Here is a 115026-nt window from a genome sequence, read left to right on the forward strand (position 1 = left end):
TCGACCTTGCAAGCAAGGTCTAATCTCACTCGTTGTTCAGTTTTCAAAGATCAAATTCTTTCGTTTCGTTCATCGCTGCATCTCAGCGGCGACTTTTATAATATATCATGCCGCCCATCATTTCGTCAAGCACTTTTTTTCGATCTTTTTTTCAGCCAATGTTTGCGCTTGTCGAATCCTCGTTATTAATGACCCGAGGTTTCATGGGGCGAGTTATAATTTAACACATAAAACATTAATGAGTCAACCTCTAAGTCAAAAAAACGCAAATACTGCTTATAACTTTCCCCGATACGTCTTTTCCATGCATAAACAAAGAGGGAGAGCTTTTCTCCCTCAAAATGAACGCACCAAAGTAATTACTTAATAATAATCGATGTCCAGATCATTATTCCGCCGAATAACGGATCCCCGGGCTGTCCGATCCCGAATCGTCGGACCATGCTGCCGTTTCTTTTACCAGGGACCGGTTGACCAGCTTGCGCATGACAAGAGGCAGCTCGTTTTTCACGATGCGCAAATCCGGATGATGTATCAATTCCTCAATGCTCCACGGCTGAGTTCTGCTTCCCAAAACGCGGAACAGCAGGACCGAGCACTCGGCCATCTTGGACATCACGGAGAATTCGCAAGCCAGAAGCACCAGTTCTACCCGCTGCCGAATCGTTTCCGTGCTCTGGGTCAATTCCTCGTACAACTTGTGGATCGCCGTGTTTAATTCCTTGACTTGTTCCCATACAGCCTGGTTCGGCAGCACCCCGCGTTCGATGAGTTCGATCCTCGCCCAATGCTTGAGCGAATCCAGCACGGATTGATAAGCATCGATGACGTAACCCGCTTGCAAATAACGCTTTGCTTCGACGTAAATACTGAGGAACCGCGAAAATTCGTACAGCATTTGCCGGTCCCGCAGCGGCTGATCAAACGCCGCATATTCATGGCGCAGCCGGGCCAGCTTGCCGCCGTCATCCCTAACAAGCTCCCCTTCCACGAAACAGCGAATCAAGTCTCCTTTGTCCCCTGTTATCAGCCAGCTCTGAAGGGATTCGGCCGAAACATGCAGCGTCTGGCACGGCAGCCCTCCTACGAGCGTATGCTCGACCACCAGCTCCGCTTCCTGGCCTTCGCGAACGATGAGGACGATGTAATCGAAGTCATGAAGCAAAGATCCGTCGAATTTGTGGGCTTCTTGACGATATATAATCATGCCGATGGCATCGGTATCAAAAGACTCTCCATAAAAAAAAGACAAATTGGACAAATCCATGTCTCCCTCCATGCATTCCTTGGCGAAAAGCAGCCAATTCAGTTATAATATACTTCTACATGTTCCATGTCAGTTCCTCTTTTTGAATACAACTAAATCGATGATAGGAGCCAATGATCCATGATCTTCAAAACAGCAAAAATCGTTGCTTTCCGTACCTGGGGACTGCTGCTGACGATCATCGGCATGATGCTGATGGTGCTGGGCACGGCAGGGATCGTCTTCTGGGGACAAGCCGGAAAAATCGTGGCGGCGATCGGTCTCATCATCGGCCTGATCGCCATGATGGGCAGCCTGGGGATTTATTTTTGGGCCGGGATGCTTTCCACGAGCGTAAAAACGATCGAATGCCCGGAATGTCACAAACCGACGAAAATGCTCGGAAAAACGGACCGCTGCATGTTCTGCCGAACCATCATGACGACCGACATCAACCTGGCGGACATTACGGACGACGAGCTGGAAGAACTTCAAAAACACAAGGAAACGCAAGGCAGCCCTTCATCAGCCGTCCATCACCATTAAGCGCCTTTCGCTTCTGAGTGCTAAAAAACAAAGAACCGGCCACCCTTAACGGATGGCCGGTTCTTTGCGTTCAATACGGAATATCTCTAACGGATCTCAACTATAAAAAAGGATCAAAAAGAAACAATACAATGATTCACGAAAATTTTCGAATCACTTATAAGTGCAGCATGCATTACTTTGAAATATTTTGGAGCACATCCCAGGCTTCATCGGTACCGAAGCTGCGGGTCCATGCCGCGACGCCGGCGAGATTAAGCTCCTTAGCCAGCTTCACCCTTTCGGCGAGCGACGTTTTGTCTTCAATCCATATTTTTTTCACTACGCCGTCTTCCGTGTATTCGACGTAGTTCTGCTTCACGTCCTCCAGATACTGCGGTTTCAGCTTCTTCTCCGCGATGATTTCATTTACGGTTTTCATTCCTACCGCTTTGGAGGATACTTTCGTTTTACCGTCCTTCACTTCTTCCGACCAGATCCGCGTGTACAGCGGGACCGCCAAAATCAATTTTTCGGGCGGCACCTCGTCCTCCTCGAGAATTTTGCGGACCGCCGACCCGGCCCATGGCAGAGATGACACCGATCCGGCTTTCGGACTGGATGCCCAGTGCTCGTCATAAGCCATCAAAATAATAAAGTCTGCCGTTTCCCCAAGCGAACGCCGATCCAAAAAACGCGACCACATTTCGCTTCCCGACTTCGGAGTAACGTCCACCGACACGATCAAACCCTTCGCCCGGGCCAGCGGTTTCAGTTCGCGAACGAATTGGGACACGTTTTCCCCGTCTTTCGTTTTGACGTTTTCGAAATCCAGATTGATGCCGTCCAAATGATACATCTTGGCGAATTCAAGGATCTGGTTGATGGCGTTTAATCTGGTCTCGTAGGTGGCCATCGCTTTCGAAGTAATATCGGGGTCAAAGCTGTTGTTGAGAAGCCCCCATACTTCCATGCCGCGGGCATGGGCTTTTTGCACGTAGGCGGTGTCTGCATTGCTGCGGACGTTGCCCTCACCGTCGATGATGCTGAACCAGGTCGGGCTGACGACATTGACCCCGGTCATTTGATCGATGACGGACGGGTCGGGCTTTTTCTGATAAACGGCCTCCCAGGCCAGGTTTACCGGTTTGCCTTCCCAGTTCCGTTCGGCTTGCGTAGGCTCTTCAGGAACGGCTTCGACCGTTTTCTTTTCGCCGAGCTTTACCTTGGACTTTGGCACGTAACCGGCATATCCGTTATCCATCTGCACGAAATACCATGAAGCCTCGGATCCCCAAATCCGCAGGGATGTACCCCCAGGCATGTCCGCCAAAATCCGTTCATGTTTGGACGGCCCCTTCCGAAGCGCCGTTTTGGAATCTCCATTGCCGGCGACTTTGCCCGTCTGCACCGTATCCCCGGCTCTCAGGAGCAGCACCGCGCCCGTGTTCCGGTCCTCATGAACGGTGACGCCGTACAGCTCTTTCAGCGGTTGAATCGGCATATAGAGCAAGCCCTTTTTCTCCTCCGGCGCAAAACGGAGCTGTACCTGCTTATTATTCAGCTGCGCATCCTTTTCCCCCGTCTGCAAATGCATCACCTTGGCGGGGGTCGTCATGATCAGCGACTGCGATCCTTTTTCATAGCGTATATTGGGGTCTACCGTTTCCTGCAGCACCGAGAGCGGCAGCTTCAGCTGTTCGCCCGAACCCTCGGCAGGTTCGTCGAGCAATTTGCCCTGAACGAATATGGGCTTGTCCATCCCTTTCCAGTCCGGCTTTTCATGCAGCGGATTCGGAAGCACCTCGGTAACGGTCACATAAGCTCCGGCTGCTATCAGGCATAATCCGAGAAAAATGGCAAACCGCCTTTTCGCCGTGGGACGGCGTTTACGTCTACTTCTACTCAAAGGCTGATCCTCCGTAATCTAAAGATTCGTATTGCCGAAAAGATTGTTAACTAAAAAAACGTGGGATCCATTGCAGGAATCCGCACGTTTTATCGAAAGCAGAAAGCATGAAACGGATGCTTTACTTATTTTTGCAACTGCTGCAAATCCCGTACAGCTCCATGCGCAATCCTTGGATCTGAAAGCCGGTGCTTTTCTCAGCAGTATGCTCCACGTCCTCCAGGGACGGGTAACTGAAATCTTCGATTTTTCCGCATTTCTGGCAAATCACGTGAAAGTGATCCGATACGTTCGCATCAAAACGGCTTGAATTATCTCCATAGGTCAGCTCATGAACCATACCGGCTTCGATCAGCATTTTCAAATTATTATATACGGTTGCTACGCTCATGCTCGGAAATTTAGGTTCCAGCGCACGATAAATTTCATCCGCTGTTGGATGGCTCATGGACTCCATGAGGTAAGCCAATATCGCATGACGCTGGGGCGTAATCCGAACACCATTCGATTTCAGTTGTTCCAATGCATGCTCGACTCGCGTTGACATCTTACCCACCGCCTTATAAATTAAACAGAATTCTAATATTCTCGAATGTTAACGAAAACAATTTTCAATTGAGCATTCAAAGCATATTTATAACTTTATTGTACGTTCATCGTTTCGACTTTGTCAACGAAGGGGCCCTCCCTGAAAGAACTTGGAATAAACGATATGCGCCCGCTCAATATTTATTCACGCTCAGATCGCTGTTGCCTTCGATATGGACTTTATGTTCCCCCAGGCCGATGGTGCCCGTAATGTTCTTTTTATCCACGGTGAACTCCGGAAACTGGTTATGGATATCGCCGTAGCTGATGCTGCCGTCGATTTCGTAGCTCCCCGCTTCGGGCAGCGCAAGGGTAAGCTCCCCTACGGCGCTGTAAATGTCCCAATCGCCTCCGACGACGCCGGAACGTGCCGTAATGCCGCCGTTCAGCGATTCCGCCTTCAGACCGGAACGGATTCCGTCCACGTCGATATTCCCGTTTTTCGTTCGGACATCAATAGCCCCAAGCGATTTCCGTACCGACAAATTGCCCACCTGCGTCGTGAGGGTCACGGCATCGGAAACGTCCACCACCTGCATGCTGCCTTGATTGGTGCTTAAATCGACGGAGCCCAGGACATGGTAAGCGTTGGCTTTTCCGTTCAGCGTGCTGCCCTTTACGTTCCCGGTCACCTGATTCAGATAAAGATCGCCGCTGGCCGTTTCCATCGAAATTTGCTTGATCGCCTCGACATGCTGCAAGCGGATGCTTCCGTTCATCGTCCGCAGCGACAGGTCGAAACGCCGGTCCTCCGGCAGCGTAATCGTCAGATTCATGCGCGGCTGCCTTTTGCCGGATTGTCCGTACGCTTTCCCTTTGGTTTGAATGGTAATGGTGCTGTCGCCGCTGACATCAAGCGAAGATTCTCGTCCAATCGCTTCGGCTTCCGGGCCCGTAATCTGATCCACCCAGATCTCCGCCTGAACCCCGATGTCCGCCACCGGCCCGCGCTGGACGATAATATCCCCGTTAATGTTTTCGACGTTGACGTTTTGCGTCTTCAGCGTTACGGGAACCGCCAGCAGATCCTTTCCGACGCTGTTCCCTTCCGCTTCACTGTAGTCGACGCCCGCTGCAGCGAGATTCAGGCTCACCTTGTTCCAGAGATGCAAGTAATGCTTTTGCTCCGCCACGATAAACACGGATGTCGACAAGACCGCGGCCAGCATCACCCCTCGCAGATCCAGCTGGAATCGCCGGCCCGCTCCTTTAGCATGCCGCGATATCAGATGCAATATGATATATTCAAGCCCCCACAGCACGATGATGAGCGGCCACCATTTCAGCAGCAGCAGCAAATGATCGGTGCCATGAAGGGCATCGCCAAAAAGAAGCGCGCCCGTCGCGATCAGCAGCAGGACAGCCGTGAATCTTCCGACGCGCATGCGCCGTTTCCGGTTCATGATATCCCTCCGTTCGCCCGCCTTATTGTCCGCTCTTTTCCCGATCCGTTTTTTGAGAGCCGCGCTGTTTTCGCAAAATCCATATTTCCCGGCACCCTGCCCACAAGCCCGCAGCCACCAGGAGCGCCGCCACCATGACTTTCCCGTAATCCTCCAAGTAGATCTTCAGCCACCGCGGCTTTTGGTAAAAAAGAAACATAAGCGCGCCGCCCGCGATCAGCATGATTCCGAAAAACGAGCTTCGTTCGACGGTAAACGGATTCCGGTACGGTGAAGCCTCCCGAACTTCTTGCCCCGAATTGCGGACCTTGTGCAGGATGACGTAATCCGCCGATTGCAACACGTCATACACGTTGTAAAAATAAGTCACCGGAATGACGAGCGCCAGCAAAATAAGCAGCGGAACGTTGATCTGCATCCCGATGGACGAGAAATACAAAAGCGCCGAAGCGTCCAAGAGCAGCGTAAAAATAAAGGCGATACCCTTACGGTACAGCCCGAGATAGATATGGCCGAGACCCGGGCAAACGGCAGCCAGCAATCCGGCCATAAATTTGCGTTTGCGGGAGAACAGGCGCCGGGAGCGGACAACGGTTTTCTTTTTATTATGCATGCGGTGTCCTTTCGCCGCTTCTTTGTCCGAACCGCCGGTATGTTTAACGCTGTGCATGTTCCCGCTCCTTTCCCGCTCAAGTAGTTCTATGATTTTCAATCATTTTTAAGCAAAAAAAAGCCTACCCTATATTCTATATAGATGATACTACCCTATATAACCGGCACAATAACAGGTAAATATCTGGATGCGCGCCCTTAAATAAGCAAAAAACTCCCTTTTGGGAAGGGAGTTTTCGGTACGTATTAATCAATGGAGACCGTGGATACCCCGTCAATTCTGCGAATCCGGGAAGCGAGCTCCAGCGGATCGAATGCCCGTTTGCTGAGCGCGTTCAAAGCGATTTCGACCGTGGTTGAAGGCGGCTGAAGCTCGCCGTACGGCACGTTGCTTCGCTCGTTGACGACCGCTTTTTTCACGGTAATCTCCTCTTCCTCCAGCAGGTCGGATATGGATTCGAGCAGCCCCGGAGCAGAAATGGCGCAAACCGATATCAAATGGAGCTTGCTGCTGCGGATATACCGCTGCTCCAGCTTGTTGAACACGACCAGCGTCAGCAAAATAAGAAACGTCGCCGCAACGGAGGCAAAGTAAAAACCCGCGCCTACCGCGAGCCCGACGGCGGCAACGACCCATATCGACGCGGCCGTGGTTAGACCCGTGATCGATTTCCCGGTAAACAAAATCGTTCCGGCTCCCAAAAAGCCGACCCCCGTAATGACGGCCGAGGCCAGTCTCGCAGGATCGATCCGTATGTTGATCTCGTGCACGAATTCGGAAAAACCGTAAATGGACAACATGATAATAAGCGTCGATCCCATGCATACAAGGATATGAGTCCGAAGGCCGGCTGCATGGTTGGAGCGTTCCCGTTCCAAACCGACAAGCCCGCCCAATAGCATAGACAACAGCAGGCGCAGCAGGATATGCACGTTATCTATATACCATGGATCCGTCAAAAGCCAATCTCTCCCCAGTTCTCCCTATGAATGCAATTGCGCCGCCATAGGAAGGATCATTTAAACCGATATGTCCGCCCGCTTGTGGAAGGTCGTAAGCTCCACGCCAGGGGCAACTTCAAACGTCTCGTAAGGCACAAAGCCGTATTTGAGGTATAACGCGACCGCAGGTTCATTTTTGGCGCCGGTCGACACGATAAACAGCGGAACGTTCGGATGGCTTTCAAACACATGCCGGATGAGGCTCCCCGCGATGCCTTTGCGAAAATGGCCCGGATGGACCATCATGCGCATCAATGTCAACGATCCCGGCGTTTCCTGTTTCGTCGCCACCGCGCCAAGCAGTTCCCCTTCCTCGTCCAAGCAGCCGTAAAACGTTTCGCCGCAGTTCCGCAGCGTTTCATGGGTATCGAGGAGCGGCGGAATATCGTAAAACCCGAGTTTTTCGGCCTCCAGCCGGTAGGCTATGTGCTGCAGCCTCCAAATTTGGTCCACCATGTCCCCGTCCTGCAATGAAAGCTTGGTTATCACAGGGATCCCCCTTTTCAGGCTATACGCCGCAAGTCAAAAAAAGAACAAATGAACCGGCGAAAAAGATTCGCCTAACAAAAAAGGGCTTGTCCGGCGGACAAGCCCCAAGACCCGTTCCTCTTACTACTTAAGCACTTCTTCCAGCAATTTGTTGACGATCGCCGGATTCGCTTTCCCGCGGCTCTCCTTCATGACTTGGCCGACCAGGAAGCCGATCGCTTTCTGCTTGCCCGCTCGATAATCCTCGACGGATTGCGGATTCGCGGCAACCACCTGCTCGACGATCGATTTGATGGCGCCTTCGTCGCTGATCTGCACGAGTCCTTTTTCCTCGACGATTTGCTGCGGAAGCTTGCCGCTTTCGAGCATTTCCTTGAAGACGGTTTTGGCGATTTTCGTGCTGATCGTGCCTTTGTCGATCAGGCCGATCATTTCGCCCAAACCTTGGCCCGTCATTTTCACTTCGGAAAATTCCAGGTTGTTGGCGTTAAGATAGCCGAGCAGCTCGCCCATAATCCAGTTGGAAACGGATTTCGCGTCTTTCGTGTATTTCAGGCTGTCTTCGAACAGATCCGCGATCGGCTTCGAGGAGGTGATCACCTCGGCATCGTAGCTAGGCAGACCGTATTCATTGGTATAACGCGCCTTTCGGGCATCCGGCAGCTCCGGAATCGATTCGCGGATGCGGTTTTTCCATTCTTCGTCAATGTATACCTTCACCAGATCCGGGTCCGGGAAATAGCGGTAATCATGAGCTTCTTCCTTGCCGCGCATCGTAAACGTTTTGCCCTGCGCTTCGTCCCAGCGCCGGGTTTCCTGCACGACGGTCCCGCCTTCGTCCAAAATTTCCGCCTGGCGGTATTCCTCGTATTCGAGGCCTCTTTGCACGCCGCGGAAGGAGTTCATGTTTTTCAGCTCGGCACGCGTGCCGAATTCCTTTTGCCCGTAAGGACGGATGCTGATGTTCGCGTCGCAGCGCATCGAACCCTCTTCCATTTTGACGTCGGATACTTCGCAGTATTGCATGATGGCGCGCAGCTTCTCCAAATAAGCGCGGGCCTCTTCCGGCGAAGAAATTTCCGGTTCCGACACGATTTCCACGAGCGGCGTGCCGACGCGGTTAAAGTCCACCAGCGAGGCGTACCCTCCGTCGATATGCGTCAGCTTGCCCGCGTCCTCCTCCAAATGGAGGCGGGTGATGCCGATCCGTTTCGTTTTGCCGTCGACTTCGATGTCGATCCAACCGTTTTGTCCGACCGGCTGATCGTATTGGGAAATTTGATAGGCCTTCGGCGAATCCGGGTAAAAATAGTTTTTCCGGTCGAATTTGCTTACGTCCGCGATTTCGCAATTGAGCGCCATCGCCGCTTTGACCGCGTATTCTACCGCCTGCTTGTTAAGCACCGGCAGCACGCCGGGATGTCCCAAGCAGATCGGGCACGTGTGCGTGTTGGGCGGAGCGCCGAATTCGGTCGAGCAGCCGCAAAAAATTTTGGACTCGGTCTTCAGTTCGACGTGGACCTCGAGTCCGATGACAGTTTCGTATTTTGAAGATGGCATGTTTGGGTTCCCTCCTTTTAAGCCGATTACAGGTTAGGCCGCTGTTTATGATGTTCGGTGTTTTGCTCGAAAGCTCCCGCCACGCGCAGCACCGTGCTTTCGTCAAACGGTTTGCCGATGATTTGCAGGCCGACCGGCAGCCCCTCGGAGAAACCGCAAGGAACGCTGATCGCCGGTACGCCGGCAAGGCTCACCGGAATGGTCAAAATATCGTTCAGATACATCGTGAGCGGATTGTCCACCTGAGCGCCCAGCTTAAACGCCGGCGTCGGAGCCGTCGGCCCGATGATTACGTCATATTGCTCGAACACCTGGTCGAAATCGCGTTTGATCAACGTGCGCGCCTTCTGCGCCTTCAGATAAAACGCATCGTAATAACCGGAGCTCAGCGCGTAGGTGCCCAGCATGATCCGGCGCTTGACTTCGGGACCGAAACCTTGGCTGCGGGATTCCAGGTACAGATCCAGCAGGTTGCCGGATTGTCCGGCCCGCACGCCGTAACGGACGCCGTCGAAACGGGCCAGGTTGGAAGAAGCTTCGGAGGAAGCCAGCAAATAATAGGCGGCAACCGCATATTCGGTATGCGGAAGGGATACTTCCTCGACGACCGCGCCCATGCCTTCAAGCAGTTTCAGCGCAGCCTCGACCTGCTGCTTCACGCCCGCGTCGACGCCTTCTCCCATATATTCCTTCGGAACGGCGATGCGCAGACCTTTCACGTCACCCGTGAGTGCGCTCAAATAATCCGGAATGTCGACGTTGGCCGAAGTCGAATCCATATTGTCGTAACCGGCAATGGCCTGCAGGACATAGGCAGCGTCTTCGACGTTTTTCGTGACCGGACCGATCTGGTCGAGCGAAGAAGCAAAAGCGACCAGGCCGAAACGGGACACGAGCCCGTACGTCGGCTTCAGGCCGACAACGCCGCAATAGGAGGCCGGCTGGCGGATGGAGCCGCCGGTGTCCGAACCAAGCGCAAAATAAGCCTCTCCCGCTGCGACCGATGCCGCCGAGCCGCCGCTGGAACCGCCCGGAACGCGCTCAAGATCCCATGGATTGCGTACCGGATGGAAACTCGAGTTTTCGTTCGAGCCGCCCATCGCAAATTCGTCCATGTTTAATTTTCCGATCGTGACGGCGTCGGCTTCCCGCAGCTTGCGCACGACGGTCGCGTCATATACCGGATTGAAGTTCGACAGGAATTGGCTCGCGCAGGTCGTGCGGATGCCTTCCGTCACGATGTTGTCCTTGATGCCGGCAGGCAGCCCGAAAAGAAGACCGCGCTCCTCTCCCGACGCCAATTTGTCGTCAAGACGGCGGGCCGTATTTTTCGCGCCCTCTTCGTTTAAAGTCAAATACGCGCCGATCCGTTCATCGCGTTCCGATATGGTGCGGAACGTTTCTTCCACCAGCTCCAGCACAGAAAGCTCCTTTTGATGAAGCTTGCTATGTATTTCTTTCAAATTTTGATTGATCAGGCTCAAGTTGCCTCTTCCTCCTTTCGTAATGAAACATTCTATTCGAGCACGGCCGGAACTTTGAACTGTCCGTCTTCTTCGTCCGGCGCGTTCAGCATGACCTTTTCGAGCGGCAGGCTTTCGCGTTTCACGTCCTCGCGCATCACGTTGCTGACAGGCAGCACGTGGGTCGTCGGTTCAACCCCGTCCGTATCGAGTTCATTCAATTTTTCCGCATATTGTAAAATAGCGTTCAGCTGTTCCGTGAACATCTGCTCTTCCTCCGCGCTCAAATTGAGGCGGGCAAGCTTGGCCACGTGCCGAACGTCCTGATTGGTGATGCTCATAAATCGGATTCCTCCTTATTCCTTCTTATATTAAAGGATTAAAGCCTCGGATAACGTTTCTAATTATATTGCAGAACCAAAGACAATTCAATGCGGAGCTTGGCTCCCGCCGGAAAAACCGGGCGCTCCGCCGGATTCCCCGGCAGGCCACCGCTCCGGTCCGAGCAGCCTTTGCAGGCTCTTTGCCAAGCTCTTCAAACCCGTATAGCAAACGTGCCTTTCCAAAACTTAGGGATAAAAAACATGGGGTATATCATAAGGAACAGATTCGGAATCCACCATGCGGGATCAAATTCGCAGCGGATCGCCCAATAGGAAACGGCCATCATCCCGGAGCAAAACGTCAATCCGAGCGAAATCAAGGCCGCCGATTTCCAGGCCGGCGATGGCTTGCGGTACAAATACAGCGCCGTCAATCCGGTTGCCGACACCAGCATGTCGAGCGGAAAAAACGACCAGTTCCAAGCGATCAAAATCGGGTTCCTATAATCGGAATAAGCCCATTCGGGAGGGATGAGGCCCAGTGCCGTCGCGCCGAAATATAGAATAAACGAAATATCCGTCAACAGAAAAAACCATTTCAATACGTGCATGGAGGGCTCTTTTCGATGGAAAACGTTCATTGGATCAGATCCCCTTTCCCCGTTCGTCCGCCAGCTCGGAAATGCCCGCCGCAAGCTCCGTTTGGATTTTTTTCTCCGAAATGTCCGAAGGCTCTCCCGACGAGCGGGCTCCATGGGCTCGATCTCCCAAATTCAGCCCGATGACGCCCAGGATGATTAAGGCAATCGAAACGGCTTTGACCAGCGTCATCGATTCATGGAAATACATGTACCCGATAACGGCAATGGCTGCCGTGCCGACTCCGGACCATATGGCATAGGCGACGCTGACAGGCACCTGCTATAGAGCCAGGTTCAAGCTGGAAAAGGCTAATATGTACAGCACGATCATCAGTATGGACGGTACGATTTTGGTAAAACCGTTGGACATCTTCATCGAGACGGTTCCCCCGACCTCCAGCGCAATCGCAAAAATCAAATAAACCCATGACATGCCTTCATCGCATCCCTTCCGAAGATTCGGCTATGTCGCTCTTTCCGTCCCCTTGCGAAACAATGCCGAATAACAGCATATCGACCATCGCATCAACGGCGCCGACGAGGGACACCTTCGCGTTCACGAGGAAATCCGGGTCAAAAACGGCAAACGACGCTCCGCGCATGCACTGAACGACCGACGGAATGTCCACGGGACGCAGTTCCCCCGACGCGATGCCTTCCTGGAGCAAGGCTTCAACGGTGCCCCACTCCTCCTCCAATAAACGATCGACCTTGACCCATTCCTGCGGAGCGTGGCGACGCATCTCTTCAAGCACCCGCGCATCGGCAAGCCGCAGTCCGCTGGGCACGATCGACAATATGGCTTTTAATTTCCGCGCGGCGCTCCAATCCGGACGCCCGTAGATGTCGCGCTGGGTTTGCAGCACTTCGTGGATCGCTTCGTCCACGATCGCGCCGATCAGCTCTTCCTTGGATGCGAAATGCTCATAAATGGTTCGTTTGCTGATTCCAAGCTCGGATGCGAGATCCCCCATCGTAAATTTGAAGCCTTTGCGATTCAGCAGCGTAAGCGCGGCCTGCTGCAATTTCTCTTTCATGAACAACCTCCCGGATTCATTTTCGGTAACAATAAAACCATTTTATTATTTTTAGTACCAAAAAAGTATACCGCGTTTCAGATAAAAAAACAAAGCTTCGCTATTTTCATAGCGACATGCATCCGTATCCGGTATGCGGGCATTTTCAACCTACAGTTCGGATCCACCCCGCCGGACGGCCAGTGTGAAGGTTTAGTAAACCATATACACAAAAAAGAGCCGGCATGTAGCCGACTCTTCTAAATCCAGGCCCGCAAATTCACTTGCTTGATGAATTCCGCCTGCGAAAGCACCTCTGGCGCCGATTCCTCTTCTTCTTCCTGATCGAGCTCGCCGTTCATGATCTGATGAAACAGCTTCTCGTTATATGTCGCAAGTGCGTAATCGATCAGCGCTTCCCGCGTGGTCATCTCCACTTCATGCTGAATGAGCAGCTCTTCCGGCTGCACATCACCCGATGGCACGAAAAAGTTTCGGTTAATCTTAGGCACCCGGATCACATAATCAAACGCGTTGTCCGGGTTCCGGTCATAAGCAATCAGATAACCGTATTCCCCTATAGGAAGGTTCTGCTCAAAGGCGTCCGCGACGATCACAATCTTTTCCCCAAGTTGCAGCATCGTCTACCTCCTAGATGTCTATCATTGTTTGTATAGTCTACTAAAAAAAAGTGAGCCTGTCTACTCGGAACCCGCCCGAATTCGAAGCAAAAGGCCTAATTTCAAAAAAACCCGGTCCATTCGCACAAAATGTCGGCCAAAAAAATGGCAAATAGCTGAAATTAAAGCCGAAAAACCGCGAACAACATCTGTACGCCGAGCCCATTCATAGCGCTTTATCCCGGTTATCAGAAGTTTCTCCCGGAAATCTATCAGAAAACACTACTGATAGATCAAATTATATACGCTGCAAAAAAAGAACGCAAACCGGGATAAATCCACAGCTTGCGTGCTTCGCGAATGTAAATGTAACATTAAATTAACATCATTGTATCAAGAGTGTTACCGTTTGTCCAGCCGTTTTTCTCGATTTATGTCGAGAAAATGACCTCCGGATAGGTTTATGACACATACGGGTTATGGGCGCGCTCGTATCCGATCGTCGTTTTCGGTCCGTGGCCCGGATAGACTTTGACTTCGTCTTTGAAAGTAAAGAGCTTGTTCCGGATGGAGTCGAGCAGATCCCGTTCCCGTCCCCCGTACAAATCCGTTCTTCCGACGCCAAGCTTGAACAGCACGTCCCCTGAAAAAAGATCGTCCCCGCATAAAAAGCTCACGCTTCCCGGCGAATGCCCCGGCGTATGATACACCGTAAAGGTATGGCCGATCAGCTCCAGCTTTTGCCCTTCGTCCAGACCGAATTCGGCTGGAGCGGTTGAAAGCGGCGGCGACACCTGCGGCCAATTCAACGACCCGTTCAGCTTCGGATTTTCAAGCCAATCGGCTTCCAGATCATGCAGGTACACCGGACAGTTTTTAAGCTTCCGGATTTCATCCACCCCGCCCATGTGGTCGAAATGCGCATGAGTCAACAGGATCGCTTCGATTTCGAGCGGTTCGATTTTTTTGATGAGGGCGCCGGGGTTCATTCCCGGATCGATGATCACGGCGCGGCCGGGATCTTCTCCTGTCAGCAGGTAAGCGTTCGTTTGCAGCGGTCCGAGGCAAAAGGTTTGAATGTTCAGCATTTCGCCTAAAACCCCGAGATCAGTTCACGCAGTTCCTTGATAACGACCGCATGATAATCGGTTCCTTCCCCGTAAGCTGCGATAAGCTCTTTGCGGCACTCGGCCATTTTTTCCTGGTAATCGGGCGCCTCCCGGTCCGGGTTCTGCTGCTTGAACCGTACCATGATCTGCTGCACATGCGCGGGCCGCGGCCCCCATTTGCCCAGGACGTTTCCGTCCGTATCCGTAAAAATGACGACAGGCACGCTTCGTCCCCCCATCGTCAAAAACTGGTCCATCACGTCGAAGTTTTCTTCGAGAATAAGCACTTGGGTCGGGATGTCCGCCGCTTCAAGCGCCCGGAACACGACAGGCACGTTGCGCACGACGTCTCCGCACCAATCCGCAGCTAAAATCAACACGCGCAAATCGTCACGGGATCGCAGGTTTTCGAAAAATTCGCGGTCGCCGTCGTTTTCCCACGAGAACGCCTCATAACCCGACTGGAATTCCTCCCGGTTCTTCTGCATGCCGTCAATGAATTGCTGCGGGGAAAGCCCGGTATTCAGCTTGTCCGCCAAATTGACTGTCATTTACTTTGTCCCCTTTCTGGATCTCGACTTCACCATTTTGATAACAAAATACACGATTAACAGCGCAAGCGCAACGAGCAAAATCGGCGTCACGTACGGTTTTGCCTCTTGATTAATGTTTTCCCATTTTTCTCCGAGGACAGATCCAAGATAAATAAATAAGATCGACCACGGAATCGTAGCCAGCGTCGTCAGTATCGTAAAACGCCAGATATTCATCTTGGAAATTCCCGCCGGAATCGAAATCGCATGACGAACAACCGGAATGAAACGCGCCGTAAAAATGACCCCGGAGCCGTATTTATTAAACCAAGCTTCCGCAGCATCGATATGTTTTTTATGAATAAAAATATATTTCCCGTATTTCTCGAGCACCGGCCTGCCGCCATAGCGTCCGATCCAATAAACGAACAGCTGCGCGATGACGCCGCCGATAACACCGAATACTACAGCTCCCACAAAGCCGATACTCTTCGTATGAACCAAATACCCTCCGTATGCAAGCACAATTTCACTAGGTATAACCTCAATCATTAAGCCCAGCATAATACCGAAGTAACCTAGGCTCTCAACCCATTGAAGCAACTGACTGACGATATCCGAAATAAAATGCACCGTGGCCCCTCTCTTCTATTTGTACTTTGAAGTCCCTATCCCCATCTATTCTAGCATAGTAGCGGACATGACTTCTACTTGCGCCCAATTGCGCCCGAAAGGTGTCTTTGCCCGCTTCTCCGGCATATGGTGGGGAATAAAAGGAGGTAGGTCACATGCCGCCGATTTCTCAGAAAAAAGACGCTCCGCTGCCTTCGGCCCGCGGCATCCGCAGAGCCTGCAGCAAAGAGCTGTACCGGACGGTCAAGCGGCTGAAAGTATATGTCCCGGATGACGCCCTCCGCGAAGGCGAAGCGCTCTATTACCGCAAGGTGATCGGCAACCTGATCTGGATCCACGAAAACCGCAGCAACCGGAAGCTGCTGTGCGATTGGTGGGACGAAGCGGTCCGCGGCGAGCTGGCCGCGCTTTGGAAGGTGGACGAAGAGCATCTCGGAAAAGCCTTCCGCGAAGCTTTCGGCGGCTGAACGACTGTTCAGTAAAACATGCCGGTAGAGACGATGCAGGGCGTCGGGCTTCCGATCCGGCGGCCGAAGTTTCCGCAGCCGGTCCCGTCCGTTTATTCCGAAACGGGGAGGGATCGTTCGAGCCGGGCAAGCTCGCGGCCCCATATGCGGGCTTCGCGGGTCAGGCCGAACTCCCGGTCATTCCGGACCTGGGCCCGGCTTGAGTCTGCGGCCCGGCGGACGTATTCGTCGTACAGCGCAAGCCCGGCGGCAACGGTCCGGCGGGCTTCCGTCACGCTGCCTGACGCCAGCTTGCGCCGGGCCAGCCGGAACAGGCCCTCCAGGCTTTTGGTCTGCTCGCCCGCGTTGTATTTGTCCCGGCGAAAGCCGGCCTCCGTCCAAAAGGCGGCGGCATAGGCATCCCCCCGCCGGACGGCATTGTCCGCAAGGGCGAACAGCAGACCGGGGTGTCCGGGCGAATAGGACAAGCTCCGCTTAAGCACCGTCTCGGCATCTCGGGGAGGCAGCCTGCGCGCCAGCTCCAGCGCCGTCCCGGCGTCGGCCGGATTCCATTCCAGCGAGGAGCGCAGAAGCGCGGCGGCTTGGACTTGCGAGGTTTCGGCCATCGCCTGCTCATGCAGCCGGTGGCCCATTTCTCCGCGGAAGGCGAGCCAAACGCCTCCCCCGGTGAGGCCAAGCCAAAGCAGCAGAAGCGATGCCGTGCCGAGCGCCGAAAGGCGATGTCTGGACCGGGCAAGCTGCGGTCGCTGCCGCGAACCTCCCGCTGCCTTCCCCGCCCTTTCGTAGGATGGTTCTCCATCTTCCTCTCTTTGCACCAAAACCCCGTCGGCTTTCGCGGTTTGATCGGAAAGTCCCCGTGCGGCCAACAAAAACATCAAAAGCCAGACCACCCCGAAGCTGAAATCAAGATCGACGGCACCGTGCAGCGCGAAAACGGCGTAAGCCGGCAACAGCTCGCGCCGGCGGCGAAAGAGGATTACTCCGGCAGCCGCGAGCATCAGGAGCAAAACGGACGTGCCAAGGATGCCCGTGTTCAGCAGCATGTCCAGGTAACCGCTGTGAACCTGGCTTCCGACATAAGGATTCGACTGCACGGCGCGGTACGAAAACCGCCACGTCTCACCGCCTTGTCCAAACCAGGGAGCCTGCCCAAACAGCCGCCACGCGTCGCGGTACATCGCCCCGCGCGCCGTGACGGTGCCGAAGTTTCGGACGATGCGCTCCTGCGCCGTCAGAAACACCGCGGCCGCACCTGCGGCCGCGAGGATGCCGCCTGCCGCCCAGGCCAGGCGGCGGCGGGAAGCCGCCCCGCTGCGCGCGAGGCGGCAAACCCCCAGGCCGGCAAGCATGCTGCCGGCCCAAACCCCGGCCAGCGCGAGCAGGCCGGGGACGGGCCGTACCGCCAGCGAGGCGGCTGCCAGCTGGCGGTACAGCAAGGCCGCGCCCGCGAAAGCCGCGGCCGCAAGCAGCAGCGGCGCGAGGCTGCGCCGCCGCTGGAGGGCAAGGCCGGCGGCCAGGGCCGCGCCGGCCGCTAGCCACGCGCCGCGCGACTCGCTCAGAAGGAGCGCGGCGGCGTACGGCAGCAGCGGGAGCGCAGCCCGCAGCAGCCGGGCCTCTCCCGCTCCGGGCTCATGCCGGAGCAGCGCAAACAGCCGCTCCAACAGGAAAGCGGCCATAAGCATGCCGAACGTGTTCGGATATTCCACAAGGCCGGCCAGTCTCGCTCCGCTGGCGCTGATGCCGGCGTTCGAGCTGAACACGACCGCATGCGGCAGCGGCAGGACGCCGCAAACCGCCAACAGCGCCGAACCGCACAGCAGCGCGCCTGCCGCATGCCACGCCGCCGCCAGAACCCGCTGCCCTCCCTTGCGGCGGACGACGGCAGCTGCGGAAACGGCAAAAAGACCGTAAAACCACCACCGCAGCAGCTGGTTTACCGTCCCATGAACGGACAACGGCCCCAGCAGCCAGTGAAAGGCATATACGGTCATCAATATAAACGGACTCAGAATCCATAAGGTTTCGGAGACGGAACCGAAACTTGCCGGCCCGACCCTTTCATTTCCGGATGCCGCCGCATGCCGGATCAGCGCTGCAGCGCCCCCAAAAAACAGCAGCAGGCCGTACAGCATCCAGGCCGGATATAAATCCGCCGTAAAATAAAAGCCGGAATTCAGACAAGATATAAGCAGCACCGCCATCAGCGCCGCTCCTCCCACGCCTTGAACAGAGCGTTTCACGTTCTGCCTCCTATTCCTTTTCCTGAAGCCCCGATCGGGTAACGCCAGCGTTATTTCGAATCGTCCTTCGCGCCTGGCAGCAGGTCCGCGCACGCTTTTTCCAAATACGGCCGGGCTTGGAGGAAGTCGCGGAACGCCGTATATTCGCGCCATAGCTGCTCCTTGTCGGAAGCTTGGCTTTTGACCGCCCGGATCAAAATGTTTTTCGGCGTATGCTCCAGGTCGATGAATTCGAGCAGCTGCGTTTTGTAACCGAGAATGTCAAGCAGCTTGGCCCGGATGCCGTCGGTTGCCAGCGCCGAGAAACGCTCCTTCAGGATGCCGTGGGAAAACAGCGGCTCCATGACTTCGTTGTCGATCTGGTTAAACAATTCATGCTGGCAGCACGGCACCGAAAGGATAACCGAAGCGTCCCAGCGGACCGCCTTCTCCAAGGCCGCGTCCGTCGCGGTATCGCAAGCATGGAGCGTCACCACCATGTCCACCTGCTCCAACTCGTCGTAGTCGGCGATATCTCCGACCAAAAACCGAAGGTTGCTATAGTGCAGCCTGTCCGCAAGCTGGTTGCAGTGCTCGATGACGTCCGCCTTCAAATCCAAACCGATGATTTTCAGCGGCCGCCGTTCCTGGATCGACAAGTAGTGATAGAGCGCAAAGGTCAAATACGATTTGCCGCAGCCGAAGTCCACGATCGTCAGCGGGCGTCCCTCAGGCAGCGCCGGAAGCACGTCCTCCACCATCTCCAGAAAACGGTTGATCTGTTTGAACTTATCGTATTTCCGGGCCAAAACCTTCCCTTGTTCATTCATTATACCCAGTTCGACAAGGAACGAAATCGGATGGCCCTCTTCCAGCACATACTTTTTTTTGCGGTTATGCGCGAGGTCGGCCGTCGTTTTGGTCGGAGATTTGGTCAGGATCGACACCTTGTATTTTTTGCTGATCAAAATCTGATAGTCCGCATCCGGCGTGCAAATCATCCCTTGCCGGAACGTTTGCTCGAACAGCCGCATGATCGCTTCCCCCGCCTCTTCCGCGGGAATGTTTTGATGGACGACCTTGTTCGGGTGCACGTATGCGAACTGGTAATGTATTTTTTTCTTCAGCTCGACCGGCTTGATCTGCACTTTCGTAAAGGTCGCGCCCTCGCGTTTGCGCAGCTGGCTCAGCGTCGCCGTAATCAATGTCGTTTCTTCCGTAATGTCATGGATGAGTTTGCGTAAAGATTCCAAGAGAGTACATCTCACTTTCCCGTATTTTCAAAATGAAGCTTTTCGATCGTCCGCCGCAGTTCTTCCGCGCCTTCCCGCACCTCTTCCCGGGGAAGTCCGCCTGCTTCAAGCTCCTCGTCGCTTCGTTTCAAAAGTCTTTGATAGAAGGCATGGCCTTCCTCTTCGGTCAGCTCCTGTTGACCAAGCAGCCGGTACAACGCGTTCTCCGCTTCGGCGTAACGTCCCTGCTTCTCTTCATAGCCGAACAGCAGCCTGTCCGTTTTGGCCGGAAGCCTGTAGCCTTTAACCTGTTCCTTCAGCTCGGCCACGCGTTCCGGCAGCTTCAGCATCGTATGGTCCGCCCCGTGAAGATCGGCATAGAGATACAGGTGCAGCGATTTCATCAGGCGGGTCAGCCCTTCATCCTGCCGATCCATATCCATGTAAACGCCGCCTTCTTCCTGAAGAAGCCTGGCTACGGTTTGCAGTTTATCGGCTTCGATGCCGCCGCCCAAGCGAAACATCTCTATGATATCCTCAACGGACAGGGAATTCAAAAGCTTCGAATTCAGACGGAAGTTTTTGCTCAGCAGATCGTCGATTTCCCATAAAGCCTCGGTATATTTTTTCTGCTGTTTGAGCCCGAATACTTTGCCGACCATTTCAACCATGTCTTCCACGATCTGCAGCAAATAGTCTTTCCTGAACATGATGCCCCTCAACCCTTTCCAAAAATAAATTCGATTCTAGGCGCTCGGCGAAATTTCCTATTGCTGCCTGTCCGTGCCGGGTCATATTTCCCGAAAAGATAGCCGGCGCTGCCCTGATAAGGAACATTCTTTTTAATGATTGTATGATATTCGGAATGCCAAAGCCAGCGGACCGTTAGCGAAATCGGATGCGGATGAAGCCGGAGGGGAAAAATCCGGTCCGAAGCGGGACGGCATTTCCCCCTTTTGCCTACACACGAGTTTCGTCGCGAACACTGAACGAACTCGACACCGCAGCCCATCGTATAGTCGCTTCACTACCGCCTGCCGGCTTATGAAGGGTTAAGACCGGCTCATGGGCGCAAAAACATCGGCAAAAAGCCGGCTCCCCTTGAATGAGAAGGGGTCCGGCTTTATTGTTCATCGCGTGAAGCTGTAACGGGGTGAAGTTTTCAGCGCATTAAAGGTCCCGGTTCGAAGCGGTCTGCTCCAAGAAACGAAGAATGACCCGAGCCAGTTCCTCCGGCGCTTCCATCATGCTCATATGGCCTGCGCCTTGAATCGTCGCTTTTGTTATGTTCGGACGGTCTGCGGAAAATACTTTTTCCGGTGGCGCCACCCGATCGTTTTCGCCGGCCACCAGCAGCACCGGCAGCGCCGAAGCGGAAATGACGTCCCGGCGGTCCGGCCGCTCGCGCATGGCCAAAGCCGCGCCCGCGGCGCCTTGCGGCGGCGTCAAGTAGCCGATTTCCTTCGCTTTTTCGATCAGCTCCGGCCGGGACTTCGCCGTGTCCGGCGCAAACAAGCCCGGAATCAGGCCGTCGATGAAAGCGGTAACCCCTTCCGATTGGATGGTGCTCACCGCCTTCAGCCGTTTTTCCTTGCCCGCTTCGTCATCCGCGTATCCCGTTGAATGAATGAGGCCAAAGCCGTTTAACCGGGCGGCGTATCGCTGCGCAAACGAAAGCGTGATGTACCCGCCCATGGAATGGCCCAGCATCGTTGCTTTCGGCAGGTTCAGCTCATCCAGAAGTTTCAGGACATCATCCGCCATTTGCTCGATCGAATACTTGCCCAGCGGGGCGTCGGACGAGCCGTGCCCGCGCAGGTCGGGCGCGATGCAGCGGTAGCTGCCGGACAAAAGCGGGACCAGCTGCTCCCAGTAGCCGGAGCTTCCGCAGAAACCGTGAAGAAGAACCACCGGCTCTCCTTCTCCTTGATCGGTATAACAAAGCGTATATCCGTCGCAAACTACTTTATCCATCATAAAACCCTTCTTTCGTGAGGATTTGGCAAAACACTTTTTTGTTCCGGTCCGCTTATGCAGCCATATTCCGGGCGGCACGCCCATAGATTTAAATCAATGGCCAACCCCTTGACCGGTTTGTGCCCGCATCCGCGATCATTCCGAATGCTTCCGCCGCGGCCGAGGCGATTTGGCCGGCCATCGTCATCACATGATGCAGCGATGTCGTCTGCAGCGTCGCGTAAGGTTTGGGACCAAGCGCATTCACGACGGCGGCCACGCTGTAATGGCCGACGGCAGGAAGCGCTTGTCCTACCGACCGCGCGGGCAACAGCGGCTCGTCCGAAACCAGAAAGCTTCCGACCGATTGCGGCTGACCCAGGCAGGCATCGATGGCGACCACGACACGGCTTGCGGGAATGTCCGCCAAAAGGGCTTCCAGGCTGAAAGCGTCGCATGGAGCAAGCATCGTCCCTACGACATGGGGAAAGCCATAAGCGGAAAGCGCGCTTCCCGTCAGCGGGCCGAGCGCATCGCCGGTGGAACGGTCCGTGCCGATGCACAAAAAGGTTACGTCGCCGGGTTCATGCCGGCCGCGGATATCCGCAAAAAAGGAGCGTAGCCCGTCGGCATCCGTTTTTTTGCTGTTTCCGCCCTTGGCCCGGCCAGAGCGAAAGTCTTGATTCAACAAGGCAAAATGCCTCCCTTGCAGCTTGATCGACAGTTTCCTTTCGATTTTACTGCAAATCGGCCGGCAAGAAAAATCATTTTCCTGTATCGGACACTCAGACGTGCTACAATGGTTACAGCCCGGCTAGTCCCTAAGCAAATCGGGCCTTGGCTTCGCAACCTGTTCAAACATTTTTTGGCAGAGACTAAGGAAGTCGTACACTCTCGCAGCGTAAAAAAAGAACCTGGAAAGGATGATCCTCCCCATGGATTTATCGCAAAAAACGGCTGAAAATATCGAATACATGATCGAACAGATCAAAACCAAGCTGAGAATGGCCAGCGGCGCCGCCATGAGCTCCACCGCCTTTTCGGTGGATCAATACGAGGATATCCGCGATGTCTACGAGCTTGTGATGAACAAATCGAACCTCAGCATTTCAGAAGTGGAAGCTTTGGTTTCGGAGCTTGGCCGCTTGCGCAGCAGATAGTAATGAATCCGCCTATTTTACGGATATGAAAGCCCCCTGATGTTCCTTGGTCCGCATGCGTGCGAAGGAACACCGCAGGGGGCTTTTCTGCAAGCCGGCTGGCGTTTAGGGAATATCGACAAGCACGAATTCCGCATCCCCGTCGCTGCTCGTCCCTTTGATATGAAGGTCGCAGTTGTTGCGGATCCGGGCCGCATCCCCCGGTTCGAGCTGGAAGGTGCCGTCGTTGCAGCCGATTTCCAAATGGCCGGAAATGAGGAACAAATACGTCCTTCTTTCCTCTTGCTGGTCGAACACGATTTCTTTGCCCGTCTCCAAAATCGGAATATAAAGCGCAATGTCCGAATGGATCGGAAGCCCTTCTTGCCCTCCCTCCCTTCCGGTTACCGCCGGCGTAAGCTTGTTCAGCCGCTCCTCCCTGGAAAGGACCCGGGAAGTCCACGACGGCCTGTGCCCCGGCCCGGAAGGCAAAAACCACATCTGCATAAACCTGACAGGCTCGTCTTCGGACGGGTTTGTCTCCGAATGGTCAATGCCCGTACCGGCACTCATCACCTGGACCGAGCCTGCCGGAAGGCGTTTCGTGTTGCCCAGGCTATCGTTATGTTGGAGCGTCCCGGATAGGACGTAGCTGACGATTTCCAAATCATGATGAGGATGTTTCTTAAAGCCTTGCAACGGACTTAGCCGGTTGTCGTTATGCGCCAGCAGGCAGCCGAAATGCGAGTTGCTCGGATCATCGTAATCGGCGAAAGAAAAGCTGAATTCGCTGTGGATCCACTCCTTCTCCGACGTATGACGTTCCGCTGAAGTGACTACTTTAATCATTTTACATCCACCTCCATGAATGTGTGTCCAGTTAAGGTTGCTCTTGATTATGTAGTTTTTACCCCCAACTTTTGCGGCTCAATCACTTTGAACATTAAAAACGCCGATCGACGTATCTTCTTTCCAAAGATGACGGACCGCGTTTTTGCGGACATTTTTTTCCGGGATAAGAGGCTTTCGCATCGAAGAACCACCTTTCGGATCTTTTCAAAAAAATCCCTTCCGGCCTCCGGAAGGGATTTCGCTGCACAAGATATGTGATTTATAGGCAGCTTCCAAGCATTTCGCGAACCGGAAGTCCGCGGGACTTGCTTGTCGATCGTTTATACGGATTGCAGGCGGAACACCGTTTCGGCGTGCCCTACCTTTTTGCCTTCGTCATTAAAAATGTCATGCGTAAAAGACTCTTTTAACCTCCGGATGAGCGCCTCATTCCCGTAACCGATTTGTTCCAGAATGGACTCCACGATCCAGCCCCATTCCTCCTCCGATCCGTCCAATACCTTAAAAGCGATGCCAAGCCGTTCTTTTTTGAGGCCGAAGCAGTACACTCCTTTAAACCCGCCTTTGGCGACGAAATTGGCGTCCTGCAAAACAAGGGAATCGACGCGGCCGCTGCCTCCCACCATCTCGGGGTGAAGGTTCATCGCCCGGGTGATGGTCGTTACCGCTTCCCGGATGCCTTCATCCTGAATAAGATCCGGGCAGGCGAGCTTCACGTATGCCGAAGCCATCGCCGAAAGCGGCAAAGCGAAAACGGGAAAACCGCAGCCGTCGGTACCCAGACTGATCCGCTCCGGGGCAATGCCGCACATCGCCGATACGGTTTCAGTGATTTCTTTTTGCACCGGATGCCCCGGATCCGCATATCCTTCCAGCGGGTATCCTTTCATTTTGCAGTACGCGAGCACCCCGAGATGTTTGCCCGAGCAGTTATGGTATAAACGGCGCTTGCCGCCATGCCCGCGCAGCACGACTTCCTTGCTCTCTTCGTTCAACGGAAGGCTTGGCGCGCAGACGAGCTCCGATTCCGTCAAACCGGTTTTTTTCATGATGCTCTCCAGCACCTCGACATGATCATGCTGTGCCATATGCGAAGCCGTCATGATCGCGATTTCCTTCTCGTTCAACCCGTAATGGGATGCAATGCCGCCGCGGATCGGCGCGATCGCCTGAAGCGGCTTCGCGGCCGAGCGCGTAAAAGTGACGAAATCGGGATCACCCGCGAACGCCTCGGTTTCTCCCCGCCCGTTTACGATGCATATATGTCCATGATGCGAGCATTCCATAATGCCCGCGCGGTATTCCTTGACCAGTACCGGTTCCATCAGACCATCTCTCCTTTAGCTAATCGCTTATCCATCATACAACTAATTTCAAAGAGTTTGAAGATCGCCGCGTTATTGTACATTATTTTCTCCGGCTCCATATTTCATGATTTTTGTTTCAGCCGCCATGAGACCGTTTAAATACGAAATAAGCAAGGACAAACCCGAATAACATGTCGTTCTGAATTCGAGTCTTCCGGCATTTGCGTCAGCCGTCTCGCCATATTATCGGCGATTTGCCGCAGACGGGTGCCGGGATGAAATTTGAAACAAGGAGTGGTCTCGATGAATAAAACGGAAACGGATTGCCAAGTTCAAAGCGGCGGTACCTCCACGTTCCTCAAAGGGGCGCTGATCGGCGGTTTGCTCGGGGCGGCTGCGGCGCTGCTGTTTGCCCCGAAGTCCGGGCGGGAGCTCCGGGGCGATTTGTCCGGGACGATCAGCAGCATGACGGACAAGTCGAAAGAGCTGGCCTCGGCATGGGGAGAAAAGGCGTCCGACGTCGCCAAAACGGTTTCCTCCAAAGCGACGGACCTCGCCAAAACGGTCAACGAAGGCAAAAACAGCATCATGGAAAGCGTGAAGCAGGCTTCCGCCGATCTGGCCGACGACGCCAAAAGCGCCTCCGATAAAGTCAAATCGGCTTCGGAAGACGCCTCCAAACAGCTCCGCGAATCGATGGAATAGTTCCGCCTGCCGCCGGATAAACGATTCACCCCTAAGCCAGCTGAACCGGCTGGCTTTTTCTGCGCCCAAGGCGACATTGAAGGCGCCCATGCGCCGAAAGAAAGCAGGGATGAGCATGAGCAAACCAAGCGCGTATCGCGTCGACGTCGACGAGCACCCGTTCGAACTGAGGCATGAGGTCAAAAGGCTGAACAGGCGTCTCGATCAAATCGCCGATTCCCTCGAAAAAGCGGAAATCAAGGATGTTCTCGAAAATTACACGAACCCGAAAAAAAGAATCATCACCAATTTCACCTCGGGGATCGCCCGCGGCCTCGGTCTCTCCCTCGGCACGTTTGTCATTTTGGGAATTCTCGGGTACATTTTGAGCCTCTTCGTCAAAATGCCCGTCATCGGCGAGTATATCGCCAACCTGCAGCACTATATCAACGAGTATAAACGGTGAGTCGGGCAGCCGATCACCGTTTTTATATGAGCAAGAGCGGTACCCGCATTTCTCCCGGGACCGCTCTTTATAGTCTATGACGAACCGCTTCTGCGCGAATCGCGTCGCCGTCATATTTTCGACTTCCTTCCCTTGACCCGCAGCAGATCCCCGGTCCAGCCTTTTCTGTGCATCCACCAGTACATGCCCAGCGTAAATAAAAACGTGGCAAACATGACGCTGATGAAGCCCCAAGGCGTTTTGATCGCCGGAAGGTTGTCGAAGTTCATGCCCCAGATCGCACCGACGACGGTAGCCGGCGTAAATATGGAGGTCACGATCGTGAGCGTCTTCATGATTTCATTGCCGCGGAACGCGGACACGGCCTCATCGATGGAAATCAAGGTGTCGATTTCGTCCTCGTAATGCCGGAAGGCCCGGGTCATCCGCTCCATGCGATGGATCAGCCGCAAAAACTGCCTGCTTTTCTCCAGCCTCTCCAAATACCCCTCCCTGGCTGCAGCGATGAACTCGTCGAATGGCGTGAACAAATTGCTCCAAAACAAAAGCTCAAACCGGGAGTTCAAAATTTTGTCCATCAAATGGCGCTGATTGTCCAGCTCCATGGCCCGCTCGATGCTGCGCAGGTTCACCTCGAAGCGGTCCAGTCCCTGGTGGAAATAATGCAGCAGCGTCCGGGCCAGCACGAACATGCCGTCCACGGCCGTTTGGCATTGCTGCAGCATTGCGCTTCTTTCTTTGTCCTCCATCATTTCCCGCGTATTCGGATCCATGTTGATCGTGACGAGCATGTTCTCCTGTACGAAAAAATGAAGCCTGTCCACCGGGCTGACGCTGGTGACTTCACTGTTAACGGAGTATGGGAGGGTACCGAAAATAACGGCGTTTACGCCATCGGGAAAGCGTACGGAAATATAGTTTTCGCTGACTTCCGGAATGACGCGCAGCCACTCGTCGATGACGTCGGATTCCAAGCGCAGCTTTCGAAGCGCGTTTGCGGAGGATTCCCCCGAAACCAAATCATACCACCGCCACCCCCCCGCAAAATTCAGCAAGCGGTGCTGCACCGCGTTGGAAGCATTGTTCATAGGCCTTTCTCCTTTCGTCGGTCCGGCATGTTGGAAGGCATCCGCCTTTCGAATATGTAAAAGGACACGCCATTTTCTCCGCGGAGAAAGATGCTGCGTGCCCTATCTAAAAATACCCGTCATGAGCGCAAGCAAAAACAGGCTTGTCCGTCATAGCGATGAATTCGACATGATTTCTTTTAATTTTTCGGTTGCCCGCTTCTGAATGCGCGAGACGCTCATCTGTGAAACGCCCAGCTTCTGGGCGATCGAGCGCTGGGATTCCCCGTCCTGGAAAGCCATCAGCAGCACCCGCTGCTCCTGCTCCTTCAATTGGCTTAGAGCCTGCTGCAAATCCATCCGTTTTTCAACCGTATCGTAATCGTTCGCCTCGGAGCTGATCAGTTCCCCGAGCGTCGCCCCCGTTTCTTCCTGGGAAAGCGGGGAATCGAGGGATACGTAATGGTAACATTCCCGTCCGGCAAGCACCTCCACGGTTTCCTCCACCGAAAGATCCAGATACTCCGCAATCTCTTCCACGTTCGGCGAACGTTCAAGCTTCACCGTCAGCTCGTCGATGGCGTGCTGGACAAGCGCGCCTTTTTCCTTGATTCGCCGCGGCACCTGGATGTACCAGGACTTATCGCGAAGGAAATTTTTCATGTGGCCGATCATGCTTTTCATGGCGTAAGGCTCAAACGGAACCCCAAGCTCAATGTCATACTGCTGCAGAAGGCGGATCAGGGACATTTGGCCGACCTGGTACAAATCCTCGTACAAATCGGGCCGGTTCCGGGCGATTTTGCCCGCTGCGATTTTCACCATAGGTTCATATTTTTGGATTAGAACGGTAGCGATTTCGTTGTCTTTGGTCTGCTGGTACTGCCAAATCAAACCTACGGCCTCGCTCATGGACTCAGGGGGAGTCACTTTATCGTTCATACCTTTTCCTCGCTTCTCATCAGACGTTTGGACATCACGACCTTGGTTCCGCGCCCGGCGGCGTTTTCGATGCTGACTTCATCCATGAGCGCTTCCATCAGGTAGAAACCAAGCCCGCCGATTTCTACGTCCAGCAGTTCCTTGTCGTGAAGCGTAACGCTGCCGTTCGAAGCAGTCCGTTCAAAGCTCTCCCCTTCGTCCCGTACCGTAATGGACAACATGTCCTCAAACAACTCGAACGCAACCTCGACGATGCCGTCCTGCTTATCGTAAGCATAAAGCACCGAATTGTTGCACGCTTCCGATACCGCTACCTTCATATCTTCGATATCTTCATACGAAAAACCCATTTTCGAGGCGATCCCATACAAATTCAGTCTGACAATATCCACATACTCCGCTTTGGCCGGCAGACTGATCACGACTCTTTGCACTTCAGCATTCATTCTATTCTTCGATCCTTTCCTATTGGGAATTCTCAGTGGGGGCAAAAAACTTGGCGATACCCGTCATATCAAACAGCTTCTGGATTTGGGCTGGAATCTGCTCCACCTGGAAGCGGGCCTGCATTCCGTGTCTCGCCTTCAGAATGGAAAGCAAAATCCCGATCCCGGTGCTGTCAATATATTTCAAATCCTTCATGTTGATGATCAAATCGATACCGGCATCCGAGACCAGCGGCTCCATGACAAGCCTGAAATCGGGGGCAACCGACAAATCCAGTTCTCCGCTTAAATATACGGTGCAAGAATTTCCACTTTTTTCTGTCGTTACGTTGAATTTTTCGTTTTTATTTGTATTCATAGACATTCTCTCCCGAAAATTGATTTCATTTCGTCATATCAGGCGCATCTTCATCTTAGTTCCATACGATCTGATATTTACAAATAACCTGAACGTGCCCGCTTGAATCATCTTCGGCTCATAATGGCAAAGAAAGCGGAAAACGGTTCAGCACTTCCTTGAGCTTGCTCATCCGCACCGGTTTACTGATGTAATCATCCATCCCCGCTTTCAGGCAGCGGTCGCAGGTCCCCTCCATCACGTTGGCCGTCATCGCGACAATCACCGGCCTCCGGTTTACAGGCTTCTGCCGCTCCCGAATAAGCTTCGTGGCTTCCAGACCGTCCATCACCGGCATTTGCAGGTCCATAAAAATGTATTGATAACCCGGACTCTTCTGCATTTTGTCGACGGCCTGCTTCCCGTCCTCGGCGACGTCGGCCTTCAGCCCGAATTTGCCCAGCATGCTGACCATCAGCTTCTGGTTCACCGGGTGATCGTCGACGACCAGAACGTCCGGCGGCGCGTTCCGGTCCCGGTTTACCTGAAGGCAAAGCTCGTCGAAGCGCCCGCCCAAGCATTCGTCATGCTCCGTTTCTTTTACGATGATGTTGAAAATAAACGTTGCTCCTTGATCTTCGGGCGGCTCGACCCGGATGTCGCCGCCCATCATCTCGACAAGCGATTTGCAAATCGCCAAGCCGAGGCCGGTTCCGCCGTATTTGCGCGTCATGGACGAATCCAGCTGGGAAAACGGCTTAAAGAGACGGTCGATTTTATCCTCCGCAATGCCGATGCCCGTATCTTTTACGGCAAATTCAATGTCCAGGGCGCCGGCCGCCTGCTCCTTCAAAGAAACCATCAGGTAGACGCCGCCTTCATGGGTAAACTTCACCGCGTTGGCGATCAAATTGATGAGCACTTGACGCAGCCTTGCCATATCGCCGTAGACCGCCGATGGAATCCGTTCGTCAAGGAAATAAACGAGCTCCAGGTTTTTTTTGCCGGCCTCGACGGAAAACAAGCTGAACACCTCCTGAATGCAGACGCCGAGATCAAAAGGATGCTCCTCCAGCTCCATTTTGCCGGACTCCATTTTGGTGAAATCCAGGATGTCGTTGATCACCGTCACGAGCGCGTCGGCGCTGTGGCGAATAATTTCCGCGTATTCCTTTTGCTCTTCCTTGAGGTCGGTTTCCATCAACAGGTCGACCATGCCGATCACGCCGTTCATCGGCGTGCGGATTTCATGGCTCATCATGGCCAGAAACTCGGTTTTCGCTTTGGCGGCGATTTCCGCCGCCTCTTTGGCCTTCACCAGCTCCTGGTTGATTTTCTCCAGCTCCTGGGTTTTTTGCTGCAGCAGCATCGACTGGGTTTTATGCTTTTTGCCCGTCAAGTACATTTCGACGAACCCTTCGATTTTGGTCTTCAAAATTTGGGGGATAAACGGCTTAACCATATAGTCGATGGCGCCGGCGGAATACCCCGCAAACAAATGCTCCACTTCCTTGCTGTTCGCCGAAACGAAAATGATCGGGATGTCCTTCGTTTTGTCCCTTTTTTTGATCAGCTTCGCCGTTTCGATCCCGTCCAGTCCCGGCATTTGCACATCAAGCACAATGACGGCGAATTCATCCTTAAGCAGGCAGCGCAGCGCTTCTTCTCCGGACGTCGCCTTGACGAGGTTGTAGCGTTCGCTGTCCAGCACGGCCTCCAGGGCCAGCAAATTTTCCGGATGGTCGTCCACGAGCAGTATATGAATCGGTTCTTGAACCCCCATAGAACTTCCCCCAATTAGCCTATTTCATTTTCCGGTATATTTTCTCCACACGATCCAGCGGCTCGTAGTACTCGCCGTATTCCGTAAACTGCATCGACTCTTTCGAGCCGAGGACCAAAATGCCGAAACGGCTTAAGCTTTCATGGAACAGCCCGTGTACCCGATTCCGGAGCGTGTCGTTGAAATAGATCATGACATTCCGGCAAAAAATGACGTTAAATTCGTTAAAGGAACGGTCCGTCGCCAGGTTATGCTCGGCGAAAATGATGTTTTTCTGCAAAAACGGCTTAAAGATGACCGAATTGTATTTCGCCGTGTAATATTCCGAAAACGAACGGGTGCCTCCGGCCTCGATGTAATTTTTTGTGTACTGCTTCATTTTTTCGATGCCGAATATCCCCTGCCTGGCGACCGCAAGCGAGCGGTCGTTCATGTCCGTCGCGTATATTCTCGATTTTTCGTACAGTCCTTCCTCATGCAGCAAAATCGCCATGGAATAAACCTCTTCGCCCGTCGAACAACCCGCGTGCCATATCCGGATGTACGGATAGGTGCGCAGCATCGGCACGATGTTTTCGCGGAAGGTCTTGAAAACGTTCGGGTCCCTGAACATCTCGGTCACCGGAATTGAAAGCGTCTGGACCATCCGCTCGAAACACGCGCGGTCATGCAGCACTTTTTCCTGAAGGGCGGAAATGCTCTTCACGTTTTCCGAATGGATAAAATGCCAGATCCGCCGCCGGAGGGACGGCAGCGCGTAATTGCGGAAATCGTAGCCGTATAGCCGGTGAATCCCTTCCAGCAGCAGCTCAAGCTCGATGTCCTCGCGCTCCCGGTTCCCTCCTGCCGTCAATTGCTCCTCAAAATCATCCGAAATGCAAATATCCATTCATGTTCCTCCCGGTATTTCGTATCACACTTCCCATTACCCGAATCCCCGGGTTACGAATACAGCCAGACCCGCATAAGTGAAAGCAGCTGTTCGGTTTGGATCGGTTTTTTGACGTAGTCCGAGGCTCCGGCTTCGATACATTTCGAGCGGTCCTCCTTCATGGCTTTGGCCGTCAAAGCGATGATCGGCAGCTTCTGGAATTCCGGCTGCCGGCGGATCTGGCGCATCGCTTCGTAGCCGTCCATTTCGGGCATCATCATGTCCATGAGCACCAAGTCGAAATGCCGGCCGCTGTTCAATATTTCGAGCGCCTCCCGGCCGTTTTCCGCGAAGGTCACGTCCATGTCGTAGCTCTCCAGCACGCTGGACAATGCGAACACGTTCCGGATATCGTCATCGACCAGCAAAATCTTTTTGCCTTCGAACAGTACTTCCTTGTTGTGCAGCCTTTGTAAAATTTTGCGCTTGTCTTCCGGCAAGTTCGCTTCCACCCGGTGCAGGAACAGCGTCGTTTCATCCAGCAGCCGCTCGGGCGATTTCACGTCCTTGATAATGATGGATTCGGCGTATTTGCGGAGCCTCATTTCTTCCTTGCTGTCCAAATCCTTGCCGGTGTAAATGATGATCGGCAGGTCCTCCAGCTCCTCGTCCTGCTGAATTTGATCCAGCAGCTCGAAGCCGGTCATGTCGCTGAGCATCAAATCCAGCACCATGCTGTCGTAATGCTTGTTCCGCAGCTCCCTCAGCGCCTCTTTGCCCGTGGAAACCGCCGTAATAACGACGTCGTCATGGTCGATCAGCTCGATGATCGAGCTGCGCTGTGTTTCGTCATCCTCCACGATCAGCAAATGTTTGACCGATCCTTCGGTATACGATTCGATGTGCGAAAACGCCTTTTCCAGCGCCTCTTTGGAGGACGGCTTTTTCAGATAGGCGATCGCGCCCATCTTCAGCCCCTGCTTCACTTCATCCACGACCGATACGATATGGACCGGGATATGCCGCGTCGCCGATTTGCTTTTCAGCTCGCCGAGAATGGACCAGCCGTCCATCACCGGCAGCTGGATATCGAGGATGATGGCATCCGGCAAATACGATTCCGCCATCTGCAACCCGACGTCGCCCTGCATGGCGACGATCCCCTTGAATCCCCGGCCCCGGGCCATTTCGAGCAGGATGTCGGCAAACTTCGGATCGTCTTCGATAATGAGCAGAACCTTGTCGTTCTCCCCGATCCGGTCCCGGTCGTCCTTGATCGCCGTCAAAGCCTGAACATCCGCTTCATCTTGACGAGGTGTCCCGGCAGCCTTGTCCGCTTCCTCGGCAAGCAGCGGCTCGCTTGCGGCCGCCGCTTCGCGGCGCGCCGACTGGAATGCAGCCATGTCAAACATGACAGGCAGGTACAAGGTGAAGCGACTGCCCACGCCTTCGGCGGATTCGACCTCGATGCCGCCGCCGAGAAGCCGGGCCAGCTCGCGGCTGATCGAAAGCCCGAGGCCCGTTCCGCCGTACTTGCGGCTGGTCGTCCCGTCCACCTGCTGGAACGCTTCAAAGATAAGCTCCGTCTTATCCTTGGGAATGCCGATGCCCGTGTCCTCCACGGACAAAGCGATGTAGCTGTTCCGCCCATCCAGGTAGGACGGCAGTTCCCGCGCTTCGGCCCGCTGAACGCTGAAGGTGACGGAGCCGCGGTTCGTGAATTTGAACGCGTTGGACATCAGGTTGCGGATGATTTGCTTCACCCGGTAGCCGTCCGTCACGATCGATTCCGGCAGGTCTTGATCCACGTTGAGCTTAAGCGCCACCTGCTTTTTGGACGCGACCGGCATGAAGTTTTGATGCACAAAGCTTTTCCATTCCTGCACCGGCACCGGTTCCCGGTTGATTTCCATCTTCCCGGCATCCACTTTGGAAAGATCCAAAATTTCGTCGATCATCTTCAAGAGATCCGCGCCGGACGTATATATCGTGCGCGCATATTCCGTCTGCTTGGCGCTCAAATTGCCTTCCTTGTTCTCGGCCAGCAGCTGCGACAAAATCAGCAGGCTGTTCAGCGGCGTCCGCAGCTCATGCGACATGTTCGCCAAAAACTCCGATTTGTACTTGCTCGTCACCGCCAGCTGCATCGCCTGCCGCTCCAGCTTGGCCCTGGCGTCTTCGACTTCGATGTTTTTTTCTTCAAGCCGCTGCATTTGCTCTTCGAGCGCCCGTGTCTTGGCGATCAGCTCGGTGTTGAAGTGCTCCAGCTCCTCCTGCTGCCGCTGCAGCAGATCCTCGGATTTTTTGAGCGCTTCGGTCTGCTCCTCCAAATTTTCGTTCGTTCTTCTCAGTTCTTCCTGCTGCGTTTGAAGCTCTTCGGATTGGCACTGCAGCTCTTCGGTGAGCGCCTGCGACTCGCGCAGCAGCTCTTCCACCCGCAGCCTTCCGTTGATGTTGTTGATCACGATGCCCAAACTGTCGGCAAGCTGAGCGAGCAACTTTTGCTGCAGCTCGGAAAACGGCTCGAACGACGCCACTTCGATGGCTCCCAGCAGCTCATCCTCGAACAGGATCGGCTGAATCATCAGATGTGCCGGGGTGCTCTCGCCAAGCGCGGACGTCACCGCCAAATAGTTTTCCGGCACCGTCGTCATGATCGGCTTGCGATCCAGCCCGCTTTGCCCGATAAGCCCTTCCCCGATTGCTACGCTTGGTTTCGTGGCCAGATCGCCTTCATGGGCGTAGGTGCCGTTCAGAACAAGCTTGTCCGGCTCCTTGTCCTCGTCATGGATATAAATGGCCCCGTAGATCCCTCCCAGGATCGGTGTAAATTCGCTAATAAACGCCTGGGAGACCTGCTGTCTGGAACTCATGCCCTTTAGCAGCTCCGTAATGCGTCTCACGTTGGAATTCAGCCAATTCAGGTCCTTCTGGGCCTGCAGGTAGCTGAGCTCAATCTGCTGCTTTTCCTCAAGGTCCTCCGCCATTTCCTTGAATACCCGGGCCACCTGCCCGATTTCATCCTTGGACGTCACCTTGATGCGGCGGATCGTTCGGATGCGGCCTTTGCCGAAGCTCTCGATCATCATGGACACCACATGCAGCCCTTTGGTAATGCTCGGAATGACCCAAAGGATCACGGCCACGCCCAGCAGCAGGCCAAGCGCCATCAAAGCGACGGTCATTTGGATGGAGCTCTCGTAATTGGCTTTCGCTTCGTTCATGTTGCTGTCGACCTGCATGTCCTGGAAGGAGGCAAGCTCGTTTACGCTCTCCAGCGCCTCCGCCTGCAAAGCGAGCCCGCTTGTATTGCGGTACGTGTTGGCATCCTCCCATCGCCCTTGCGACACGAGCGCCATTTGTTTCTGTTCGTATTGTTGGAATCCTTTCCATGCGCTTTGCACGCGGGTCAGCATCCGTCTCTCTTCTTCGGAGCTGGTGTTTGCGATAAGGTTTTCCAAATTCTGATTCCCGCGGGCGACCATATCCTTGATCTGGCTTTCGGTCTCCTCCAGGGAATCGTCCTTATTCAGCATTACATTGACGAGCAGCCGCGAAATGTTGTTCACTTCGCTCCGCATGCTGCTGGAATACCTGACTTTCAAATATCTCTCCTTGTAAATTTCATCCAGCTGCCGGTTCATGTCGCTTAAACGGTTATAGCCGATCATCGTCATGACGATCATAAGAACCATCAACACGCAGAAGCCGATGATCAGCTTGGTTTTCAGCTTCATTCCGCGCCTTCCCCCTCTTTTAACGATATCCAGACGAGGCATTTGTCGTCTTCCCGCTCCTGCGTGCCCCGGTCTTCAAAAAAAGCATCGAACATTCGCTTCTCGTCCCACCGGTGGGAATGACTCAAGCGGCTGATCAGAAAGTCGACTTTTTCCTCATGCTCCCCTTGCACGACCTCAAGCAGCCCGTCGGTATACAGCGCGATGTGCCCATCGCCTTCGTAATGGATCGTCTGCGGCTCGATGTCCATTTTCTCGAACAGGCCGACCGGACAGCATGCCTTGTCGAGTTGAACGACCTCCCCTCCGTCCGAAAAAAACAGCGCCGGCGGATGCCCTGCATTTACGTAATCGATCCGCTTCACCACCGTATCCACGACCAGGTAGATCGCCGTAAAATAATATTGGACAAGCTGGTTTTCGATATGGAGCTGGTTAAATCTGCGGTTCAGCTCCTGAATCACTTTTTCGGGCTCGACGTAGGTCGTGACCGTATCCTTCAAAACCGATGCGATAAACATCGTAAACAGCGAAGAGGATATGCCATGGCCCATCATGTCCAGCAAAATGACGCCGTACCGCCCTCCGTTAAGCGGATACCAGGCGTACAAATCCCCGGCAAGCTCGGCGGAAGGCTGGTAAATCGCATGCACTTCGAAGGCGCTGTCTTCAATCGGCGGGCTCAGCACCGCATTCTGCACAAGCGCCGCCAGCCGCAGCTCGTCCTGGATGCGCTGATCGCGCTCCTTATGCCAGTCGTTTTCCTTTTTCAGCCGCAATGCCAGCCGGATTCTGGCCATGAGCTCCACTTTGTTGATCGGTTTCGTGACATAGTCGACGGCTCCGGCGTCCAGCGCCTCGGCCAGCTTTTTGGAGTCGCCCACCGCCGTCACCATGATGATGGGAATATCCTTGAGATGCTCGTGGCGCTGGATGATCCGGCATGCCTCAATGCCGTCGATTTCGGGCATCATCATGTCAAGCAAAATCAAATCGATATTGACCTTTTTACCATGGGACTGCAGGGCGCTATCTTCTTCCCCGCTTCCTTCAATTCCCAACGCTTCGAACATCCCTTGGGCCGAGGAGGCCGAAGCGGTGTCCCGGTAATTCTCTTTTTTCAAAATTTCCCGGATAATAATGATATTTGTCGGATTATCGTCAACGATTAATATTCTCATAACACTCTCCTTGAGCCGATGGGTTTAGTGTATTATGAATTCTCTTGTTTCCATACTAACATAATCGAATAGAGAACTTTTCGGCCGAGAGCCGTATTGCTCAACATTTTCCATTTTGAAGCCCCAGCTCCAAAAACACAGATAAGGAATGGGGCGAAAGGTCCCATTCCTTATCTATATTCTGGATTCCGAATTCCAAATCCGAAGCGGCATCCACGCCTTTAAGCAGGTTTGGCAATGACCAAAACCTTCCCGAAGTCCAGCTCCTTCTCGTAGAACTGGGCTTCCGCTTCCGTAAAGCCAAGCGATGTGATTTTGGCGCGAAGCTCGTCGCCCTTGAGACGGAACAAATTGGCAAGAGCATCAAACATGCCTTCTTCCTTAATGCCGATCTCGCTCGCATTCGCCGTATCGGCTATCCGTTCCGTCCGGTCGTCGTCATGGGCCAAAACGAAAATGTTTTCGCTCAGGTAACCGCTGCTGCGAAGACGATTGACTTCCTCCACGGCCTGTACGCCGTTTTCCACGACTTTTGCATACGATCTTGCATGGGTTGACGAATTCATGTTATTCACTCTCCTTAGCGTTTTGTCGTCCGCTCATGTTTCTATTAACCGGTTCGTGCGATGGTGAAACATGAAATGATGAAAAGGCCGATCAAGCCCGGATGATTTTTCCTTTCGTGCGAAACGGCGTTTCATTCATGGCGGAATTTCTGCCAGACGGAAAAGGCGAGATCTCCCCATTTCATCCAGCCCGGCTCCTTTTTTTGTTTCCCTTTTCTCCCGTAAGTGGAAGCGTAAGATTCAATCATGCGCTCCTCTGAATTGGCCGGGGCAAGCAAAGGGGACTGCCGTCTGGCGGGAACACTTTCGCTTTTCCGCTTGATTTTGTGAATCACGGCGGCTGAAGCTTGCTTCGCGGCAAGCGTGATTTCGCTGAGCGCCTCGCCCAAATGTTTTACCGAGTCCATCACGGGATCGATTTGCTCCATTTTGTGCCGAACGTCCCGGGTAATGTCGCTTGCCTGCCTGACGACTTGTTTGACTTCATACCCCAGTTCGTCAATGGTTTGCTGAATCTCCTGCAGCGTTTGCGTCGTTTTTTCAAGCGATGCCTTCGCGGCCAGCAGCGTTTTGATCAAATAGATGACCAGCACGGCGAACGCGGCGGCGATGACGGCGACACTCACTCCGACGAGCATAGCAAAACCTCGCTTTCCTCAGTAGATTGCACCGTTGTCCCTGGGCAGCATCGGCGGAAGGCCGCGGCCGCCCGATGACAACAAGCGCTGATCCGGCTCTTCACGTGGCCGTTTTTTTGCTGATATGCGTTAGTTACCCTGTCGGGTGAGGCCCGAAACAACAGCCCCGATCTTCGAAAAATACTGATTTATCCATTCTCCAAGAAAAACAACGATCACCCTTTAGCGGAGATCGAAAAAATAAAACGGCGCCGCCGGATTACCATCCTGAGCACCGCCATTTATCATTTTAATTAATTTTCCATAATCCGCACCATCACACAAGTAAGCAAACTTACTTGCAGGGATAGCCAGTTTTCACATTACCTATAAATAAAATAACGAACAAAAGCGTATTGAGGCACATCCGTTTGCAGTTGTTTCTGATCCAGTCTCCCCACAGGAAGCGTGTAGGCGTAAGTTTTATTGGGTTTAATTTCATCAATTAATCTTAGGCCCGAACGGTCACTATTCGTGTTTCCATTGGTACCTTCTTCGATAAAATGATTTGGATCAATGTAAACCAAGAGATGATCTTGAATTTGCTGGGAAGTGTATGTGCTGGTGGAAAGGTTCTTCAATGTAATCTTTAGCTGTTCTTCTCCCTCAACCGTTTGATAACCAATCGACTGAGGAACGATTTGCGTGTCCATGGATGACTCTTTGTGCTCTTCATTGTTCATTCTCTCCAGTGGGCCTGCTTGGAAAAAGCGGTTGTCATCCAAGGATATAATTTTGTTTTTTTCATCCCATTTGAGGGAAGCACCGAGCCCCTCGGCGATCCATTTTGCGGGTACTAATGTCGTTCCATTCTTAAGTGTTAGCGAGGTGTCTGATGCGATCTTCTTTCCGTTTATGGTAGCTCCTTTTTCGTTGAGTACTGCTTTAAGCTTGAAATCTTTCGCTTCAATTTGAACAGACTTCGCTTTTGAATCCCATGTAGTTTTACCGTTTATGAAGTCGGCGATCACACGTAAAGGTATCAATGTTCTATTATTTTTATCTACAAAAGGCAATTCACCCTTCGAATAAATAAGATACGCTCCATTAACTTTAAGTTTAATATGATTCTCATCTAAAGATCCAGCTGCAGCAAATGTTGCTGACAAAAGAAATGAGCTTATGACGAGCAAAGAACACATCTTTTTTTTCATAACTTGCCTCCCTTACTATTAAAAAAATCAACCTCTCCATTTCGGGTTATTCTTTAAACGGTTTGTTCAGGAAAAATGTTGTACCTGGATGATACCTAGGCGCAACATTTTTTTGATTTAAGGTAACGTGCCTGTCTTTACCTTAACAGTATCCTGCGCCCAAGATACCCATCAACTAGGATATTTAAAGTTTAACATCCACAGCTACTTGCAGTTGTCGAAGCACTCATAAGCACTTCACTTTCGGTGGTTGTTCCTCCTTGAACATTGCTCCACATTCCAAACCATCGTTTGTGCAATTGTAGTACCATCTTTCTTTTTTCCTGCCCCCAAAAAAAGCCAAACGTCGTTTTCGACGCCCGGCTCTTGATTTATCCGTATAATCGTTGTTATTTAAGCAGCAGCGACGGCAAAGACAGCCAATCCAGCTTGAAGGTCACCTTGGCCCCGTCCGGCAGAAACTCGATATGGTCCACGGTCAGCATATCCGGCAGATGATCCTTTAGCTGTACCGTAATCGTTCCGAGATTCAACTGGGAAGCGGGAATCTTAATCGCTTTGATCTGCGTGGATTCATGTTGCAGCTCGAGCGTGCTGCCGTTAGCCTGCATGTAAAATTTCAGCTTGGCGCCGAACGGAATCAAATCCTCGTATTTGCCGTTAATATCCGCCGTCACTTCTTGGCCGCTGAAATGGAATTCAGCCCCGGTGACGGTGATTTGCCGTGGAATATCCCCCAAATGCTTCAGCAGTTCCTTTTTGGCCAACTCGTTCAGTTCGCTGCCGCTGAGCGTGATTTCCGGCTTGCGCGTTTTCAGCATTTGGACGGCTTTGGCTTTGACGTCAATGTCCCGGTAGCTCAAATCCAGCTTCTGATCGGGAGAAATATACCAGATGACGAGGCCGCACGCGATGACGGCAAGCAAAAGCAGCGTAACGATCGTCCGAAACAGTACTTTCATGTTCCGTCTCCTTTCCAGTCCCGGGCGGTTCTCTCCCGCCCTTCTATTCTCCCATTATACTGAAATCGCCTATGAAACTCGAATCCTGCTCCGAATGATGCGACATCAGGCGCTGCAATCAAAAAAAACGGTCTTCTTCCTTTGGAAAAAAACCGTTTTGAATGTATAGGCCCTCACTCCATAACTCACACCAATCCTTCCCTGCCGACCACCTCAAGCCAGCGCCGGGCGATCAAGTCGTGACCCGCCGGGGTCGGATGCACGCCGTCGTAAAGCCAATATTCCGGCTCGGCCCTTTTCACGGCTTCGTCAAAGGCATCCTGCAGCGGCACAAAAACCGTTCCGTATTCCTCCGACAATTGGCGGACGATCCCTTGGTATTTGCCGACAAGCTTTTGCCACTCCTCCCATTTCGCCTCCGTCGCGCCTCCCTTGAGAACAAACGGCTCGCACAGGATCAGGCGGGTATGGGGCAGCACCTCCTTCGTTTCTTCCAGCAGATGTCTGTATGCCCTTTCAAAACGGTCCGTCACGCCGCTCGGCTCCTCCGACATCGTCCGCCATGCATCGTTGACGCCGATCAAAATGCTGATCACGTCCGGCTTCAGGCTGAATGCGTCCTCGTTCCAGCGCGCATAAAGGTCCGATACCCGGTTGCCGCTGATGCCCCGGTTGACGAATACCGGCTGTTTTTCCGCATGTTCGTTGGCCAGCTTCGCCGCAATCAAATACACATAGCTTTGCCCGATAAAATGCTTCTGGTAGAGCCCCCTGTCCCGGTTTGCATCCGTGATCGAGTCCCCTTGGAATAAAATCACCGCGTTTTCCTTCGATATCATTGGACTTGTTCCACCGCTTTCCTGGTTGATTTTTTTGCATGAGTACTATAAATTAATATACCTGAACTCTTGACGCTTTTAATAGATAAAACGTCAAGTTTTATTGGTTCAAACTGCCAGATGAGGGTTATTTCAAATGGTAGGGAAGCCAATAAACAGATGAATGGAGGAATGACAGATGAAAAAAATGATTACGTTTGCAGCAGCTTTTGGCCTGATGGCATCCATGGCGACCGCCGCGTTTGCCGATGAGGACCGTCCGGCGGCCGAGACCGAAGCAGCGGCAGCTCCCGTGACCGGCACTTCGACAACGATCGTTGAGCCGACGAAACTGTTTGACGAACCGCTGATCCAGCAGGGCAGCCTTGCGAAGGAAAACAACGAACCGATCGTGATTTCGGCCATCACTCCGTTTTGTGAGAGCCCTAACGGCAAAATTATGAACTTCCTTTCCCCTCAGGTCGTATTCAGCACCGGAAACCATGTTTCCGACGTAAACGGCGACGGCGAGTGGATCGAAATTTATACTTGGCTCGGCAAGGCCTGGGTACATGTTCCTGCGGTGGTGTAACCCTGATACATAATAGCAAAAATACAAGCACCGCCAAAAAAAGACCGAGGGATTATCGTTATCCCCCGGTCCTTTTTTTTTGATGATGCGGCTAGTTTATTCCGTGATGCCATAATTAATTGGATGACGCTGCCCTCATACAGGAAGCGAAGTTTCCTCGAGCTGACGAAATCCATTAGGGCAACGCCAGCTGTGTACGCATACAGCACCCGAACACCCGAAGTTCCCCTATTTTTTCCCCCTAGGATGCCGCCCAGGCTCCAGAACGTCCAGATCCTTCGGCTCGACGTGGACATGGACGTTCATTATGTTATGCATATCCGTCAGCCGATCTTCGATTTCGTCGCTGATCCGATGGCCTTCAATAATGCTCAAATGGGGATCAACCTCGATCACGACATCCACCAGCACGTGATTGCCGTGAACCCTCGCTTTGACGTCCTTGATCCCCTCCACGCCCGGCGTACGGCTGATGGCGCCGCGCAGGTCCTTGAGCTCCGCCTGGTCGAAGCCGTCGGTCAACCGGTAGGTCGAATCCCGGAAAATATCCCAGGCGGTTTTGCAGATCAACAGGCCGACCGCCATCGCAGCAACGACGTCAAGCCACGGCAGGCCGAACTGCGCTCCGATAATGCCAACCGCAGCCCCGATGCTAACGAGGGCATCCGATAAATTGTCCTTCGCCGCGGCCATCAGCGCCTGGTTGTTGATCTGCCTCGCCAATCTCCGGTTATACAGGTACACGCCGTACATGCACACCGCACAGACCGCGGCCACGCCGGCCGCCCATAAATCAGGCTGCGACTCCTTGCCCGCGAACAAGGAACGAACCGCATCCACCAGCACTTGAATCCCCACCGTCGCCATGATGAACGATGCGATCAGCGCAGCGACCGTTTCGGCCCGGAAGTGTCCATAGGCGTGATCGGAATCCGGCGGTTTCCGTGAAATCCGCAGACCGATCAGCACGGCGAGCGAAGCCACGATATCCGTTACGTTGTTAAAACCGTCGGCCAGCAGCGCGCTGGACGCAAACAAATAACCGCTAATCAGCTTAAAGGAGGACAAAAGCAGATAAGCCGCGATGCTTACCCAGGCTCCCCGCTCTCCTTTTCGTATATCGTCATAGATATTCACCAAAGTCTGATCCACCTTTTACAGAGGGTTCAAAAAGTCCTTTTTTATCCTAGCAAAGAAGAGCCGTGTGGGTCTAGAGAAACATAATTGCCGCGGGTCAAGAGGTTTTATCTTCTACATCTCTTGTGGGGAGCCGCAAAAACGGATAGAATTAGGACGATAACCCAAAGGGAGGGCCGCCCATGTCCGAAAACAAAGATCAGAAGAAGGTCAATCTGGCTGACGCGATACGCGCAAAGCTGGAGCAGAAAAAACAGCAGAATCAATCCTTTAAGCCCGGCGGATTTCAAGGAAATTCCCCGCAGGCGATGAAAAGCCAAAACAACAAAAAGCCGAACAACCAGCGCCGCCGCACCGGAGGCTCCTAAGTGCCGCAAGAGCGGGCAACCGGCGCCATTGTCCCCGCCATGCGGAGCCTGATCTCCGTTTCTTTTTCGAATGTTTTGCGGGGACCCGATTCACCAAAAAAAAGCTGCTTCCCTTCATCGGGAAACGCCCCTTGTTTCAATGACGGGGACCTTCCGATGGGAAAGCAGCTTTTTGGGTTTTATATCGATGCCGGGCGGCTTACAGGCCGTCCGGGTACATTTTTTCGCGCAGCGCCTTAATTTCTTCGCTTTCGAGATACTCGTCGTAAGTCATGACCTTATCGATGATGCCTGTCGGCGTAATTTCGATAATCCGGTTGGCGATCGTCTGAATGAACTGATGGTCATGCGACGTGAACAGGATCGTTCCGTCGAAATCGATGAGCCCGTTGTTGAGCGCCGTGATCGACTCGAGATCCAAGTGGTTCGTCGGCTCGTCAAGCAGCAGGACGTTGGCGCCGTTGAGCATCATTTTGGCCAGCATACAGCGCACTTTTTCGCCCCCGGAAAGCACGCTCGCCTTCTTCAGCGCTTCTTCCCCGGAGAACAGCATCCGGCCCAGGAATCCGCGCAGGAAGGTCTCGTCCTGGTCTTTGGAATATTGGCGCAGCCATTCGACCAGGTTCAGATCGACCCCGTCGAAATATTCGGAGTTGTCTTTCGGGAAATACGCCTGGGAAGTCGTCACGCCCCAAGAAAATTCGCCGGAATCCGGCTCCGTGCGTCCCATCAACACTTCAAACAGCATCGATTTCGGCAGCCCGTTCGGACCGACGAACGCGATCTTGTCGCCTTTGTTCACGACAAAGCTCAGATCGTCCAGCACCTTCTCGCCTTCCACCGTTTTGTTCAGGCGGTCGATCGTCAGCAGCTGCTTGCCGGCTTCGCGTTCCGGTTTGAAGTTGATGAACGGGTATTTGCGGTTAGACGGACGGATGTCGTCCAGCGTGATTTTATCCAGCTGCTTCTTCCGGGAAGTCGCCTGCTTGGACTTGGAAGCATTCGCGGAGAACCGCTGAATAAACGCCTGCAGCTCCTTGATCTTCTCTTCCTTCTTTTTGTTCGATTCGCGCTGCAATTGCAGCGCCAGCTGACTCGACTCATACCAGAAGTCGTAGTTGCCGACATACAGCTGGATTTTGCCGAAGTCGATATCCGCGATGTGCGTACATACCTTGTTCAGGAAGTGACGGTCGTGGGATACGACGATAACGGTGCCTTCGTAATCCATCAGGAAGTTCTCAAGCCACTGAATCGATTCCAAGTCCAAGTGGTTCGTAGGTTCGTCCAGCAGCAGGTTGTTCGGACGGCCGAACAGCGCCTGGGCGAGGAGCACGCGGACCTTCTCGTTGCCGCTCAGCTCTTCCATCTTCTTGTCATGCAGCTCGCGCGGAATGCCAAGGCCGATCAGGAGTGCAGCCGCGTCAGGTTCGGCGTCCCAGCCGTTCAGTTCGGCAAATTCGCCTTCAAGCTCCCCTGCGCGGAGACCGTCTTCTTCAGAGAAATCCGCTTTGGCGTACAAAGCATCCTTTTCTTTCATAATGTCATATAGACGGCTGTGTCCCATAATAACGGTTTCGAGAACCGGATATTCGTCATATTCAAAGTGGTTCTGCTTCAGGACGGCCATCCGTTCGCCCGGCGTCATATGAACTTCGCCTGTGTTGGGTTCGATTTCGCCGGACAGAATTTTGAGGAAGGTCGATTTACCGGCGCCGTTGGCACCGATCAGACCATAGCAGTTGCCCGCGGTAAACTTTATATTTACATCTTCAAAAAGTGCGCGCTTTCCGTAACGGAGTGTCACGCCGCTTGTACTGATCATTAAGCATTACCATCCCTTTCAATAATTGGCTTCAGCACATTATAGCATAAAAAAAGGGTCTTATCGACGTATCCGCGCAGAAGTTATGCCGCATACAGACCCCCTTAAACTATTCCATTCATAACCTTAGTAAGAAAAGGGAAAGATAAGCGAAATACAATTGTGGAGGATTATATGAAGCTTATCATTTCGTTTCTGATCAGCCTGTATTTTATCTTGGTTGATCCTACGAATCCACAAGCTGCTGCGGCACCTGTTATGCCATGCAGCCTCGTTTTGGAGCCGGTTAGCGGTAGCATAAATGAAAAGGGAGCTGCTCTGGTATACAAAGTGAAATTGACGCCAAGTTTTCCTCGGACCAGCATAAGCATTCACGCCATCCACTTGCTGAAACCTGGACATTATGGAAACTACGATACTTATGAAGGTTTTGCCTTTATCGCCAATAAGATTAGCTGGAGATTCAAACTTTATCCGACGCCTGAAGCGGACAGTCCGACGTGGGCAGGCAGGATTGATGATATAACCGCGCAATTGGAGGATAGCAAAATAGAAGTTCGTCTTTCCGACTCCAAAACAGGCACACTGGGACCAGCTGTTTTAAGTAATAACTTTCGTTTATGTAAATGAAGACTTATTCACTCGCAAAGTCTCCCCATGTTTCAGTACCTGAATGCGCTCCGCCTTCATGCCCAGCCGTACCCGTTCCGCCTCCATCCGGTCCAGCGCCTCCCGGGGCGTATCGTCGGCAAGCCGGAACGTCCCGTAATGCATCGGGATCATCTTGTCCGCCCGCACGTCCAAAAACGCCTGCAGCGCCTGCTCCGGATTGACATGCTGCGTCGCCATGAGCCATTCCGGCTCGTACGCCCCGATCGGAATCATCGCCACGTCGATGTCGAAGCGGCTTCCGATCTCCTTAAAACCGGGAAAATATCCGCTGTCCCCGGCAAAATAAAGGGCCGGCTCCTCGCCATCCCGAAACTGCGCCTGCCCGGCCGGTTCCAGCACATACCCTCCCCAATGGGAGGTATTCGTATCGAACGGGGTCCGCCGCGTCCAGTGCTGAGCGGGCACGAACGTGATTTTCGCGCCGCCGATGACCGCCTCCTCCCACCAGTTCAGCTCAATGCTGTTGGAAAAGCCTTTGCCGACCATTTTTGCGCGCAGTCCGGCGGGCACGATAACGGTCGTTTCCTCCCTGTACAGCTTTCGTATGGAGGCCAGGTGCAGATGGTCATAATGGGAATGCGAGATCAGCACAACGTCGACCGGGGGCATGTCGCCGATCGCGATTCCCGGCTCTCCGAGCCGGGGGTCCAGCCCCATCCGTTTGGCCCAGACCGGGTCGGTCACCAGGTTTAAGCCTTCGTATTGTATGAAAAACGTCGAATGCCCGATCCACGTGATCGTCGCATCCCGGCGGTTTGCATGAAGATATTCGATGTCGGGAGGCACGTTCGGCACCCGGAAGGAAAGGTCCTTTTTCTTTCCCCTGCGTTCCTTGCGCCACTGCCTGAATTCCCCCACGGAATGGTCCGTGCTGACATCGTTCATATTGTTGTAGCGAATTTTGGGCAAAATGATCTTCCTCCTTCTCTTCCAGGCCGTCTCTACCATTTTACCCTGAACAACAAGCGATCCGCCACCACTCCCCGCTGCTTCGGGATTCTTTTTCCCGCACGCTGATTTTGCGGCCTTTCCGGCGATCAAAAGGTTTTTGTTTGAGCCCGAAGTGAGGTACACTTGTTTATGAGGCAAAACGATGATAAGCCGTTATAATAAAGGAGGCCTGTTTCCCATGAAAATCAAGTTCATCGAACCTACGCCGAGTCCGAACTCCATGAAGCTTCATCTGGATGAAAGCCTGGAGCCGGGAATCCGCAAAACATATACACTCGAAAACGAAAGGTCCGCCCCTGCCTGGATCCGAGAAATGCTGCACATCGAAGGGGTAAAAAGCGTGTTCCATACGCTGGATTTCGTGGCGCTGGAGCGCAAGGGCAACGCCGATTGGTCGGCCATTCTCGGGGAGGTTCAGGAACGCTTCGGACAAGAAGGCGTGCAAAACGCCGTGCTCGAAGACGAAGCGGGAGCCGGAGAACATTTCGGCGAGGCCGAAGTGCTGGTTCAATTTTTCCGCGGGATTCCGATGCAGATTCGCGTGAAATCCGGCATGCAGGAAGAGCGTTTGGCGCTGTCCCAACGATTCACCGATGCCGTGATGGAAGTTGCCGCAACGACCATGATCAAAGAGCGCAAGTTGAAGGATTACGGCGTCCGATACGGCGAGCTGCAGGAGATTGCCAAAGAGGTCGAGCAGGAGCTTGAAGCGGCGTTCCCCGAAGAGCGCCTCAAGCAGGTTGTCGCCCAAGCGATCGCCCATGGGGCCAGCAGCGAGGAGTTCGAGGAACAGCGCCGCGAGCTCAGCGAAGAAGAGCTCCGGGAAGCGATGAACAGCGCCGACTGGCGTGTCCGGTACGCCGCGCTGGACGGCATGTCGCCGACGGAAGAGCATCTTCCGCTGATCCGCAAAGCGCTTCATGACGAAAAAATGCAAACGCGCCGCCTTGCCGTCGTATATCTTGGCGACATCCGCACGCCCGAAGCGATGGAGCTGCTGTACGAAGCGCTGAAGGACAGCTCGCCGACCGTGCGCCGCACCGCCGGAGACACGCTCTCCGACATCGGCGATCCGGCGGCGACTCCGGCCATGCAAGCGCTCCTCAAGGACAGCAGCAAAATCGTCCGCTGGCGCGCGGCGCGTTTCCTGTATGAGGTCGGCACCGAGGATGCCCGGGACGCGCTGAAGGAAGCGGTCGACGATCCGGAATTCGAAGTCAGCCTGCAGGCGCGGATGGCGCTTGAGCGGATCGAATCCGGCGAACAGGCGGCCGGCACCGTATGGCAGCAGATGGCTAAACGCGATCGCTCCTAAGCTTTTTTATAGCAGCAGGTTATTGCATTGCCATATATATCTATTGTCATGCGCTTCGCATTGCTTTACTATAGAAAAGCAATAGAATAATTACAAAGATAACCTCATTCTGCAAAGGTGAGGTAGAGGTTGCGAAAGCGATGAGTAACTGCAGGGAGGCGCAAGGAACCGCCGCAGAACTGCCGTGAAGGGCGCTTTCGCCGAAGTGTGGGGATCCGTTCCGATCGATCCGCATGCTGGGGCCGTACCCGAAAGGGGCGGAACTGTCGCGGCCAGCGGCATGACAAAATGCCGGCCGTGTTGAGCTATCTTTCATGGATGCACGGATGCGGAAGCCAGAGGACACAGATAAAGCCCGCAGGTCGTTCCATACCTGCGGGCTTTTTGAGCTTGTCAATCCCCTTCCATGATCTATAAGACCATCATACAGAAGGGATGTTTTACATTCATGAGCAGCAAACAACCTGCGAACTCCCTGAGGCAGAGCCTGAAAGCCCGCCATATGACGATGATCGCCCTCGGGGGTTCGATCGGCACCGGGCTTTTTCTCGCCAGCGGGAGCGCGATTTCTTCAGCCGGTCCCGGCGGGGCCATCTTGGCGTATGCCGCCATCGGACTTATGGTTTATTTCTTGATGACCAGCCTCGGAGAACTGGCGACCTACATGCCCGACTCCGGTTCGTTCAGTACGTACGGCAGCCGGTTCGTCAGCCCGGCTTTCGGTTTTGCGGTCGGCTGGAATTTCTGGTACAACTGGGCGGTGACGATCGCGGCCGAGCTTTCCGCCGCCACCGTCATCATTAAATATTGGTTCCCGAATTCCCCTTCGCTGCTTTGGAGCTTTTTGTTCCTGGCCCTCATGTTCGCCCTTAACGCGCTTTCGGCGAAGGGCTACGGCGAATCGGAATATTGGTTTGCGATCATCAAAGTCGCCACGGTCATCCTGTTCCTCGTTCTCGGCGTCACGATGATTTTCGGCATCTTCGGCGGCAAGCCGGTCGGCTTCTCCAACTTCAATCTGGGCGGCAGCCCGTTCCATGGCGGATTTTTCGCCTTCATCGGCGTGTTTATGGCCGCGGGCTTTTCGTTCCAGGGTACCGAGCTCATCGGGGTTGCGGCGGGAGAAAGCGAAAATCCGCGCCAAAACGTGCCGCGCGCCATCCGACAGGTGTTTTGGCGGATTCTGCTGTTTTATATTTTGGCGATCGTGGTCATCGGATTTTTGATTCCCTATACGAACCCGAACCTGCTCAAGACCGAGCTGAACAACATCGGCGTCAGTCCGTTTACGCTGGTGTTCGAAAAGGCCGGGCTTGCGTTCGCCGCCTCGGTCATGAACGCGGTCATCTTAAGCTCCGTGCTTTCGGCAGGCAACTCCGGCATGTATTCTTCGACCCGTGTGCTGTACGCCATGGCCAAGGACGGACTCGCGCCGAAAATGTTCGGCAAGCTGAGCAGCCGCGGCGTTCCTGTCAACGCGCTGATCATGACCGCCCTGGTCGGCATGCTGGCTTTCCTGGCATCGCTGTTCGGCGACGGCGTCGTCTACAACTGGCTCCTGAACGCCTCGGGCATGTGCGGTTTCATTAACTGGCTCGGCATCGCCGTATGCCATTATCGGTTCCGCCGCGCCTTTGTCGCGCAGGGCCATTCGCTCGACGAGCTGCCTTACCGCGCCAAATGGTTCCCGTTTGGCCCGATCTTCGCTTTTATTTTGTGCATCGTCGCGATCGTCGGCCAGAACACCGGGGCCTTCACCGGAGCGAAAATCGACTGGTACGGACTGCTTGTTTCCTACGTCAGCGTACCGCTGTTCATCGCCATTTGGCTCGGATACAAATGGACCAAAGGCAGCAAGCTGATTCCGCTGAAAGAATGCGACCTGACGACGCATGAGCGTCCGACGCGCTAACATCAAAATCTCCCTTCCGCGTTCTGCCGAGGCAGTCCGGAAGGGAGATTTTTTGCGTTCGTTATTTCCAAGTGACGTACACCCGCAAATCCTCGGTTTCATCCAGCTCGCTTTCCACGTATGAGATGGAATTGACGCCAAGCCGGTACAAATCCTGAAGATCATCCATCAAATTCTCGTGGCTGCCGTGGTAACGAAACAGCAGCGAATGTCCGCCCTGCTTGATGGCCGACTGCACTTTGGATCTCAACTGGGCGCTTGCGCTGACGATTTGCGAAGTGTCGTAAAGCTGATACTCCAACTCCCGTTCCAGCTTCTTATAAAAGCTGCTGCGGCCGTCGTTTTGGCCGATCAGCTTCGCAAGCGTATCCCGGTACGGCGTATTCGCGGCCGGGTAGCTTTTCGTCCAGCTGTGGTCCTTTTTCATCTGCGCATCGGTGCGGAGGTAATAGCCGATTCCGATCTCTCCCTCCTTGTCCGGCGCCGGATCGTCCCAAGTCGTATCGAGATGGTACCATTTGCCGTCCAGCAGGACGAGATTCCATGCATGCAGCTGACTTACCCCCGTATTCCGCGGCGTAGCCGTTCCCTCCACGATCCGGTTCGTCAAGCCGGCCTCCCTCAGCATTTTATAGGTTAGGAGAGAGTAACCCTGGCACACGGTGCTGCCTGAGCTTAGGCCGTCATAAGCCGTGTATTTCTGCAGCGTTTCGTCATATTTCAAGTGAAGCACGATCCAGTCGTGGATGGCTTTGACTTTTTCATGGTCGTTCATGCCCGGCTTGATGATCTGGTTCAAGATGCTCCGGACCTGCCGGGAGACGTAAGCCGTCTGCGCGGCGGTTTCCCGGTAACTCAGCTGGACGCTCACGTTCGCCGACTTCGAAGTTCCGCTGTACGAATAGCCGTAGCTCTCGATGGTGTAGTTCATGTACGGGTCGCTTTCAAGCGCCCGCTCAAGCGCATTTTTCAGCTGCTCCTTCAGTTGGTTCGTCTTCCCTTGATAAACAAATTGGACTTGGCCGAGCCGTTGATTCATGGCGCGAAGCAGCGTATTTTGAAGCTCCTGGTCGGTTTTGACCACGCTTGCGCCGGATGTCGAGGAAGCATACACCATTTCCCAATCGATACAAGGGGGTATCACCGCTGCGACGAGCGTGCCGGTCAGCAATATTTTAGCCGCCGATCCGCGCTTCCATCTCATACAGTCCCCTCCCTTCTCTACAATAGGCATGTTTGTTCGGGCAACAAAGGGCCGTTTTTAGCCCTCCGAAATGACTCTATTCCTGCATCCAAACATATATGACTGAGGATTTGGCGGTCCTTGCGTTATGAAGACATTCGATAGTTATCCTTTCCGGACAACCGACGCTTCCACAAAAGGCCTTGCGCATTCGGCGATCCGTTCCGCATTCCCCGCGGCAAGCGCATCTTTCGGCAGCAGCGAGCTTCCGATCCCTACCGCGTTGGCCCCTGCCTCATAATATTCGGCGATATTCCCTAGCGACACCCCGCCCGTGGCAATCAACGGGATTTGGTCCAGCGGAGCCCGGATTTCGCGCAAATACCCCGGCCCCAGGCTGGCCATCGGGAACAGCTTGACGGCCTCGGCCCCGGCCTGAAAGGCGGATACGATTTCGGTCGGAGTCATCGCCCCCGGCCATACGTCGACCCCCTGCTCGAGCGCATACGCAATCACGTTCAGGTCCACGTTCGGGGAGATCAGAAACTCGGCTCCGGCCGCCACCGCTTCCTTGGCCATCTTTACGTTCAACACGGTCCCTGCCCCGACGTAAGCCCTGCCGTTATATAACGAGCGCCAATCCTGAATGATGTCCAGCGCCTCTTCCGTATTCATCGTCACTTCCATCAGCTTTACGCCTCCGGCAGCAAGCCCCGCTCCCGCAATGCGGGCTTCGCCGCGCGTAATCCCTCTCACGATAGCCACCAGGCGCGACGTTAAAAGCTCATTAATCAGTTTCATGTTCACAAAGCCTCCTATCCTCTTCTCTAGTAAACATAATTCGCATGCCGGGAGCCGTTTCCCTTCCGCGGAAGACGAAAATTCATAAGATGCGGCCGGACGTAAAATCGCAACATTTTTCGGCGTTTTTATACGGAAATATTCGGCAAGTTTCGGTATAATAGAAACATTGGGGTTTTGTGGAGCCTCCGGTTATGTTGTCTATCAAGTTTGATCCATATTGATGAATGGAGCGAATGTCCGTGACTTACGTGGATACTTCCAATATATCGGCCGAAGTGTTCGTGACCGTGCTGCTGTTTTTGATCGTTATCGCGCCTCTCTTCAGCTTGGCGATTCTCCGGTTTTTTCAAGGCAAGAAAAAAGCCGGGTTGCTGCTGATCGTTGCCGGCGTGGCGGCTTACCTGGTGTTCCAGGTCGTCATGAAGCTGTTTTTCGATTAGCGCATAATTTACTTAAGATTATGGATGTTTACAGGGTCTGCCTGAAAGCGCATAATTTCCGTAATCCGAAAAAAGGGGATCTCCCGGGTTGAACGACCAGGGGTCCTCTTTTTTTCATTCAGGCAGCCCCCGGCTTCGGCTGCAGCAAAAAGACCCTCCCCCCGCAGGAACTTCTGCGGAAGAAGGGTCTGATGCTTTGCCTCGTTGAATGTTATGCCTGCCCGTTCAATGCTTTTTCGAACTGCAGCTTGTTCATGCCGAGAATGCGGTGCTCGCCGATCACGGTCACAGGGACGGCGCGCATGCCCATATCCCATACCTGCTGGGCGAATTCATCGCTTTGCTCGATGTTGCGTTCTTCGTATTCCACGCCTTTTTCCGCCAAATAGCTTTTCACCTGACGGCAGTGCGGGCAATTGGTGCTGGTATATACGATTGCTTTTTCCATGGAACTGTCACCTCGTTGTTAAAACTGGATATAAAATCGATCACGTGCTGAATATTTCAAGCCATTAAAGAACGGCGGTGTGATGCTCCAGGCTTTCGATGTATTTCTCGCAATCCATCGCCGCCATGCATCCGCTGCCGGCTGCCGTGATCGCTTGTCTGTAGCGGGTGTCCTGAACGTCGCCGCAGGCGAATACGCCCGGAATGTTCGTTTCGGAAGTTCCCGGCTGGACCACGATATATCCGTTGGCATCGGTCGTGATTTGTCCGCCAAGGAAACCCGTGTTCGGATGGTGGCCGATCGCGACGAATACGCCGCTTGCTTCGATCAATTCCTCTTCTCCGGTTTCGTTGTTGCGCACTTTCAAACCTTTGACGCCGCGTTCATCGGCTACGACTTCAAGCGGCGTACGGTTCAGCGCCCATTCCACTTTCTCGTTGCTGCGCACGCGGTCCTGCATGATTTTCGAGCCGCGCAGCTCGTTGCGGCGGTGCACCAGCGTCACTTTCGATGCGAAACGGGTCAGGAAACCTGCTTCCTCCAGCGCCGAGTCCCCGCCGCCGACAACGACGATTTCCTTGCCGCGGAAAAAGAATCCGTCGCAGGTTGCGCATGTGCTGACGCCGCGTCCAACGTTTTCCTGTTCGCCGGGAATGCCCAAATACTTGGCCGTGGCGCCGGTGGAAATGATCAGCGTTTCGGTCTCGATCTTGCCGATGCCTTCCACGTCAAGCTTGAACGGACGGCCGCCCAGCTCCACGCTGTTGACCCAGCCGGTGCGGAATTCCGCGCCGAAACGTTCAGCCTGCTTGCGCATGTTATCCATCAGTTCGGGTCCCATGATGCCTTCGGGAAAACCCGGGAAGTTCTCGACTTCGGTCGTCGTCGTCAGCTGGCCGCCAGGTTGCGGTCCTTCGATAATAAGCGGGTTGAGGTTGGCGCGCGCCAAATAGATGGCTGCGGTCAAGCCCGCAGGTCCTGTACCGATAATTACGGATTTATACATAAAGTTTCCCTCCAAGCTTGCAGTGCCCGGAAAGTAGTCCGCTTGGAAGCGGAACGTTACCAGGATCACTTGTATTGAATTAATTAAAATAATTATTATTTGATAATTATTATCATATAAAAGGACACGAATGTCAATAGAACTAGTATACATGGCTTCCGAACGATTGTTAACCTTTATTTAAAGGAAAAACTCCCGGGCTGGCGGCCCGGGAGCTCATCTTTCGAGTTATTTCGGCGTTTATCTCAACAAGCGCAGCGCGTTCAAAATGACCAGGATCGTGCTTCCTTCATGCCCTACTACGCCGAGCGGGAGCGCAATGCCCGTCACGAAGTTGCCGGCCATCAGCAGGACGATGACGGAAATCGCGAATACCATGTTTTGCTTGACGATCCGGCGCGCGCGGCGGGCCAGCTTGATCGTTCCGGCAATCTCCTCGATGTTGTCGTTCATCAGCACGACGTCGGCAACCTCCAGCGCCGTGCCGCTGCCGCTCATGCCCATGCCCATGCCGACCGTAGCGGTGGCCAGCGCCGGCGCGTCGTTCACGCCGTCGCCGACCATGACGACATGGCCGTATTCCTCGCGCAGCTGCTTCACATACTTCACTTTTTCTTCCGGGAGCAGGTCGGAATAAATCAGATCGACTCCGATCTGACGTCCGATCACTTGCGCCGTTTCGCTGCGGTCGCCGGTCAGCATCGCGACCTTCACGCCGATCGACTGCAGCTTGCGCACCGCGGCCGCCGCTTGGGGACGCACCACGTCCTGCAAAGCGACAAGTCCTGCCACCCTGTCTCCGTCCATAATAGCCGATACGGTTTTGCCTTCGCCGCCCAGCATGCTCCGCTGCCCTTTCCAGCGGTCGGCTTCGGCGCGGTCGTTCAAACGGTCCAGCACGTCGGTTTTGCCGATTCGCCAGGTTTTGCCCGCAACGACGCCTTCCATCCCCCAGCCCGTGACCGACGTGACCGACTCCGCCGGCAGCAGCTTCACGCCTTCAATTTCGGCTTTGCGCACGATCGCTTTGGCGAGCGGATGCTCCGACAGCTGTTCAACCGATGCGATGACGGCAAGCAGGTCCAAGCGGTCGTAACCTTCCGCCGCGATCAAATCCGTCACCTGCGGTTCGCCGGCCGTCAGCGTGCCGGTCTTATCAAACGCGACGACGGAGGTAAGCGCCATGTTTTCCATGTGGGCGCCGCCTTTAAACAGGATGCCGCGGCGTGCCCGGTTGGAGATGGCCGACAGCAAAGCCGGCATGATCGAAGCGACAAGCGCGCAAGGCGAAGCGACGACGAGGAAAACCATGGCTTTATAGAATGACATGCCGAAACTCCAGCCCAAGACGAATGGCGCCGCAAAAATGATGACAAGCGTGACGGCCACGACGATGCGGGCGTAAATGCCCTCAAAGCGCTGCATGAACCGCTCCGACTGCGGAATCTCGTTTTCCGCTTCTTCCACCAGGCGGATGATTTTCGCAAAAACGGTCGCATCCGATGTTTGCGTCACTTCGATATACAGCACGCCTTCCCCGTTCAACGTGCCGGCGAACACTTCGTCCCCTTCCGCCTTGTCAACGGGGACCGACTCCCCCGTAATAGAGGATTGGTTCACGGCTGAACGGCCGTTTTGAATGACGCCGTCCGAGGGAATGAGCTCTCCGGGTTTGACGAGAATCAGGTCCTTCACCTTCAGCTCGTCGATCGAAACCAGCGCCATGCCGCCGTTTTCGACCCGAAGCGCCATCTCCGGTTTGAGCGCCATCAAGGAGGAAATATCTTTCCGGCTGCGTTCCATCGTGTAGCTTTCCAGTGCTCCGCTTAAGGCGAAAATAAAGATCAGCATCGCGCCTTCGTTCCAGTAACCGATGCTGGCCGCTCCCAACGCCGCCGCCACCATCAGCAGGTTCACGTCAAGCTCGCGCTCCTTGATCAGCGTCTCCACGCCTTCTTTCGCTTTCAGCCAGCCCCCGGCCGCGTAAGACAATATATACAAAAGAACCGAAATTCCAGCCGACACGTGGCCTAACGCCCACCCGCCGATCATAAGCACGCCGCTGAGTATGGCGGCTTGCATTTCTTTGTTTCCCAGCATGCCCCGGATATCGATGCGTCCTCTGCGATGCGGATTCGGCGCTTTGGCGCCGCCGGATGCAGGAAGCTCTTTCATGGCTTTTGCGGCGATTTTTTGCACATTTTCCATCGTACTCACCTTCCCATTGAGAATGAAAAGCATTATTACTGCCCTTAAAACGGCACATGCTGCTCCAGACCAGCCGGAGCAGCATGTTTTCATGAAGGACGGGAGTCGTCCCATTGAGAATGATAATCATTTTTGCACTACTGCAATTGTTTTTCCTAAATGCAACTTCATGCTTGCATTATATGCCGGGCCGGCGGAAAAGTAAACAACATTTTATGCTTATTTGGTCTCCTCGAATAAACGCAAAAAAACCTGCATGTAGAGAATGCGTTAAAGCATCCCCTGCATGCAGGTTTTTATCCAATTACCCTTTAAGCCGGATCGAGCTTTGACCCTTTTCCGCTCTTTCCAAAAGTTCGCGCTGCGCCGCTGCCAAGCGGAAAGCGGGAATATATTCCGCCGCAACGCTGATTTCCGCAAACCCCGCCCGGCATAACGCCGGCAAGTCGGCCGTATTCCGCAAGCCCGCCGCGCGCAGCGGGAACCGGGGTCTTATTTTCCGTATCGATTCCGACAGGGAACATAACTGCTCCGCAACGGTTTCCGGCCAAGCCGTCTCAAGGTGGCTGAATCCGCCGCAGTCGAGCACAATCAGGTCCGCGCTTCTGGCCAGACCGGCCGCAGCGTCGTTGTCGATATCCGCCTTCACCAGCGCCCCAATGCTGAAAGTTACCGCCCGGCGCTGGTGGCATAACGTCTCTTCGGCCACGCGTTCGATTAAGTCATGACCTTGATTCCATCCTTCGGGGTCAGCCGAACGGGGAACGAGAAATTCTATCCGATGCTCGATTCCCTGCCGGTGGCAGGCAAGCGCGGCCCTGAATAAAGCCTCCAGCTGAATGTCCCGCAAATCGGACAGCGCTTCCGCTTCTCTCGGATGTCCTTTCATAATATCGATTTCGGAAATCAAAGCGACGCTTAACGTTTTTCCGTCCAAATGATGCAGAACCGTTTCCATGTACCCTTTCCACCGGTACAACAAACGCTCCCTCCAAGCGATGCTCGGCTGCCGCTGGCCGCTCAGGCCCGCGTATTGCATGATCCATTCTTCGTAAATTTCCTTCAAATGCCCGCTCGCAAGCCATTCGTCCTCCCGCAGCAGGGTCATCCCCGCAATGCCGGGGAGCGCTTCGGCCCGTTCCAGCGGATACGTCAAATCTTCGGCAAAAATGCGCATGCTGCGCGCATCGTCGCACCATCCAAGCAAAAGCTCCGGTGCGCCAAGATCGTTGTGATCACCCGAAAAAGGTTCGGCTTCGCGCAAAATGCTTCCGATCGAATACGGATCGGCCGCGTAGATCGCCTCCTCTTTCGTCATGGATTCGATTTTGACCAGTTCCACAAGCGACGCGATTTCCGGCAAAGAGCTCGCTCTCGCCTGCCCTTCTTCCTTCAAGGATACGCCGGAACGCTTACGATCGACGGGATAAATCGCTTCCATAAAAGAAGACATCGAGCAGGAGCCGCTTTGGCAGCAGTTATTCTGACACCGATCACTCTTCATTTTTGGCTGTCCACCCTCTTTTCCCGGATAAATGAGAGCCCGTATGCAGCGGACCCTACCTTACACCATATTATCGGGTGGCGCGAAATATACGGCATTTGGGCAGGCGTTCTGTCGTTTTTTCACTTGACATCGGGGTTGGATGTTAAGTATGCTTTACGTAAAGTAAACTTTACATTCAGATGGGCGGGAATCGATTGAAGACGCGGATTCGGGAAAAAAGGACAGCACGGAACATGACACAGGAGGAACTCGCCGCCCGCCTGAACGTATCCAGGCAAACGGTCATTTCGTTAGAGAACAACAAGTATAAGCCTTCTCTGGTGCTGGCCCATAAGCTGGCTCAAATTTTCGGGTGCAGGATGGAGGATCTATTCATTTTCGAAGGAGATGAAAATATTGACTGATCAGCTTCAAAACGCGATGATCGGATGCGCCGGACTTCTGGCGGGAGTGGCAGCATCTCTGATTCTGCAGCTGATATATCGGCGGCACGGAATGAAAAAGCGGTTGTTTGACGAACGTCAACAATTGATTACGAATCAAGCCAAAGCGGCGGGCTGGAACGTCACCACCTTCTTATTGATCGTCGCCTGGGCGCTGATTATTGTTTTTGACGGCATTTCAATCCCCTTTTTTTTGATGACCGGCGTCTTTGTCCTGCATAATGTCTTTTATCTTTTTTCCAGCATGTACCATACCAGCCGCAACGGATGACAGGGTTCGAGACCAACCGGCCCAAAATGGCCCAACAAGAAAACCGCTCGAAATCGAGCGGTTTTCTCCTGAACCTCTATATCTTATGATTGCTGACTGGCGGCGATAGCCTGCTCCAGATCATATAAAATGTCGTCGATTGCTTCGGTGCCGATGGACAAGCGCAGCATTTCCGGATTGACGCCGGCCGCGATTTGCTCCTCTTCGGACAGCTGCTGGTGCGTCGTGCTTGCCGGATGGATGATCAGCGACTTGGAATCGCCCACATTGGCTAGATGGGAGAACAGCTTGACGTTTTCGATGACCTTGCGTCCGGCTTCTTTGCCGCCCTTGATCCCAAACGTCAAAATCGCGCCCTGCCCTTTCGGCAGGTATTTTTTCGCCAGTTCGTACGAAGGATGGCTCGGAAGGCCGGCATAGCTCACCCATTCCACCGCATCGTTGCTTTCCAGGAACTGCGCCACTTTAAGAGCATTTTGGCTGTGGCGCTCCATGCGCAGATGAAGCGTCTCAAGCCCCTGCAGCAGCATCCACGAGTTAAACGGCGAAATCGTCGCGCCCATGTCGCGGAGAAGCTGTACGCGCGCTTTGATGATAAACGCCAGCGGTCCGACGGCTTCCGTATAAACGACGCCATGGTAGCTCGGGTCCGGCTCGGTCAGGCCCGGGAATTTGCCACTGCCCGCCCAGTCGAATTTGCCGCCGTCCACGATGATGCCGCCGATGGACGTGCCGTGGCCGCCGATGAATTTCGTCGCCGAGTGCACGACCACATCCGCGCCGTGCTCGATCGGACGAAGCAAGTACGGGCTAGGGAAGGTGTTGTCGATAATGAGCGGGATGCCGTTTTCGTGGGCGATGTTCGCTACCGCCTCAATGTCCAGCACGTCGCCTTTCGGATTGCCGATCGATTCCGCATAAAGCGCTTTGGTTTTGTCCGTGATCGCCGCGCGGAAGTTTTCCGGGTTGCTCGCATCGACGAAATGCACCTTGATGCCGAGCTTCGCAAGCGTGGTCGAAAACAGGTTATACGTGCCGCCGTACAGCGTGGAGGAAGATACAATCTCGTCTCCCGCGCCGGCGATATTCAATACGGAAAAGGTGATGGCCGCCTGTCCCGAAGAGGTCGCAAGGGCGCCCACGCCGCCTTCCAGCGCGGCCACGCGCTGCTCGAACACGTCGGTCGTCGGGTTCATCAGACGGGTGTAAATATTGCCGAATTCCTTCAAAGCGAACAAATTGGCCGCATGCTCGCTGTCGCGAAAGCCGTAGGATGTCGTTTGATACAGCGGCACGGCACGGGATAGCGTCGTCGGATCAATTTGCTGACCCGCATGCACTGCCAAGGTTTCGAAAGATAATGGACGTTCGTTGGACATGGTAAAATCCTCCCTTTTCTCGCGTGGCTCAATCGCAAAGTGTCAATTTTTTGTTATATTTTCTCATACTCCCCCACGTTTGAAAAGGTAAAAAATGATAATTCCTATTAAATTAATGAGAATTATTCAATTAACCGATGCCGAGCAGATCGGAAACCAGCGACAACGCCAGCAGTCCGGCCATGACAGCCCCCGTCCACATCGCGCGGCCCAAAAGGGAAGGCCTTGAATTCCCGCTCTTTGCGGCTTTCCTGACGCGTGAACGCAGCGACAAATAATACATCGCCGATCCGACAGCGATCAGCGCGATTTCCAGCGCCATGCTGATCCCCGGCGAGCGCCATACCCCGAATCCCATCAGCGGCAGATTTCCGAGATTTCCCGGCAAAACGGGGAGATCGGCGCGGTGTACCAGCAAATCAAGCAGCCAGTGGCTGAATACGAGAGAGCCCATGACAACCGCGCTCCGCTTCCCCCACCAATTCCAGGCCGCTAACCCCGCAAGCAAAGCAATGATCAAGGCACCGACCAGAGAATGCGTGTAATCCGCGTGGATCACCGAGCCGCCGTACCCTCCCTCTCCGACCGGCACCATGGTTTCGACGCCTGAAAGCAGCAGCGGCACAAAAAGAATATCCAGCAGCTGCGTGCCCGCCATCAACGCCCACAGCGGCGTCTCGGGGTGTTTGGCTTTAACGGCGGCAGCGAGTCCGAAATGTCCTGCAAACATCTTATTCAGCCTCCTTCCGCAAAGCTCCGGGAATCCGGGAATCGAGCCAACCGCAAACGACCGTAAACAAAATGACCATGACGAGAAAACTCATCTGAACATCCTCCCATCCGAATCAGCGATCCGGTTCATTTTTTTGCAAGAGACCCCTCAGCAGCGCTTCAAACGCTTCGTCAAAAGTATCCTCAAGCCGCTCCATCAGCTCATCCGCCGTCTCTTCCGAATATTGGTACGTTCCGACGATGCCGCGAAGCATGTAAAAATAAATGCGGGAACACGCCAGCAGCCGTTCGCTTCCTTCCCCATAACCGGTATGGTTCCGAACAGCCTGCATGAGCTGGGCGAACAACCCGTTTCGGATGCGGTTGATCTCCATATCCGGCGAGGTTTCGTCCACCCGGACCGACTTCACTTCAAAAAAGACCCTGTACATGTTCCGGTTTTCAAGGCAAAAACGGATGACCAGCCGGCTCAGCCGCGTTAGCGCCTGCTCCGGTTTTTCCTTCTCCAGCACCTCACCGATTTTTTGCCGCAATTCGAGCAAGGGCGGCATGGACAGTTGATGCAGCAGCGCCTCCTTATCTTCAAAATAAATATAAATCGCCGTATGGGAACAGCCTGCCTCCTTGGCAATTTCACGCATGGTTACGGCGTCATAACCTCTCTCGGCGAACAACCGGCCTGCAGCGGCCAGAATGTCGCGCTTGGTGTCCTCTGAACGTACCTGTTTTTTTCTGGGCATCTAGGGTTATCGTTCCTTCCGTCCAATGTTTGAAAAATAAAGTAACCAACGGTTATTTATCTCTGTATCCTAAATATAACCATTGGTTATTTAATTGTCAACAACTTTTTTTATCCTGAAATTACCAAACAATTTCATAAAAAAAACAGCCGCAAAATGCGGCCGCCATAAAAAAAGAACCCTGAGAATATTGAGAGAGTTGCCGATATGGAATTACGCAAATATGAAATATTTTGCATAACTCTATCGTTTGATTAGTAAAGGCTTATTTTAAATAAGCTTACCTTTCAATAGTGCAAAAAAAATCATAGCGCTTCTCCCTCGCCCTTGTCAAGTGCACCCCTCCGCCAAAGGATCGCCGCCTAGAAATATCTCCCTGCAAACGCAACGAATCCGCCCCGTTCCCGTATACAGATATATTGACGTCCGGCGATGAGACGACTACGATGACAACTGGATCAAAGCCGGACCGAAAACGTATGAAACTATAATTCCGTTATATGCAGGAGGGTGATGAGCTTGCATTCTTCATCCAAAGAATTGGCAGACCGCTATTGTGAACTTATGGACAGACTACCTCGCCTCATCGACTATACGGGAATTGTCCGGCAGATGAAGCTAAGCACCACCGAAGCATTTATTCTTCAATATCTGCAAAATAACGGCAGTCAGCGCGGCACGGATATCGTAAAAGTGACGGGCCTTACGACCAGCGCGATTACGCAAATTTGCGACAAGCTGGTTCATGAGGAGCTGATCGAACGCAATCGCTCCGAAACCGATCGGCGATACGTGAACATTACGATAACGGACAAGGGAACCCAGGTGCTGAGGCTGCTGTCGGACCTGAGCGCCGAACGGATCGTTGAAACGGTGGAAAACTTCACGAACGAAGAAACAAGCGATCTGCTGGATACGATCCGCCAATTGGGCGAACTGATCGAATACCAGCGGGGTCGCCGCAAGTAGCTCCGGCAAAGCCCTTCATTCGGGAAGAAACAACCGGGCCGGAACTTCCGGAAGCTTAGCGCCTGCTGCAAACCAGAATGCAAACAAAAAAAGGAACACCATTGGTTGCGGGCGGACATGCCCGGCCAATGGTGCTTTTGGGTTTTACAGGATCCGGCTGCCGAACAGGGAACCGATCAGCTCGACGGCCAGCTTCGAGGTCTGGTTGTTGCGGTCCAGCAGCGGATTGACCTCCACGAAGTCGGCCGAAGTGATCCGCCCCGATTCGCTGAGCAGCTCGAGCAGCAGATGGGCTTCGCGGTAGCTGAGCCCGCCGCGGACCGGCGTTCCCGTTCCCGGCGCCTCGATCGGGTCGACGCTGTCGACATCGAAGCTGAGATGCACGCCGTCGGTCCCCGCTCCGGCGATTTGCAGCGCTTCGTGAACGACTTTCTCGATGCCGACCCGATCGATTTCGTGCATCGTAAAACAGGTCAGGCCGCAGGAACGGATAAGCTCCTTCTCGTCCCGGTCCAAATCGCGGGCACCGATGATGACGCAGTTTTCCGCTTGGATCGAGGCGGCCCCTTCGACGATGTCCTTCAGCTTGATATGGGACAGGCCCAGCCCTACCGCTAGCGAAATGCCGTGCATGTTCCCCGACGGGCTGGTCGACTCCGTGTTCAAATCGGAATGCGCATCGACCCAAATGACGCCCATCTTGCCGTAATGGCGCGTTAATCCTGCCAGGGAGCCGATGGCAATGCTGTGGTCGCCGCCCAAAATGAGCGGGACGCGGCCGCCGGCCACCGCTTTGGAGACGGCTTCGCCAAGCAGGCCGCTAACGGCCAAAACCTCCTGGACATGCTTCATTTTGGCTCCTGCGGGGGACCGGATGCCGTCCGGCAAGCGGATGGATGAATCCGCCTGTACATCGTAACCAAGGCCGGCCAATTTTTTGGCCAGGCCGAATTTCATGATGCTGTCCGGGCCGTTTTCGCTGCCGGGCCGGCCTGCGCCGAGTCCGAACGGAACCCGGATGATCGAAATGGATGGTTGAGACATGTTGGTTCAAGCCCTCCCTTGATTGGCAAATACCTCCTCGATCCGGCTTAGCGCGAAGTCCAGCTCTTCTTCCGCAATAACCAGCGGCGGCGCCAGCCGGATGGTCGTCTCATGCGTTTCCTTGCACAGCACCCCGATCCGCGCCAGTGCTTCGCAATACGGCCTTGCCGGCACCGACAGCTGTATCCCGATCAGCAGGCCGCGGCCGCGGACCGAAACGATATCGGGATGCGGGATCGATGTAAGCTTTTTCATAAACAGGCGCCCCAGCGCCTCCGAGCGCTCCGCCAATCTCTCCTCCTCCAGCACGTCCAGCGCCGCAAGCGCCACCGCACAGGCCAGCGGATTTCCCCCAAAGGTCGAACCATGCGAGCCCGGCTCGAACACATCCATGATGTTCTCGTCAGCGGCTACCGCGGAAATCGGCATCACGCCGCCTCCGAGCGCTTTGCCTAAAACGTAAACGTCGGGCACCACGTTCTCCCAGTCGCAGGCGAAGGTTTTGCCCGTTCGCCCGAACCCTGTCTGGATCTCGTCGGCGATGAAAAGGACGTTTTCCCGGCGGCAAAGCGCATGCGCCTCGGCCAAAAAACGCTCCGGCGGTATGATGATTCCCGCTTCGCCCTGCACCGGTTCGACAAGAAACGCGGCGGTATCCGGCGTGATCGCAGCCCGGAGCGCCTCCAGGTCGCCGTAGGGAATGCTTTTGAACCCCGGCGTAAACGGGCCGAAATCCTCCTTATACGCCGCTTCCGTCGAAAAGGACGTCACGGTGATCGTCCGGCCGTGAAAGTTGCCGTCGCAGACGATGATTTCCGCGCGGTTTTCCTGCACTCCCTTCACCCGATACGCCCAGCGCCGCGCCAGTTTCAACGCCGTTTCCACCGCCTCCGCCCCGGTGTTCATCGCGAGGATTTTGCCTTTTCCGGTGAATTTCGCCAGCCTTCGCGCGAACCTCGCCAGCGCATCGCTGTGAAACGCCCTTGAGGTCAACGTTACTTTGTCCGCCTGTTCTTTGAGCGCCTGTATGATTTTGGGGTGGCGGTGGCCATGGTTCAGCGCGGAATACGCGCTCAGCATATCCAGATAACGGCGGCCCGCCGCATCCCAGACCCAGACCCCCTCCGCCTTTTCGATCACGACCGGCAGCGGAAGGTAGTTGCTTGCGCTGTATCTGTCCATCATTTGCAGTACCTGCTGCGTGGTTGCCATAGCTGCACATCCCATCATCTGATAATCTTTTCGCCTTGCTTACGTTCCTATCTTATTGGCGGAAAGCTCATTTCATGATTCGTGAATTTCGGCACGTACATTATCCGCGAAACTAACATGACCTTGTTGGACCCATGGCTTGGAAGCCGATTCAGGTGCTTTGCGGGGATCCCGGGAAATAATCGATTGTAGACAGAAAAAAAAACACCGCCCTCCCCTGCTTGCCGCAGGTAAAGGATCGGTGCTTTCAAATGACGGATATTCCGTTAGGCAACGGAATATTATTTTTTGGATTCGAGCGTTTCCAGGTACTCGGAAATCTCGGCCGGCGTTTTGGCGTATTTGCTGTGCAGGTGAGCCAGCTTTTCGCCGTTTTTGTACACGAGAAGGCTCGGAATGCCTCGCACTTCGTTTTGGCTTGTAATCTCTTCGAACTGCTCCACGTCCATGGCGTAAAACTCTTTGTCCGCGTGCTTCGCCATGATGCCAGGCAGAAATTTGTCAAGCGTCTTGCAATCCGGGCACCAATTCGCATCATATTTAATGACCGTCAGCTTGTCACGGCTGATCAATTCTTCGTACTGCTGCTGCGTTTGAATTCGTTCCATCTTCTGTATCCCCTTTACCCAGCGTCTTTAAGGCTTCATCCGAGAAGCTCCCGTCCGGGACTGTCAATGAGTTTCGTCACAGTCCGAACCGTTCTCTTATTTTAGCCTTTTATGTCCGGGTTTGCAAAAGGGCTACATCGAATGCATGTCGTGACCGGGGGACGGCCTCTCCCAACCGGAAGGGCTATGCCCAAGCCAGGCTGCCACGCACAATACGACGACCGGGAGCACGATATAGATCATCCAGAAGGAGGTCCGCACCGGCGCGGCCGAAAATGAATCTTTGGCCGCTTTTACCGCCTTGACGGCGGCGGCAGGCTGTTCCTCGCGATGCTTTCGGTCATGGATGAGATAAACGACCAGCGCCGTAACGGCAATGTACATCGCATCCATGATAAACAGCATGGCATCCCACTGTTTGATGGGGATCATTTCCCCCAGCATCGCCCCGTGAACCCCGCCCATGATGCCTCCGCCGATTCCCTCTATAATCGCAAGCAGCCCGAGCGGCCTGCCGACCATATACCCGATCAGAAAACAAAAGAGGATCGATATCCCCGTCGACATCACCAAATTTTGCGCAAACAACATGCCGAGAATGACCCCGATCGTCAAATTCGACATCAGTCCGGTCGTCATCGCCACGACGGTGCCCGTCATATTCGCCAACAGGTGGCGGTTTGCCTGAACGTACATGATGCATAACACCGTATAAATGAAGACGATCAGCATGCTCATATTTAAAAGCATACGCATGGCTCCTTTCGCCCTGATGCACAGCGGAGGCCTCCAATTAGCCCGTTTGTACAAGGCAGCCGCAGCTGTACTCCCCGCTCGTTCCGCTTTTAAGAAGCTTATTCCGCGGCCGTTATCTTTATGCTGATAACCCGTCGAAGCGCAAAAAGGAAATTCGGGCGACGAACCATGAAACGTACTTGCTTATTTCCCGATCCCGGCAACGGCGGAAGGCAAAAAAGGCCGCGGCTCAAGGCCGCCGCCCATGCATTCGCCAATACTGGCGTTTTCCTTCCTCGCGAACCGTCACGCCCAATTTGGAAAGCTCCAGGCGCAACTCCTCCGCCTCCTCTTTTTCTTCCTTGCCGATCGCTTTTTCCCGTGCCGCAAAAAGCGCGTTTATGCTTGACGAGAGGTCCGGGCATCCGGGCACCCACCTCGTGTATTCGTGATTGAACGGGTCTTGCTCCCGCCAATCGTATCCATGCCGGATAAACGCCTCGGCCAGCTTCTGCCGCTTCGTATCCGGCTTTTCCCGGTACAGCACCTGGCCGTCCGCCCCCAACAGAACCAGCTGTTTGTTGTCCAAAAAAACGGCGGTCACTTCGTCGCGCTTCAAGGTTCGCTCATGATCGCGGATACGCAGGCTGACTTCTTGATCGGAGAGGCGAATCTGCAGCGTTTCCCTCATGGCCGCCATCGAAAGCCATCCTCCGGCAAGAGCGCCAAGCGAGGCTGTCGCAAACGTCACCCAGCCTCCGTGAAGGGAAGAGATCAATTTAAGCGGGCCCTCAAAAGGGATCCACGGCAATTTTAACGCCCATTCGGCAAGCGGCGGAATAAACCACCCGACGGCTGTCCCGGCAACCGGAAATAGAGTCCAGATGATCCATTTATCCGCCTTGGTTACCCCAAGCTCCGTCCATTCCATACGGTTATTCAAATGACATTTCCCCCTTTGCGGAACGTACCGTTTACCGCTTCTTTCCAAATGTTTTCATAGTCCAGTTTAATTCCCATCATCATATAGCTCGTCATATTATCGATCGCGAGTGCGAGCAAATAGGCCCGGGACTCAACATGTTCCTGTTCGATTAAACCGAGCTTCGCCCCGTGCAGCAGCAGCTTCCGGAATCCTTCCAAAAAATCGCGCTGCATCCCGATGACGCGTTCGCCGTAATGAGCTCCGTGCCCGGCAGTAAGCATGAATTCGTGGAGCAGCCGCAAGACCGGGTAAAAGCTGCCTTCATCCTCCGGAAACATGCGAAGCCCGCCTTGGAAAAGCTTTTCCGCGAAGTTTTGTTCGTTAAAATCAGAGACGGAAAAATAAAAGTCAAACCGATAATCGCTGAATAAATAGTCAAAAACCTTTTCAACCAGCTCGTCTTTCGATGCAAAATGATAATAGATCGACGGCTTTGTGATGCCGACTTCAGCCGCAATCATGGCCAGGCTTGTTTTTTCGATGCCGTGATGCGCGAACAATCCGACGGCCGCCTCAATCAGCTGCTTCGAGGTCAGTTCCCTTTTTTTCATGATGCATCTCCCCTCCCCCCTTTTTTTAACTACCGTTAGGTAAATTTTATGCGGAAAAGGGATCCGCGTCAATCATTCCGTCTGCAGAAAAACGAAAACGATCGCCTTCGAAAAACACTATCCCCCGCAAGCGAAAAAACTTGGGCGTTTAAGGCTGACATGTTCGTGAATGCCGCACCTTCGCCGAATGTCGGGAACTAACTCACCATTTTAAGCAAAAATGGAGAAGCTCCGGATCATCCGCAGCTCCTCGATGCACGCCCGTTACGGGTAAAGCTTCTCCCCGTTTTCCAGCATGCGAATAAATTCCTCCACCTTCCTTCGGCGGGTTTCGGGTTTCTTCGCGTTGTGGATGCGGAACGCAATCGCATACTTGTTTTGCCTGTTTAACGTGTCGTAAAACGCCTTGGCCTGCGGGTGTTCGGCAAAAGCGGCTTCCAGCTCCTCCGGCACCTCGCTGCGGCTCTGCGGCTTGTAAGCCGTATCCCATCGCCCGTTCGCCTTGGCCGTTTCGATCGCCTGAAGCCCGGCCGGCTTCATCCGGCCTTCCTGCATCAGCCTTTCCGCCTTCTCCCGGTTCACCTGCGACCAGATGCTGTCTTTCCCTCTCGGCCCAAAGCGCTGAACCCAGCTTTGCGCATCCAGCGCCTCCTTCCGGCTGTCGATCCATCCGTAGCAGAGCGCGCTGTCGAGCGCTTCGGCGTAGCTGACGGTAGCAAGTCCCGCATTTTTTTTGGCGATCTGCAGCCTGACTCCCCGGGACTGAAGATGATTTTCATCAAGCCAAGCTTCCCATTCCTGCTGGTTTGCGCACAGCAGCAGCGGCCATTCCGCTTGTCCCTCCGATGCAGCCATTCGACATGCTCCTTTCTTTGCCCCATGGATTGCTGCGGCCGGGCATCGGAGCCCGGCTCGCAGCATGTTCATTTTACCGGCGCTTCAAGCTCATTTTTGGAAAACGATGCTGTAAAACGCCTCGGTCCACGGCCGCGTGTCCAGCACTTTAAAGCCGGTTTCTTCCAATATGCGCGCCATATCGGTCGATGAAACCCGATGGGCTTGCGGCGGCCCGCTTCCGGTATCGACAGCCTCCCATTCGATGCACAGCGCCCGTCCACCCGGCTTGAGCACCCGTCTGATTTCCCGAAGCCCTTGGTCAAGCGGCTCCACTTCATGCAGCACCATCGAACAGATGACGGCATCGACCTTCTGGTCATCCAGCGGGATTTGCTCGGCTTCGCCCTGAACGATTTCAATGTTGCCGTCAAATTCGCTTTCTTCCAGGCGGCTCAGCAAATAGTCCAGCATTTCGGACTGCGCGTCCAGCGCATAGACCGTGCCGCTCGTTTTTTCCGCCGCAGGAAACGTGAAGTAACCGGCGCCGGCGCCGACGTCCAAAATATCCTCGCTGCCTTTCAGCTCAAGCAGGGCAAGAAGCTGTTCAGGGGGCAGCTTTTTGCGTCGTTCGGGGTTGTCCAACCGGGAAATCAGCGTCGGGTCAAATCGTTTCTCATGCATGGTTTTTCCTCCTTGTCATATTGAAGTGACTACATTCTAGCATTTGCCATCAATTAACGGAAATTCCATCCGCACCAAAGTTCCGAGCCCCGGCCGGGATTCCACATGAATCCGCCCTTTGTGCGCGATGACGATCGCATGGGCAATGCTCATGCCGAGTCCGGCGCCGTCGGTCGTTTCATCCGTGCTGGTCCCCCGGTAGTACCGTTCGAACAAGTTGCGCTTTGTTTCTTCGTCCATGCCTTTGCCGTTGTCCTTCACCGCAATCCATGCTTGCTCGCCGTCTTTTCCGGTTCGGACGGAAATTTCCGTTCCATCGGGGTTATGCTTGACCGCGTTGGTGATGATGTTGTCCAGCATCCGCCGGAACCATTTCGGATTGGCCAGGATGGCCAATTCCTCGTCCCACTCCTCGAACGAAAACGAAGCGGTGTCGATCGTCGCGTCGTTGACGTAGCGGAGCACCGAACGGCGGACGAACTCGTTGAGCTCGATCGGCTTCAGCGGAATCTGGACCGATTTGTTTTTCAGCTGAAACGTTAAGGAGAAGTCCTGCAGCAGCTCCAGCATGAAATCGCCCTTTTCCCGGATCATCCGGCCCATTTCCTTCAGCTCGGCTTCGTTCCAGGTGAACTGTCCGCTTTCCAGCAAATGGCCGTACCCTTGGATGGTCGACAGCGGCGTCCGCAGGTCGTGGGAGATGCCGGTCATCCATTCCTCCCTCGTCTGCTCCAGCATTTTGCGTTCGCGCTGGGAGGCGTCGAGCTTGGTGGCCATCTCGTAAAACCCCGCGATGACCTCCTTGTACAGCCGGTACCGCAAACGGATTTTGCCGTTTTTGCGGAACACTTTTTTGCGTTCCTTCTCGGTCAGCGCCTCGCTGTAACGGCCTTGGCTCATGCGCTCGAACCAGCTCGCGAACAGCATCAGCGGCTGTCCGTAACGGTATCCGTGCCAGAAGGAGATGCCAAGCGTCAGCACGACCACCACCGCCCCGATGACAATAAGCACGAGGATCAGGTCGTGGAACAGCGTCTGCTTCACGAATTTGCCTTCCGGTTTGCCTTGGTGCAGCAACCACGTGTAACCGGAGGCGTCGTCGTAATAAACCGACAGATCCACCGGGTATTTGCCCGGCTCGGCTTTCATCGACACCAGCTCCAGCGGGCTGTAAGCCTGCTTCTCCTCTCCGGCTCCGGCATGGCCGACGGTTTGCAGCACTTGACCGGCCGCATTGATGACCTGCAAATAATCATTCTTCCCCGTCAGCTCCCGGTTCAGCCCGTCCACCGCGTCTTCGCGGATGCGGCCGCCGCTGCCGAATTGCCTGAACCATTGCTCCAGCCGCTGCGCGCCGACATCCTTCGTGCCCATCAGGTACAAAACCGAACGCAAACCGTCCGTCTCGCTTTCAAACAATGAGGTCACCCGGTACGGACCAAGACGCCGCGTTTCCTGGATATGCAGCAGTTCCGCCGCCCCATAGGAGGTTTTCAAGTCGTTCGGCGTATTGACGGCGTAGATCGCCTTCCCCGACTCATTAATGATTTGCAGCCAGTAGCCGCGTTCCTTCAGCAAACCTTCCCATCGTTTGTTCATTTTGACATGGCCGTTGTCAATGATCGTTTCCGTCGTCATGCCGTCGAGCGCGCTGGTGGAAAACGTCCGTTTCAAATCCTGGTTTACCAGGTAGCTGATCAGTACGAGCAGCATAACCGTTAACGTCAGGACAATCATGACCCAAAGCAGAAGAACCTGATATGTAAAATGCAGCGTCAAACGGGTGCGGATCCGCCTCATGCGTTCACCTTCATCAGCTTGTAGCCAAGGCCGCGCACCGTGACCAAATATTGGGGATCGCCGGGGTCTTCCTCGATCCGTTCGCGGATTTTGCGGATATGCACCATGACGGTGTTGTCATCCCCAAGCCCATCGATGCCCCATACTTCTTCGTACAGCTGCGATTTGGAAAACACGATGCCCGGATGCTTGCATAAAAACAGCAGCAGCTGAAAGGCCTGGGCCGGGCACGGAATTTCCTTGCCGCCGACAGTCAGCGTCCCCGCATACTCATCCAAAACGAAACGCCCGAAATCGTATCTCCCGCGGGTTTCCTCCGGAACGGCTTTCGCGGGGGCGACAGCGCTTCTGCGCAGCCTCGCCTTGACGCGGGCGGCGATCTCCAGCGGATTAAAAGGTTTGGTCACGTAGTCGTCTCCGCCCGTGGCGAAACCGGTCAGCACGTCGAGATCCGACGTCCGGGCGGTCAAATAAATGATATGCGCGTCGGACAGCCGCCGAATTTGCGGGCAAAGGTCAAATCCGGTCTGATCCGGGAGCATCACGTCAAGCAAAATAATGTCGAAGGAATGGCGGGCAGCCAATTCCAGCGCTTCCTTTCCGTTATAAGCGGCATAGATTTGGCGAAAGCCTTCCTTCCGCAGCACCATCTCGATCAGCTGAACGATTGATTTCTCGTCGTCAACGAGCAAAATTTTGGCATTGTACATCGGATAAACCACCTCAAATGCATTGTAACAGACGCTTCTTAATTCGAGCTAAACAAAAAAGGCGATGACTTTAGCGGTTGTTAAGCTTCCCTTTAGGTTCGCTTCAATCGGGGCTGGTACAGTAGTCCGTGAGGTGATAAAACATTGACGACACGCAAAAGGATTCGTTTGGTCGACGGCTTGCGGGGATTCAGCCTGCTGGGCATCCTGCTGGCCAACATGCTTATTTTTCAGTACGGAATGTTTGGAAAAGACGTCATGCATCTATTCCACGTTCCTGCAGCCGACAAGGCCGCACATAACATTCTCCAGGTACTGGTCGAAGGCAGCTTTATGCCGATTTTCGCCTTTGTATTCGGGTTCGGCATGATCAAGATGAAGGAGAGTTTAAACGCCAAAAACCGAAAGGCCGGCTGGCCGTTGGTGCGCCGCTTTGCGATGCTGATCGGGCTGGGCCTCTTGCATAGCACGTTTTTGTGGGACGGGGATATTTTGCTGTTTTACGGCGCGATCGGATTTCTGCTGCTGATTTTCATGAACCGCAAGCCGAAGACGCTGATGGTGTGGAGCATCATTTTCCTGACGGTGGCGGGGCTGATCGGACTGGCGCCCGAAGATAAAGCCGACAAGGAAATGCAGGCGATGAATCACCGGATCGAAACCTACGTGCAGTCGACGGTGACGTTGTACGCCGAGGGTTCCTATGCGGAAATCAAACATGACCGGAATACGGCCAATCCGCTCGGCGACAACGCGTTCATCCTGGTTCTGGCTTTGTTTTCCCCGCTCATAACCGCGCCGATGTTCCTGACCGGCATGTATGCGGCAAAGAAGGGGTGGTTTGCCGACCCTGACGAAAACAAAAGCATGTACCGGAAAGGCGCGCTGATTTTCATTCCGCTCGGGATCGCTATGAAAACCTTTCACCTGTTATTCCCGGCAATGATCGGTTCAGGCAGCGGGGAAATGCTTGGGGGATTTGCCCTGTCGATCGGGTACATCATGGGCTTTTCGCTGCTGTATACGAAGTTTGCGCCGTCCCCTTTGATGGAGCGGTTCGAAGCCGTCGGCAAGCTTTCCCTGACCAACTATTTGATGCAAACGGTCATCTGCACGACGCTATTTTACGGGTACGGGTTCGGCTGGTTCGGGAAACTCGGCGTGATTTTCGGCTGCGCGCTGAGTCTGGTCATTTACGGCGTGCAGCTGTTCGCCAGCGGCTGGTACATGAATCGGTTCAAATCCGGTCCGGTGGAGCGTGTGCTGAGAATGTGGACGTATTTTTCATGGGACGGAAAGGCTAAACGGAAAAAGATCGTAACGAAAACGGCGGCCGCCGAAGCCTAGCGCCTTGGGGAAGGTTTGACGGCAGGATATATTGTGTCAAAAGACGCACACGAATGAAGAGGCGGGATTATTTTTCAGGGTTCTCGCGCTGCTCCTCGCATTCAAAACACTCCAGCGTCTGATCCTCCTGCACGGTGCCGTTCAAAAAACCGTTCTCGCAATAAATCGCTTTGCCGCAGCTGCGGCAGCAGCCGATGAATTCCTGCATCGCCCGCACCTCCATTTTTTATAGAAAAAAGGTTGGAACAGCTCCATATTACCACGGGATGAAGGCAAGCAAAACGGACAGCTTCTTGGATCAAGAGGCTGCCCGTTTTTTCATCATTTTTTCTTTTGGATGATGCCTTAAAGGCTTCTTCTTCGCCCTTCGTCAACTTCTGACGCGTCCGAAAAACAGAGACACGATAAACAAAACGAGGAAAATGAAGAACAATACCTTCGCGATGCCAACCGCCGCCGATACGATGCCGAAGAATCCGAAAATCCCCGCGACAATAGCTATGATCAAAAATAGTATGGACCATCCTAACATGTGAATCACCCTTTCCTTTCTAAGTATGATGGGATACTTACTTGTAACCGCTCTGCCGCCGATTGAACCGGGAAAAGGATGATTTTTGCCGGATGCGTCCTATTCGAAGGCCGTATTTCAAGGCGTCGAGTCCGGCCACTACCCTTTGATGAAATCTTTTGGGCGTCCGTATATATCAACAGCCGAATTTCGCAATATCTTTATTGTAAACGCATTCAACTGGCTTTATCGTAATTTTATAAGGAGGGATGACGCATGAATGTCAATGCCGGGACGACCGCCCATGCAGGCGGCGGCTCCGCCGTCGGTCTGGATCAGACGGAGCTTACGCCGCAATACCGAGCGGATCTCCGTTCGCACGCTTCACGCGAGTATCAAAAGTTCGTTTGCCTGAATCCCGTAAATGACTGGTCCTTGTTGACTTGGGAGGAGGTCGGCAAACCTTACGAGGTGAAAACCGTCGCGCAGGACCGCAAGGCATGGGAACAGGAACACGGATCCGCGATGGATGCCCATACCGCCTGGACCTACTTCAACCGCTCTTTCCATGAATGGTTCATGAAAGACGTGCCCGCCGAAATCGACCGGAGCAAGCAGAATTTTTTCCAGGGCTTAAAGGCTTTCCGCATGGAGGAAATTCGCGAAGGTCTCGGAGAGGTCGTTCGCCTCCATTTATGGAACTACGTGCACCGCATTCAGGACGGCATCTGGGATCCGCGGGGCAAACGGGCGTTATTCGAGGGATTGGACGCGGCAAAACCGAAAATTTTGTTTCTTGGCGCCGCCGAAGGATACGAAGCGATGCAGCTCGCGGCGATGTATCCCGGAGCGGAGGTCGTGCTGGTCGACTATGACGAATACTGCCGCAGCACCCGTTTCGCCGAGTTTCCGGAAAGTTATCCTTTCCTAGGCGAAAATCCCCGGACCGGCGGCCCGCAAGTATATTACAAACCTGACTTCAACATAGAATACGTGGTGAGCGACATCCGGCGGCTGCCTTTCGGGAAAGAGTTTGATCTCGTGTTGTCGGTCGGGCTGCTGGAGCATTTTCCGGATGAAATGAAACCGGAGGTTGTCGATTGGCATCGCCGTTTTTTGAAGCCCGGAGGTTATGCCATATTGACGACGCCGAGAAACCAGCTGCGCTCACGCCTGTTTTACCGGATCATGGCCGACGTGATGAACCATACGTACCGCGAATTGATGACCGTGCGGCAGATGGGGCTGTACATTTATGAAAACGGCTTTGACATTTGCCGGCACGGGTATATCAAGGTGCATAACGGCGTCGTGGCAAAGGTTCGGTGAGGGGAGCCGCCATCCCTGAAGCAAAACGGGCTACCCGGTTCACCGGATAGCCCGAAATGGGATTATAGCTTTGTTTTAAACAAAAAATTGGCGTAGTCTTCTTCGCCGTCGCTGCCGTCATTCGTAATCCAATAGAAATTCGCCGAGCCTGCGGAATAATCGTATTCCGCCAATACCATAGGAATAGCGATGACGTACTCGTCATTTTCGAGCGGACTGACGTATCTGTCAGGCACGTCTTCGGGGTAACCGGAGGAAATCGTTTGAAAATAAATGATCAAACTTTGATCTTTGAAGCCAAAGCGATTTTTAATATCGTTGGAAAGATCTTTTGTTAACTTATAAAGAATATTGGGATCCTTGTCTACGGCATCCGCTAGGTTTGTCAGTTGATCATAGTCAGTTACGGTTACGGCGACTTCGATTTCATGGCCTTCCATATAGGACACCCAATAATCAGCGTCAAGGGTGATGCCGGAGCTGCTGAGAACAGGATGTTTTTCGTACAGGTAGTCTTCGATGGCCTCCTCGTTCGCGGCCGTTTTTCCCGTGTTCGCCGAAACAGGCGGCGTGGATGCTCCCTTGCTTCCGCTGGTGATGACAATCGTGTTCGAATCCGGCAGGCTGACCGTCGCGCCGGTTGATTCGCCGATAAACCGGAGCGGAACAAAAACTCTCCCGCCGATCATTTCAGGAGGGACGATCATTTTGACGGGATTTCCGTTCACGTAAGCATTTTTGTTTCCTACGGTGAGAATGATTTGATTACCGTTTTTCGAAGCGGTGATTTTTTTGCCGGCCGGATCCCAGGAATATTGAATGCCCAAACTCTTTAAAATCGAGGACATGGGAACAAGCGTCGTTCCCTGCTTGACGACCGGAGCCTGATCCAGAATGACGGGGCGACCGTCGACAATTATTTTTTTCACGGCGTCGGCATGAGCTGCTGCAGCAGTTGTCGACAACAATATTGCAATAGCGGCAGTAATGGCTGCCTTTTTCATTCATATTTCTCCCATCTAGTAAATTTGTACCAAATAAGAGGAATAATATACCTATTACAGATCTACCGTCAATAGTTTTTATGATGTAGGGCGTTACATCGACTGCCCCGCATCCACCGTGATGATTTGCCCCGTCATCGCCTCCTGCCCCAGGACGGCGCAGATCATATGGGCGATATCTTCGGGAGATGCGGTTTCCCCCAGCAAAAGGTTGCCCGCCAATTGTTCCATTTGACGCTCGCGCCCTTCCCACCATCGGGTCAGCACGGCACCGGGCGCGACGGCGTTCACCCGGATGTGCGGGGCAAGCGCCTTGGCGAGGGATCGGGTCAAACCATGCACCGCCGCCTTGGAAACCGCATAAGGAAGCGACGAGCCCGTTCCCGTGATGCCGGCGATGCTGCCGACGTTGACGATGGCTCCTTCCCCTTGCTTTTTCATATGTGGCGCAACCGCACGCGCGCAGTAAAACATGCCTTTCACGTTAATTCCAAACAATTCGTCCCACGCCTCCTCGCTGACCCCGTCGAGGTCGTCCATCGCGATATGGCGGGTTACGCTGGCATTGTTGACAAGCAGGTCTATCGTCCCCCACCGCTGCACGGCGGCTTCCGCCATTTCCTTCACCTCCCGCTCCCGGGAGACATCCGCCCGAACGGCAAACGCCTGCCCGCCCCGGCTCTGAATGATCCGCACCGTCTCCTCCGCTTCCTGTTCCGAACGCGAATAATTGACGGCCACGGCCGCGCCGCGTTCGGCCAACAAAAGGGATACCGCTCTCCCGATCCCCGTACCGCCGCCCGTAACCAATGCCGTTTTACCTTGTAAGTCCATTTGCATCCTCTCCTTTAACTTTAAAATTTTCGGTACTCATGGCTGAGAAAATTGCCAAACGGCTGAGAACCACCAAAATGGTGATCTACATGCATCATGCTTTCGGAGCAAGCTGGGCCACTCCGTTTCCAAACGACCAGTTTTCCTGCGTGTTTTCCGTCAAAATAATCATGACATCCTGCGGACGAACCCCGGCGTTCTGTTCCAGCAGCTCCGCCATCCGTGCATACAACGCTTGTTTTTTGCGCAGCGGGCGCCCTTCCTTCATCGTAATTTGCACGAACATTTGCTGATCCGATCTGGCTATGTTCATGTAACCCGTATCGTATAAAAGCTCTCCCGGCCGGTGCGGCGTGATCACCTGAAAATAATCGTCTTCCGGCACGTCGATCGTTTCGATCATGGCTTGATGGATCGAGCGGCTGATGACGGACAGTTCTTCCTTGGACTTTCCTTGATGCAAATCTATGCGTATAAACGGCATGCTACTACCGCCTCCTTTGATGTGTTTTGCCGGCAAAATCATTGTATCCGATGCATATCTATCTGTATAATTGAATTAAATGAACTCATAGTTCGAATTTTTTGAACAGATAAGGAGGCGCCATGGATCTTAAATCGGTCAAAACCTTTCACCGGATCGTAGCCCTTGGGGGCTTCAACCGTGCGGCGGAGGAACTGAATTACGCCCAGTCCACCGTGACGATGCAGATCCAAAAGCTGGAGTCCGAGCTTGGCATGCGCCTGATCGAACGCGGCAAAACCTTCGAGCTGACCGAAGCGGGCCGCCTCTTTCTGGAGCAAAGCGCGCCGATCGTGCGGGATATCGAGCAGCTGCAGGACACGATGACGGGGCTCGCCCTTGGAGAAACCGGGCATGTACGGCTTGGCGCCGTGGAGCCGATCGCCAGCTACCGGCTGCCGGACATTTTGGCCGGGTTTTTCCGCGACTATCCTCAAATCCATGTATCCGTCACGATTGCCAATTCCCCAACGTTATGCGGTCAGCTGCAGCATGGCGAGCTGGATTTGGCCGTATGCTCTCCGCCGCTGTTCGGGACGGAATTGCACTTTGAACCGGTGCTGACGGAGCGGTTTGTCGTGCTGCTCCCCGAAAGCCACCCGCTGACAAGCAAAGACGCGATCGCGATCCGGGATTTGCGCGACCACCGCCTGCTCATTACCTCGGCTGATTGCCCGTACCGCCGCAAGCTGGAGATGCTTATGCAGGAGTCCGGCGGGCATCCGCCGGATACCGTTGAGATCGGCAGCATGTCCGCCTTGAAATATTATGTGCAAAGCGGCATCGGGGCCGCGCTTGTTCCTTTATCCGTGCTATGCCCGGAGCCTGACGGAACGGTGGTTCGGCCGCTGCAGGGGGATGAGGTCGATCTGACCTGCGGCCTTGCATGCAAGGCGGCGGAGTACCCGCCGCGTCTTGCTGCAGGCAAGCTTTACGGCCAGTTAAAAGAGGGGTTGGCATGGAGCACAGCAGCCCCGGCAGTCGGCGCGCAGCCATAAAAACTAAGGAAGACTGCCGCCAGCGCAGCCTTCGACAGCAGTAGGACGACGTGCCATCGTCGTATTTTCACGGAAGACGGAGCGCGTTTCGCCGAAAATTTATGCGAGGCAATGATGCTTGGATGGTTATGAGTAGAGGGATTATACGCTTGCAAAAAAGCCCAGGGCGCAGGCCCTGGACTTTTTACTAATCTTTTTATTAATCCTTCTACTAATCTTTTTATTAATCTTTTTATTAATCCTTCTACTAATCTTTTTATTAATCTTTTTATTAATCCGTATCGCTTTTCTTGATGTCTTGCTCTTCCCCTAGTTCAGCTGAACTTCGACCGGATCGGAATTGATGCGGCTGCCGACCGCGCGGATCACGAACTGGTATTTTTCCGATGCTTTGATGGTTCCTGCCGTAAAGCTGTATTCGTTTTTGCCCGCTTCGGCTTTCACGTACGCATTCCAATACGGCTTGATTTTGCCGTTTTTCTCGTAAATGCGGAAGCCTCGCACGGGCTCGCCGCTTGAAGACGGCGCTTTCCACGAGATGACGGCTTTGCCGCCGCTATTTTGCACCGCCGCGTTTTCGACTTTAGCCGGCTTCGTATCCGTACGTTTGATGCCGTACTGATCGTACAGCTTAACGCCGTTGTCGCCCGATTTTTCGTCTTTTTTGGCAGCTGTGTAAGCTTTGATTTTCAAGACGTCGCCGGAAACCGAAACGTCGGTGAACATCTTCTTGTTCGGCTGGGCGTCGATCGCCGCAAAATAATCGTTATACCCCGGATATTTCGTATAGAACTTATCCCCCAGCGCATTGGACATCAGATACACCGTTCCTTTCGGGTTGACGGCATTGCCCTCCGCATCGTACGTTATTTGGCTGGTCGGGACCACCTTGTCATCGAGCATTTGGTACGATCTCATGTACATATGGTCATGCGCTTCAAACACCATGTCGATGCCCATTTCGTCAAAGGCGGGCACAAGCACCTTTTTATAAAACTGGACCCGGTCGTCCTCCCACTCCCCGGCGTTGTCGCCCGCTGAGTAAGGACCTTTGTGGAAGGCGACGAACTTCCATTTGGCGTTGCTTTTCGCGACGATGTATTTCATCCATTCGACCTGGTCGGCAAACTGCGGGTCCTGCTGCTTTATGTCTTTGCCGCCCTTGGCAAGCTCCCCGGCATATTGCGAGTTGAAGACAAGGAACAGCGCATCGCCGTACTCAAAGGAGTACACCGAACCGTCATGCGTATTGGCGACGACCTGCTTCGGCAGGTTGAAATGATGGTAAAAGTTCGAGTTCGGCGTCGTCTCGTCGCCGTCATAATCCTGCACTTCATGGCCGCCAAGCACCGGGACGATCGGCACATTCAGCAGCTGGTCCTGCGCAACCCCCAGCATCCACTGCCACTGCTCTTCGAGGTCGCCGTTATCGACCAGGTCCCCCGCATTGATGAGGAATTTAGGATCTCCGATCGTTTGAACGGCTTTTTTGAACGTATCCGCCCAAGGTTCAAAGTCCGTTTTGCTGGAAGCCTGCGAGTCGGAACCGGCGATGAAATGGAACGGCTGAGCGCCCGCCGCGTCCGTCGTGAAGCCGCCCACCGCGCTCCAGCTGTCCGCGGCCCCGCTGCCGACGCGGTATTTGTACGCCGTCCCCGGCGATAATCCGCTCGCCGTTGCTTTATGGCTGTAAAATTTCTTTTTCTTGTTCGATGTACGGTCCGATTTGGTGACGTACGTTTGGATCTCCTCGGTTGTCCCTTGGAACGTCAAGGCTTCCTGCTCCGGAAAACCGCCTCCCGCGGCCTTCGAAGCTTCCACCACCTGAACGACGGAGGGGGAAGCCGCGTCGGTGTACCAAGCAAAGGACCGGGTTGTTTTCGTATCCCCGTTTAAGGTCATATTGATCAGCTTCGGCACGGAAGGCGTGCCTTGCGTACTTTGAACCGTAAAACTCCAGGATGTATCCTGGGACAGCGGAATCTGGTCATCCCTGCCCTTGACCAATTCCTTCGGCACTTTGACCGTGTAGGTTTGCCCGTTGGCAAAGGCCGGATGTTTGATATTCAGCGTCCCGCCGTTTACGACTTCGACGGTTACGGACCCGAGCGGATGATTGTTTTTGTCCACGATGCTCGCACCGCTGCTTGCATTCAGCGAGATGGGTTTGTTAAACGTTACCGTGACCGGGGCCGAAGGAAGCACGCCGCTTTCGCCCGGTTTCGGCGATTGGGACAGAACCGTCGTCGGCGTCTCTCCCGGTTCGTTTCCGATCGGCTGACCCGTTACCCGAATGTCCTTGATCAGGCTGGAGCCCGTGCTGCCGATGCCCTGGCCGCCCTTTGTGTTCGTGTTCGAACTGACGATCCAGCGGATATACAGCGTATCCTGATTATCCGCGTTTGCCGGCAAGGCCGCTTCCGACAGCTTGCAGGCATCGTTCGGGCAGTTAAAGCTGGACAGCGACATCTTCAGCGAAACGCCCGGTACGTCCGTCCAGTTCTGGTTGTCGCTGCTGATCTGCACCTTAAAGTCGCGCGGTCCCGTACCCGTCGACGTTTGCTGCGAAGACAGCGCGATTTGTTCGTAGCCTTTGGTCGAGAGGCTGGCAAGCCAATATTTTTTTCCGCTGCCGTTATCCCATCCCTGATAGCTGATCGAATGCTGACCGCTGTCGTAATCCTCGAAATAACCGCCGACGTTGCGGAAGCTTGAAGACGACTGATTCACGCCGCCCGTTGCCGGAAACACGCCTCCGGTCCCGGAATTCGCAAATACCCACTCCGCCAGCGGAACCGTCCCCGCTTTGCTGTCGGCATGCGATGTTCCCTGAACGGGCAAAACCAGCAAAACCGCCGCAAGAAGCAGGCACCAAAACTTTTGATAACTTTTCCGAGATAACGTACCCATGCACATCCCCTTTCCATATCCACCACTAAAATTAAAACGCTTTAACTTTTGTGCATCATCATGCGGAAGACAGCCGGCCGGCCATTCCCTGATAAATATACGGGCGGGAGAAGGCAAACAGAACTCCAAAAATGAAATGCTCCTGAAATGCGGGTTTCAGGGCGTCAAAAAACAAATTCCATAATGCCTTCGATTCCCCCGGCATCCCTTCGGCTAACGCCAGTATATGAATCTTTTGTCAACGCAGGATCATACCAATGTAAAATCATAGGAAAAAATATCTAAATTTTGTATAGATATTCTATTAAACCGGTGGTAGAATCTTCTTAATATTTTTCCGACTATTTTGGGGGGGTTATTTAAAAAACATGGAAAGGAGGATCATTTAAGAGATTTGGACAGCCATCCCCCTTAAATAGCGAGAGAATAGCATGCTTGATTTTATCTATCCATGGAGGGATTTGTTTGAAGAAAGGCTTATTTTCCCGAAAGCTTCCCATCATCACCCTGGCTCTCGGAATGACCGTTGGCGCCGTTCCCGGAGTCTCTCTTGCCTCATCCTCTTCAAGCTTCAAGATTTCGAATCAAGACCTGCAATCCGTCCTTGAATCGTCGCAACCGGCCTACATATCGCCGCAAATCAATACCCAGTCTTCCAAAAAAGTCCGGGTCATCGTGCAGCTTAGCGGACAACCGGCCGCCGTCGGCAAATACGCGACCAGACAAGGCATCAGTTCTCTCGCAAAATCGGCTTCGGAAGCGGCCGTTCAAAGCCAGCAGGACCAGTTCCTGGACGAGGTTTCCGATCAAGGGATCGACATGAAAATCAATTACCAATACGACACGGTCCTGAACGGATTTGAAGTCAGCGTGCCGGCCAACGAAATTCCCGAACTGGCGAAAATCCCCGGCGTAAAATCCATCCAGGAAAACAGCATCTGGTATCCGATTCCGATTGAAGAATCGTCGGCCAATAGCGACGTCCGCTACGACATCAACCCATTGAAACAAATCGGCGCCACGGAAGCGTGGGCGGAAGGTTATACCGGCAAAGGGCTGAAGATCGGCGTGATCGATACCGGCGTGGACTATACCCACCCCGATATCGCGCCGGTGTACAAAGGCGGCTACGACTCCTTCTATCAGGATGACGACCCTTACGAAGAGGTTCCGCTTACCGTCGACGAGGACGTTCAGTACCATACCGGTTATGCGGGAACCTATCACGGAACGCACGTGGCCGGAACCATTATCGGGCAATACGCGAACCAAACAAGCGACGTCGCCCAAAAAGGGGTCGCATACGGCGCCGAGCTGTACGCCTATAAGGTGCTCGGACGAAACATAGACGACCCAAGCAAATCTTCAGGCAGTTCGGCTCAGGTCATCGACGGCATTGAACGCGCCGTAAAAGACGGCATGGACGTCATCAACCTGTCGCTCGGCTCCGATTCCGAGAAAGACGTCAACTCGCCGGATGCCATCGCCATCAACAATGCCGTTCTGTCCGGCGTCGTTGCCGTCATCGCCAACGGCAACGCAGGCCCGGGCTACTTCACGATGGGCTCGCCCGCCACTTCGCAGCTTGGCATCGCCGTTGGCGCCGTCACGAGCGAAAGCAAGCATTACGAAGGAAAAGTGAAGCCAAGCCTTGCCGATTCCGTAACAAGCGTTACCAGCGTCACCTATTCAACCTACGGCGATCTTCAGATGATGGGCTGGGAAACCGCTCATGAAAACTTCGCCGATATTATTGGCCAAGGCGCCCAGGACGTCGTCTACGTTGGTCTCGGCGATGAAAACGATTATGTCGGACTCGATGTCACGAACAAAGTCGTCCTCGCTTCAAGAGGGAATCTCGCCTTCGTCGATAAAATCACGAACGCCAAAAAACACGGCGCAAAAGCCATCGTTATATTTAACGGCATTAACAAAGGAACTGCCGCCGACTTAAGTGAAAGCATACCGGGACGGAACGGCTTTGCCGACGTATCCGTCGGCGACAGCTTTGACTTTATCCCGGCGTTTGATATGAAAGGCTCCGAAGGCCGTGCCTTGGCGAGAGCTCTGCTGGAAAATCCGGGCTTCAAGCTTCAATTTGAATTCAATCCGGACTTTCCTGTCAAAGCCATTCCGGGCGACGAATTAGCCGATTTCACCTCTTGGGGGCCGAACGCGGACAACAAGTTGAGCATCAAGCCGGATATTATGGCACCCGGAGTGAATATCCTGTCCACCTGGCCGGCTTACGGCAAAGGAAAACCGGATGTTTCCTACGACAAAGCCTATAACCGTATCAGCGGCACAAGCATGGCGACGCCGCATGTAGCAGGTTTGGCCCTGTTAATCAAGGAAGCACATCCATCCTGGAATCCGTTCGATATTCGCGCCGCATTGGCGAACACCGCCGATATCCTGCCTGATTATGACGTTTATCAGCAAGGCGCGGGACGGGTGAACGTCATCAACGCGATTCATACGAACGCCCTGCTTCAAGCGGTAGAGCCGATCACGATTCTCGACAAAAACTATAATCCGAAAAACGTCATCAACTACAACTCTTCGGCAAGCTTTGGCGTCGTCGCTCCGGGTTCGCCGGATCAGGTAAAAAGCCTGCAGCTGAAAAACACGGGCGGTCAGGCATTGACATTTACTGCTTCCGTTGAGTTGGATGATCCGAATGCCGGCATCACGGCTACCCTTGACCGCAACGAGGTAACTGCTGCCGCCAACAGCACCACACCGTTCCAGCTCACCTTGAACGTCGGTTCGTCTGCGGCACCAAACCATTCTTATGAAGGACGGATCGTACTTTCCAGTCCGGGGCAACCCGAGCTGCATTTGCCGTTTGTGGTTTATGTAGGCTCCGAGCAGCCGGCGAATACTTTCGGCGTTCAAGAGCTGAATGTGACGAACTCGATCATTTATCCGAACCGTCCGTCGCAAGCTTCAACGGATTTGTCTTTCCGTTTGACCGCTGCGGACACGAACTATTATGAAATCGACATCGTCAATCTGGATGACGAAACCATCGGGTTCCTGGATATCCAATCCACCGATGACGCCAATGCGTATTTCAAACCGCAAACCTACGCATTGAAAAATATTACGAACGCCTACCATCCGTACGACGCTAACGGCGTTCCCGTGCTCGACAAAAACAATGAACCCGTCACGTCGTACCTGAAAGACGGAATCTATAAAATCAATGTCGTCGCAGCAAAATTGACGGCTACCGGCGAAGTCGCCAAAAGACCTAACGGTTCGAGCATCATTTATTCCGGCGTCACGTCTTTCCGCGTGGATAGCTCCGTTGAGAACAATAATGGCGGCGGATCCGGCGGCGGATCGTCAAGTTCGCCATCTGCACCTTCTTCACCTTCGACATCTCAGCCGACCGTCAGCGGTTCGGTGAATGCCGTCGTTGAACAAGGTCAAAAGCAAGTCAGCGTCACTCCTAAAACCAAATCGGAAAACGGCGTAACGACGGCCACGGTAACCGACAGCGATCTGAAATCGGCCATCGCTTCGGCGGCAAACGGCGCTTCCGCGATCATCATTAACGTATCCGGAACCAACGCCGCGACGATTACGTTGACTGCCGACCAAGTGAAGCAATTGGGCGCTCTTCCGTCCGGCAGCACCGTTATCGTGAGCGCATCCGGATCAGCCGTTTCGATCCCTGTATCCGTATTGGGCAAAGCTCCTGCAGGGTCCGGTTTCGATCTCGCCATCAAGCCGGGGGATGATCAAAAATCCAAGTTTGAAGCCGTATTCCCGGGCGCCAAAGTTCTCGGCTCTCCTGTTTCATTCGAAGCTTTCTGGGTAGCAGGAACCGTTCGCGCAGCGGTTGAGGTATCCGATAAAACGTTTATCAAAAGATCGTTTACCGTTCCGGGCAATATCGAACCGAATACCGCCGGCGTATTGTTCGAAGAAGGCGGCAAGATTACGCCGGTGGCATCCGTATTCAAAGCCCAAAAAGACGGTTCAACGATCGTCACCGTCAGCCGTCCCGGCTTCTCGACCTACGCGGCGGTAAGCCGTACGGTGAAATTCAACGATATCGCCGCTTCGCCAGTGGCATCCGATATTACGGCACTCGCCAATAAGTGGATCATCGACGGAAAATCCGAGGGCGTTTTCGCTCCGAAGGGCAATCTGACCCGCGCCGAGTTTACGGCCCTGCTCGTACGTTCGCTCGGTCTTCGGTCCAATGCCGCCTCCGGCTTCTCGGACGTATTAACATCCGACTGGTATGCAAGCGATGTTGCTGCAGCTTATCAAGCAGGATTGATCCAAGGTATCGGCAATAACAAATTCGCTCCAGGCGCCAACGTTACCCGCCAAGAAATGGCCGTCATTTTGGACAGAGCCTTGAAGCTGACCGGCGTGGAAGCGAAAGCATCGAATCCATCCTTTAACGCGTACGGCGACGATGCAAAAGTTGCTCCTTACGCCAAGGATGCCGTGAAGTCGCTCACCGCGGCGGGAATCGTAAGCGGCGAAGCCGGCAACTTCAATCCGACGGCCGCCACGACGCGCGAAACCGTTGCCGCCGCACTGCATCAGCTGCTGATTAAGACCAATCTGATCGATTAAGAAATACGTCTCATCATAACAACACCCCCACGTCGAAGGCCCGGGCAGTCGCAAAACTGCCTGGCCCTGACTATGGGGGTGTTTTTTTCTGTCAATCGCCGCTCCAATCGCTGCGCAGCGTGAACAGCTCCTTGAGCGCTTCGGTCGACAGCTCGGTAATCCAGCCTTCCGTGCTGGAAATCACGTTGTCGCTAAGCTGCTGTTTGCTTTCAAGCATTTCATCGATACGTTCCTCGAGCGTGCCGATGGAGATAAACTTGTGCACCTGCACGTCTTTCGTTTGCCCCATCCGATAGGCGCGGTCCGTCGCCTGATTTTCCACGGCGGGATTCCACCAGCGGTCGAAGTGAAAAACGTGATTCGCCGCGGTCAGGTTCAGCCCGACGCCCCCTGCCTTGATGGACAACACGAACACATTCGGCTGCTCCTCGGGAGATAGCGTACGGGATTGGAATTGCTCGATCATCCGGTCGCGGGCCGTCTTGGACGTGCCTCCGTGCAGGTAAAGCACCGGTTCCTGAAGCTCTTGGCCCAGAACGCGCTGCAGCATCTCGCCCATCCCGATATATTGGGTGAAAATCAGGCAGCGCTCCCCTTCTTCACGGAGCTCCTTCACCATTTCCAGCAGCCGTTCGAGTTTCGCCGAACGCTGAACCAGCATTTGCGTATCGATGGAGTCTCCGGTTCCTTCGGCCGGCTCCCAGGCTTCTCCCGTCAGCAGCAGCGGATGATCGCAAACCCGCTTCAGCTGGGTTAATGCGGAAAGAATCGCTCCTTTCCTTGCCATGCCCTCCAGCTTCTGCACCCGGTTCATCAGGTCGTTGACGGTTTGGTCGTACAGGGCCCCCTGCTCGCCGGTCAGGTGAATGTAAGTTTTCATCTCGTTTTTGTCCGGCAGCGCAAGCTGGATCGCCGGATCCTTCTTTTTGCGCCGCAGCATAAACGGCTTGACCAGCTTCTGTAGTTGGCCGGTCCGCTGCTCGTCCCGTTCCTTTTCGATCGGCTGGATGAATCGCGTGTTAAAAGCCTTCAGGCTGCCCAAATATCCCGGATTCATAAAATCGTACAGCGACCATAACTCGGACAGGCGATTTTCGATCGGCGTGCCCGTGAGCGCGATCCGATGCCGCGCGGGAAAGCTGCGAACGGCCGTGGACTGCTTGGTTTGCGCGTTTTTGATGTTTTGGGCCTCGTCGAGGCAGAGCGACTCCCACGTCATTCCCTGCAGCAGCTCCTGATCCAGCGTCGCCGTTGCGTAAGAGGTCAACACGACATCCGCCTGCCGTACAGCCTCCAAAAAGCCGCGCTCGTCCAAACGCCGGCTCCCGTAATGCAGCATGACCCGCAAGGAAGGGGCGAACCGTCCGATTTCCTTTTGCCAATTGCCCAGAACCGACGTAGGGCAGATGAGCAGCGACGGCATTTTGTGCTGCGGATCCTCGGCGTTTTCCTGCAAATGCAGCAGATACGTAATAAACTGCACCGTTTTCCCGAGTCCCATATCGTCCGCAAGACAAGCGCCCAAACCGAACCTCCGCAAAAAGGCGAGCCACGAAAACCCTTCGAATTGATACGAACGCAGCTCGGCCTTCAGCCCTGCGGGAACCGGAAACTTCGGCCACCCGGACTGCTGCCCGAGCTGACCGAACAGCTGAGCAAGATGGTCGTTCAGCTCGACTTCAAGCTCGACGCGGGACGAAACCTCCGTCTCCTCCGAATCCGGCGACTCCCCTTCCGGTCCGCCACGCTTTTCGTCCCGCTTCTGAAGATGCAGCTGAAGCACGTCCTGCAAAGACATGCCCTGCCTGCGGTCGATTCCCTGCATCATTTGGCCGATCTGATTGACCAGGGCGGGGTCGAGCATGATCCATTCTCCCCTGAACCGGACGAGCCGTTCGTTGCGGGCGACCAGTTCCTGGAACTCGCCTTCGGTCAGCTGGGTTTCGCCGATCGCGACCCGCCAGTCGAATTGAATGATCGAACCCAGGCCAAACATGGAGCTGCCGCCTTGAGCTGCCTCTTCCCCTTCGCCGGAACGGACTTTGGCGCGCAGCTTCGGTTTCTTGCGTCGGGCGGCTTCCCACCAGGCAGGCAGCAGCACCTGCCAGCCTGTTTCCAGCAGGCGGCGGCTGTCGACGGTCAAAAACCGCCACGCCGCCGCATCGGATAACGGTCCCGCAAACAAATCGTCCTGCCCGCCATGCGCCATGCCGGGGAGGCTGGCGCGCAAATGCTGCGCCCAGCCTGCGGCGCGCTCCCGAACATGCCCCGACCAAGCTTGCGGCCATTCGCCGGCTATATCGCCATCCACGCCCAAGCGGACCGGAACAAGCACGGACGGATCCCGCTTATCCTGCAGCACGAGCCGAAGCCGCCACACCGGATGGTCCTCATCCGGCTCCAGCAGCTGGAGCAGCGGACGGAACGGGGCCGTGTCCGCCTTCCAGCCGATCGAAACAAGCCATGTTTCCTCGTCAAGCCCGGCCATCGCGCCGTTTTTCGCGAACAGCATCGGATATTCCCGCCGTAAATCGGCAGCAGCTTCTTCCGTCCCAAAGTGATGCTGGAACACGGCGGATGAAAATGCGGCCCTCAGTCCCTCGGCAAACTCCGCGTCGGCATGGGCAAGTTCTTGGCGGGTTTGCATTCCCAAATAGGCGTCATCCCAGGTCCACTGCAGCCTTCCTGCCTGAACTGCGGCAAGGCTCGGATTAAAACGCCGTTCCCGCACGCTTTTGTAAAGCGGCGAAGCGAGCCGGATGAGCGCCTCCGCTTGCTCGTCCCATTCCCAGGCGACATGCTTCAGCAGCTTTAGATCCCCGAAAAAAGGGAGGACCTCCTCGGCAGGCAAAACGACAAGCTCCGCCTCCTGCACCTTCCGGATTTCCAGCTCCGTGCCGTAAAAAGAGGGTTCGTGCCATGCAAACAATCGCTGCTTCAATTGAAGCCCGGGCACGTACCGGTGCGTTTGATTCGTTCCAAAGACCAGCGCATCCCCGTGAGCGGTCAACCGCAGATGGACGGTGATGGTTTCCGTATACGTCGTATAAGAGCTCATGATATCAGCTTTCCTTTCCGAAGCTCCTCCTGCAATGCCCGCAGCCGGCCGTTGCGGCTGACGAAGGTTTCCAGGAATTGTTCCCACCGCTCTTCCCGCTTCATTTTTTTGTACAATTTGGCCAAGCGCTTCAGCAGCTTCACCGCCGCTTTGTAGCCCGACCTGTTTTTGAGCAAAAGATGCCGCTCTACCGCTTGATGGTAAAAAGGAAGCAGCAGTTCGGGCGACTCCTTTTCAAGCGGCTGCAGAACGCTGACGCGGAGCGCAAGCGGCTCCGTTCCGGCGCTCAGCTGCATATCCATCCACTGCTGCCATTTTCCGTAGTCCAGCAGCGCTTCCTCGTACATCTCCAAAGAATAGGGGAGCATCCCGGAAAGCGCCTCCCACATCCGCTCCTCCGATTCCGGGTGATGCCGGACGGCCATTCTCCAATGATCCATATAAACGTCCGCCTGGTCTTTCCTAGGACCGCTGAGGAGCGGCCCGATAAAAACAAGCCATTCCACCAAACGCGGCCATTCTTCCGCAGCGGCGGTCTCCTCCGCAAACGAAAACAAAAAGCCGGGCGGAACAATAAACCCCTTGCTTGCGTCACGCAGCCACGTCCATGCCTGCCGGTCTTCGCCCATAAAAAAATAAGTTCGGCTGTGCGCCAGCATCCAGGAAAGACGGGATAAACCGTCGCCCAAATCCTCTTCGGCCGTTTTCAGCTTTTCGATCTCTTCCTTAAACATCCGGTCGTCTTCGAGATTCGGGCGCAGCCACCTGCGCCATAGCCGGTCGTATGCCTCGAACAAATAATTGAAGTTTTTGGATTCCGTCAGCATCTGTCTCCGCAAATAGGTCAGCGTTTTCGTTACCCGCGGCCACAGCTCCGGTTCGGCAGCCAGCCCGATGCCCCCGTCGAGGATCTCCTTGATCGCTTTCAGCATGTCATCCGCGGCGACCTGGACGTGATACCCTAAATAGGTGCCCGTTTGAAGCAGAGGATGCGCCGGCTTCACCAGCTTGATAAGCATGAACAAATGCGCGTGAAGATCATACAGCTGCTCCATTCCCGGTGAAAGCCGGGGTTTGACCGCCTCGATGGCGGCGATCGCTTTGCGGGCGTATTGGGCGTTCGGACTGCCGAATTCGAGCGGAGCGACGCAGGTTTTAAATAACGCATGCCATTCGGCGATGCTCGCGTTCGGAATTTGCAGCGCTTTTTCCCTAAGCGCGGATCCGGCATCAAACTCTCCCGTTTGCGCCGGGACTTCGTTCTCTTCAAGCGCAACATGATGCGGTGTCCGGAATTTCAGCATGGCATGGGCATTGACGATCGCATGAACGGAACGCCCCTGCATGCTCGCGTATTCCAGCAGAACCGCGACGATATGCTTGCACCCGCTTCCCTCCGGACAAGCGCAGCGGCTTGCGGAGATTTCGCCCGTTTCAAGGAACACCTCCTGAGGTTCGGCCCCTCCGACAAAGGCCTGCAATCCCCCTGCTCCGTCTGCCTTGACTTCTCGGACGAAACCCTGCTTATAAAATTGAAAGCCCCGTTTTATCGTGACGTCGCTAAAATGCTCGCCGACATCTGCGATAAGCTTTTGCCATTCCATATCGGTTATCGTGTGATTCGTCTTCATTTGAACAATCGTCTCCTAGCGGAGTTTAGTAGATGTGCATTTACTCTATCATATCTGATTTTGGCTTGAAACATAAACCGCAGCCAATGCTTCCCCCCGCAAAAAAAGAACCCCTTTCATGCCTTTTAAAGGCGGGGTTCTCTAACAGAATTGAAAAATACCGCACCTGTCCGGTGCCGCGAAGCCGCATTCCCTCACAGGCTGTTCGCGAATCTCCAAACTCTTGCTTAAGAATCGACCTTTAAGCAAGTCAGCGGCGCATCTGCCATCCTACAGCGAATGCTGCAAAAACCATGCATAAAGCTCCGGATTTTGGTAAGCCTCCGTCCAGGAATCATGGTTCGCTTCCGGATAAACGGTCAGCTTCGCGCTGCCGCCGGCATCCTGAACCGCCTTGACCATCTTTTCCGATTCCGACAACGGCACAACATCGTCTTTTGCCCCATGGAACGCCCAAATCGGCGTGCGGGTGAGCTGAAACGCATCCATCCAGCTTCCGCCGCCGCAGATCGGTGCCGCTGCCGCAAAACGTTCCGGAAGATCCGCAGCCAATAGCCAGGTGCCGTAACCGCCCATGCTTAATCCCGTTATATATACGCGGGAAGCGTCGGCGTTATAGGCAGCCATCACTTCATCCAATACGGCGATGACGGCATCCTTTTCTCTCGCCCAATCGGACTCCTCCGGACATTGAGGGGATATGCAGATAAACGGGAAGGACGGGTCCCGGTCCGCAATGAGAGGGATGCCGTGGATTTTCACCAGCTCGATGGCGCTGCCGCGCTCCCCGGAACCATGGAGAAACAGAATGACCGGCCATTTTTTATCGGCGCTCGGATCGTACTCCTCCGGTATGTGCAGCAAATAATTCAAAGACACGCTCTTTTTGATTTCTTTTTCCATTTTACAGGCTTGTTGACTCATTGGGGTTCCCCACCTTCGTTCGATGATTCAGACGGGCTCCCCGTCTTGGAAAACCCAATCTTTACTTTCACTATTACGCCAATCGCCGCCGATCTCCTTCTTAGAAAATCAGCCTTTTGCCGAATACGGCACGGAGAAAGGCTCCGGCAGCATCTAATTTATGCATCCGCATCGCCTCCCCATAACCCGCAAACTTAAAAAAGACCCTCGATTCCGAGGGTCCATTTACACATCTTATCTCAACTTAAATACGCGGACTTCCTTCTCCAGATCATCCGCCATGCCTCGCAGCAACGCCGCCGAACCCGCGATTTCCTGCATCGAGGCCATTTGCTCTTCGGACGAAGCGGCCACGCTCTGTGTATGTCCGGAAGCGTTTTTGCCGATCCGGGCCAGCTCCTCAAGCGATGCGGCGACCTGCTCGCTGCCTGCGGACATTTGCTGGGCGGAGGCGGATACCTCATGCACCTGCTCGTTGACGTTTTGCAGGGAAACGACGATTTCCTCAAACGCCTCTCCCGCTTTTTGAACCGACTCCGATCCCTGCTCCACTTGATCTATACTCGTATTCATGGCAGCGGAAGCGCGGCTGATATACGAAGTAATTTCATTCAGCATGCCCGAAATCTGCTCGGAAGACGAACCCGACAGTTCGGCCAGCTTCCGGACTTCCTGGGCGACAACCGCAAAACCTTTGCCATGCTCCCCGACTCTGGCCGCCTCGATCGAAGCGTTCAACGCAAGCAGGTTCGTTTGGCCCGCGATATTCGAAATGATCGACACGATTTCTTCGATTTCGAGCGAGCGCTGTTCCAATTCCTTCAAAATGTTCATCGTATCCGCCACGGATGTTTTGATGCCGGCCATTTCGTCGACCGACTGGCGCACGACGCGATTTCCGGCCTCCGCATTTTGAGCAACCTCCTGCGCATGCTCGGACAGGCGCGAGGAATATTCCGCAATGCGCTGAATGCCGACCGACATCTCCTCCATCGCGATCTGGCTTTCCAGCGCGGACTGCATTTGCGTTTCCGAGCCCTGGGCGACCTCTTGAACCGCGCGGGTGATTTCCTCCGTCGCTTGCGAGGTTTGATCCGCGCTTGCGGACAGCGCTTTCGAAGACTGGGAGACCTTTTCGGACGTTTGCTGCACGTTTTCGATCAGGTGACGGATATTTCCGATCATCGTATTGAAGCTGGCCGCCAGCACCCCCACCTCGTCTTTGCTTTTGACGTTCGCCGAAACGGTCAAATCGCCTTCCGCCACCTGAATGCTTAGCTTGGACAGCTGACTGATCGGGCGAAGGATCGCCCTTACCATAAAGATGACGATTACGATAAACAAAATCGCGAGCCCCGTTCCGATCAACGTCGTTTCGATGGTCCGGTCGCGTTCCATTTTGGCAATGACGGAATAATTAAAATCGACGCCGAAAATGGCCACTCTTTTCCCGCTGATGTCTTTGACCTCGCCGATGATGCTGATCCATTTTCCGAAATCGTCGCTGTAAACCTTCGAAACCGCGTAGCCTTGTTTGTTCATTTCCTCAATGGCGTTCTTGAACGCCCCTTTGGCTTCATAGACGGTTCCCGGCCGAAGCCCTTTTTGGTACAATTCGGTGTTTGCCAGAATAAGCGTCAGTTTGCTGCTGTCTCCGTTATCTTGCACATCCGGCATATAAACGTAGCTGTTCGACACTTTTGCGTTGCCTTTCATGCTGTCCAGCTGCTTCTGAACGAGCAGGATTTGTTCGTCCTTCATCAGCTCATCGGTACCAAGAAGCGTTTTGGCTTTTTCGATGTACGGAATTTCAGAGGCTATGACGTTTTGCAGCGTCCACACCATATTGTTGAGCCCTTCCATCTGTTCGTTCTTGATCCGAAGATTGTTTAACGTGGACAGAACGCTTTCCATGAGAAAAAATAGCACCGACAAGACAATGATCGATTTCAACACGAGACTGCTTCTTCTTTTCATATACACAACCCCACCTAGTTCTTTGAAGTTCATTGCCGTTATACCAGGGCGCGCTTTCTGTTCTTTTATGTCTATACAAAATCGCGTCGTCTGAGCAACCAGCACTGTGATGAATGTTATATCGTCATTTTGGTGGGGAGATATGAAGGGCAATTTTTCCCAATAAGGGCGAACGGGGCTTCTTTTTCAAAAAAATTTTTTTTTCGCCTCGGCCAAGTGCTATTACGTAGCGGAAGGATAAGATCTTGGACTGTTAAAACGAAACACCTTCGCCCTGTCGTAATGCGGCAGCAGCTCATCCGTTTCTTCATAACCGTCGGCCGTATATTTGCTCAGCGTTTTTCTCCAAAAATGTTGGGTGCTCACATTTCTTTCCCCTTCGGTCGTAAACAGCATCCATTTGCCGGGAAACCGATTGAAAATATCCATTGCCGCCTTTGCACCCGCCTGTTTATGGCGAAAAGGCCTTAGAATAAAAAACTCGTTCAGCATATATTCGCTGTCGTCCACCAAATAAGGCGGAGTAGCGACCAGTCCGAACCCGGCCGGCACACCGTCCGCGCGGATCAGAAATGGGTACAACACGTTTTCCTTTTGCCACCAGATCTCAAACAGCGCTTGCTGCGCCTGCAGCGTGTCATAATCGTCGGTATCTTCAAAAACGCCGTGCGCATTCGGCAGCACATTCCGGATTTCGGCCAAATCATGCAGATAAAGCGGATACATGTTAAAAATGATCCTTTTATCCTCCGGAGCGCATAACTCCACTGTAATGTTCATCTTCGTCCCTCCTTTGAAGTTGATTATAGGTGGCGGAGCCGGAAAAAAATATGGCGCGTTTGCTGCCAAAACGTTTTCTGCACAAAATAACCCCACAAAGTGGAGTCTATGCTTTTGATGTTTATTCCAAATACTTTGCGGGGACCCCAAAAAAACTTATAAATTCTAATATCATAAAAAACCGCAGATGGACTCTGCGGGTTTCGCGTTTATTTTTTGGAATATACGATTTTTTTCACCGTGTCGTAAGCCAGCCCATAGTCGGAGGACAGCCGTTCTATGGAATGCCCTTCGCAAAACCGGCGGCGTATTTCGGCGTTTCTGCGTTTCAAGGCTTCCTTGCTTCCGCTGCGTTCTCCCCAAGCTTTTCGCGAATGCCTTCGGGCCGGTACGTATACCCAGCCGCCCTCAACATATTGCTGCATCTCGTCTACCAGCCTTTGGGGAAAGGCGGATTCGGCGTTGATATATTTCATGCTGCTTCTGCTCCTTTGATATCAAATTTCGATATAAGGCAGCAAAGCCCATGACATACGGTCTCCCGGGTTACATCAAAGAATTGGCGGTCCTTGGCCGATCCTGCTCCATAACAAACTACCGCCGCCGTATCTGCCATACGGGCTTTGCATGGAGCGTTTCCTGAAACTGTTCGCAAATTTCATGCTATTTCCCTCCGCTTTCCTTGCTTGATTTTAAATGTACAACAGAACCGGGCATATATCCAGCGGAAGCGCTATGGCGCCATGTTAAAAGAAAAAAAGACCCCCATCGCTGGAGGCCCGCAAGTGCATTCTTAACGATGTATCCGTGCGGGAGAAATCCGCTGAGAAACAAGGCATTGCCGAAGCGAAAGCCGCATGCATCCCTACTTCATTCCGGTGCAAGCAGAATCCAATCCGGTCTCCCGCAGCCCTGCTCTTAAAAATCGTATTGCTATAGCCCCTTAGAAAGAAGCGGTAGGTCCGTTCGGATTCTGAGGCGTGTTGTTCAGATAATAAACCGTGCTGCTGGAATAGCCCCAAACCATCCACAAAATGATGTACACCGGCGAAATCAAAATAAACAGAACGTATGCCCCGCTTTTGCCGAATGCGTTCAGCAGCTTCACCTGCCAAATGATCGCAAACACATTGCTGATTGGAAGTCGCTTTTTGGATTTTTGCAAAATCCTCGCATACAACCTTTATTACGATATTTGCAAGCTCCGTTTTTATGCCTTCAAGTTTGACGGAAAATGAAAACCCCCGGCGGCATGCCGCTGGGGGCTCCTTACACATATGCTGCGAATCGTAACAAATGATTATTTTACCGCCATGGCCGCAGCCTGCTGATTGAACCATTTCACGAAATTGGCGATGACGGATTCAAGGAAAATCACGGTTGCCTCGTCCTTGATATTGCCGTTTTCATCCATCTTCTCATGCACGACGCCTACGTATACTTCGTTGCCCGGAAGCAGCGGCGAGTTGACGCCCGGGGAAAAGAGAATGTCCCGCAAATGCTGCTGCGCGCGCACCGTGCCGAGCAGGCCCATCGAAGCTCCCATGATAAAAGACGGTTTGCCGTTTATCACGCGGTCGCCGCGGGAGAGCCAATCGATGACGTTTTTCAGGACGCCGGGAATGGAGTAGTTGTATTCCGGAGTCACCCACAAAACCGCATCGGCTGCGGCTACTTTTTGTCTCAGCTCCTTGACGGGCGCAGGAGGATCGTTTTCGATATCCTGGTCATAAAAAGGAACGTCGCGCAGGTTCAAAATCTCAACGTCCATTTGTTCCTTGTATTTGTTTTTGACATACTCCGCAAGCTTGCGGTTATAAGAGTCTTTGCGGATACTGCCTACGAGCGCAACAACTTTCATGGTTTCATTCCTCCTGTTGGTGTGTGGTTGTACCGGTGCAGACGTATTTGGACATGCTTCAGCAACCGCTATTTGATCTGCCCGATCGACAGGCTCACCTTATAATTTCCGTAATCCAAAATTTCATCCAGAAGCTGGTTCAGCTCTTGCGGCGAACCGACCCGCACCCGCATCCAATAGCAGCCTTCGCCGCTGACGCGATGCATTTCCGCCACCTGCCCATGCTGCTGCGCGAAGGATTGGAACCGCTGATGGGCGATGGAAGAATGGAGAAAAACCGTCACGAAGGCATGCACGGACAACCCGACCTGTTCCGGATTCCAGCGCAGCGTATAACCTTCGATGATGCCCGCATCCTCCAGCTTGCGCACGCGTGCGCCTACCGCCTGCCCCGTCAAGTGAACAAGCTCGCCGATGTCCTTAAATGAGCGGGTCGAATCTTCAATCAAATGCTCTAAAATCCTCATATCCACTTCATCCATTGTAAAACGGTTCACTTTTCGCAAATTCCTTTCACCGTGAAAGTGTCGGCCGCTTTTTCGTTTCAGCATGTTATGGGCCTACATACCGACCGCACCTATAATAATAACAGATCGACAAATTCCTGGCGAAGAGGTGTCTGAAATGAAAATACAGCTGATCCGCAACGCTTCATTATGGCTCGAATATGCAGGCCATACTTTTCTTATAGACCCGATGTTCAGTAAACAAGAAGCGAATCCGCCGGTTTTTAATACCGCAAACGACAAAAGGAATCCGCTCGTTCCGCTGCCCTCCCCCATGGAAACATGGCTTCAGCCGGATGCCGTTTTGTTGACCCATCTGCACCCCGACCATTGGGATGCCGCAGCCAGCGAAGTTTTGGCGAAAACGGTGCCGGTCTGGTGTCAGCCAAACGAAGCGGATGCCATCCGGGCAGGCGGCTTTACGAACGTCACGGAGATCGGCGAAAGCATCTCATATGAAGGAACGGCGATTTTTCGGACAACCGGGCAACATGGCACGGGCGAAATCGGCAAGCGGATGGGCCAAGTATCCGGGTACGTATTCCAAGCCGAAGGCGAACCTACCCTATACATCGCCGGGGACACCATTTGGTGCGATGACGTGAAAGTGGCTTTGGATCGCTACCGTCCGGATGTGACGGTGGTCAACGCAGGCGGAGCCCAATTCCTGGAGGGCGGGCCGATCATCATGAACGAAAACGACGTGGTGACCCTGTGCCGCTACGCCCCTTATACCCAAGTGGCCGCCGTCCATATGGAAGCGATAAATCACTGTTTCACGACAAGAGCGATGCTACGGGAAAGGCTGGATACCGAAGGCCTTGCCGGCCAGGTGCAGATCCCGATTGATGGAGAGTGGTTCTAATCCTCTTTCGGAGATGCCTTATTCAACATGATTAATGAATCATGCCGTTAACTATAAAGTTCTGCTCCGCAGATTTGCTTCAAATGATGTTCCAGATGATCGACATAGTCGTCGATCACCCACTGCAATGTGACCGTTTGCCCGTCGCCCAACAAAAAAACGTTGTCCAGCCGCTCTGCGGGAATGCGCTCCCACACGGCAGCCACCTGCTTGTTCAAGCTTGACCACAACATCAACACATGATCGAACGGAAGCTCCTGATACCCCATCAGCTGCACCCATTCGTCCTGGGTGTACGGAATGATCTGGTTCGGCTGCGGTTCATACTGGGACCGGACAAATCTTTGCAGGTTGTTCAGCGCGGAGTCGCACAAATGGCCGAGTATTTCCTTGCGGGACCATTTTTCGGGCTGCGGACGCAAGGAAAGCTCCGGTTCCGGCATTTCGCGAAATTTTGCCGGAACTTCTGCAATCGCCTGATTCAAGCGTTCTAAAGCATTTTTCAAAACGTGCCCCCCTCCTTGTGTATTAAATGAGATAAATTTCCCTCTCCCCATTTTACCAGTTTTTCCCGACGAACGCTTATCGTGATTCCCCCCCCGTACAAAAGGCCTGCCTCGGCGTACCGAGAGCAGACCTTTTGTGTAACGCAGATGAAACTTTTATCGGGCTGTATGGTCAATGATCGCCCCAACGATCGTGTCCCAATCTTCCTCATGAAGCTCATGCCCGGCCCCGCTCAGCGAAATCAGCTTGGCACCCGGGATCACTTCGGCCAAATGAACCGCATGCGCGTACGGAATGATCGGGTCCTCCGTGCCATGAATGATGAGCGTCGGCAGGTCGATTTCGCCGGTTCGCATAAGGTACGTCCCGCCGCCTGTAACAAAGGCATGGTTTGTCATGCTGGCCGGACTGACGGCGCGTTTCGCTTCTTTTTCGGATAAAAGCGCGATTTTTTGTTCATCGAACGTACGTCCGGAACCCCGGAGAACTCTCCACCGTTCGATCGAAAAGGAAACAGCCGCCTCCACGTCGGACCAGTCCACTTCTCCTTGCCCGGCAAAAAAACGCTCCACCCTCTCTTCCATCGGCGGCAGCCCCGGCGCAAAATTGGATGTCGCAATCAACGTCACGCTGAGCACCCGTTCCCGATGCCGCAGCGCCAAAATTTGCGTCAGCAGCCCGCCCATCGACATGCCGACGATATGCGCCTTTTCGATGCCGTATCCGTCCAGAACCCCCATCGCATCGTCCGCCAGATCTTCAAACGAATATTCGGGCTGCCCCGGCGCATAGGTGACCGATCGTCCGACGTCGCGGTTGTCGTAACGGATGACGAACCTTCCTCTATCGGCGATTTTCCGGCAAAAATCATCCTCCCACCAAATCATCGATACGGAGGCGCCCATAATCAGCAGCACCGCCGGGTCCTTCGGATCCCCAAAGCTTTCCGAGCAAATGCCGACGCCTCGAGTTTGTATAAATCGTTCCGTCATTTCATATCCCTCCGCTTACTTTGTCATTTGATGAAAACAAAAAACACAGGCTTTCGCCTGTGTCGGTTCGCAGTAATCGGAAACGGAATGAAACGGACGACCTATCGCCGGCTGGGGCAAGATCGCCCGTATCAGCGGCATGCGCTGACGTAACGATCCAACGGCATAAGGTGTGTGAAAAAGCATGAAGCACGCAGCTTCTTCTTTTCCTTATCCCTGAACCAGCAAGATATCGTGTCTAACACAACCGATGGCATCAAGCCGCGGCTGCCGCATATTGATCCTTTTTCCGATTACTGCGCCAACAGCACAGACTTCAAGCATAAAACGATTCGCTTAAAGAGAAACCGGAAAAAAAATCAACACACGTAATCCCTCCGTTCATATCAATTGCCCTTATCCTAACACAAGACCGGATGGATTTCAAATCATTTCCTTTTGGGACGATCCGTTCTGGCCGCTGATCAACACTTCGACGTCCAGCTTGTTGAGCGCATCGATCCATTCCTGGGAGCAGCCGGGATCCGTGACGATCATCGATATGTGCTCGATCGGCGCGATTTGCGCGAACGTCGTGACCCCGAATTTGGAATGATCGGCCACCAAAATGGCTTCTTCGGTGCGCTGCATCATTTTGCGCGACAGCAGCGCTTCTTCCAGATTGTATTCGGTGATGCCGTCCGCCAGCGAAATGCCGCCGGCCGAAATGAAAGCTTTGTTCACTTTAAATTGATCGAGCAGCTGATGGGCGATCGCCCCGGTCGCCGCCTGAATGCCCATATGGACCTCGCCGCCGGCAAAAATGACCTTCCCCTGGAATCCGTCCAGCGCGCACGCCAAAATCGGCACGGAGCTGGTAATGACGGTAACGTCGCCCCGGTCCTTCAGCTCCCGCATAATTTCGATCGTGGTCGTGCCGTTATCGAGCAGAACGGTTTCTCCTTCTCTCACCAAGGACGCCGCAAGCTTTCCGATCGCGCGTTTTTCGCTGCTGTGCATCTGGGATCTCTTCATAAAAGTCGGCTCGATCCGCTCGGAACGGGTTTGAACCGCGCCGCCGTAAACCTTCCGCAGCCTGCCTTCCTTTTCCAGCCGGTCAAGATCACGCCGGATCGTTTCCGTAGAAACGTTGAACATGCCGGCCAGCGCATGCACCTGAACCTTTCCTTTCGTGCCAAGCTCGGCAAGAATGGTTTCGCGCCGCTCCTCATAGGTTAGGGACATATTTGCATTCCTCCTTGCCTGTGCAATTCCAATTGCTTTCATGTGTTTTTTTGTTGTTTTTTTCAGTTTATTCGTTCCGGACAAACGTTGTCAAACGATGAAAAGGCCATGGTCTCATGTATGTGGTCAAAATAAAAAAAAGAATTGACAACATTTTACGCAGGGCATACAATCAACACGAAAACAACACATTTAAACATAAAACAACAACATTTCAATGTTTATTTTTTACAAGGAGGAAACAATTCATGAGCCGCCAATTATCCTTCCGGCAGGACGGAACCTTCACGATCGTACAATTTACGGATCTTCACTGGAAAAACGGGGAACCCGAAGATCATCGCACCCGCGCTTTAATGGAACTTACACTGGATGCCGAGAAACCGGATCTCGTCGTTTTCACCGGCGATGTCATTTATACCGGCCCCGTATCCGAGGGCTACGCCGAATGCGGGAACCCGGAGCAGGCTTTTCGGGAAGCGGTCAGCGCCGTGGAAGAGCGGGGCATTCCTTGGGCCGTCGTTTTCGGCAATCATGACACCGAACAGCGCATTACGCGGGAGGAGCTGATTCGGCTTGCCATGCAGCACGAGCATTCCGTCGCGGAAGCCGGTCCGAAGGAAATTTCCGGCGAAGGCAACTATACGATCGAACTGCTGGATGCGCACGGAAACCCGGCGGCTAACCTCTATTTCCTCGATTCCGGCGCCGTCTCGCCCCTGCCCCACGTCCCCTATTACAACTGGGTGCGGCGCGACCAGATCAACTGGCTGGTACAGGAATCCAAGCGGCTGAATCCGGCCGAAAACGCCGGCAAGCTGCCCGCGCTCGCCTTTTTCCATATCCCGGTCCCCGAATATCAGGAAGTATGGGACACCCAGACCTGTTACGGACATAAGTACGAACCGGTCTGCTGCGCTCCCGTCAACTCGGGATTGTTCACGGCCTTGCTTGAAATGGGCGATGTCATCGGAACGTTTTGCGGCCATGACCATGTCAATGATTATTACGGCACGCTGCACGGCATCCACCTTTGTTACGGACGGGCGAGCGGTTACAACACGTACGGCAGGGAAGGTTTCCGGCGCGGCGCCCGCGTCATCCGCCTGACGGCGGGAGAGTCCGACTTCGCCACCTGGCTTCGCCTTGACGACGGTTCGGTCGTCGCCGAGCAGCCGGTTCATCATCCGGACCAGGACAAAATTAAAGCATAAGGGGTCTTATCATCCATGTTATTCTCGATTTTGCTCGTACTCGCTTCCGGGGTGGCCCATGCGGTGTGGAGCATGTTTACGAAACGGAGCCTGAACAAAGGCGTCTTTTTATGGTCGATCATGATGATCCCTTCCGTGGTTTTGCTCCCGATTTTGGTCGCCGAGCTGTGGCGCAATCCGCTGACTTGGGGCGGTTACGGCCTGCTCCTGTTGTCCGTTGCGCTGCAAGCCCTCTATTCCTGGCTCCTGTCCAAAACCTATGAGCTTGGCGATCTGTCGCAAATCTATCCGATCATGCGGGGCACGAGTACGCTGCTGATCCCGATCATCGGCGTCCTTTTCCTCAAAGAGTCGCTTTCCTTGTACGGTTGGATCGGGATCGTCTGCATGCTCGGCGGCTTTTTCCTGCTCAGCGGACTCGGCGGCAAACGCACCGAAGCCCAGCCGCATGGCTTAAAACCATTTGCGCTGGCGCTTTGCGTCGGATTATGCACGACCAGCTACGTGTTCGTGGATAAGTTGAACCTGGAGAACCTGTCCCCCCTGGCTTTATCCGAAGCGACCAATATCGGTTTCGTGCTCGGGCTGACGCCGCTTGTTCTGGCCTCCCGGCAGCTCCGGCAGGAATGGCGCAAGAACCGTTCCACGATTTTGCTCGGCGCTATTCTGAACCCCGGCTCGTACCTGCTTTTCCTGTTTGCGATGCAGCAGGCGCCGATGGCGCATATCAGCCCGCTGCGGGAGATCGGAACGGTCTTCGCGACCTTCCTCGGCATCCTCATTTTGAAGGAGCAGCAAGGCTTAAAGCGGATCGCCACGTCGATCGTCGTCTTTTGCGGCATTTTGCTGGTAGGCATGCTGGGATAACCGAATTCTAAAATAACCGCCTTGACGGTGAACTGCGCTTCCCATGTTAGATTCCGTCTAACGATTGGGGCGCGGTTCGCTTGGGGGGCGGTTTTTTCATGATCATAGAAATCATTTTTTGTTTAGCCCATTGACAGAAAATAGTTTTGTGAGTATAGTTTTATTAAAACTAATAACAAAGGGTGATGGAACCTTGTACGAACTGCTTGTGCTCTCCCTGCTAATGAAATTTCCGCTGCATGCATACCTTATTTCCAAAATCGCAAACGACACGCTGGGCCCATGGGAGAAAATCAGCCGCGGCACGCTGTCCACGCTGCTGAACAAACTGTACAAAGACGGGCTTATTCAAGACGCGGCGGCTGAGGCTATCCCTTTTCCCACGGAGCGTTCTTCGCGAACATACGAAATTACGGAACGCGGAAAAACACGGTTTTTCGAGCTCATGATGGATACGGAAAAAAACGCCGGCAATTACCCGAAGATTTTCCATATCAAAGCGATTTATTTGGATTTTTTAAGCTTTGAAGATCAACTGTATCTGGTCAGCCATTACATGAAATATTGCGAAAAGGCGATCGACCATATCCGGCAGCAGCAATCCGAGTTTGACGAAAACCCCGACCAAATCGAGCCGATGCAGGACACCCATTTCTACCGGACCATCCGCGAGCTGATGGATCTGCAGATCGATCAGTTGGAGCTTGAACGGCAGTGGGTATTCCGGTTAAAAGAGAAAATCAGTGCCGATTTCAAATCAAATTAATCTTAACTTTTGAGAAAAGAGAGGGATATGTGATGACCCAAAAACAAGCGGAAACGCAAATCAGCGCCTTATTCGACCGGCTGTTCGCCGCCTGGAGCGCCGGAGACGCCAAGGCATTTGCCGGTTGTTTCACCGAAAACGCCGACTACGTCACCTTTTTCGGGCAGCATCTCAAAGGACGTGAGGAAGTCGAAAGCTCCCACCGGCAATTGTTTGACGGCGTGCTGAAGGGGACGCAAATGCAAGGCAAGATCAGCGCCATCCGGTTTTTGAACGACCAGACAGCCATCGTCCACTGCATCGGCAACACCAAAAAACGCCAGCAAAAAAACTATTCCAAAAACAGGGAGTCGATCAACACAAACGTGGTGATTCTGCAGGACGGGGAGTGGAAAATTACCGCGTTCCATAACTGCCGCATCAAAAATTTCAATTTCATTGTCAAATGGCTGATGAACCGAAGCAGCAAATAAGCATGAAAAAAAACGAAAAAAGGGGGCCTCGGTCCCCTTTTTTCGTTCGACTTCTTCCATTCGCTCACCATTAGCGGCAAAAGTAAAGTAACCTTCAGTCTTACCTTGATGCCATGGAATGGGCATATGGGACTATGGAAGCGCCCTGAAGATACATAGTATGATGATCATATTGCCCATGGCCTTGCATCATCTAACAAGGCATTCAAAATACGGGAAGCGTGTGTTTAGAAACGTTTCTTTATTAAGGGGGAATAGGATGAATTTGAATGAGCGGAACCGGCTTAAACTTGAAAGATTGATCCGGGAAAATGAATTCGAGCATGCTTTGCCTTATTTATTGGCGCATACGCGCCAAGGCATCCGGTGCGCCAAAGCCGGTGAGGCGGACGACGATAAGCTGGGCACCTCCCGCATCGGCGGCGACCCCGACCTGCCTTCCCGTATCGAATGGCCCGTCACGTCGGAAGGCGTGCCGATGACCTTTTTAACGCAGCTGAATTTGCAGGAATTTATGGCCGCGAATGAGTCTTCGCTGCTTCCGGCCAGCGGCATGCTTTATTTTTTCGTCGGAGTGGACGAGCCGGCTTACAACATCGAACACCGCGTCATCCATGTACCGGAGGAGGAGCTTGCCTCCGCTTCGCGCCGCCCTGCTCCCGAGACGACCGCGCTCGAAGGCGCTTTTCGCGCATACCGGCTTGAGCCGAGAGCCACGCTTGAACCTCCCAATTATGCTTATGTCGATACCGATCAAGTCGAAAACGACACGGCGGATTACACGGATTACGAAGAGCTCATCTGGTCCATCACGGACAGCCGGAACGGGGACGTGGCTCTGCTATTCGGCTACCCGGACGGGCAGCATGACGACGCCGAATACGAAGCGGCTTTAATGATCCTGACGGGCGAAAAATACGATTACCATACCGGTCATGCCCTTGAGCGGATCGCTGCGCATTTTGGCGGGAACAAAGAAAAAGCGTTGCAGGAAATCCGGGATACGCTGCTGCTTCTCGAAATTGACTCGGACAACGACATCGGCTTTTGCTGGTGGGACGCCGGCGAGCTTCAATTTTTCATTCGCAAAGAGGATTTGCTGGCGGGCCGCTTTGACCGCACCTATTGTTCGTTATATTCGAGTTGACGCTTAGCACATGAATGGAGGGGAAGACACTGGACACGAAAGAACTGCTTCAAGAAGAACAAGACTTCGGATTTGCCCGGGTGTATTCGGTCGAACTGAAATACAGGGAGCAGCCCAAGCTGGATCGGGATCTGCTTTATGCCAACATGGAGCGGTATACCGGGAAATTGGACCAGTCGGAACGGCAAAAGAAGACGGCGGGCCTGGCCGTATGGGAAGCCAATGAAGAAGCGGACAAGGATCTGCTTCATTTTTTCCATTTGAACTACATGGTGCAATATGCGGAAGGAGAAATGCCGGCCCAAACGAGCTTGGTGGAAATCGAAAATCGTTCGGCTGCCGATTACGGCACCGCGATTCAGCAGGCTTGGCACTGGCATGAGGCGGGACAGACGCTGGCGGAATGCGCGCATTCGCTGCTGCTCGTCGATATGATGGCATCCGGGCTGGAGCCGAAAACACGGCTGGAGCTGTTTACCGGTGCGCTGCGGGCGGTGCTCGAAACGGCTCCGTGCGATGCGATCTATTTCCGGGCAAGCGATAAGCTGGTGGAACCCGAAGCGTATCTGGCCGCCATCGAAGAGGGTGCCCGGTTGTATGGCGCCATGAACGTCCGCTTTTACAACGTGGAAGGCACGGGCAGCGAGCGTCGGGAAAGCCTGATGGATACGGTTGGGCTGGCCTCCCTCGGCATTCCGGACGTACAGTGCCATTTTTACGGTTTAAACCCCGATGACGTGGCCGGGACTTTGACCAATATCGGCTACTACCTGTTTGAACAGGGAGACATCATCGGGGACGGGGAAACGATCGGTTTCACCGAGGATATGCGCTGGCGCTGCGAGCATCAATACGCGCTGGCCGCTCCGCGCAGGGTCGTGATCGACCTGGATCCGGGCGAGCCGTATTACGCGGGTAGGCAAGGCGCCGCGCCGACCGAATAGAAGCGCCAAGCCATCGAAACATGAAAACCAGTCCCCCCATCCATTGGCGTTGGGACTGGTTTGTTTGCGTTTTTCTTCAGTGAAGCGTCCTTGCCCGGCCTATTAATATTTCGTCGTCGGCTCCTTGACTTTATCGAAAACGATGATGCCATCGTACTGCTCCTTGGGAACAAACTTCATCGCCATCGGTTCGATGATCTCGGACGTCATGCCGTCCTCCGCGGCGTAAATCGGCTTGAACATCCAGGAATTGTTTTGGTTCGGCGTCTTGTGCCTGGACAAATCGGCGAAGGCGATTTTATACCCGCTTCCCATCATCAGCCGCTCCAAGCTTCCTTTTGGCATCGGTTTGATCGGGAAGGTCTTCTGGGTCGTAATCGTGCTTGCCCTGCCGCTGTTCATGTATAAGCCGATGACGTATTCCTTGTCCTTCAGCTTTTTATGAAGCAGCTCCCCCATGCTCGTAAAACTGTTGACCCATTTCCCATGCTCTTTGACGCTCATTTTCGACGTGTTTTTCGCAAGGTGGTCGTTATGCGCCCACAAAATCACTTTTTTCCCCGGATACATGACTTTCGTTAACCATTCGACGTTGTCCGCCATGATCCGGTCCCGGAACTCATAGCTCTCCTTGGTATCGTACATGCCCATTTCGATAAACTTGATCCGGTCTTCCAGCGTTTTGACGGCAACGTCGACGATATGCGGATTTTGCGGATACGCCGCGGCAAGCTGTTTTTGGTTCTCTTTTATAAACTGGATCAATGCCCTGTATTTAGGCTCGTATTGATCCTTTACCTTCTTGATTTCCTGTATGGCCGCCGGGTTTTGATTGTTGTCCATGCCGTATTCATTGAGGACCTTATACAAATCGGTCATGGCCTGCAGCTCGAATCGGAAATAATCCTGCCCCCGTTCCTTGTCTACCTTGGCAATCCATTCAGCGATCCATTGGGTCAAATAGGCGGACGTAAACTGCATATCGTAACCGGCAAGGTACAGCGGTTTTCCCGTGCTGCGCTGCTCCTTGATGTAATCGAATAAAGCAAGCGTTTCTTTGGAATGCCAGACCGGAAAAATCGAGCGTTCCATCATTTCTTTGGACGTCAGTGTCCCGGCATTTTCGTAGGTCATAAAAGAATCGCCAAGCCCCGACTCAAAGGCGATGACGTCAAAACCGAGTTCCTCATGCAAATATTTGACCAGCCTCGTTTTCATGCTGCTGTATTCCGCGACCCGGTGAAAGTTCTCGCCAAGGCTGACCACGGTTTTGTCTTTTAACAGGGGCTTTAGAAAAGCCAAATCTTTATAGTCCTCCGAAGTCAGGGATTGGATTTCCCGGATATTTGCCTTTAGCCCCGCATTGTTCCCCGCAGCCGCAGCCGCTGGCGGACCGACCGGCGAAAGCGCCATAGCCATGGCCAGCCCCGCCGCGATCACGCCCGTCAATCGTTTCCATGCTCCCATCGATTCTTTTCCTCCTTATAAATCAATTCGATTTTCTCCATCATCGTAACGGGAACTTCTAAAGAATTTATAAAGCGGCACGGCAAATGCCAAATTCGAAACGACCTCCATTCTTTCCGCCGATGTCAACGTAACGGCCTTTAAGAGCACAAAAAAAACGACCCTTCACCGGTAGTGTCCAGGTCGCCTAACCCCTAATATATTCCCCCTTCCCCATCATAAATTAAACCGGTATCCGACTCCCCAAATCGTCTCGATGTACTGCGGCTTGGACGGGTCGGTTTCGATTTTTTCCCTTAATTTGCTTATATAAACAGTCACCGTGGCATTATCGCTCAATGCGTCCAGACCCCAAATTTTCTCGAACAGTTCGTCTTTGCTGAACACCCGGTTCGGGTGAAGGGCAAGAAACAGCAGCAGGTCGTATTCTTTGGACGTTAAGGGAACTTCCGACTCGTTGACGAATACCTTTCGCGACATTTTATCGATCCGGATGCCCCTGACGCGGATTTCATCCTGATATCTCGCCCTGTAATCCGACGTTAAACGCTCGTAACGCGACAAATGCGCTTTCACCCTGGCGACCAGCTCCCCTACGCTAAAAGGTTTCGTGATATAATCGTCCGCCCCCAGCCCCAAACCGCGTATTTTATCGATGTCTTCTTTTTTGGCGGTCACCATCAAAATCGGAATGTTTTTCGCCTGGCGGACGCGCTTGCATATTTCGAATCCGTCCGTTTTCGGCAGCATCAAATCGAGGATGATCAAATCATATTCCTCTTCGAGTGCTTTTTTCAGGCCGGTATCCCCGCTTGCCGCAATTTCCACCCCAAAGCCGCCTGCTTCCAGGTAGTCCTTCTGCACTTCGGCAATGATGTCTTCGTCTTCAATGATCAAAATCCGCTTCATGAGCGCTCACCACCATGACTTGTCTTTGGCAACGTAAAATAGATGCTTGTTCCTTCTCCGGCTTGGCTTTCCGCCCATACCTTTCCGCCTTGCCCCTCGACCATTTGCTTGACGATCGCAAGTCCGATGCCGCTGCCTCCGGTGTCCGTGTTCCTTGAAGGTTCCGCGCGGTAAAAACGGTCGAAAACATACGGCAGCGATTCCTTTTCAATGCCCGCGCCGTTATCCGTGATTTTGACCGTCGCCTCGCTTGCGCCGTCGAACAGTTCCAGCCTCATTTTTTTGTCCGCTTTGTCCAAATACTTCAAGCTGTTGTCGATGATGTTCATGATAACCCTGCGCAGCTTCTCGCGGTCGGCAACCACCTGAACAGGCCCGCCGGCATTCGAAGAAAATCCGACCGCAACGCCTTCCAGGCGCGGATCCAGCCGGAGCTCTTCGGCACAGTCGCGCATATACGCGGCAAGATCGACTTGTTCCAAATGGAACGGCAGCCGCTTCAAATCCAATTTCGAAAACAAAAGCAGCTCGTCGATGAGCCGATCCATATCATCCGTTTTTTTCGCGATCATTTCGATATATTTTTCCCGCTTCTCTCCTTCCGCAATGCCGTCCTGAATCCCTTCCACGCATGCTTTGATGCCGGTGATCGGCGTTTTCAGGTCGTGGGAAATGCTGGAGATCAGCTCTTTGCGGTTTTCTTCGTATTGCAGTTGCAAATGGATCGACTCGTTCAACCGGAAACGCATTTCTTCAAAAGCCGCCCCCAGCTCCCCGATTTCGTCTTTCCGCTGCAGGTTCACCTCATGGCTGAGATCCCCTTCTTTGATTTGTACCGCGGCATGTTTTAAGGCATACAAAGGTCTGATCAGGTTTCGGGACATAAGAAAGGTTAAAATGCCGTTCGTTAACCCGATAACAATAATCAGCGATAAAAGAAGAAGCGGAAAAAGCTTCCGAAACCCGGCCAACAGCGGCCTCATATCCGTAAGCAAATATACCTCCCCGCTGCTGCTGTCGGCAAACCCGATATCGAATTTCTGCACCGCAAAGCGGTTATTCCATTTGCCCTTGCCCCAATCATGTTCCGACGGTTCCACCTGTGTTTCCTGAAGCTTTTGATATAAATCCTTCTCGTCCACAAGAGAGGACGCGTACGTAATTTGTTGATTTTTGGTTACGACAAGTCCGACTTGCAGCCTTTTTAATTGTTCATCCGTCGACGTTAAAAACTTCAGATCCGCAAACCGGTCGGGGTCCGTCCGTGCCATGAATTTTATGCCGGCAACCAGATCGCCGCGTTCGTTGGTCGTTTTCCAGAAGACTTGATTCCCGCTCCCATCCGCATTTTTCAGAAACACGGAATAAAGCCCCAGGGCAACCAAAACGAACAGGATGACCGGAATAACCGTCATGGCGATATAGGAAAGCAACAGTCTGGTCTTGATGGACACCGGGCATTCTCCTTACCATTGTTTTCGTTCGAACAGCAGCAGTCCCGCCGTATAAGCCATTATAATATAAGCGAGAAGAAAGAAAAATGAACTGAACAGTTTTCCGGCGGGAGCCACGCTTCCGGTCCACAGCACATGCCAATCCGAATAGGAAAAGACGGACCAGGCCGAAACTTGCGGCCAAATCAAAGGCAGCAGCTTGGCGGCCGCATAGACGAAAACGATCGTGGTCAACGCGCCGCTGCCGTTCCGGAAACATTGCGCGATAAACACCGACAGCAAACCGATCGCCGCCATCGGCAGAAAAGCAGCCGGGTACGCTTTTACGCTGTCCGCAAAACCGCCGGTCATTCCGTCTCCCGCGATCGCCCATCCCGAAACGCTCGAAACGATCCAAAGCGCCGCCAAATAAATCGCTGCGTAAACCATGAGGGCAAGCACCTTGGCCGCAAACGCTTTGGCTCGCGTGATAGGCCGAACGAGAACAAGCTTCATCGTGCGGGCAGCCGCTTCACCGGAAAAAGAATCGACGGCCGTGACGGACAACATCATCGGGAGCAGGAAAAACGTGAACAGATTCAGCATCAGCATCGGCAAATCCCCTCCAAGTCCCCAGACGACGCTCGTTTTGTTTTTGAGCAGGGAAAGCAGCAGGGTGGAAATGACCGGGATAAGGAGGGTAAGAAGCAAAAAGACTTTGGTTTTGCGCCTGCGCCATATTTTCTCGATTTCATTGATCGTATTTGCCTTTAAACTATGCATGTTGTTTCGCGTCCTTTTCCTCTTGGATTTGGGCCAGAACGAATTGCTCAAGCGTAGTTCCGCCCTGCAGCAATTCATCCACGTTCCCGGTGCGGATCAGGCTTCCGTTATGCATAATCCCGATCTTATTTGCGATCATGCCGAGGTCGTGCATCAGATGGCTCGCAATCAAAAACGTAATTCCCTGCTCCTTGGACAGCCGCAAAATCGTATTCCGCACATCGGCCATCCCTTCGATATCGAGGCCATTGGCCGGTTCGTCCAACAGGACCAGCTCGGGGTTCGACAGCAGCGCCGATGCCAGCCCCAACCGCTGTTTCATGCCCAGCGAATATCCGCTTACCCGTTCATGTTTGTATGGGGCAAGGCCGACCTGCTCAAGCACCTGATCCATTCTCGTTTTCGGCAGCTCCCTGTAAAACCGGGCGGACAGCTTCAAGTTATCGTACGCGCTCATATATTCATAAGCATCCGCCGTTTCAATCAGGCAGCCGACGCGGCCCATCGCCTGTTCGAAAGCCTCCGCCACCGGATGCCCGAAGATGCGGACGTTTCCTTCATCCGGACGAATCAAACCCAAGATGATTTTGAGCACCGTCGTTTTGCCTGCGCCGTTCGGACCGATAAAACCGAATATATCCCCCTTCATCACGTCAAAGCTGACATTGCGGACGCCGCGCCCGTTCGAATAACGTTTGGTCACATCTTGCACTTCCAGCAATGTATCCATATTCGATCACTCCTTTAGAAGAAACGCTTCAATGCGAAAGGCAACGGGGCGGTTTGCCGCCGCCCCCGGTTGCCTTGCCCCTTAGTGATGCCAGCCCCGCTTTGGCCCGTCGCCTTGCATTTCCTTAATCGGTTTCCCCGTCAAATCCACACGGTCCGGAGTCGTTTGGTTGTAATCCGAAAGGCCGATATGAATTTGAACGGAAAGATCATGTTTTTTGCCTGTGTCATCCGTGCCGGTAATGCTGATTTCCGCCGTCTGCCGTTCAAGAATTTGATCCGGATTGATCTTGGCGTCGAAATTGATTTGTTCAACCTGGATATGGTCGGTCAGCTTCGGAAGGCTGGGATGCCATTCGGAAGACGGATGTGAAACCCCAGCATCCTGTTTCCAGCTTTTATGTTCCCAATCCCCGCTGCCGGCCTTGGATGCGACCAAAGATCCGAGCGCGTTGACGACGGCGGGAATTTGGCTTCCGGAAAGATGCAGCTCGGCCTGCTTGCTTCCGTCCGATTCATTTTCAACCGTGGCGAGATTCCGGATGTTCCCCATGAGCGCGTCGACCACCTGCTCGGCCGCTTTCGGCATGCCTGGGGCTGCATCCGTGCCGTCTTGATGCTGCCATTTGGCAGCATTTTGCGCCACGACCCGATATTCCTCTTGATCCCCGCTTTTGAAAATCATCTTGCCGTCCTGCCTGAACGCCTGCATCTCGTGAGTCTGTTTGCCGTCATTCATTGAACCGGACATGCTCATCGTTTGCAGCTTATGATTCATTTTGATGACCGCCGCGCCCGACAGCACTTTCGTTCCGTTATCGGTCACGGTCACGTCCACATGGGAAGTCATGCTTTGCACCGTTTTCGTGTTTTTTACCGCCGTTTTGTATGCGTCATAACCCGAAGTGCCCGCCATCGCCGAAAAACCGCTGGAAAGCAGCATGACGGCGCCCAAGCCGAAACCGGCTGCAACAGGTAACCATTTTTTTCTCATCGCTATTCTCCGTTTACGTTGTATTCGAAAGCTACCGGCCGGCTGCGAATGTTTATTACCTCACCTCCATGATCCGATTTGCCGAAGCCTTCTGTCATTCATCATATCCGCCAGGTCTAAAACGCCTCTAAATCAAATCTAAAAAAAGTATAAAAACGAAAATCGAAATTCAGTAACCCGGCGAATCAAAGGATATGTAACTAAAACAAAAAACACCGTCCGGTTCGAACGATGTTAAAAGCAGTTCCTCTTCAGGCCGTTATTTTGTTAAAAAACGCATTAACGTATCGGCATCCGGAAGTCCGTATTTTTCATCACCCTCGTCTTGCACGATGAGGCTGTTCAAGATGGTCAAATACCAGGACAGTATTTTCCGTGGATCTCCGGGGGAAAACTCGCCCAATTCCTGTCCCTTCATAAAAACGGGAACCAGCAGATCCGTCATCATGCCGGGCGGAAGCTGCGCAAAGATCTGTCTGGCCTCCTCCGGAATATCGTCCGCCTTGCGGGCCCGTTCGATGAACATGAACGAATATTTATCCTGCGGATTCAGCATGTTTTCGGTTAAGCTTCGGATTTGCTCATAAGGGGTGCCGGGCACATGTTGTGCTTCATCAAGCTCCCGCTTCGCTTCTTCCATCAACTCCTGGATAAGCGTAATAAACAGTTCGTCTTTGGACTGAAAATACCGGTAGATAAGCCCTTCGCTGATCCCCGCTTCTTTGGCGATGCTGCTTGTTTTTGTTCCTTTGTATCCACGGCGGGCAAATTCTTTAAGCGCCGCTTGCTTGATTTGCTCCCTGCGTTCGTCGCGGATTTGATCGAGCTGCTGTCTGTTTAATGGAGACAATGGTTTCACCCTCCGGATATTACAAAAATTATGTCCATTATACCATTAAACGGGTATAGGGATGTCTTTCTGAGCCCAAGCTGCCGGAACCGCAAGCGGCCGCACTCTCGTGATCAGCTCCTCCAGAAACTGGTCGGCCCGGGCAAAACATGCGAGATGGCCCGCGCTTCGGATGAGGGCGAATTCTTTCCGGGGAGCTTGAAGCTCGTCGTAAAAAGTCTTTGCCAGTTCCGTCGGGGTGATGATGTCCGAATCTCCTTGAAAAATGAAGACCGGCAGCTCGAACCGCATCCCTTCTTTTGTAAAGTCCATGCGCATCATTTCATGGAACAGATGGCCCAGTGTAAAACTCATCCCTTTAAAAATATCCATCATGTCGCGTATTTGATGCTCCGGGGAAGATAGCATGGAAGGCATAATGAGGTCGGTAATCATGTTCGGTACATTTTGAATCGATTTGACGAGTACGCGATTTCTTTTGTCGTAATCATGGCGGCTCCAGCTGGAGGGATCCGGACCCATTTTTTCAAGCAGCTTCACGCCCTTGGCATTTCCGGCTGCCCGGACCGCTTGAAGGGATATTTCATACATCCGGTCGGGATGCCCGGGGACATTTTGATCCGTGCCGACATAGGCGTAAAAAAGGGCCGGGCGATGTTGTGCCATTCTGACGCCAATCAGGCTGCCGACAGAGCTTCCGATGAGAATGAGTTTGGAATGGCCAAGCTTCCCCAGCAGGTACTCCGTCACTTCAATCCCATCCGCCGCCAGCAGATCGAACGTAATCGTTCCGCTGCCTTCCTTGCCGTTTAGGCCGAAGGTTTTCCCCGCTCCCCGCTGATCCCATTGAACGACAGTAAAATGCTTCTCCCATGCGCGGAGCAACGGACTGAAAATGGAATACGGGGAAGCCGGGCCACCGTGGATGAACAGTAAAATCGGGTTGCTCCGGTCTTCCCCGCGGATCGTGATCCATTGATCGATGCCGCCGATGGGGACGTACCGGCTTTCAACGATTTTGTTCGGCGTGTTGATTTGCAGCGCTTTTGCATGGTTGCTCCGGTTTCTTTTACGAAAAAACATTTGGTTTAGCATATGATTTTGTTTCATATTTGACATGCCCCGCTTTCGTTTATGATGAGTGAGTAACTTACTCATCAATAGAATGAGTCATTTTCATCTTTCTGTCAATGGTTTATTTTCATGCCAACGAAAAAACCGAGGAAAACGGGAAGAAAACCTCCACGTTTCACTCGGTTTTTATAGTCTATCGCGTTCCATCAACCCATTGTTTTCTTCGTCGGCTTTCAGCAGCTCGTTGAAGCTTTGGTTAATCCCTATTCAGCGCTTCACTTCACTCCCCGCATCAAGGATGCTTCCGAACAATCGATTCATCCTCTTCCATAAACGGCCAAGTCAAATATTCCGCCGGTAGCTTGCTGACCTCGTCGAGGCGGGCCAATTCGTCCTTCGTCAACTCAATGTCGCTGGCCGCAAGATTGTCTTGAAGCTGATCCGGCCGCTTCGCGCCGACGATGACGCTGGTCACCGCAGGCTGATGGAGCACCCAGGCCAAAGCGATCCGGGCAACGGTGGATTCCCGCTCTCTCGCAATTTCCTCCAGCACGTCGATGATGCGATAGGATTTGTCCAGGTCAACCGGCGGAAATGAAAATTTCGTATGCCGATCTTCTCCCTTTCCCGGGCGGCTGGGGGAGTATTTGCCCGACAGGAATCCGCCCGCGAGCGGACTCCAGACCAATAGCCCCATGTTCTGATCCTTCAGGACGGGGATAATTTCCCTTTCGATTTCCCGGCCGGCCAGGGAGTAATACAATTGGCTGCTCTTGAATTCATGAAGGCCAAGCTGCCGGGAGATGCCGCGCGTCTTCATCGTTTCCCAACCCGTCATATTGGAAGCGCCGATGTACCGCACTTTGCCGCTCCGGACCAAATCGTCCAACGCCCGCAGCGTATCTTCCCAATCGGTCAGCTGATCCGGATTGTGGATTTGATACAGATCGATATAATCGGTCCCCAGCCGTTTCAGACTTTCCTCCACCTGACGGATGATATGGAGCCGGGATAAGCCGATATCGTTCGGGCCGCTTCCCGTACGTCCCCTCACCTTCGTGGCGATAATCACGTCCTGCCGTTTTTTGCCGAGCGCTTTGCCGAGGATTTCTTCGGATCGTCCGCCGGCATAAATATTCGACGTATCAAAAAAATTGACGCCCGCCTCCAGTGCCTGCCCGACGAGCACGGAAGCCTCCTTTTCGTCGAGCGAGCCGAAAACGCCCCACTGTTCTCCGCCGCCGAAGGTCATGGTACCGAGCCCGATTTCCGACACAAGCACGCCGGTATTGCCGAGTAAATTATATTTCATCTTTTATTTCCTCCTGGTTTTGTTTTATATTGATGGAGACGGAGGCACGAATAAAAAGACGCAAAAAATAAGCGGTTCAAACAAAAAAAATTTCCGATGGATACAGGGGTGAGCAATATGTCCGATCGCATCGAAACCAAAACCCCAGCCCGCACGGCAGAATCCATCACGCCGGAAATGCTGTGGGAACAATATCACGGCCCGATTTTGGGCTACGTCAAACAAAAAACGAATCGCCATCCGGACGCCGAAGATATTGTGCAAACGGTGTTTATAAAGGCTTATCGCCATCTGCCGCAGCTTCAGGACAAAACCAAGCTCCGGGCCTGGCTGTTTCAAATTGCGCGAAACGCGATCGCGGACCATTTCCGCAAGGAAAAGCCGACCGACGAACTGCCTGACCATATGCCCGATCCGGAGTCGTCAGCGCCCGACGGTTATTCGGAAGAAGCCATTGCCGGCATGAAGGGCGTATTTCCTTATTTGCCCGATAAATACCGGGAAGCCTTGGAATTGTCCGAATTGAAGGGAATGTCTCAAAAAGAGCTTGGCGAGCGTCTGGGCATTTCCTATTCAGGCGCTAAATCCAGGGTCCAACGCGGCAGGGAGATGGTTCGTGATTTGATGAACAGCTGCTGCGAAATCCAAACCGACCGATACGGCAACATCATCGACTATCGCACCGTACTGCCGAAGCCGGTCGTTTACGGACGAGGGCAAAAAGAGGCATTACGGTGCTGCACCCGGTCTTGATCAGAAGCAGACTCAAGGTTATGAAATGGCACGCCATATACGGCGTGTTTTTTTTATTCTCCGATGGGAGGATAAATTTCCCATAATGTCGAATGGTACAAGGATTTGTAAAATAAAATCGACCGCAAAAGAGGGGTTATCAACTTGAACTTAAAAAAATCATTGCTTGTCATGGCATTAGGTGCCTTCACGTTTGGCTTAAGCCCGGCTTTTGGCGCCCATCAAGCCTCCGCCGCAGGCGAAGATCAGCTGCAAATCAAAGACATCGTCGGAAAAAACACGTATTTGATGAGCGACGGATCCATGTGGACGACCGTTACACTGCTTG

General features: G+C 53.7%; 113 protein-coding genes, 1 pseudogene and 1 riboswitch (1 of these 115 only partly in view). Of the genes and pseudogenes, 28 read left to right on the forward strand and 86 right to left on the reverse strand.

The window, feature by feature from the left end; translation table 11 throughout:
* Positions 1–388: 388 nt before the first annotated feature.
* Positions 389–1267 (reverse strand): nucleotidyltransferase-like protein, encoded by an 879-nt coding sequence (locus GQY55_RS24135; protein WP_160044478.1) that lies wholly within the window; start codon positions 1265–1267, stop codon positions 389–391.
* A gap of 120 nt (positions 1268–1387) precedes the next feature.
* Here GQY55_RS24135 and GQY55_RS24140 point away from each other — a divergent pair, with 120 nt between their 5' ends.
* Positions 1388–1792, forward strand: a complete 405-nt coding sequence (locus GQY55_RS24140) for a YgzB family protein (RefSeq protein ID WP_160044479.1) — start codon at positions 1388–1390, stop codon at positions 1790–1792.
* A 175-nt stretch (positions 1793–1967) separates the two neighbouring features.
* Here GQY55_RS24140 and GQY55_RS24145 read toward each other — a convergent pair whose 3' ends face one another.
* The 16 genes and pseudogenes from GQY55_RS24145 to GQY55_RS24220 all read right to left on the reverse strand — a co-directional run bounded on the left by GQY55_RS24145 (position 1968) and on the right by GQY55_RS24220 (position 15672).
* Complete coding sequence (locus GQY55_RS24145) at positions 1968–3680, reverse strand: glycosyl hydrolase family 18 protein (protein ID WP_160044480.1); 1713 nt, start codon at positions 3678–3680, stop codon at positions 1968–1970.
* A gap of 121 nt (positions 3681–3801) precedes the next feature.
* Positions 3802–4227, reverse strand: a complete 426-nt coding sequence (locus GQY55_RS24150) for a Fur family transcriptional regulator (RefSeq protein WP_160044481.1) — start codon at positions 4225–4227, stop codon at positions 3802–3804.
* Positions 4228–4402: 175 nt separating this feature from the next.
* Positions 4403–5671: a DUF4097 family beta strand repeat-containing protein gene (locus tag GQY55_RS24155; protein ID WP_160044482.1), complete on the reverse strand. Its 1269-nt coding sequence runs from the start codon at positions 5669–5671 to the stop codon at positions 4403–4405.
* A 22-nt stretch (positions 5672–5693) separates the two neighbouring features.
* Positions 5694–6341 (reverse strand): hypothetical protein, encoded by a 648-nt coding sequence (locus GQY55_RS24160; RefSeq protein WP_236575831.1) that lies wholly within the window; start codon positions 6339–6341, stop codon positions 5694–5696.
* Between the two features lie 188 nt (positions 6342–6529).
* A complete protein-coding gene (locus tag GQY55_RS24165; RefSeq protein WP_160044483.1) occupies positions 6530–7243 on the reverse strand; it encodes an MgtC/SapB family protein in 714 nt (237 codons plus the stop codon).
* Between the two features lie 60 nt (positions 7244–7303).
* Positions 7304–7774: a GNAT family N-acetyltransferase gene (locus tag GQY55_RS24170; protein WP_160044484.1), complete on the reverse strand. Its 471-nt coding sequence runs from the start codon at positions 7772–7774 to the stop codon at positions 7304–7306.
* A 123-nt stretch (positions 7775–7897) separates the two neighbouring features.
* Positions 7898–9334, reverse strand: coding sequence for an Asp-tRNA(Asn)/Glu-tRNA(Gln) amidotransferase subunit GatB (gatB, locus tag GQY55_RS24175; protein ID WP_160044485.1), 1437 nt, complete (start codon positions 9332–9334; stop codon positions 7898–7900).
* A gap of 26 nt (positions 9335–9360) precedes the next feature.
* Positions 9361–10818, reverse strand: a complete 1458-nt coding sequence (gene gatA, locus GQY55_RS24180) for an Asp-tRNA(Asn)/Glu-tRNA(Gln) amidotransferase subunit GatA (RefSeq protein ID WP_160044486.1) — start codon at positions 10816–10818, stop codon at positions 9361–9363.
* A gap of 32 nt (positions 10819–10850) precedes the next feature.
* Positions 10851–11138: an Asp-tRNA(Asn)/Glu-tRNA(Gln) amidotransferase subunit GatC gene (gene gatC, locus GQY55_RS24185; protein WP_160044487.1), complete on the reverse strand. Its 288-nt coding sequence runs from the start codon at positions 11136–11138 to the stop codon at positions 10851–10853.
* A 194-nt stretch (positions 11139–11332) separates the two neighbouring features.
* Positions 11333–11761, reverse strand: coding sequence for a DUF5360 family protein (locus GQY55_RS24190; protein ID WP_236575832.1), 429 nt, complete (start codon positions 11759–11761; stop codon positions 11333–11335).
* 4 nt (positions 11762–11765) lie between these two features.
* Positions 11766–12194 (reverse strand): annotated as a pseudogene (locus GQY55_RS24195) (DMT family transporter).
* A gap of 4 nt (positions 12195–12198) precedes the next feature.
* Entirely contained in the window at positions 12199–12798 is a 600-nt protein-coding gene (locus tag GQY55_RS24200; RefSeq protein WP_160044488.1) for a TetR/AcrR family transcriptional regulator, read from the reverse strand.
* 239 nt (positions 12799–13037) lie between these two features.
* Positions 13038–13418, reverse strand: a complete 381-nt coding sequence (locus GQY55_RS24205) for an ATPase (RefSeq protein ID WP_160044489.1) — start codon at positions 13416–13418, stop codon at positions 13038–13040.
* A 440-nt stretch (positions 13419–13858) separates the two neighbouring features.
* Positions 13859–14485, reverse strand: coding sequence for an MBL fold metallo-hydrolase (locus GQY55_RS24210; RefSeq protein WP_160044490.1), 627 nt, complete (start codon positions 14483–14485; stop codon positions 13859–13861).
* A gap of 5 nt (positions 14486–14490) precedes the next feature.
* Entirely contained in the window at positions 14491–15057 is a 567-nt protein-coding gene (locus tag GQY55_RS24215) for a thioredoxin family protein (RefSeq protein ID WP_160044491.1), read from the reverse strand.
* Positions 15058–15672, reverse strand: a complete 615-nt coding sequence (locus GQY55_RS24220; protein ID WP_160044492.1) for a DedA family protein — start codon at positions 15670–15672, stop codon at positions 15058–15060. It lies immediately after the preceding gene.
* A 155-nt stretch (positions 15673–15827) separates the two neighbouring features.
* Here GQY55_RS24220 and GQY55_RS24225 point away from each other — a divergent pair, with 155 nt between their 5' ends.
* A complete protein-coding gene (locus GQY55_RS24225; protein WP_160044493.1) occupies positions 15828–16139 on the forward strand; it encodes a dehydrogenase in 312 nt (103 codons plus the stop codon).
* A gap of 92 nt (positions 16140–16231) precedes the next feature.
* Here GQY55_RS24225 and GQY55_RS24230 read toward each other — a convergent pair whose 3' ends face one another.
* The 5 genes from GQY55_RS24230 to yyaC all read right to left on the reverse strand — a co-directional run bounded on the left by GQY55_RS24230 (position 16232) and on the right by yyaC (position 22237).
* Positions 16232–18379 carry an O-antigen ligase family protein gene (locus tag GQY55_RS24230; RefSeq protein WP_160044494.1) on the reverse strand — a complete coding sequence of 716 codons (2148 nt, stop codon included), beginning with the start codon at positions 18377–18379 and terminating at the stop codon, positions 16232–16234.
* A 50-nt stretch (positions 18380–18429) separates the two neighbouring features.
* Positions 18430–19611, reverse strand: coding sequence for a class I SAM-dependent methyltransferase (locus tag GQY55_RS24235; protein WP_160044495.1), 1182 nt, complete (start codon positions 19609–19611; stop codon positions 18430–18432).
* A gap of 11 nt (positions 19612–19622) precedes the next feature.
* On the reverse strand, positions 19623–20300 hold the full coding sequence (locus GQY55_RS24240) for a DUF6483 family protein (RefSeq protein WP_160044496.1): 678 nt from the start codon (positions 20298–20300) through the stop codon (positions 19623–19625).
* A 460-nt stretch (positions 20301–20760) separates the two neighbouring features.
* Positions 20761–21564 (reverse strand): alpha/beta fold hydrolase, encoded by an 804-nt coding sequence (locus tag GQY55_RS24245; RefSeq protein ID WP_160044608.1) that lies wholly within the window; start codon positions 21562–21564, stop codon positions 20761–20763.
* Positions 21565–21655: 91 nt separating this feature from the next.
* Positions 21656–22237, reverse strand: a complete 582-nt coding sequence (gene yyaC / locus GQY55_RS24250) for a spore protease YyaC (RefSeq protein WP_236575833.1) — start codon at positions 22235–22237, stop codon at positions 21656–21658.
* A gap of 244 nt (positions 22238–22481) precedes the next feature.
* Here yyaC and GQY55_RS24255 point away from each other — a divergent pair, with 244 nt between their 5' ends.
* The gene (locus tag GQY55_RS24255) at positions 22482–22706 is read left to right on the forward strand and encodes a DUF1128 domain-containing protein (protein ID WP_160044497.1); all 225 of its coding nucleotides are present in this window, start codon (positions 22482–22484) and stop codon (positions 22704–22706) included.
* A 105-nt stretch (positions 22707–22811) separates the two neighbouring features.
* Here the strand turns inward: GQY55_RS24255 and GQY55_RS24260 are convergent, their stop codons facing one another.
* Positions 22812–23534 (reverse strand): pirin family protein, encoded by a 723-nt coding sequence (locus GQY55_RS24260; RefSeq protein ID WP_160044498.1) that lies wholly within the window; start codon positions 23532–23534, stop codon positions 22812–22814.
* Positions 23535–23857: 323 nt separating this feature from the next.
* Entirely contained in the window at positions 23858–24862 is a 1005-nt protein-coding gene (locus tag GQY55_RS24265; protein WP_160044499.1) for an asparaginase, read from the reverse strand.
* A gap of 285 nt (positions 24863–25147) precedes the next feature.
* Between GQY55_RS24265 and GQY55_RS24270 the strand changes: the two genes are divergently transcribed.
* Positions 25148–25549, forward strand: a complete 402-nt coding sequence (locus GQY55_RS24270; RefSeq protein WP_160044500.1) for a YtxH domain-containing protein — start codon at positions 25148–25150, stop codon at positions 25547–25549.
* A gap of 88 nt (positions 25550–25637) precedes the next feature.
* Positions 25638–25994, forward strand: coding sequence for a DUF5665 domain-containing protein (locus GQY55_RS24275; RefSeq protein ID WP_373309284.1), 357 nt, complete (start codon positions 25638–25640; stop codon positions 25992–25994).
* Between the two features lie 110 nt (positions 25995–26104).
* Here GQY55_RS24275 and GQY55_RS24280 read toward each other — a convergent pair whose 3' ends face one another.
* The 13 genes from GQY55_RS24280 to GQY55_RS24340 all read right to left on the reverse strand — a co-directional run bounded on the left by GQY55_RS24280 (position 26105) and on the right by GQY55_RS24340 (position 40556).
* Positions 26105–27082 carry a magnesium transporter CorA family protein gene (locus GQY55_RS24280; protein ID WP_160044502.1) on the reverse strand — a complete coding sequence of 326 codons (978 nt, stop codon included), beginning with the start codon at positions 27080–27082 and terminating at the stop codon, positions 26105–26107.
* 150 nt (positions 27083–27232) lie between these two features.
* Positions 27233–28003, reverse strand: coding sequence for a sigma-70 family RNA polymerase sigma factor (locus GQY55_RS24285; RefSeq protein WP_160044503.1), 771 nt, complete (start codon positions 28001–28003; stop codon positions 27233–27235).
* Entirely contained in the window at positions 28000–28449 is a 450-nt protein-coding gene (gene rsbW / locus GQY55_RS24290) for an anti-sigma B factor RsbW (RefSeq protein ID WP_160044504.1), read from the reverse strand. The genes GQY55_RS24285 and rsbW overlap by 4 nt, the downstream gene beginning before the upstream one ends.
* A gap of 19 nt (positions 28450–28468) precedes the next feature.
* The gene (locus GQY55_RS24295; protein ID WP_160044505.1) at positions 28469–28807 is read right to left on the reverse strand and encodes an STAS domain-containing protein; all 339 of its coding nucleotides are present in this window, start codon (positions 28805–28807) and stop codon (positions 28469–28471) included.
* A gap of 118 nt (positions 28808–28925) precedes the next feature.
* Positions 28926–30569: a response regulator gene (locus GQY55_RS24300; RefSeq protein WP_160044506.1), complete on the reverse strand. Its 1644-nt coding sequence runs from the start codon at positions 30567–30569 to the stop codon at positions 28926–28928.
* Between the two features lie 19 nt (positions 30570–30588).
* Entirely contained in the window at positions 30589–31458 is an 870-nt protein-coding gene (locus GQY55_RS24305; protein ID WP_160044507.1) for a CheR family methyltransferase, read from the reverse strand.
* Positions 31459–31511: 53 nt separating this feature from the next.
* Positions 31512–35177, reverse strand: coding sequence for a response regulator (locus tag GQY55_RS24310; protein WP_160044508.1), 3666 nt, complete (start codon positions 35175–35177; stop codon positions 31512–31514).
* Positions 35174–36358 (reverse strand): fused response regulator/phosphatase, encoded by a 1185-nt coding sequence (locus tag GQY55_RS24315; RefSeq protein ID WP_160044509.1) that lies wholly within the window; start codon positions 36356–36358, stop codon positions 35174–35176. The genes GQY55_RS24310 and GQY55_RS24315 overlap by 4 nt, the downstream gene beginning before the upstream one ends.
* 221 nt (positions 36359–36579) lie before the next feature.
* Complete coding sequence (locus GQY55_RS24320; RefSeq protein WP_160044510.1) at positions 36580–36924, reverse strand: general stress protein; 345 nt, start codon at positions 36922–36924, stop codon at positions 36580–36582.
* Between the two features lie 131 nt (positions 36925–37055).
* Complete coding sequence (locus GQY55_RS24325) at positions 37056–37562, reverse strand: DUF948 domain-containing protein (RefSeq protein WP_160044511.1); 507 nt, start codon at positions 37560–37562, stop codon at positions 37056–37058.
* Positions 37563–37924: 362 nt separating this feature from the next.
* Positions 37925–38755, reverse strand: coding sequence for a copper amine oxidase N-terminal domain-containing protein (locus tag GQY55_RS24330; protein ID WP_160044512.1), 831 nt, complete (start codon positions 38753–38755; stop codon positions 37925–37927).
* Positions 38756–39144: 389 nt separating this feature from the next.
* Positions 39145–39717, reverse strand: coding sequence for a hypothetical protein (locus GQY55_RS24335; RefSeq protein ID WP_160044513.1), 573 nt, complete (start codon positions 39715–39717; stop codon positions 39145–39147).
* Between the two features lie 185 nt (positions 39718–39902).
* Positions 39903–40556, reverse strand: a complete 654-nt coding sequence (locus GQY55_RS24340; protein WP_160044514.1) for an SGNH/GDSL hydrolase family protein — start codon at positions 40554–40556, stop codon at positions 39903–39905.
* A 178-nt stretch (positions 40557–40734) separates the two neighbouring features.
* Here GQY55_RS24340 and GQY55_RS24345 point away from each other — a divergent pair, with 178 nt between their 5' ends.
* Positions 40735–41127, forward strand: a complete 393-nt coding sequence (locus tag GQY55_RS24345; RefSeq protein WP_160044515.1) for a hypothetical protein — start codon at positions 40735–40737, stop codon at positions 41125–41127.
* A gap of 228 nt (positions 41128–41355) precedes the next feature.
* Here GQY55_RS24345 and GQY55_RS24350 read toward each other — a convergent pair whose 3' ends face one another.
* A complete protein-coding gene (locus GQY55_RS24350; RefSeq protein ID WP_160044516.1) occupies positions 41356–42267 on the reverse strand; it encodes a cation diffusion facilitator family transporter in 912 nt (303 codons plus the stop codon).
* Positions 42268–42446: 179 nt separating this feature from the next.
* Here GQY55_RS24350 and GQY55_RS24355 point away from each other — a divergent pair, with 179 nt between their 5' ends.
* Positions 42447–42632 carry a hypothetical protein gene (locus GQY55_RS24355; protein WP_160044517.1) on the forward strand — a complete coding sequence of 62 codons (186 nt, stop codon included), beginning with the start codon at positions 42447–42449 and terminating at the stop codon, positions 42630–42632.
* A 199-nt stretch (positions 42633–42831) separates the two neighbouring features.
* On the opposite strand, the gene GQY55_RS24360 is transcribed toward GQY55_RS24355, so the two are convergent.
* Complete coding sequence (locus tag GQY55_RS24360) at positions 42832–44457, reverse strand: ABC-F family ATP-binding cassette domain-containing protein (protein ID WP_160044518.1); 1626 nt, start codon at positions 44455–44457, stop codon at positions 42832–42834.
* A gap of 174 nt (positions 44458–44631) precedes the next feature.
* Between GQY55_RS24360 and GQY55_RS24365 the strand changes: the two genes are divergently transcribed.
* Positions 44632–45087 (forward strand): hypothetical protein, encoded by a 456-nt coding sequence (locus GQY55_RS24365; RefSeq protein ID WP_160044519.1) that lies wholly within the window; start codon positions 44632–44634, stop codon positions 45085–45087.
* Here the strand turns inward: GQY55_RS24365 and GQY55_RS24370 are convergent.
* The gene (locus GQY55_RS24370; protein WP_160044520.1) at positions 45076–46038 is read right to left on the reverse strand and encodes an MBL fold metallo-hydrolase; all 963 of its coding nucleotides are present in this window, start codon (positions 46036–46038) and stop codon (positions 45076–45078) included. The genes GQY55_RS24365 and GQY55_RS24370 overlap by 12 nt on opposite strands.
* A 220-nt stretch (positions 46039–46258) precedes the next feature.
* On the opposite strand from GQY55_RS24370, the gene GQY55_RS24375 reads away from it, so the two are divergent.
* Together GQY55_RS24375 and GQY55_RS24380 are read left to right on the forward strand one after the other, a co-directional pair.
* A complete protein-coding gene (locus GQY55_RS24375; protein WP_160044521.1) occupies positions 46259–47395 on the forward strand; it encodes a virulence factor in 1137 nt (378 codons plus the stop codon).
* 115 nt (positions 47396–47510) lie between these two features.
* Positions 47511–47711: riboswitch (Lysine riboswitch) on the forward strand.
* 132 nt (positions 47712–47843) lie between these two features.
* On the forward strand, positions 47844–49307 hold the full coding sequence (locus GQY55_RS24380; RefSeq protein ID WP_160044522.1) for an amino acid permease: 1464 nt from the start codon (positions 47844–47846) through the stop codon (positions 49305–49307).
* A 61-nt stretch (positions 49308–49368) separates the two neighbouring features.
* Here GQY55_RS24380 and GQY55_RS24385 read toward each other — a convergent pair whose 3' ends face one another.
* Together GQY55_RS24385 and GQY55_RS24390 are read right to left on the reverse strand one after the other, a co-directional pair.
* Positions 49369–50511, reverse strand: a complete 1143-nt coding sequence (locus GQY55_RS24385) for a transglutaminase domain-containing protein (protein ID WP_160044523.1) — start codon at positions 50509–50511, stop codon at positions 49369–49371.
* A 144-nt stretch (positions 50512–50655) separates the two neighbouring features.
* Positions 50656–51291 (reverse strand): bifunctional 4-hydroxy-2-oxoglutarate aldolase/2-dehydro-3-deoxy-phosphogluconate aldolase, encoded by a 636-nt coding sequence (locus GQY55_RS24390; protein ID WP_160044524.1) that lies wholly within the window; start codon positions 51289–51291, stop codon positions 50656–50658.
* Between the two features lie 227 nt (positions 51292–51518).
* Between GQY55_RS24390 and GQY55_RS24395 the strand changes: the two genes are divergently transcribed.
* Positions 51519–51734, forward strand: a complete 216-nt coding sequence (locus tag GQY55_RS24395) for a hypothetical protein (protein ID WP_442953645.1) — start codon at positions 51519–51521, stop codon at positions 51732–51734.
* Between the two features lie 211 nt (positions 51735–51945).
* Here GQY55_RS24395 and GQY55_RS24400 read toward each other — a convergent pair whose 3' ends face one another.
* The 3 genes from GQY55_RS24400 to GQY55_RS24410 all read right to left on the reverse strand — a co-directional run bounded on the left by GQY55_RS24400 (position 51946) and on the right by GQY55_RS24410 (position 55396).
* A complete protein-coding gene (locus tag GQY55_RS24400) occupies positions 51946–52182 on the reverse strand; it encodes a glutaredoxin family protein (RefSeq protein ID WP_036712815.1) in 237 nt (78 codons plus the stop codon).
* A 64-nt stretch (positions 52183–52246) separates the two neighbouring features.
* Entirely contained in the window at positions 52247–53188 is a 942-nt protein-coding gene (gene trxB / locus GQY55_RS24405; protein ID WP_160044526.1) for a thioredoxin-disulfide reductase, read from the reverse strand.
* A gap of 240 nt (positions 53189–53428) precedes the next feature.
* Complete coding sequence (locus GQY55_RS24410; RefSeq protein ID WP_236575834.1) at positions 53429–55396, reverse strand: heavy metal translocating P-type ATPase; 1968 nt, start codon at positions 55394–55396, stop codon at positions 53429–53431.
* Here GQY55_RS24410 and GQY55_RS31095 point away from each other — a divergent pair.
* A complete protein-coding gene (locus GQY55_RS31095) occupies positions 55362–55601 on the forward strand; it encodes a hypothetical protein (RefSeq protein ID WP_201452227.1) in 240 nt (79 codons plus the stop codon). The two genes, GQY55_RS24410 and GQY55_RS31095, sit on opposite strands and share 35 nt — an antisense overlap.
* A 99-nt stretch (positions 55602–55700) precedes the next feature.
* On the opposite strand, the gene GQY55_RS24415 is transcribed toward GQY55_RS31095, so the two are convergent.
* On the reverse strand, positions 55701–56837 hold the full coding sequence (locus GQY55_RS24415) for a hypothetical protein (RefSeq protein WP_236575835.1): 1137 nt from the start codon (positions 56835–56837) through the stop codon (positions 55701–55703).
* 260 nt (positions 56838–57097) lie between these two features.
* On the opposite strand from GQY55_RS24415, the gene GQY55_RS24420 reads away from it, so the two are divergent.
* Both GQY55_RS24420 and GQY55_RS24425 read left to right on the forward strand, forming a co-directional pair.
* Positions 57098–57307, forward strand: a complete 210-nt coding sequence (locus tag GQY55_RS24420; RefSeq protein ID WP_160044529.1) for a helix-turn-helix transcriptional regulator — start codon at positions 57098–57100, stop codon at positions 57305–57307.
* On the forward strand, positions 57300–57617 hold the full coding sequence (locus GQY55_RS24425; RefSeq protein ID WP_160044530.1) for a DUF2178 domain-containing protein: 318 nt from the start codon (positions 57300–57302) through the stop codon (positions 57615–57617). The genes GQY55_RS24420 and GQY55_RS24425 overlap by 8 nt, the downstream gene beginning before the upstream one ends.
* 83 nt (positions 57618–57700) lie before the next feature.
* On the opposite strand, the gene GQY55_RS24430 is transcribed toward GQY55_RS24425, so the two are convergent.
* The 3 genes from GQY55_RS24430 to GQY55_RS24440 form a co-directional block, all read right to left on the reverse strand.
* Positions 57701–58996 carry a homocysteine synthase gene (locus GQY55_RS24430; RefSeq protein ID WP_160044531.1) on the reverse strand — a complete coding sequence of 432 codons (1296 nt, stop codon included), beginning with the start codon at positions 58994–58996 and terminating at the stop codon, positions 57701–57703.
* Positions 58997–59126: 130 nt separating this feature from the next.
* Positions 59127–59726 carry a permease gene (locus tag GQY55_RS24435; RefSeq protein ID WP_160044532.1) on the reverse strand — a complete coding sequence of 200 codons (600 nt, stop codon included), beginning with the start codon at positions 59724–59726 and terminating at the stop codon, positions 59127–59129.
* 115 nt (positions 59727–59841) lie between these two features.
* Positions 59842–60468: a TetR/AcrR family transcriptional regulator gene (locus GQY55_RS24440; protein ID WP_160044533.1), complete on the reverse strand. Its 627-nt coding sequence runs from the start codon at positions 60466–60468 to the stop codon at positions 59842–59844.
* Between the two features lie 519 nt (positions 60469–60987).
* On the opposite strand from GQY55_RS24440, the gene GQY55_RS24445 reads away from it, so the two are divergent.
* Positions 60988–61437: a MarR family winged helix-turn-helix transcriptional regulator gene (locus GQY55_RS24445; RefSeq protein ID WP_160044534.1), complete on the forward strand. Its 450-nt coding sequence runs from the start codon at positions 60988–60990 to the stop codon at positions 61435–61437.
* A gap of 144 nt (positions 61438–61581) precedes the next feature.
* Here the strand turns inward: GQY55_RS24445 and rocF are convergent, their stop codons facing one another.
* The 10 genes from rocF to GQY55_RS24495 form a co-directional block, all read right to left on the reverse strand.
* Positions 61582–62481 carry an arginase gene (gene rocF, locus GQY55_RS24450; RefSeq protein ID WP_160044535.1) on the reverse strand — a complete coding sequence of 300 codons (900 nt, stop codon included), beginning with the start codon at positions 62479–62481 and terminating at the stop codon, positions 61582–61584.
* Positions 62482–62487: 6 nt separating this feature from the next.
* Positions 62488–63693 (reverse strand): ornithine--oxo-acid transaminase, encoded by a 1206-nt coding sequence (locus GQY55_RS24455; RefSeq protein WP_160044536.1) that lies wholly within the window; start codon positions 63691–63693, stop codon positions 62488–62490.
* Positions 63694–63974: 281 nt separating this feature from the next.
* Entirely contained in the window at positions 63975–64301 is a 327-nt protein-coding gene (locus GQY55_RS24460) for a thioredoxin family protein (protein ID WP_160044537.1), read from the reverse strand.
* Between the two features lie 132 nt (positions 64302–64433).
* Complete coding sequence (locus tag GQY55_RS24465) at positions 64434–65051, reverse strand: hypothetical protein (protein ID WP_160044538.1); 618 nt, start codon at positions 65049–65051, stop codon at positions 64434–64436.
* Positions 65052–65286: 235 nt separating this feature from the next.
* Complete coding sequence (locus GQY55_RS24470) at positions 65287–65979, reverse strand: YqeB family protein (protein WP_160044539.1); 693 nt, start codon at positions 65977–65979, stop codon at positions 65287–65289.
* A complete protein-coding gene (locus GQY55_RS24475; protein WP_160044540.1) occupies positions 65976–66572 on the reverse strand; it encodes a TetR/AcrR family transcriptional regulator in 597 nt (198 codons plus the stop codon). The genes GQY55_RS24470 and GQY55_RS24475 overlap by 4 nt, the downstream gene beginning before the upstream one ends.
* Positions 66573–66836: 264 nt before the next feature.
* Entirely contained in the window at positions 66837–67427 is a 591-nt protein-coding gene (locus tag GQY55_RS24480; RefSeq protein WP_160044541.1) for a YdeI/OmpD-associated family protein, read from the reverse strand.
* A 90-nt stretch (positions 67428–67517) separates the two neighbouring features.
* Complete coding sequence (locus GQY55_RS24485) at positions 67518–68090, reverse strand: class I SAM-dependent methyltransferase (RefSeq protein WP_160044542.1); 573 nt, start codon at positions 68088–68090, stop codon at positions 67518–67520.
* A gap of 36 nt (positions 68091–68126) precedes the next feature.
* Positions 68127–69890, reverse strand: coding sequence for a sensor histidine kinase (locus GQY55_RS24490; RefSeq protein WP_160044543.1), 1764 nt, complete (start codon positions 69888–69890; stop codon positions 68127–68129).
* Complete coding sequence (locus tag GQY55_RS24495) at positions 69887–70600, reverse strand: response regulator transcription factor (protein WP_160044544.1); 714 nt, start codon at positions 70598–70600, stop codon at positions 69887–69889. The genes GQY55_RS24490 and GQY55_RS24495 overlap by 4 nt, the downstream gene beginning before the upstream one ends.
* Positions 70601–70744: 144 nt before the next feature.
* Here GQY55_RS24495 and GQY55_RS24500 point away from each other — a divergent pair, with 144 nt between their 5' ends.
* Positions 70745–71947: a DUF418 domain-containing protein gene (locus GQY55_RS24500; protein ID WP_236575836.1), complete on the forward strand. Its 1203-nt coding sequence runs from the start codon at positions 70745–70747 to the stop codon at positions 71945–71947.
* Positions 71948–72014: 67 nt separating this feature from the next.
* Here the strand turns inward: GQY55_RS24500 and GQY55_RS31100 are convergent, their stop codons facing one another.
* Both GQY55_RS31100 and GQY55_RS24505 read right to left on the reverse strand, forming a co-directional pair.
* The gene (locus tag GQY55_RS31100) at positions 72015–72155 is read right to left on the reverse strand and encodes a hypothetical protein (protein ID WP_201452221.1); all 141 of its coding nucleotides are present in this window, start codon (positions 72153–72155) and stop codon (positions 72015–72017) included.
* Positions 72156–72317: 162 nt separating this feature from the next.
* Positions 72318–72479, reverse strand: a complete 162-nt coding sequence (locus GQY55_RS24505; RefSeq protein WP_160044545.1) for a DUF1328 domain-containing protein — start codon at positions 72477–72479, stop codon at positions 72318–72320.
* Between the two features lie 255 nt (positions 72480–72734).
* Here GQY55_RS24505 and GQY55_RS24510 point away from each other — a divergent pair, with 255 nt between their 5' ends.
* A complete protein-coding gene (locus GQY55_RS24510) occupies positions 72735–73787 on the forward strand; it encodes a class I SAM-dependent methyltransferase (RefSeq protein WP_160044546.1) in 1053 nt (350 codons plus the stop codon).
* 62 nt (positions 73788–73849) lie between these two features.
* Here the strand turns inward: GQY55_RS24510 and GQY55_RS24515 are convergent, their stop codons facing one another.
* The 3 genes from GQY55_RS24515 to GQY55_RS24525 all read right to left on the reverse strand — a co-directional run bounded on the left by GQY55_RS24515 (position 73850) and on the right by GQY55_RS24525 (position 76109).
* On the reverse strand, positions 73850–74716 hold the full coding sequence (locus tag GQY55_RS24515; RefSeq protein WP_236575837.1) for a copper amine oxidase N-terminal domain-containing protein: 867 nt from the start codon (positions 74714–74716) through the stop codon (positions 73850–73852).
* A 168-nt stretch (positions 74717–74884) separates the two neighbouring features.
* Positions 74885–75625, reverse strand: a complete 741-nt coding sequence (locus tag GQY55_RS24520) for an SDR family NAD(P)-dependent oxidoreductase (protein WP_236575838.1) — start codon at positions 75623–75625, stop codon at positions 74885–74887.
* Positions 75626–75719: 94 nt separating this feature from the next.
* A complete protein-coding gene (locus GQY55_RS24525; protein WP_160044549.1) occupies positions 75720–76109 on the reverse strand; it encodes a tautomerase family protein in 390 nt (129 codons plus the stop codon).
* A 122-nt stretch (positions 76110–76231) separates the two neighbouring features.
* Here GQY55_RS24525 and GQY55_RS24530 point away from each other — a divergent pair, with 122 nt between their 5' ends.
* Positions 76232–77146 (forward strand): LysR family transcriptional regulator, encoded by a 915-nt coding sequence (locus GQY55_RS24530; RefSeq protein ID WP_160044550.1) that lies wholly within the window; start codon positions 76232–76234, stop codon positions 77144–77146.
* 309 nt (positions 77147–77455) lie between these two features.
* Here GQY55_RS24530 and GQY55_RS24535 read toward each other — a convergent pair whose 3' ends face one another.
* Positions 77456–80056, reverse strand: a complete 2601-nt coding sequence (locus tag GQY55_RS24535; protein WP_160044551.1) for a fibronectin type III domain-containing protein — start codon at positions 80054–80056, stop codon at positions 77456–77458.
* Between the two features lie 465 nt (positions 80057–80521).
* Here GQY55_RS24535 and GQY55_RS24540 point away from each other — a divergent pair, with 465 nt between their 5' ends.
* Positions 80522–84658 (forward strand): S8 family serine peptidase, encoded by a 4137-nt coding sequence (locus GQY55_RS24540; protein ID WP_236575839.1) that lies wholly within the window; start codon positions 80522–80524, stop codon positions 84656–84658.
* 91 nt (positions 84659–84749) lie between these two features.
* On the opposite strand, the gene GQY55_RS24545 is transcribed toward GQY55_RS24540, so the two are convergent.
* The 9 genes from GQY55_RS24545 to GQY55_RS24585 form a co-directional block, all read right to left on the reverse strand.
* Positions 84750–87716 (reverse strand): DEAD/DEAH box helicase, encoded by a 2967-nt coding sequence (locus GQY55_RS24545; protein ID WP_160044552.1) that lies wholly within the window; start codon positions 87714–87716, stop codon positions 84750–84752.
* Complete coding sequence (locus GQY55_RS24550) at positions 87713–89347, reverse strand: SWIM zinc finger family protein (RefSeq protein WP_160044553.1); 1635 nt, start codon at positions 89345–89347, stop codon at positions 87713–87715. The genes GQY55_RS24545 and GQY55_RS24550 overlap by 4 nt, the downstream gene beginning before the upstream one ends.
* Before the next feature lie 270 nt (positions 89348–89617).
* Positions 89618–90271, reverse strand: a complete 654-nt coding sequence (locus GQY55_RS24555; protein ID WP_160044554.1) for a prolyl oligopeptidase family serine peptidase — start codon at positions 90269–90271, stop codon at positions 89618–89620.
* Positions 90272–90505: 234 nt separating this feature from the next.
* Positions 90506–92248 carry a methyl-accepting chemotaxis protein gene (locus GQY55_RS24560; RefSeq protein ID WP_160044555.1) on the reverse strand — a complete coding sequence of 581 codons (1743 nt, stop codon included), beginning with the start codon at positions 92246–92248 and terminating at the stop codon, positions 90506–90508.
* A 222-nt stretch (positions 92249–92470) separates the two neighbouring features.
* The gene (locus GQY55_RS24565) at positions 92471–93028 is read right to left on the reverse strand and encodes a GNAT family N-acetyltransferase (protein WP_201452222.1); all 558 of its coding nucleotides are present in this window, start codon (positions 93026–93028) and stop codon (positions 92471–92473) included.
* Positions 93029–93237: 209 nt separating this feature from the next.
* The gene (locus GQY55_RS24570) at positions 93238–93504 is read right to left on the reverse strand and encodes a CD3324 family protein (protein ID WP_160044556.1); all 267 of its coding nucleotides are present in this window, start codon (positions 93502–93504) and stop codon (positions 93238–93240) included.
* A 467-nt stretch (positions 93505–93971) separates the two neighbouring features.
* On the reverse strand, positions 93972–94193 hold the full coding sequence (locus GQY55_RS24575) for a hypothetical protein (RefSeq protein ID WP_160044557.1): 222 nt from the start codon (positions 94191–94193) through the stop codon (positions 93972–93974).
* A 135-nt stretch (positions 94194–94328) separates the two neighbouring features.
* Positions 94329–94889 (reverse strand): NADPH-dependent FMN reductase, encoded by a 561-nt coding sequence (locus GQY55_RS24580; RefSeq protein WP_160044558.1) that lies wholly within the window; start codon positions 94887–94889, stop codon positions 94329–94331.
* A 68-nt stretch (positions 94890–94957) separates the two neighbouring features.
* Positions 94958–95386, reverse strand: a complete 429-nt coding sequence (locus tag GQY55_RS24585; RefSeq protein WP_373309285.1) for an Lrp/AsnC family transcriptional regulator — start codon at positions 95384–95386, stop codon at positions 94958–94960.
* Between the two features lie 127 nt (positions 95387–95513).
* Between GQY55_RS24585 and GQY55_RS24590 the strand changes: the two genes are divergently transcribed.
* Positions 95514–96260: an MBL fold metallo-hydrolase gene (locus tag GQY55_RS24590; RefSeq protein WP_160044559.1), complete on the forward strand. Its 747-nt coding sequence runs from the start codon at positions 95514–95516 to the stop codon at positions 96258–96260.
* Between the two features lie 47 nt (positions 96261–96307).
* Here the strand turns inward: GQY55_RS24590 and GQY55_RS24595 are convergent, their stop codons facing one another.
* From GQY55_RS24595 to GQY55_RS24605, 3 genes are all read right to left on the reverse strand, one after another.
* The gene (locus tag GQY55_RS24595) at positions 96308–96766 is read right to left on the reverse strand and encodes a DinB family protein (protein WP_160044560.1); all 459 of its coding nucleotides are present in this window, start codon (positions 96764–96766) and stop codon (positions 96308–96310) included.
* Between the two features lie 156 nt (positions 96767–96922).
* Positions 96923–97759 (reverse strand): alpha/beta fold hydrolase, encoded by an 837-nt coding sequence (locus GQY55_RS24600; protein WP_160044561.1) that lies wholly within the window; start codon positions 97757–97759, stop codon positions 96923–96925.
* A gap of 423 nt (positions 97760–98182) precedes the next feature.
* Positions 98183–98983, reverse strand: a complete 801-nt coding sequence (locus GQY55_RS24605) for a DeoR/GlpR family DNA-binding transcription regulator (protein WP_160044562.1) — start codon at positions 98981–98983, stop codon at positions 98183–98185.
* A 248-nt stretch (positions 98984–99231) separates the two neighbouring features.
* Between GQY55_RS24605 and GQY55_RS24610 the strand changes: the two genes are divergently transcribed.
* The 6 genes from GQY55_RS24610 to GQY55_RS24635 all read left to right on the forward strand — a co-directional run bounded on the left by GQY55_RS24610 (position 99232) and on the right by GQY55_RS24635 (position 104394).
* Positions 99232–100197 (forward strand): metallophosphoesterase family protein, encoded by a 966-nt coding sequence (locus tag GQY55_RS24610; protein ID WP_160044563.1) that lies wholly within the window; start codon positions 99232–99234, stop codon positions 100195–100197.
* Positions 100198–100212: 15 nt separating this feature from the next.
* Positions 100213–101064 carry a DMT family transporter gene (locus GQY55_RS24615; protein WP_160044564.1) on the forward strand — a complete coding sequence of 284 codons (852 nt, stop codon included), beginning with the start codon at positions 100213–100215 and terminating at the stop codon, positions 101062–101064.
* Positions 101065–101257: 193 nt separating this feature from the next.
* Positions 101258–101830 carry a PadR family transcriptional regulator gene (locus GQY55_RS24620; RefSeq protein ID WP_160044565.1) on the forward strand — a complete coding sequence of 191 codons (573 nt, stop codon included), beginning with the start codon at positions 101258–101260 and terminating at the stop codon, positions 101828–101830.
* Positions 101831–101862: 32 nt separating this feature from the next.
* Positions 101863–102303, forward strand: a complete 441-nt coding sequence (locus GQY55_RS24625; RefSeq protein ID WP_160044566.1) for an SgcJ/EcaC family oxidoreductase — start codon at positions 101863–101865, stop codon at positions 102301–102303.
* A 259-nt stretch (positions 102304–102562) separates the two neighbouring features.
* A complete protein-coding gene (locus GQY55_RS24630) occupies positions 102563–103450 on the forward strand; it encodes a YwqG family protein (RefSeq protein ID WP_160044567.1) in 888 nt (295 codons plus the stop codon).
* A gap of 14 nt (positions 103451–103464) precedes the next feature.
* Positions 103465–104394: a DUF4261 domain-containing protein gene (locus GQY55_RS24635; protein WP_160044568.1), complete on the forward strand. Its 930-nt coding sequence runs from the start codon at positions 103465–103467 to the stop codon at positions 104392–104394.
* 102 nt (positions 104395–104496) lie between these two features.
* Here the strand turns inward: GQY55_RS24635 and GQY55_RS24640 are convergent, their stop codons facing one another.
* The 9 genes from GQY55_RS24640 to GQY55_RS24680 form a co-directional block, all read right to left on the reverse strand.
* Positions 104497–105861 carry an erythromycin esterase family protein gene (locus tag GQY55_RS24640; protein ID WP_160044569.1) on the reverse strand — a complete coding sequence of 455 codons (1365 nt, stop codon included), beginning with the start codon at positions 105859–105861 and terminating at the stop codon, positions 104497–104499.
* Between the two features lie 216 nt (positions 105862–106077).
* Positions 106078–106770, reverse strand: a complete 693-nt coding sequence (locus GQY55_RS24645; RefSeq protein ID WP_160044570.1) for a response regulator transcription factor — start codon at positions 106768–106770, stop codon at positions 106078–106080.
* On the reverse strand, positions 106767–108224 hold the full coding sequence (locus tag GQY55_RS24650; protein ID WP_160044571.1) for a sensor histidine kinase: 1458 nt from the start codon (positions 108222–108224) through the stop codon (positions 106767–106769). Before GQY55_RS24650 ends, GQY55_RS24645 begins: the two co-directional genes overlap by 4 nt.
* Before the next feature lie 12 nt (positions 108225–108236).
* On the reverse strand, positions 108237–108986 hold the full coding sequence (locus tag GQY55_RS24655; protein ID WP_160044572.1) for an ABC transporter permease: 750 nt from the start codon (positions 108984–108986) through the stop codon (positions 108237–108239).
* Positions 108979–109716: an ABC transporter ATP-binding protein gene (locus GQY55_RS24660; protein WP_160044573.1), complete on the reverse strand. Its 738-nt coding sequence runs from the start codon at positions 109714–109716 to the stop codon at positions 108979–108981. The genes GQY55_RS24655 and GQY55_RS24660 overlap by 8 nt, the downstream gene beginning before the upstream one ends.
* Positions 109717–109797: 81 nt before the next feature.
* The gene (locus GQY55_RS24665; RefSeq protein WP_160044574.1) at positions 109798–110709 is read right to left on the reverse strand and encodes a hypothetical protein; all 912 of its coding nucleotides are present in this window, start codon (positions 110707–110709) and stop codon (positions 109798–109800) included.
* 259 nt (positions 110710–110968) lie between these two features.
* The gene (locus tag GQY55_RS24670) at positions 110969–111559 is read right to left on the reverse strand and encodes a TetR/AcrR family transcriptional regulator (protein ID WP_160044575.1); all 591 of its coding nucleotides are present in this window, start codon (positions 111557–111559) and stop codon (positions 110969–110971) included.
* A 45-nt stretch (positions 111560–111604) separates the two neighbouring features.
* Entirely contained in the window at positions 111605–112642 is a 1038-nt protein-coding gene (locus GQY55_RS24675; RefSeq protein WP_236575840.1) for an alpha/beta fold hydrolase, read from the reverse strand.
* 283 nt (positions 112643–112925) lie between these two features.
* Complete coding sequence (locus GQY55_RS24680; protein ID WP_160044577.1) at positions 112926–113945, reverse strand: aldo/keto reductase; 1020 nt, start codon at positions 113943–113945, stop codon at positions 112926–112928.
* A 117-nt stretch (positions 113946–114062) separates the two neighbouring features.
* On the opposite strand from GQY55_RS24680, the gene sigZ reads away from it, so the two are divergent.
* Both sigZ and GQY55_RS24690 read left to right on the forward strand, forming a co-directional pair.
* Positions 114063–114698: an RNA polymerase sigma factor SigZ gene (gene sigZ, locus GQY55_RS24685; RefSeq protein WP_236575841.1), complete on the forward strand. Its 636-nt coding sequence runs from the start codon at positions 114063–114065 to the stop codon at positions 114696–114698.
* 144 nt (positions 114699–114842) lie between these two features.
* Positions 114843–115026 carry the beginning of a stalk domain-containing protein gene (locus tag GQY55_RS24690; RefSeq protein ID WP_236575842.1) on the forward strand. The gene runs 1802 nt beyond the window's last position, so only the first 184 of its 1986 coding nucleotides appear in the window; its start codon is at positions 114843–114845; the stop codon falls past the right edge of the window.

The organism is Paenibacillus sp. USDA918EY (assembly GCF_009870825.1).
In the GTDB taxonomy this organism is placed as follows: domain Bacteria; phylum Bacillota; class Bacilli; order Paenibacillales; family Paenibacillaceae; genus Paenibacillus_AQ; species Paenibacillus_AQ albilobatus.

Excerpts from the sequence above, each read along its gene's own strand:
- GQY55_RS24135 (WP_160044478.1), bottom strand. The coding sequence starts at position 1,267 with ATGGATTTGTCCAATTTGTCTTTTTTTTATGGAGAGTCTTTTGATACC.
- GQY55_RS24140 (WP_160044479.1), top strand. The coding sequence starts at position 1,388 with ATGATCTTCAAAACAGCAAAAATCGTTGCTTTCCGTACCTGGGGACTG.
- GQY55_RS24150 (WP_160044481.1), bottom strand. The coding sequence starts at position 4,227 with ATGTCAACGCGAGTCGAGCATGCATTGGAACAACTGAAATCGAATGGT.
- GQY55_RS24155 (WP_160044482.1), bottom strand. The coding sequence starts at position 5,671 with ATGAACCGGAAACGGCGCATGCGCGTCGGAAGATTCACGGCTGTCCTG.
- GQY55_RS24160 (WP_236575831.1), bottom strand. The coding sequence starts at position 6,341 with ATGCACAGCGTTAAACATACCGGCGGTTCGGACAAAGAAGCGGCGAAA.
- gatB (WP_160044485.1), bottom strand. The coding sequence starts at position 9,334 with ATGCCATCTTCAAAATACGAAACTGTCATCGGACTCGAGGTCCACGTC.
- gatC (WP_160044487.1), bottom strand. The coding sequence starts at position 11,138 with ATGAGCATCACCAATCAGGACGTTCGGCACGTGGCCAAGCTTGCCCGC.
- GQY55_RS24190 (WP_236575832.1), bottom strand. The coding sequence starts at position 11,761 with ATGAACGTTTTCCATCGAAAAGAGCCCTCCATGCACGTATTGAAATGG.
- GQY55_RS24200 (WP_160044488.1), bottom strand. The coding sequence starts at position 12,798 with ATGAAAGAGAAATTGCAGCAGGCCGCGCTTACGCTGCTGAATCGCAAA.
- GQY55_RS24205 (WP_160044489.1), bottom strand. The coding sequence starts at position 13,418 with ATGCTGCAACTTGGGGAAAAGATTGTGATCGTCGCGGACGCCTTTGAG.
- GQY55_RS24210 (WP_160044490.1), bottom strand. The coding sequence starts at position 14,485 with ATGCTGAACATTCAAACCTTTTGCCTCGGACCGCTGCAAACGAACGCT.
- GQY55_RS24215 (WP_160044491.1), bottom strand. The coding sequence starts at position 15,057 with ATGACAGTCAATTTGGCGGACAAGCTGAATACCGGGCTTTCCCCGCAG.
- GQY55_RS24225 (WP_160044493.1), top strand. The coding sequence starts at position 15,828 with ATGCCGCCGATTTCTCAGAAAAAAGACGCTCCGCTGCCTTCGGCCCGC.
- GQY55_RS24240 (WP_160044496.1), bottom strand. The coding sequence starts at position 20,300 with ATGTTCAGGAAAGACTATTTGCTGCAGATCGTGGAAGACATGGTTGAA.
- GQY55_RS24245 (WP_160044608.1), bottom strand. The coding sequence starts at position 21,564 with ATGGATAAAGTAGTTTGCGACGGATATACGCTTTGTTATACCGATCAA.
- GQY55_RS24255 (WP_160044497.1), top strand. The coding sequence starts at position 22,482 with ATGGATTTATCGCAAAAAACGGCTGAAAATATCGAATACATGATCGAA.
- GQY55_RS24260 (WP_160044498.1), bottom strand. The coding sequence starts at position 23,534 with ATGATTAAAGTAGTCACTTCAGCGGAACGTCATACGTCGGAGAAGGAG.
- GQY55_RS24265 (WP_160044499.1), bottom strand. The coding sequence starts at position 24,862 with ATGGAACCGGTACTGGTCAAGGAATACCGCGCGGGCATTATGGAATGC.
- GQY55_RS24270 (WP_160044500.1), top strand. The coding sequence starts at position 25,148 with ATGAATAAAACGGAAACGGATTGCCAAGTTCAAAGCGGCGGTACCTCC.
- GQY55_RS24275 (WP_373309284.1), top strand. The coding sequence starts at position 25,638 with ATGCGCCGAAAGAAAGCAGGGATGAGCATGAGCAAACCAAGCGCGTAT.
- GQY55_RS24280 (WP_160044502.1), bottom strand. The coding sequence starts at position 27,082 with ATGAACAATGCTTCCAACGCGGTGCAGCACCGCTTGCTGAATTTTGCG.
- GQY55_RS24285 (WP_160044503.1), bottom strand. The coding sequence starts at position 28,003 with ATGAACGATAAAGTGACTCCCCCTGAGTCCATGAGCGAGGCCGTAGGT.
- rsbW (WP_160044504.1), bottom strand. The coding sequence starts at position 28,449 with ATGAATGCTGAAGTGCAAAGAGTCGTGATCAGTCTGCCGGCCAAAGCG.
- GQY55_RS24295 (WP_160044505.1), bottom strand. The coding sequence starts at position 28,807 with ATGAATACAAATAAAAACGAAAAATTCAACGTAACGACAGAAAAAAGT.
- GQY55_RS24300 (WP_160044506.1), bottom strand. The coding sequence starts at position 30,569 with ATGGGGGTTCAAGAACCGATTCATATACTGCTCGTGGACGACCATCCG.
- GQY55_RS24305 (WP_160044507.1), bottom strand. The coding sequence starts at position 31,458 with ATGGATATTTGCATTTCGGATGATTTTGAGGAGCAATTGACGGCAGGA.
- GQY55_RS24310 (WP_160044508.1), bottom strand. The coding sequence starts at position 35,177 with ATGAAGCTGAAAACCAAGCTGATCATCGGCTTCTGCGTGTTGATGGTT.
- GQY55_RS24315 (WP_160044509.1), bottom strand. The coding sequence starts at position 36,358 with ATGAGAATATTAATCGTTGACGATAATCCGACAAATATCATTATTATC.
- GQY55_RS24320 (WP_160044510.1), bottom strand. The coding sequence starts at position 36,924 with ATGAATTCGTCAACCCATGCAAGATCGTATGCAAAAGTCGTGGAAAAC.
- GQY55_RS24325 (WP_160044511.1), bottom strand. The coding sequence starts at position 37,562 with ATGCTCGTCGGAGTGAGTGTCGCCGTCATCGCCGCCGCGTTCGCCGTG.
- GQY55_RS24330 (WP_160044512.1), bottom strand. The coding sequence starts at position 38,755 with ATGAAAAAAAAGATGTGTTCTTTGCTCGTCATAAGCTCATTTCTTTTG.
- GQY55_RS24335 (WP_160044513.1), bottom strand. The coding sequence starts at position 39,717 with ATGAAAGTACTGTTTCGGACGATCGTTACGCTGCTTTTGCTTGCCGTC.
- GQY55_RS24340 (WP_160044514.1), bottom strand. The coding sequence starts at position 40,556 with ATGATATCGAAGGAAAACGCGGTGATTTTATTCCAAGGGGACTCGATC.
- GQY55_RS24345 (WP_160044515.1), top strand. The coding sequence starts at position 40,735 with ATGAAAAAAATGATTACGTTTGCAGCAGCTTTTGGCCTGATGGCATCC.
- GQY55_RS24355 (WP_160044517.1), top strand. The coding sequence starts at position 42,447 with ATGTCCGAAAACAAAGATCAGAAGAAGGTCAATCTGGCTGACGCGATA.
- GQY55_RS24360 (WP_160044518.1), bottom strand. The coding sequence starts at position 44,457 with ATGATCAGTACAAGCGGCGTGACACTCCGTTACGGAAAGCGCGCACTT.
- GQY55_RS24365 (WP_160044519.1), top strand. The coding sequence starts at position 44,632 with ATGAAGCTTATCATTTCGTTTCTGATCAGCCTGTATTTTATCTTGGTT.
- GQY55_RS24375 (WP_160044521.1), top strand. The coding sequence starts at position 46,259 with ATGAAAATCAAGTTCATCGAACCTACGCCGAGTCCGAACTCCATGAAG.
- GQY55_RS24380 (WP_160044522.1), top strand. The coding sequence starts at position 47,844 with ATGAGCAGCAAACAACCTGCGAACTCCCTGAGGCAGAGCCTGAAAGCC.
- GQY55_RS24385 (WP_160044523.1), bottom strand. The coding sequence starts at position 50,511 with ATGAGATGGAAGCGCGGATCGGCGGCTAAAATATTGCTGACCGGCACG.
- GQY55_RS24390 (WP_160044524.1), bottom strand. The coding sequence starts at position 51,291 with ATGAAACTGATTAATGAGCTTTTAACGTCGCGCCTGGTGGCTATCGTG.
- GQY55_RS24395 (WP_442953645.1), top strand. The coding sequence starts at position 51,519 with ATGGAGCGAATGTCCGTGACTTACGTGGATACTTCCAATATATCGGCC.
- GQY55_RS24400 (WP_036712815.1), bottom strand. The coding sequence starts at position 52,182 with ATGGAAAAAGCAATCGTATATACCAGCACCAATTGCCCGCACTGCCGT.
- trxB (WP_160044526.1), bottom strand. The coding sequence starts at position 53,188 with ATGTATAAATCCGTAATTATCGGTACAGGACCTGCGGGCTTGACCGCA.
- GQY55_RS31095 (WP_201452227.1), top strand. The coding sequence starts at position 55,362 with ATGGCTTTTGCGGCGATTTTTTGCACATTTTCCATCGTACTCACCTTC.
- GQY55_RS24410 (WP_236575834.1), bottom strand. The coding sequence starts at position 55,396 with ATGGAAAATGTGCAAAAAATCGCCGCAAAAGCCATGAAAGAGCTTCCT.
- GQY55_RS24415 (WP_236575835.1), bottom strand. The coding sequence starts at position 56,837 with ATGGAAGCGATTTATCCCGTCGATCGTAAGCGTTCCGGCGTATCCTTG.
- GQY55_RS24430 (WP_160044531.1), bottom strand. The coding sequence starts at position 58,996 with ATGTCCAACGAACGTCCATTATCTTTCGAAACCTTGGCAGTGCATGCG.
- GQY55_RS24435 (WP_160044532.1), bottom strand. The coding sequence starts at position 59,726 with ATGTTTGCAGGACATTTCGGACTCGCTGCCGCCGTTAAAGCCAAACAC.
- GQY55_RS24440 (WP_160044533.1), bottom strand. The coding sequence starts at position 60,468 with ATGCCCAGAAAAAAACAGGTACGTTCAGAGGACACCAAGCGCGACATT.
- rocF (WP_160044535.1), bottom strand. The coding sequence starts at position 62,481 with ATGTCTCAACCATCCATTTCGATCATCCGGGTTCCGTTCGGACTCGGC.
- GQY55_RS24455 (WP_160044536.1), bottom strand. The coding sequence starts at position 63,693 with ATGGCAACCACGCAGCAGGTACTGCAAATGATGGACAGATACAGCGCA.
- GQY55_RS24460 (WP_160044537.1), bottom strand. The coding sequence starts at position 64,301 with ATGGAACGAATTCAAACGCAGCAGCAGTACGAAGAATTGATCAGCCGT.
- GQY55_RS24465 (WP_160044538.1), bottom strand. The coding sequence starts at position 65,051 with ATGCTTTTAAATATGAGCATGCTGATCGTCTTCATTTATACGGTGTTA.
- GQY55_RS24475 (WP_160044540.1), bottom strand. The coding sequence starts at position 66,572 with ATGAAAAAAAGGGAACTGACCTCGAAGCAGCTGATTGAGGCGGCCGTC.
- GQY55_RS24480 (WP_160044541.1), bottom strand. The coding sequence starts at position 67,427 with ATGGCTGCATCGGAGGGACAAGCGGAATGGCCGCTGCTGCTGTGCGCA.
- GQY55_RS24485 (WP_160044542.1), bottom strand. The coding sequence starts at position 68,090 with ATGCATGAGAAACGATTTGACCCGACGCTGATTTCCCGGTTGGACAAC.
- GQY55_RS24490 (WP_160044543.1), bottom strand. The coding sequence starts at position 69,890 with ATGAGGCGGATCCGCACCCGTTTGACGCTGCATTTTACATATCAGGTT.
- GQY55_RS24495 (WP_160044544.1), bottom strand. The coding sequence starts at position 70,600 with ATGTACAATGCCAAAATTTTGCTCGTTGACGACGAGAAATCAATCGTT.
- GQY55_RS31100 (WP_201452221.1), bottom strand. The coding sequence starts at position 72,155 with ATGCAGGAATTCATCGGCTGCTGCCGCAGCTGCGGCAAAGCGATTTAT.
- GQY55_RS24505 (WP_160044545.1), bottom strand. The coding sequence starts at position 72,479 with ATGTTAGGATGGTCCATACTATTTTTGATCATAGCTATTGTCGCGGGG.
- GQY55_RS24510 (WP_160044546.1), top strand. The coding sequence starts at position 72,735 with ATGAATGTCAATGCCGGGACGACCGCCCATGCAGGCGGCGGCTCCGCC.
- GQY55_RS24520 (WP_236575838.1), bottom strand. The coding sequence starts at position 75,625 with ATGGACTTACAAGGTAAAACGGCATTGGTTACGGGCGGCGGTACGGGG.
- GQY55_RS24525 (WP_160044549.1), bottom strand. The coding sequence starts at position 76,109 with ATGCCGTTTATACGCATAGATTTGCATCAAGGAAAGTCCAAGGAAGAA.
- GQY55_RS24530 (WP_160044550.1), top strand. The coding sequence starts at position 76,232 with ATGGATCTTAAATCGGTCAAAACCTTTCACCGGATCGTAGCCCTTGGG.
- GQY55_RS24535 (WP_160044551.1), bottom strand. The coding sequence starts at position 80,056 with ATGGGTACGTTATCTCGGAAAAGTTATCAAAAGTTTTGGTGCCTGCTT.
- GQY55_RS24545 (WP_160044552.1), bottom strand. The coding sequence starts at position 87,716 with ATGAGCTCTTATACGACGTATACGGAAACCATCACCGTCCATCTGCGG.
- GQY55_RS24550 (WP_160044553.1), bottom strand. The coding sequence starts at position 89,347 with ATGAAGACGAATCACACGATAACCGATATGGAATGGCAAAAGCTTATC.
- GQY55_RS24555 (WP_160044554.1), bottom strand. The coding sequence starts at position 90,271 with ATGAGTCAACAAGCCTGTAAAATGGAAAAAGAAATCAAAAAGAGCGTG.
- GQY55_RS24560 (WP_160044555.1), bottom strand. The coding sequence starts at position 92,248 with ATGAAAAGAAGAAGCAGTCTCGTGTTGAAATCGATCATTGTCTTGTCG.
- GQY55_RS24565 (WP_201452222.1), bottom strand. The coding sequence starts at position 93,028 with ATGAACATTACAGTGGAGTTATGCGCTCCGGAGGATAAAAGGATCATT.
- GQY55_RS24570 (WP_160044556.1), bottom strand. The coding sequence starts at position 93,504 with ATGAAATATATCAACGCCGAATCCGCCTTTCCCCAAAGGCTGGTAGAC.
- GQY55_RS24580 (WP_160044558.1), bottom strand. The coding sequence starts at position 94,889 with ATGAAAGTTGTTGCGCTCGTAGGCAGTATCCGCAAAGACTCTTATAAC.
- GQY55_RS24590 (WP_160044559.1), top strand. The coding sequence starts at position 95,514 with ATGAAAATACAGCTGATCCGCAACGCTTCATTATGGCTCGAATATGCA.
- GQY55_RS24600 (WP_160044561.1), bottom strand. The coding sequence starts at position 97,759 with ATGACGGAACGATTTATACAAACTCGAGGCGTCGGCATTTGCTCGGAA.
- GQY55_RS24605 (WP_160044562.1), bottom strand. The coding sequence starts at position 98,983 with ATGTCCCTAACCTATGAGGAGCGGCGCGAAACCATTCTTGCCGAGCTT.
- GQY55_RS24610 (WP_160044563.1), top strand. The coding sequence starts at position 99,232 with ATGAGCCGCCAATTATCCTTCCGGCAGGACGGAACCTTCACGATCGTA.
- GQY55_RS24615 (WP_160044564.1), top strand. The coding sequence starts at position 100,213 with ATGTTATTCTCGATTTTGCTCGTACTCGCTTCCGGGGTGGCCCATGCG.
- GQY55_RS24625 (WP_160044566.1), top strand. The coding sequence starts at position 101,863 with ATGACCCAAAAACAAGCGGAAACGCAAATCAGCGCCTTATTCGACCGG.
- GQY55_RS24630 (WP_160044567.1), top strand. The coding sequence starts at position 102,563 with ATGAATTTGAATGAGCGGAACCGGCTTAAACTTGAAAGATTGATCCGG.
- GQY55_RS24635 (WP_160044568.1), top strand. The coding sequence starts at position 103,465 with ATGGAGGGGAAGACACTGGACACGAAAGAACTGCTTCAAGAAGAACAA.
- GQY55_RS24640 (WP_160044569.1), bottom strand. The coding sequence starts at position 105,861 with ATGGGAGCATGGAAACGATTGACGGGCGTGATCGCGGCGGGGCTGGCC.
- GQY55_RS24645 (WP_160044570.1), bottom strand. The coding sequence starts at position 106,770 with ATGAAGCGGATTTTGATCATTGAAGACGAAGACATCATTGCCGAAGTG.
- GQY55_RS24655 (WP_160044572.1), bottom strand. The coding sequence starts at position 108,986 with ATGCATAGTTTAAAGGCAAATACGATCAATGAAATCGAGAAAATATGG.
- GQY55_RS24660 (WP_160044573.1), bottom strand. The coding sequence starts at position 109,716 with ATGGATACATTGCTGGAAGTGCAAGATGTGACCAAACGTTATTCGAAC.
- GQY55_RS24665 (WP_160044574.1), bottom strand. The coding sequence starts at position 110,709 with ATGAGAAAAAAATGGTTACCTGTTGCAGCCGGTTTCGGCTTGGGCGCC.
- GQY55_RS24675 (WP_236575840.1), bottom strand. The coding sequence starts at position 112,642 with ATGTTTTTTCGTAAAAGAAACCGGAGCAACCATGCAAAAGCGCTGCAA.
- GQY55_RS24680 (WP_160044577.1), bottom strand. The coding sequence starts at position 113,945 with ATGAAATATAATTTACTCGGCAATACCGGCGTGCTTGTGTCGGAAATC.
- sigZ (WP_236575841.1), top strand. The coding sequence starts at position 114,063 with ATGTCCGATCGCATCGAAACCAAAACCCCAGCCCGCACGGCAGAATCC.